This window comes from Curtobacterium sp. VKM Ac-2861, from assembly GCF_013204965.1.
Classification (GTDB): domain Bacteria; phylum Actinomycetota; class Actinomycetes; order Actinomycetales; family Microbacteriaceae; genus Curtobacterium.
This window is the reverse complement of sequence record NZ_JABMLA010000003.1, coordinates 341,461-456,803: the sequence shown is the minus strand read 5'-3', so window position 1 is coordinate 456,803 and position 115,343 is coordinate 341,461. Positions and strand designations below refer to the sequence as shown.

At 71.2% G+C, this 115,343-nt stretch carries 98 protein-coding genes, 7 tRNA genes and 1 other RNA gene (2 of these 106 only partly in view); 29 read left to right on the top strand and 77 right to left on the bottom strand.

The genetic code is table 11. The annotated features are described in order from the left end of the window. Nucleotides 1–688, bottom strand: the 5' end (the start) of a protein-coding gene (dacB, locus tag HQQ88_RS10210) for a D-alanyl-D-alanine carboxypeptidase/D-alanyl-D-alanine-endopeptidase (RefSeq protein ID WP_173169364.1). It extends 821 nt beyond the left edge of the window; the window shows 688 of its 1,509 coding nt (coding positions 1–688); it begins with the start codon at nucleotides 686–688; its stop codon lies beyond the left edge, outside the window. A gap of 73 nt (nucleotides 689–761) precedes the next feature. After that, nucleotides 762–1,757 carry a Gfo/Idh/MocA family protein gene (locus HQQ88_RS10205; protein WP_173169363.1) on the bottom strand — a complete coding sequence of 332 codons (996 nt, stop codon included), beginning with the start codon at nucleotides 1,755–1,757 and terminating at the stop codon, nucleotides 762–764. A 129-nt stretch (nucleotides 1,758–1,886) separates the two neighbouring features. Here HQQ88_RS10205 and HQQ88_RS10200 point away from each other — a divergent pair, with 129 nt between their 5' ends. After that, on the top strand, nucleotides 1,887–3,566 hold the full coding sequence (locus HQQ88_RS10200) for an HAD family acid phosphatase (RefSeq protein WP_173169362.1): 1,680 nt from the start codon (nucleotides 1,887–1,889) through the stop codon (nucleotides 3,564–3,566). Nucleotides 3,567–3,569: 3 nt separating this feature from the next. Here the strand turns inward: HQQ88_RS10200 and HQQ88_RS10195 are convergent, their stop codons facing one another. The 12 genes from HQQ88_RS10195 to HQQ88_RS10140 all read right to left on the bottom strand — a co-directional run bounded on the left by HQQ88_RS10195 (nucleotide 3,570) and on the right by HQQ88_RS10140 (nucleotide 13,405). Continuing rightward, nucleotides 3,570–4,010 (bottom strand): BLUF domain-containing protein, encoded by a 441-nt coding sequence (locus tag HQQ88_RS10195; RefSeq protein ID WP_123938665.1) that lies wholly within the window; start codon nucleotides 4,008–4,010, stop codon nucleotides 3,570–3,572. Nucleotides 4,011–4,111: 101 nt separating this feature from the next. Beyond that, a complete protein-coding gene (locus HQQ88_RS10190) occupies nucleotides 4,112–4,915 on the bottom strand; it encodes a glycoside hydrolase family 16 protein (protein ID WP_173169361.1) in 804 nt (267 codons plus the stop codon). 195 nt (nucleotides 4,916–5,110) lie between these two features. Next, nucleotides 5,111–5,183: transfer RNA gene (locus tag HQQ88_RS10185), tRNA-Thr, on the bottom strand. 46 nt (nucleotides 5,184–5,229) lie between these two features. Continuing rightward, a complete protein-coding gene (locus tag HQQ88_RS10180; protein WP_111084208.1) occupies nucleotides 5,230–5,865 on the bottom strand; it encodes a TetR/AcrR family transcriptional regulator in 636 nt (211 codons plus the stop codon). A gap of 49 nt (nucleotides 5,866–5,914) precedes the next feature. Beyond that, a complete protein-coding gene (locus HQQ88_RS10175; RefSeq protein ID WP_111084209.1) occupies nucleotides 5,915–7,057 on the bottom strand; it encodes a DNA polymerase III subunit delta' in 1,143 nt (380 codons plus the stop codon). Nucleotides 7,058–7,118: 61 nt separating this feature from the next. After that, complete coding sequence (gene tmk, locus HQQ88_RS10170; protein WP_173169360.1) at nucleotides 7,119–7,754, bottom strand: dTMP kinase; 636 nt, start codon at nucleotides 7,752–7,754, stop codon at nucleotides 7,119–7,121. After that, the gene (gene topA / locus HQQ88_RS10165) at nucleotides 7,751–10,552 is read right to left on the bottom strand and encodes a type I DNA topoisomerase (protein WP_173169359.1); all 2,802 of its coding nucleotides are present in this window, start codon (nucleotides 10,550–10,552) and stop codon (nucleotides 7,751–7,753) included. The genes tmk and topA overlap by 4 nt, the downstream gene beginning before the upstream one ends. Then, the gene (locus HQQ88_RS19205; protein WP_207895485.1) at nucleotides 10,528–10,977 is read right to left on the bottom strand and encodes a hypothetical protein; all 450 of its coding nucleotides are present in this window, start codon (nucleotides 10,975–10,977) and stop codon (nucleotides 10,528–10,530) included. The genes topA and HQQ88_RS19205 overlap by 25 nt, the downstream gene beginning before the upstream one ends. Before the next feature lie 16 nt (nucleotides 10,978–10,993). Further along, nucleotides 10,994–11,368, bottom strand: coding sequence for a TadE family type IV pilus minor pilin (locus HQQ88_RS19910; RefSeq protein WP_173169358.1), 375 nt, complete (start codon nucleotides 11,366–11,368; stop codon nucleotides 10,994–10,996). Then, the gene (locus HQQ88_RS10150; protein WP_123292154.1) at nucleotides 11,352–11,564 is read right to left on the bottom strand and encodes a DUF4244 domain-containing protein; all 213 of its coding nucleotides are present in this window, start codon (nucleotides 11,562–11,564) and stop codon (nucleotides 11,352–11,354) included. The genes HQQ88_RS19910 and HQQ88_RS10150 overlap by 17 nt, the downstream gene beginning before the upstream one ends. Before the next feature lie 84 nt (nucleotides 11,565–11,648). Further along, complete coding sequence (locus tag HQQ88_RS10145; RefSeq protein WP_173169357.1) at nucleotides 11,649–12,449, bottom strand: type II secretion system F family protein; 801 nt, start codon at nucleotides 12,447–12,449, stop codon at nucleotides 11,649–11,651. Nucleotides 12,450–12,508: 59 nt separating this feature from the next. Further along, nucleotides 12,509–13,405 carry an ATPase, T2SS/T4P/T4SS family gene (locus HQQ88_RS10140; protein ID WP_173169356.1) on the bottom strand — a complete coding sequence of 299 codons (897 nt, stop codon included), beginning with the start codon at nucleotides 13,403–13,405 and terminating at the stop codon, nucleotides 12,509–12,511. Nucleotides 13,406–14,326: 921 nt separating this feature from the next. On the opposite strand from HQQ88_RS10140, the gene acs reads away from it, so the two are divergent. Beyond that, the gene (acs, locus tag HQQ88_RS10135) at nucleotides 14,327–16,279 is read left to right on the top strand and encodes an acetate--CoA ligase (protein ID WP_173169355.1); all 1,953 of its coding nucleotides are present in this window, start codon (nucleotides 14,327–14,329) and stop codon (nucleotides 16,277–16,279) included. Nucleotides 16,280–16,358: 79 nt separating this feature from the next. On the opposite strand, the gene HQQ88_RS10130 is transcribed toward acs, so the two are convergent. Both HQQ88_RS10130 and HQQ88_RS10125 read right to left on the bottom strand, forming a co-directional pair. Further along, a complete protein-coding gene (locus HQQ88_RS10130) occupies nucleotides 16,359–16,820 on the bottom strand; it encodes a RidA family protein (protein ID WP_123292150.1) in 462 nt (153 codons plus the stop codon). Then, nucleotides 16,817–16,975: a DUF4177 domain-containing protein gene (locus tag HQQ88_RS10125; RefSeq protein WP_017888699.1), complete on the bottom strand. Its 159-nt coding sequence runs from the start codon at nucleotides 16,973–16,975 to the stop codon at nucleotides 16,817–16,819. The genes HQQ88_RS10130 and HQQ88_RS10125 overlap by 4 nt, the downstream gene beginning before the upstream one ends. A gap of 50 nt (nucleotides 16,976–17,025) precedes the next feature. Between HQQ88_RS10125 and HQQ88_RS10120 the strand changes: the two genes are divergently transcribed. The 7 genes from HQQ88_RS10120 to HQQ88_RS20145 all read left to right on the top strand — a co-directional run bounded on the left by HQQ88_RS10120 (nucleotide 17,026) and on the right by HQQ88_RS20145 (nucleotide 23,588). Then, a complete protein-coding gene (locus tag HQQ88_RS10120; protein WP_173169354.1) occupies nucleotides 17,026–19,587 on the top strand; it encodes a transglycosylase domain-containing protein in 2,562 nt (853 codons plus the stop codon). After that, nucleotides 19,584–20,540: a metallophosphoesterase gene (locus tag HQQ88_RS10115; protein WP_173169353.1), complete on the top strand. Its 957-nt coding sequence runs from the start codon at nucleotides 19,584–19,586 to the stop codon at nucleotides 20,538–20,540. Before HQQ88_RS10120 ends, HQQ88_RS10115 begins: the two co-directional genes overlap by 4 nt. 91 nt (nucleotides 20,541–20,631) lie before the next feature. Beyond that, nucleotides 20,632–20,705, top strand: a tRNA-Pro gene (locus tag HQQ88_RS10110). Between the two features lie 247 nt (nucleotides 20,706–20,952). After that, nucleotides 20,953–21,405, top strand: coding sequence for a hypothetical protein (locus HQQ88_RS10105; protein ID WP_173169352.1), 453 nt, complete (start codon nucleotides 20,953–20,955; stop codon nucleotides 21,403–21,405). Next, on the top strand, nucleotides 21,402–21,887 hold the full coding sequence (locus tag HQQ88_RS10100) for a hypothetical protein (RefSeq protein ID WP_173169351.1): 486 nt from the start codon (nucleotides 21,402–21,404) through the stop codon (nucleotides 21,885–21,887). Before HQQ88_RS10105 ends, HQQ88_RS10100 begins: the two co-directional genes overlap by 4 nt. Before the next feature lie 58 nt (nucleotides 21,888–21,945). After that, nucleotides 21,946–22,974 (top strand): ATP-binding protein, encoded by a 1,029-nt coding sequence (locus tag HQQ88_RS10095; protein ID WP_173169350.1) that lies wholly within the window; start codon nucleotides 21,946–21,948, stop codon nucleotides 22,972–22,974. Then, a complete protein-coding gene (locus HQQ88_RS20145; RefSeq protein ID WP_173169349.1) occupies nucleotides 22,971–23,588 on the top strand; it encodes a response regulator transcription factor in 618 nt (205 codons plus the stop codon). The genes HQQ88_RS10095 and HQQ88_RS20145 overlap by 4 nt, the downstream gene beginning before the upstream one ends. Nucleotides 23,589–23,691: 103 nt before the next feature. On the opposite strand, the gene HQQ88_RS10085 is transcribed toward HQQ88_RS20145, so the two are convergent. The 13 genes from HQQ88_RS10085 to ffs form a co-directional block, all read right to left on the bottom strand. Then, the gene (locus HQQ88_RS10085) at nucleotides 23,692–24,753 is read right to left on the bottom strand and encodes an LLM class flavin-dependent oxidoreductase (protein ID WP_173169348.1); all 1,062 of its coding nucleotides are present in this window, start codon (nucleotides 24,751–24,753) and stop codon (nucleotides 23,692–23,694) included. A gap of 375 nt (nucleotides 24,754–25,128) precedes the next feature. After that, nucleotides 25,129–25,755, bottom strand: a complete 627-nt coding sequence (locus HQQ88_RS10080; RefSeq protein ID WP_123292145.1) for a thymidine kinase — start codon at nucleotides 25,753–25,755, stop codon at nucleotides 25,129–25,131. After that, on the bottom strand, nucleotides 25,755–26,456 hold the full coding sequence (locus tag HQQ88_RS10075; protein ID WP_235035937.1) for a response regulator transcription factor: 702 nt from the start codon (nucleotides 26,454–26,456) through the stop codon (nucleotides 25,755–25,757). The genes HQQ88_RS10080 and HQQ88_RS10075 overlap by 1 nt, the downstream gene beginning before the upstream one ends. Beyond that, on the bottom strand, nucleotides 26,443–27,702 hold the full coding sequence (locus tag HQQ88_RS10070; protein WP_173169136.1) for a hypothetical protein: 1,260 nt from the start codon (nucleotides 27,700–27,702) through the stop codon (nucleotides 26,443–26,445). Before HQQ88_RS10070 ends, HQQ88_RS10075 begins: the two co-directional genes overlap by 14 nt. Then, the gene (locus HQQ88_RS10065) at nucleotides 27,699–28,952 is read right to left on the bottom strand and encodes an ATP-binding protein (RefSeq protein WP_173169347.1); all 1,254 of its coding nucleotides are present in this window, start codon (nucleotides 28,950–28,952) and stop codon (nucleotides 27,699–27,701) included. Before HQQ88_RS10065 ends, HQQ88_RS10070 begins: the two co-directional genes overlap by 4 nt. A gap of 153 nt (nucleotides 28,953–29,105) precedes the next feature. Continuing rightward, on the bottom strand, nucleotides 29,106–30,212 hold the full coding sequence (locus HQQ88_RS10060) for an Rv2578c family radical SAM protein (RefSeq protein ID WP_173169346.1): 1,107 nt from the start codon (nucleotides 30,210–30,212) through the stop codon (nucleotides 29,106–29,108). 46 nt (nucleotides 30,213–30,258) lie between these two features. Beyond that, nucleotides 30,259–31,746: a malate:quinone oxidoreductase gene (locus HQQ88_RS10055; RefSeq protein ID WP_111084228.1), complete on the bottom strand. Its 1,488-nt coding sequence runs from the start codon at nucleotides 31,744–31,746 to the stop codon at nucleotides 30,259–30,261. A gap of 115 nt (nucleotides 31,747–31,861) precedes the next feature. Then, nucleotides 31,862–32,914, bottom strand: coding sequence for an aspartate-semialdehyde dehydrogenase (locus tag HQQ88_RS10050; RefSeq protein WP_123292140.1), 1,053 nt, complete (start codon nucleotides 32,912–32,914; stop codon nucleotides 31,862–31,864). 32 nt (nucleotides 32,915–32,946) lie between these two features. Next, nucleotides 32,947–34,212, bottom strand: a complete 1,266-nt coding sequence (locus tag HQQ88_RS10045; RefSeq protein WP_173169345.1) for an aspartate kinase — start codon at nucleotides 34,210–34,212, stop codon at nucleotides 32,947–32,949. Nucleotides 34,213–34,328: 116 nt separating this feature from the next. Further along, nucleotides 34,329–34,928, bottom strand: a complete 600-nt coding sequence (recR, locus tag HQQ88_RS10040; protein WP_111084231.1) for a recombination mediator RecR — start codon at nucleotides 34,926–34,928, stop codon at nucleotides 34,329–34,331. Continuing rightward, nucleotides 34,928–37,714, bottom strand: a complete 2,787-nt coding sequence (locus HQQ88_RS10035; RefSeq protein ID WP_173169344.1) for a DNA polymerase III subunit gamma and tau — start codon at nucleotides 37,712–37,714, stop codon at nucleotides 34,928–34,930. Before HQQ88_RS10035 ends, recR begins: the two co-directional genes overlap by 1 nt. Before the next feature lie 164 nt (nucleotides 37,715–37,878). Beyond that, nucleotides 37,879–45,483, bottom strand: a complete 7,605-nt coding sequence (locus HQQ88_RS10030; protein WP_173169343.1) for a choice-of-anchor G family protein — start codon at nucleotides 45,481–45,483, stop codon at nucleotides 37,879–37,881. A gap of 195 nt (nucleotides 45,484–45,678) precedes the next feature. Continuing rightward, nucleotides 45,679–45,775: signal recognition particle sRNA small type (gene ffs / locus HQQ88_RS10025), an RNA gene on the bottom strand. Between the two features lie 37 nt (nucleotides 45,776–45,812). Between ffs and HQQ88_RS10020 the strand changes: the two genes are divergently transcribed. Then, complete coding sequence (locus HQQ88_RS10020) at nucleotides 45,813–46,487, top strand: SDR family oxidoreductase (RefSeq protein ID WP_123292136.1); 675 nt, start codon at nucleotides 45,813–45,815, stop codon at nucleotides 46,485–46,487. A gap of 356 nt (nucleotides 46,488–46,843) precedes the next feature. Here HQQ88_RS10020 and HQQ88_RS10015 read toward each other — a convergent pair whose 3' ends face one another. After that, on the bottom strand, nucleotides 46,844–48,040 hold the full coding sequence (locus HQQ88_RS10015) for an acetate kinase (RefSeq protein ID WP_173169342.1): 1,197 nt from the start codon (nucleotides 48,038–48,040) through the stop codon (nucleotides 46,844–46,846). A 66-nt stretch (nucleotides 48,041–48,106) separates the two neighbouring features. Then, nucleotides 48,107–50,215, bottom strand: coding sequence for a phosphate acetyltransferase (pta, locus tag HQQ88_RS10010; RefSeq protein WP_123292134.1), 2,109 nt, complete (start codon nucleotides 50,213–50,215; stop codon nucleotides 48,107–48,109). Between the two features lie 121 nt (nucleotides 50,216–50,336). Here pta and HQQ88_RS10005 point away from each other — a divergent pair. Together HQQ88_RS10005 and HQQ88_RS10000 are read left to right on the top strand one after the other, a co-directional pair. After that, nucleotides 50,337–50,421: transfer RNA gene (locus tag HQQ88_RS10005), tRNA-Ser, on the top strand. 284 nt (nucleotides 50,422–50,705) lie between these two features. Continuing rightward, nucleotides 50,706–51,350 (top strand): hypothetical protein, encoded by a 645-nt coding sequence (locus HQQ88_RS10000; protein WP_123292133.1) that lies wholly within the window; start codon nucleotides 50,706–50,708, stop codon nucleotides 51,348–51,350. Between the two features lie 19 nt (nucleotides 51,351–51,369). Here HQQ88_RS10000 and HQQ88_RS09995 read toward each other — a convergent pair whose 3' ends face one another. Both HQQ88_RS09995 and HQQ88_RS09990 read right to left on the bottom strand, forming a co-directional pair. Beyond that, nucleotides 51,370–53,388 (bottom strand): helicase HerA-like domain-containing protein, encoded by a 2,019-nt coding sequence (locus tag HQQ88_RS09995; protein ID WP_173169341.1) that lies wholly within the window; start codon nucleotides 53,386–53,388, stop codon nucleotides 51,370–51,372. A 64-nt stretch (nucleotides 53,389–53,452) separates the two neighbouring features. Beyond that, the gene (locus HQQ88_RS09990) at nucleotides 53,453–54,709 is read right to left on the bottom strand and encodes a multidrug effflux MFS transporter (RefSeq protein ID WP_111084464.1); all 1,257 of its coding nucleotides are present in this window, start codon (nucleotides 54,707–54,709) and stop codon (nucleotides 53,453–53,455) included. A 225-nt stretch (nucleotides 54,710–54,934) separates the two neighbouring features. Here HQQ88_RS09990 and HQQ88_RS09985 point away from each other — a divergent pair, with 225 nt between their 5' ends. Beyond that, a complete protein-coding gene (locus tag HQQ88_RS09985; RefSeq protein WP_159573139.1) occupies nucleotides 54,935–55,516 on the top strand; it encodes a TetR/AcrR family transcriptional regulator in 582 nt (193 codons plus the stop codon). 84 nt (nucleotides 55,517–55,600) lie between these two features. On the opposite strand, the gene HQQ88_RS09980 is transcribed toward HQQ88_RS09985, so the two are convergent. The 7 genes from HQQ88_RS09980 to HQQ88_RS09950 form a co-directional block, all read right to left on the bottom strand. Next, the gene (locus HQQ88_RS09980; protein ID WP_173169340.1) at nucleotides 55,601–56,173 is read right to left on the bottom strand and encodes a substrate-binding domain-containing protein; all 573 of its coding nucleotides are present in this window, start codon (nucleotides 56,171–56,173) and stop codon (nucleotides 55,601–55,603) included. A 31-nt stretch (nucleotides 56,174–56,204) separates the two neighbouring features. Continuing rightward, entirely contained in the window at nucleotides 56,205–57,605 is a 1,401-nt protein-coding gene (locus HQQ88_RS09975; protein ID WP_173169339.1) for an MFS transporter, read from the bottom strand. 90 nt (nucleotides 57,606–57,695) lie between these two features. Further along, complete coding sequence (locus HQQ88_RS09970) at nucleotides 57,696–58,841, bottom strand: cystathionine gamma-synthase (protein ID WP_131845685.1); 1,146 nt, start codon at nucleotides 58,839–58,841, stop codon at nucleotides 57,696–57,698. Between the two features lie 14 nt (nucleotides 58,842–58,855). Then, nucleotides 58,856–60,220, bottom strand: coding sequence for a cystathionine beta-synthase (locus HQQ88_RS09965; protein ID WP_173169338.1), 1,365 nt, complete (start codon nucleotides 60,218–60,220; stop codon nucleotides 58,856–58,858). A 10-nt stretch (nucleotides 60,221–60,230) separates the two neighbouring features. Next, nucleotides 60,231–61,664, bottom strand: a complete 1,434-nt coding sequence (locus HQQ88_RS09960) for a mechanosensitive ion channel domain-containing protein (RefSeq protein ID WP_173169337.1) — start codon at nucleotides 61,662–61,664, stop codon at nucleotides 60,231–60,233. Beyond that, nucleotides 61,661–63,901 (bottom strand): adenylate/guanylate cyclase domain-containing protein, encoded by a 2,241-nt coding sequence (locus HQQ88_RS09955; protein ID WP_173169336.1) that lies wholly within the window; start codon nucleotides 63,899–63,901, stop codon nucleotides 61,661–61,663. The genes HQQ88_RS09960 and HQQ88_RS09955 overlap by 4 nt, the downstream gene beginning before the upstream one ends. A gap of 337 nt (nucleotides 63,902–64,238) precedes the next feature. Next, nucleotides 64,239–66,131 (bottom strand): ABC transporter ATP-binding protein, encoded by a 1,893-nt coding sequence (locus tag HQQ88_RS09950; RefSeq protein ID WP_243692437.1) that lies wholly within the window; start codon nucleotides 66,129–66,131, stop codon nucleotides 64,239–64,241. Nucleotides 66,132–66,272: 141 nt separating this feature from the next. Between HQQ88_RS09950 and HQQ88_RS09945 the strand changes: the two genes are divergently transcribed. Then, complete coding sequence (locus HQQ88_RS09945; RefSeq protein WP_173169335.1) at nucleotides 66,273–67,697, top strand: amino acid permease; 1,425 nt, start codon at nucleotides 66,273–66,275, stop codon at nucleotides 67,695–67,697. Nucleotides 67,698–67,883: 186 nt separating this feature from the next. Next, complete coding sequence (locus HQQ88_RS09940) at nucleotides 67,884–68,810, top strand: hypothetical protein (RefSeq protein WP_173169334.1); 927 nt, start codon at nucleotides 67,884–67,886, stop codon at nucleotides 68,808–68,810. A 135-nt stretch (nucleotides 68,811–68,945) separates the two neighbouring features. On the opposite strand, the gene rplL is transcribed toward HQQ88_RS09940, so the two are convergent. The 4 genes from rplL to HQQ88_RS09920 form a co-directional block, all read right to left on the bottom strand. Beyond that, nucleotides 68,946–69,326: a 50S ribosomal protein L7/L12 gene (rplL, locus tag HQQ88_RS09935; protein ID WP_017888664.1), complete on the bottom strand. Its 381-nt coding sequence runs from the start codon at nucleotides 69,324–69,326 to the stop codon at nucleotides 68,946–68,948. Nucleotides 69,327–69,377: 51 nt separating this feature from the next. Further along, complete coding sequence (gene rplJ, locus HQQ88_RS09930) at nucleotides 69,378–69,893, bottom strand: 50S ribosomal protein L10 (RefSeq protein ID WP_123292121.1); 516 nt, start codon at nucleotides 69,891–69,893, stop codon at nucleotides 69,378–69,380. A gap of 280 nt (nucleotides 69,894–70,173) precedes the next feature. After that, complete coding sequence (locus HQQ88_RS09925; RefSeq protein WP_173169333.1) at nucleotides 70,174–71,694, bottom strand: HAMP domain-containing sensor histidine kinase; 1,521 nt, start codon at nucleotides 71,692–71,694, stop codon at nucleotides 70,174–70,176. Continuing rightward, nucleotides 71,691–72,425: a response regulator transcription factor gene (locus tag HQQ88_RS09920; protein WP_197068690.1), complete on the bottom strand. Its 735-nt coding sequence runs from the start codon at nucleotides 72,423–72,425 to the stop codon at nucleotides 71,691–71,693. Before HQQ88_RS09920 ends, HQQ88_RS09925 begins: the two co-directional genes overlap by 4 nt. 110 nt (nucleotides 72,426–72,535) lie before the next feature. Between HQQ88_RS09920 and HQQ88_RS09915 the strand changes: the two genes are divergently transcribed. The 5 genes from HQQ88_RS09915 (at nucleotide 72,536) to HQQ88_RS09895 (ending at nucleotide 78,133) form a co-directional block, all read left to right on the top strand. Next, a complete protein-coding gene (locus HQQ88_RS09915; RefSeq protein WP_173169332.1) occupies nucleotides 72,536–73,573 on the top strand; it encodes an acyl-CoA/acyl-ACP dehydrogenase in 1,038 nt (345 codons plus the stop codon). After that, on the top strand, nucleotides 73,570–74,925 hold the full coding sequence (locus tag HQQ88_RS09910) for a PIG-L family deacetylase (protein ID WP_367917006.1): 1,356 nt from the start codon (nucleotides 73,570–73,572) through the stop codon (nucleotides 74,923–74,925). The genes HQQ88_RS09915 and HQQ88_RS09910 overlap by 4 nt, the downstream gene beginning before the upstream one ends. After that, nucleotides 74,922–75,632: a glycosyltransferase gene (locus HQQ88_RS09905; RefSeq protein WP_165918794.1), complete on the top strand. Its 711-nt coding sequence runs from the start codon at nucleotides 74,922–74,924 to the stop codon at nucleotides 75,630–75,632. Before HQQ88_RS09910 ends, HQQ88_RS09905 begins: the two co-directional genes overlap by 4 nt. 129 nt (nucleotides 75,633–75,761) lie before the next feature. Beyond that, nucleotides 75,762–77,321 carry an ABC transporter permease gene (locus tag HQQ88_RS09900; protein ID WP_173169330.1) on the top strand — a complete coding sequence of 520 codons (1,560 nt, stop codon included), beginning with the start codon at nucleotides 75,762–75,764 and terminating at the stop codon, nucleotides 77,319–77,321. A gap of 134 nt (nucleotides 77,322–77,455) precedes the next feature. Further along, nucleotides 77,456–78,133: an ABC transporter ATP-binding protein gene (locus tag HQQ88_RS09895; protein ID WP_111084468.1), complete on the top strand. Its 678-nt coding sequence runs from the start codon at nucleotides 77,456–77,458 to the stop codon at nucleotides 78,131–78,133. Between the two features lie 86 nt (nucleotides 78,134–78,219). Here HQQ88_RS09895 and HQQ88_RS09890 read toward each other — a convergent pair whose 3' ends face one another. The 6 genes from HQQ88_RS09890 to HQQ88_RS09865 form a co-directional block, all read right to left on the bottom strand. Next, the gene (locus tag HQQ88_RS09890; protein WP_173169329.1) at nucleotides 78,220–79,152 is read right to left on the bottom strand and encodes a hypothetical protein; all 933 of its coding nucleotides are present in this window, start codon (nucleotides 79,150–79,152) and stop codon (nucleotides 78,220–78,222) included. A 126-nt stretch (nucleotides 79,153–79,278) separates the two neighbouring features. Then, a complete protein-coding gene (locus HQQ88_RS09885) occupies nucleotides 79,279–80,118 on the bottom strand; it encodes a carbohydrate ABC transporter permease (protein WP_111084253.1) in 840 nt (279 codons plus the stop codon). Then, nucleotides 80,111–81,106 (bottom strand): carbohydrate ABC transporter permease, encoded by a 996-nt coding sequence (locus tag HQQ88_RS09880; RefSeq protein ID WP_111084254.1) that lies wholly within the window; start codon nucleotides 81,104–81,106, stop codon nucleotides 80,111–80,113. The genes HQQ88_RS09885 and HQQ88_RS09880 overlap by 8 nt, the downstream gene beginning before the upstream one ends. Before the next feature lie 226 nt (nucleotides 81,107–81,332). Next, nucleotides 81,333–82,634 carry an ABC transporter substrate-binding protein gene (locus HQQ88_RS09875; protein WP_123938625.1) on the bottom strand — a complete coding sequence of 434 codons (1,302 nt, stop codon included), beginning with the start codon at nucleotides 82,632–82,634 and terminating at the stop codon, nucleotides 81,333–81,335. Between the two features lie 93 nt (nucleotides 82,635–82,727). Further along, a complete protein-coding gene (locus HQQ88_RS09870) occupies nucleotides 82,728–83,873 on the bottom strand; it encodes a Gfo/Idh/MocA family protein (RefSeq protein WP_173169328.1) in 1,146 nt (381 codons plus the stop codon). Continuing rightward, nucleotides 83,870–84,616 carry a sugar phosphate isomerase/epimerase gene (locus HQQ88_RS09865; RefSeq protein ID WP_173169327.1) on the bottom strand — a complete coding sequence of 249 codons (747 nt, stop codon included), beginning with the start codon at nucleotides 84,614–84,616 and terminating at the stop codon, nucleotides 83,870–83,872. The genes HQQ88_RS09870 and HQQ88_RS09865 overlap by 4 nt, the downstream gene beginning before the upstream one ends. A 144-nt stretch (nucleotides 84,617–84,760) precedes the next feature. Between HQQ88_RS09865 and HQQ88_RS09860 the strand changes: the two genes are divergently transcribed. Next, nucleotides 84,761–85,972 (top strand): ROK family protein, encoded by a 1,212-nt coding sequence (locus HQQ88_RS09860; RefSeq protein WP_173169326.1) that lies wholly within the window; start codon nucleotides 84,761–84,763, stop codon nucleotides 85,970–85,972. A gap of 66 nt (nucleotides 85,973–86,038) precedes the next feature. Continuing rightward, nucleotides 86,039–86,722: a YqaJ viral recombinase family protein gene (locus HQQ88_RS09855; RefSeq protein ID WP_173169325.1), complete on the top strand. Its 684-nt coding sequence runs from the start codon at nucleotides 86,039–86,041 to the stop codon at nucleotides 86,720–86,722. Nucleotides 86,723–86,731: 9 nt separating this feature from the next. Here the strand turns inward: HQQ88_RS09855 and HQQ88_RS09850 are convergent, their stop codons facing one another. The 6 genes from HQQ88_RS09850 to HQQ88_RS09825 form a co-directional block, all read right to left on the bottom strand. Next, on the bottom strand, nucleotides 86,732–87,340 hold the full coding sequence (locus tag HQQ88_RS09850; protein ID WP_173169324.1) for a Pr6Pr family membrane protein: 609 nt from the start codon (nucleotides 87,338–87,340) through the stop codon (nucleotides 86,732–86,734). Nucleotides 87,341–87,426: 86 nt separating this feature from the next. Continuing rightward, nucleotides 87,427–88,116, bottom strand: a complete 690-nt coding sequence (gene rplA / locus HQQ88_RS09845) for a 50S ribosomal protein L1 (RefSeq protein WP_123292110.1) — start codon at nucleotides 88,114–88,116, stop codon at nucleotides 87,427–87,429. A 90-nt stretch (nucleotides 88,117–88,206) separates the two neighbouring features. Beyond that, nucleotides 88,207–88,638, bottom strand: a complete 432-nt coding sequence (gene rplK, locus HQQ88_RS09840; RefSeq protein ID WP_022906459.1) for a 50S ribosomal protein L11 — start codon at nucleotides 88,636–88,638, stop codon at nucleotides 88,207–88,209. Nucleotides 88,639–88,782: 144 nt separating this feature from the next. After that, nucleotides 88,783–89,796, bottom strand: a complete 1,014-nt coding sequence (gene nusG / locus HQQ88_RS09835; protein WP_123672358.1) for a transcription termination/antitermination protein NusG — start codon at nucleotides 89,794–89,796, stop codon at nucleotides 88,783–88,785. 119 nt (nucleotides 89,797–89,915) lie between these two features. Continuing rightward, on the bottom strand, nucleotides 89,916–90,194 hold the full coding sequence (gene secE, locus HQQ88_RS09830; RefSeq protein WP_173169323.1) for a preprotein translocase subunit SecE: 279 nt from the start codon (nucleotides 90,192–90,194) through the stop codon (nucleotides 89,916–89,918). Between the two features lie 20 nt (nucleotides 90,195–90,214). Next, a tRNA-Trp gene (locus HQQ88_RS09825) sits at nucleotides 90,215–90,287 on the bottom strand. A 180-nt stretch (nucleotides 90,288–90,467) separates the two neighbouring features. Between HQQ88_RS09825 and HQQ88_RS09820 the strand changes: the two genes are divergently transcribed. Then, the gene (locus tag HQQ88_RS09820) at nucleotides 90,468–91,649 is read left to right on the top strand and encodes a pyridoxal phosphate-dependent aminotransferase (RefSeq protein WP_131921844.1); all 1,182 of its coding nucleotides are present in this window, start codon (nucleotides 90,468–90,470) and stop codon (nucleotides 91,647–91,649) included. Between the two features lie 102 nt (nucleotides 91,650–91,751). On the opposite strand, the gene HQQ88_RS09815 is transcribed toward HQQ88_RS09820, so the two are convergent. The 3 genes from HQQ88_RS09815 to HQQ88_RS09805 are packed head-to-tail and all read right to left on the bottom strand — an operon-like array spanning nucleotide 91,752 to nucleotide 93,654. Beyond that, nucleotides 91,752–92,768, bottom strand: coding sequence for a UDP-N-acetylmuramate dehydrogenase (locus HQQ88_RS09815; RefSeq protein ID WP_367917005.1), 1,017 nt, complete (start codon nucleotides 92,766–92,768; stop codon nucleotides 91,752–91,754). 14 nt (nucleotides 92,769–92,782) lie between these two features. Then, complete coding sequence (locus tag HQQ88_RS09810; RefSeq protein WP_131921749.1) at nucleotides 92,783–93,208, bottom strand: MaoC/PaaZ C-terminal domain-containing protein; 426 nt, start codon at nucleotides 93,206–93,208, stop codon at nucleotides 92,783–92,785. Then, nucleotides 93,205–93,654 carry a MaoC family dehydratase N-terminal domain-containing protein gene (locus HQQ88_RS09805; protein WP_173169321.1) on the bottom strand — a complete coding sequence of 150 codons (450 nt, stop codon included), beginning with the start codon at nucleotides 93,652–93,654 and terminating at the stop codon, nucleotides 93,205–93,207. The genes HQQ88_RS09810 and HQQ88_RS09805 overlap by 4 nt, the downstream gene beginning before the upstream one ends. 129 nt (nucleotides 93,655–93,783) lie before the next feature. On the opposite strand from HQQ88_RS09805, the gene HQQ88_RS09800 reads away from it, so the two are divergent. After that, nucleotides 93,784–94,182, top strand: coding sequence for a hypothetical protein (locus HQQ88_RS09800; RefSeq protein WP_146249686.1), 399 nt, complete (start codon nucleotides 93,784–93,786; stop codon nucleotides 94,180–94,182). Nucleotides 94,183–94,336: 154 nt separating this feature from the next. Here HQQ88_RS09800 and HQQ88_RS09795 read toward each other — a convergent pair. The 5 genes from HQQ88_RS09795 to HQQ88_RS09775 all read right to left on the bottom strand — a co-directional run bounded on the left by HQQ88_RS09795 (nucleotide 94,337) and on the right by HQQ88_RS09775 (nucleotide 96,943). Further along, a tRNA-Met gene (locus tag HQQ88_RS09795) sits at nucleotides 94,337–94,410 on the bottom strand. Between the two features lie 32 nt (nucleotides 94,411–94,442). Next, nucleotides 94,443–94,514: transfer RNA gene (locus tag HQQ88_RS09790), tRNA-Thr, on the bottom strand. Nucleotides 94,515–94,607: 93 nt separating this feature from the next. Then, nucleotides 94,608–95,831 carry a M23 family metallopeptidase gene (locus HQQ88_RS09785; RefSeq protein WP_173169320.1) on the bottom strand — a complete coding sequence of 408 codons (1,224 nt, stop codon included), beginning with the start codon at nucleotides 95,829–95,831 and terminating at the stop codon, nucleotides 94,608–94,610. 148 nt (nucleotides 95,832–95,979) lie between these two features. Further along, complete coding sequence (locus tag HQQ88_RS09780; RefSeq protein WP_131921751.1) at nucleotides 95,980–96,801, bottom strand: inositol monophosphatase family protein; 822 nt, start codon at nucleotides 96,799–96,801, stop codon at nucleotides 95,980–95,982. 57 nt (nucleotides 96,802–96,858) lie between these two features. Next, nucleotides 96,859–96,943 (bottom strand) — tRNA-Tyr (locus tag HQQ88_RS09775). A 137-nt stretch (nucleotides 96,944–97,080) separates the two neighbouring features. Here HQQ88_RS09775 and HQQ88_RS09770 point away from each other — a divergent pair. Both HQQ88_RS09770 and cls read left to right on the top strand, forming a co-directional pair. Then, nucleotides 97,081–97,569: a YajQ family cyclic di-GMP-binding protein gene (locus HQQ88_RS09770; RefSeq protein WP_111084269.1), complete on the top strand. Its 489-nt coding sequence runs from the start codon at nucleotides 97,081–97,083 to the stop codon at nucleotides 97,567–97,569. 5 nt (nucleotides 97,570–97,574) lie between these two features. Beyond that, on the top strand, nucleotides 97,575–99,035 hold the full coding sequence (cls, locus tag HQQ88_RS09765) for a cardiolipin synthase (RefSeq protein WP_123292102.1): 1,461 nt from the start codon (nucleotides 97,575–97,577) through the stop codon (nucleotides 99,033–99,035). Between the two features lie 40 nt (nucleotides 99,036–99,075). Here the strand turns inward: cls and HQQ88_RS09760 are convergent, their stop codons facing one another. The 4 genes from HQQ88_RS09760 to HQQ88_RS09745 form a co-directional block, all read right to left on the bottom strand. Then, complete coding sequence (locus HQQ88_RS09760) at nucleotides 99,076–100,191, bottom strand: heparan-alpha-glucosaminide N-acetyltransferase domain-containing protein (protein ID WP_173169319.1); 1,116 nt, start codon at nucleotides 100,189–100,191, stop codon at nucleotides 99,076–99,078. 5 nt (nucleotides 100,192–100,196) lie between these two features. Next, a complete protein-coding gene (locus HQQ88_RS09755; protein WP_173169318.1) occupies nucleotides 100,197–101,570 on the bottom strand; it encodes an FAD-dependent oxidoreductase in 1,374 nt (457 codons plus the stop codon). Between the two features lie 86 nt (nucleotides 101,571–101,656). Then, complete coding sequence (locus HQQ88_RS09750) at nucleotides 101,657–102,733, bottom strand: polyprenyl synthetase family protein (RefSeq protein ID WP_111084273.1); 1,077 nt, start codon at nucleotides 102,731–102,733, stop codon at nucleotides 101,657–101,659. Nucleotides 102,734–102,765: 32 nt separating this feature from the next. Then, the gene (locus HQQ88_RS09745) at nucleotides 102,766–103,557 is read right to left on the bottom strand and encodes a demethylmenaquinone methyltransferase (protein WP_111084274.1); all 792 of its coding nucleotides are present in this window, start codon (nucleotides 103,555–103,557) and stop codon (nucleotides 102,766–102,768) included. A 108-nt stretch (nucleotides 103,558–103,665) separates the two neighbouring features. Between HQQ88_RS09745 and HQQ88_RS09740 the strand changes: the two genes are divergently transcribed. Next, nucleotides 103,666–104,925 (top strand): isochorismate synthase, encoded by a 1,260-nt coding sequence (locus tag HQQ88_RS09740; protein ID WP_173169317.1) that lies wholly within the window; start codon nucleotides 103,666–103,668, stop codon nucleotides 104,923–104,925. A gap of 65 nt (nucleotides 104,926–104,990) precedes the next feature. On the opposite strand, the gene menD is transcribed toward HQQ88_RS09740, so the two are convergent. Both menD and HQQ88_RS09730 read right to left on the bottom strand, forming a co-directional pair. Next, a complete protein-coding gene (gene menD / locus HQQ88_RS09735) occupies nucleotides 104,991–106,679 on the bottom strand; it encodes a 2-succinyl-5-enolpyruvyl-6-hydroxy-3-cyclohexene-1-carboxylic-acid synthase (RefSeq protein ID WP_367917008.1) in 1,689 nt (562 codons plus the stop codon). 49 nt (nucleotides 106,680–106,728) lie between these two features. Beyond that, the gene (locus HQQ88_RS09730) at nucleotides 106,729–107,085 is read right to left on the bottom strand and encodes a PLD nuclease N-terminal domain-containing protein (RefSeq protein ID WP_131921755.1); all 357 of its coding nucleotides are present in this window, start codon (nucleotides 107,083–107,085) and stop codon (nucleotides 106,729–106,731) included. 64 nt (nucleotides 107,086–107,149) lie between these two features. On the opposite strand from HQQ88_RS09730, the gene HQQ88_RS09725 reads away from it, so the two are divergent. Further along, complete coding sequence (locus HQQ88_RS09725; RefSeq protein WP_123292098.1) at nucleotides 107,150–107,485, top strand: DUF4229 domain-containing protein; 336 nt, start codon at nucleotides 107,150–107,152, stop codon at nucleotides 107,483–107,485. Between the two features lie 12 nt (nucleotides 107,486–107,497). Here the strand turns inward: HQQ88_RS09725 and HQQ88_RS09720 are convergent, their stop codons facing one another. The 4 genes from HQQ88_RS09720 to HQQ88_RS09705 are packed head-to-tail and all read right to left on the bottom strand — an operon-like array spanning nucleotide 107,498 to nucleotide 111,059. Continuing rightward, nucleotides 107,498–108,499, bottom strand: coding sequence for a 1,4-dihydroxy-2-naphthoate polyprenyltransferase (locus HQQ88_RS09720; protein WP_173169316.1), 1,002 nt, complete (start codon nucleotides 108,497–108,499; stop codon nucleotides 107,498–107,500). Between the two features lie 50 nt (nucleotides 108,500–108,549). Beyond that, the gene (locus tag HQQ88_RS09715) at nucleotides 108,550–109,680 is read right to left on the bottom strand and encodes an AMP-binding protein (RefSeq protein WP_173169315.1); all 1,131 of its coding nucleotides are present in this window, start codon (nucleotides 109,678–109,680) and stop codon (nucleotides 108,550–108,552) included. Nucleotides 109,681–109,696: 16 nt separating this feature from the next. Then, on the bottom strand, nucleotides 109,697–110,626 hold the full coding sequence (locus tag HQQ88_RS09710) for a 1,4-dihydroxy-2-naphthoyl-CoA synthase (RefSeq protein WP_111084280.1): 930 nt from the start codon (nucleotides 110,624–110,626) through the stop codon (nucleotides 109,697–109,699). Nucleotides 110,627–110,648: 22 nt separating this feature from the next. Continuing rightward, nucleotides 110,649–111,059 (bottom strand): hypothetical protein, encoded by a 411-nt coding sequence (locus HQQ88_RS09705; RefSeq protein ID WP_123292094.1) that lies wholly within the window; start codon nucleotides 111,057–111,059, stop codon nucleotides 110,649–110,651. A gap of 133 nt (nucleotides 111,060–111,192) precedes the next feature. Between HQQ88_RS09705 and HQQ88_RS09700 the strand changes: the two genes are divergently transcribed. After that, nucleotides 111,193–112,182 (top strand): o-succinylbenzoate synthase, encoded by a 990-nt coding sequence (locus tag HQQ88_RS09700; protein ID WP_173169314.1) that lies wholly within the window; start codon nucleotides 111,193–111,195, stop codon nucleotides 112,180–112,182. A gap of 119 nt (nucleotides 112,183–112,301) precedes the next feature. Here HQQ88_RS09700 and ccsB read toward each other — a convergent pair whose 3' ends face one another. The 3 genes in view from ccsB to HQQ88_RS09685 are tightly spaced (at most 5 nt apart) and all read right to left on the bottom strand, a layout consistent with a single transcriptional unit that may run on beyond the window. After that, nucleotides 112,302–113,330: a c-type cytochrome biogenesis protein CcsB gene (gene ccsB / locus HQQ88_RS09695; protein ID WP_173169456.1), complete on the bottom strand. Its 1,029-nt coding sequence runs from the start codon at nucleotides 113,328–113,330 to the stop codon at nucleotides 112,302–112,304. 5 nt (nucleotides 113,331–113,335) lie between these two features. After that, nucleotides 113,336–115,045, bottom strand: a complete 1,710-nt coding sequence (locus HQQ88_RS09690; protein WP_216834452.1) for a cytochrome c biogenesis protein ResB — start codon at nucleotides 115,043–115,045, stop codon at nucleotides 113,336–113,338. After that, nucleotides 115,029–115,343: the final stretch of a cytochrome c biogenesis protein CcdA gene (locus tag HQQ88_RS09685; RefSeq protein WP_173169455.1), read on the bottom strand. Its footprint extends 384 nt past the window's final position; only the last 315 of its 699 coding nucleotides appear in the window; its start codon lies beyond the right edge, outside the window; it ends in the stop codon at nucleotides 115,029–115,031. The genes HQQ88_RS09690 and HQQ88_RS09685 overlap by 17 nt, the downstream gene beginning before the upstream one ends.

Genomic DNA, 115,343 nt, shown 5'->3' with positions numbered 1-115,343 from the left:
CGGTGACGATCGTGGTGACGGGGGTGTCGCCGACCTTGGCCTTGACCTGCTGGGCGAGCTGCGCGAGCGTCGGGGCCCCCGGGTAGACCGTGCCGTTGCCGGCGGACAGGGTGGCGTCGCCGTGCCCGACCAGCGCGATGGTCCCGCCGGACTCCTGCGTGACCGTGGTCGGGATGCGGTGGTCGCCGCCGAGCACCGCGAGCGCCGTCGCCGTCGTCAGGGTCTTCATGACGCTGCCGGTCTGGGCGGCCTTGTCGCCGTCCTTCGAGAACAGGACCTCGCCGGTCTTCGCGTCCATGACGTACCCCTCGAACGCGCCGAGACCACTCGCCGACGCCGCGCCGGCGATCGAGCAGGTGCGCAGGGCGGAGGGGCCGGCCGGGTCCTTCGGCACGGCGCGGGCGTCCGGGGTCGGAGTCGGCGTACTCGTCGGTCGCTTCGTGGTGGCGGTCGACCGGCTCGGCGTCGAGGTCGCGGTCGAGGTGGTCGCCGGGGCCGCGGTCGTGCCCGTGTCCGGTGTCATCGCCGCGGCGACCGCGACGGCCCCGCCCGAACCGACCACGAGCAGGGCTGCGAGCCCACCGGCGATCCAGGGCACCGGGCGGCGCACGGCGGAGGCGCGCGCGGCTGCGACGGCGGCGCGGACACGCTCCGGTACGGAAGGCGGGGTGGGCTGCTGCTCGGACATCGCGACCGATCCTACGGAACTGCGGCAGGAGCCTCCAGGCCGGATCGTCCCGATGTGGACGACGCGACCCGGATCAGGGCGCTGTGGAGACGTCGTCCGCGGGGTAACGCACGCCGACCTGGCGGCGGGCCTCGTCCATGACGGCCATGATCGCGACCGACTGTTCGGCGTCCATGGGACCGCCCTCGTGCACGCCGGACGTGACCATCGCCTCGAACGCGCGCGCCTCGTGGCCGTAGCCGGCGAGCTCCTCGCGCGCGTCGAACTCCTCGACCACGACGCCGTCGCGGTCCCGGATCCGCCACGTCGTCGGGGTGTACCAGGTCGAGTCGACGTCGATGCGCCCCGCTTCGCCGATGACCGAGGCCGTGTTCGGGCTGCGCACGTCCATCCCGAAGTGGATCACCGACTGCGTACCGCCGTCGTGCGTCAGGACGATGCCCATCTGCGTGTCGACTCCCTGCGCGCTCAGCGTGCCGGCCGCGACGAGGGAGGTGGGCACGCCCAGCACGTCGACGGCGAAGGACACCGGGTACACGCCCAGGTCCAGCAGGGCTCCACCGCCGAGGGCGGGATCGCGCAGCCGGTGCGACGGGTCGGTGGGCAGGGCCTGGTGGTGCGTCGCCTCGACGAGCACCGGCCGGCCGATGCGCCCCTCGGCCAGGACCTCGCGGATCATCGCCATCTGCGGCAGGAACCGGGTCCACATCGCCTCGGTCACCGCGACGCCCGCTCGACGGGCAGCATCGACCACGGTCCGCGCCTCGGCTGCCGTCATCGTGAAGGCCTTCTCGACGAGGACGTGCTTGCCGGCGCGGATCGCGAGCAGGGCGTCCTCGGCGTGCCGGACGTGCGGGGTCGCGACGTACACGGCATCGACCGTGTCGTCGGCGACGAGGTCCTCGTAGGAACCGTGCGCCCGTGGGATGCCGAACTCCGCCGCGAAGGCCTCGGCGCCGTCGCTCGTACGGCTGCCGACCGCCGTGAACTCGATGCCCGCGGCGACGCAGTCGCCCACGAAGGACCGGGCGATGCCGCCCGTACCGATGACTCCCCAGCGAACCGTCATGCGGCCATGTTTACCAGGACGGGCCGCAGCGCTTTGGTATGGACTCCACTGGTGATTGCCAGCTAACGTGCTGCGAGATCCCCCATCCGGGGGTCACTCCTCCCCGAGTCGAAGGTGTGCAGGTCCTCCATGCGCCGTTCCGTCCTCTCCGTCGTCGCCACCAGTGCGGCGATCGTCCTCACGTCCACCCTCGTCGGCGGTCCGGCCAGCGCACACGGGTGGGGCGACCCAGGACACGGACCGGGACACTCGCCGGGGCACTCCGCCGACGCCGGCCTGACCCCGCGGACGCACTTCACGATGGCTGCCGACGGCACGTCCGGTGCGACCCAGGGCGGCGAGGGCATCCCGAACATCGACTCCGTCAAGAAGACCATCGCCACCTACTACGGCGACCCCGGCACGGGCCTGGCGAACCGGACCGACTCCCCCTACATCCGCGAGATGCGATCGATCGTCGCCCGCCAGGGAGCGTCGCTGCAGCGCATCCACGACCGCGCCGTCCGCCACGGCGAGAAGCCCGCGATCGTCCTCGACGCCGACGACACCACCCTGTGGACGTACGACATGGAGGTCGCGGACATGCACTTCGTCTTCGACCCCGCACGGCAGGACGAGTGGGTGCAGGACGAGCGCTTCGCCGCCACCCCGTCCATGGTCGGCTTCGTCAACCGCGCCGCCGCGATGGGCTTCACCGTGTTCGGACTGACCGGCCGGAACGACGACCAGAAGACCGCGACCGTGCAGAACCTGTCGAAGGTCGGCTACACCGCCTTCACCGAGGACCGCTTCTTCACGAAGTGGACCGGCAAGGGCGCCTCGCAGCAGCCGTCGTACGTGACCTGCGCCGCCGCGAGCTGCACGACCGTCGAGTACAAGGCCCTGACCCGCAAGCACATCGAGCAGGACCTCGGCTACGACATCACGCTGAACATCGGCGACCAGTGGAGCGACCTGCAGGGCGGGTACGCCGACCGGTCCCTCAAGCTGCCGAACCCCACCTACTACCTGCCCTCGGCCGATCTGCCCGGCGTCTCCGAGCCCCGGCTCGCGCCCCGCACGCAGTTCACGATGGCCGCCGACGGCTCCTCCGGTGCGACCCAGTCCGGTGAGGGCATCCCGAACATCGACTCCGTCAAGAAGACCATCGCCACCTACTACGGCGACCCCGGCACCGGACTCGCGAACCGCACCGACTCCCCCTACATCCGCGAGATGCGGTCCCTCGTCCGGCGGCAGGCCCCCGTCGTCGCCGCCCAGTGCGCCGTCGGCCGCAAGCTGCACCGCAACCCCGCGATCGTGCTCGACGCCGACGACACCACGCTCTGGACGTACGACATGGAGGTCGCGGACATGCACTTCGTCTTCGACCCCGCACGGCAGGACGAGTGGGTGCAGGACGAACGGTTCCCCGCGACCCCGTCGATGACCTCGCTCGTGTCGATCGCACAGCGTTCCGGCTGCACGATCATCGGGCTGACCGGCCGGAATGCCGATCAGGAGACCGCCACCATCGACAACCTGCAGCGCGTCGGCTACCCGCAGTTCTCGGCGACGAAGCGCGGCACCGAGACGTACTACACGAAGTGGACCGGGGTCGGGGCGTCGCAGCAGCCGTCGTACATCACCTGCGCCACGGCGAAGTGCACCACCGTCGAGTACAAGTCGCAGACCCGGGCGCACATCGAGTCACGATCGGGCGGACGCTACGACGTGGTCGCGAACTTCGGCGACCAGTACAGCGACCTGCTCGGGGGCTCGGCGGACCGCAGCGTCAAGCTGCCGAACCCGACGTACTACCTGCCCTGACCCTCAGCGCCGGTGCTTGCCCAGAGCGGCGTCGGGCGCGGCCATCGGGTGGGTGCGGAACCAGCGCAGCAACGCTCGCGCCTTGCTGGTGTCCGCACTCCGGTCGCCGTCGGACAGGAACGTGTCGAAGCCGTCGGGGAGCGCGGTCTCGTGGTCGCGGTCGAACGCCATCGTCCACTCGCCGAACCGCGGCGTGTGGATCCGCTCCTCGACGAGCAGCCCGACGTCGGTGTGCCGGGGGTCCTCGGTGATGCGCTGGTACGTCTCGAGGACCGCGGCCTCGGGCCCCTCGAGCAGCTGCATGAAGCGGCCGTCCTTGTACACGAGCAGGCCGGACAGGCCCGATGCGGCGTTCCGGGCCCTGGCGTGTTCGAGGAGCGCGTCGAGGCGGGGCTGGTCGAAGGGTTCGTCGGCGGCGCTCATGTAGACGAGTGACAGGAGCATGACGACCTTCCGAACGGAGAACACGGCTTCTGTCCGATCGTCCCGCACGATGGAGGTCCGGCGCAGCCCCAGAACGGGGAGCGGGCCGGCGCGGCCCGGCGTCACTGCGCGTCGTAGGTGCGGACCCAGTCGATCTGCAGGTTGCCGGCCTTGCCCCAGTTGCCGACCTGCACCATGTAGCGGTGCGGGGTCGTCGGGACGTTCCGCGCGACCGTGAAGACGAGCTTGCCGTCGAGGTAGTAGTGGATCGCCCGCCCGGGGATCCACTCCGTCGTGTAGGTGTGCCAGTCCCGCCAGGACACCCGGGTGTTGTAGTTGTCCGACGCCTTCTCGTCCCCGGGCAGCATCGAGTGGTGGAACACCCGCGGCGAGCCGTCGAAGTTGCCCTCGGGGTAGTTGAGTTCGCCGTCCGCCCAGTCGTTCGACGTCGGCCAGAGCATGATCGCTGCGCCGTTCTTGTCGCCGCCGGTGGCACGGGCGCGGATGCTGAACGACCCGCCGACGTGCGACCAGGCGTCCTCGGGCGTGCCGAACGTGCCGGCCGATCCGTGCTCGCCGTCGAGGGCGATGTCCATGTACCCGTCGTGCGCGCTGACCATCTTGCTCGAGTAGTACTTGCCGCCGGTGCCGTCCGGGTACGGCTGCCACGACTGCGCGTACGTCGCCGCGAACGGGCCGTTCGCCGCAGCCGGCGTGTCGAAGTCCACCGAGAAGGTCGGCGTGCGCCCGATGGTCGGATCGGTGGCCACCGCGGTCGGGTGCGGGGTCGGGGTCGCGCTGCTGCTCGATGCGCCGGCCGGGGCCGCCGATGACGTCGCCCGCGACTCCGGCACCGCGGCGGCCGTGATGGCCAGCGCAGCAGCCGCAGCAGCCACCAGGACGACGGTCGTCGCACGCTTGAACACGGTACCTCCGTCGGTCGTCCGCCGAGGGGGTACGGGGCGGTGCAGGTGGTCGGTCGCGGGGAGCCCCGCGTCCTGACGAGGCTAACCCGCGTCCTCCCCCGCTGTCTGGTCCGGAGCCAAGGGGTGCGGTTTCCCGCAGACGCAGAAATCCCCGGTCAGGACCTGTTGCAGATCCGTGACCGGGGATGTGTTCCGAGCCGCCTGTCGGAATCGAACCGACGACCTATTCATTACGAGTGAATCGCTCTACCGACTGAGCTAAGGCGGCGCGCTCGCTCCGAACCCGGAGCGGCACGATCAATGACTATACAGGCTCAGACGAGTGAACGCGAAACGAGCACGCCGAGCTCGGCGAAGGACCTGCGGAGCTCGTCGACCAGGTGCGAACCGGCTTCGGACCCGGACCACTCCCACCACGCGTGCCGGAGCGCACCGAGCGCCACGATCGACGCCAGGCGCGCCCGACGACGGAGCGCGTCGGGGTCCGCGGCGAGCTCGGGGTCCTCGCGTTCGAGCCGCCGGGCGACCGCCGCCTGGATCTCGGCCTGGAACTCCTTCATCGACTCCATGCGTCGGCTGAACAGTTCGGGGTTCGCCCGGAGCACCTGCTGCCGTTCCTCGATGAGTCCGCGTTCCTCGATGAGCTCCTGCGTCGAGTGCACGAGCAGTGCACCGAGGTCCGACAGCAGGTCGCCGTCCGGTCCCCCGTCGACGAACTCCTGCAGCGCGGCGTCGTCGGGCAGCTCCGGGTCGTCCCCGAGGATCGCCTGTTCCTTGCTCGGGAAGTAGTTGAAGAACGTGCGGGGTGAGACGTCGGCTCGACGCGAGATCTCGTCCACGGTGACCGCTCCGAGGCCGTCCTCGATCGCGATGCGGAGCGCGGCCGCCTGGATGGCGCGGCGGGTGGCGCGGCGTTTCCGTTCGCGCAGGCCGGGTTCAGCGTCGGGCATGCCGTGATTGTCCCATGCCCCGCTCGTCGCGGGCAGAGGCCCGTCGCGGTCAGCGCCGGACGCGGGCGATCGTGACGAGCAGCGCCTCGAGCGCGAGCAACGCCGCCACGTTCGCGGCGATCCGCTGCCGGGCGAGGGCGATCGCGTCGAGCACCTCGAGCGCCGCGGCCGGCGTGACCGACTGCAGGGCCTGGTCGAGGTGGTCGCGCATCGCCAGGTTGACGGGTTCCGCCGGGGCGCCGAGACCGAGCAGGAGCAGGTCGCGGTACAGCGAGGACACGTCGACCAGGATGCGGTCGAGACCGTCGCGCAGGCTGCGGGTCGCACGGCGCTTCTGGTCGTCCTCGAGCAGCCGGAGCTGCGAGCGGAGGGCCGGCGGGATCGTCCCGCCGGGTTCGATGCCGAGCGATCGCAGTGCGGCGTCGCGTTCTTCGGAGTCGCGCTGCTGCGTGATGGCCTTGGCGTCTTCGTCGGCGACGGCGAGCAGGTCGGCGGCGGCCATCACGGCGTCGCCGACGCTCCGGACGCCGAGCACGGTCGTCAGGGTGCGGCGGCGACGATCGCGGGCGTCCTCGCTCGTCGCCAGGCGCTGCGCCATGCCGATGTGGCTCTGCGCCTGCCGTGCTGCGTCCATCGCGAGGGCGCGGTCGATGCCGGTGCGGGCGACCAGCAGGTCGGCGACGGACTCGATGCCGGGGACCCGGAGGCGTACGGAGCGCACGCGCGAGCGGATGGTGGGCAGCAGGTCGGCTTCACTCGGGGCGCAGAGGATCCAGACGGTGCGCTCCGGAGGTTCTTCGAGCGCCTTGAGCAGCAGGTTCGAGGTGCGTTCCGTCATGCGGTCGGCGTCCTCGATGATGACGATGCGGTACCGACCGACCGAGGGCGAGTAGTACGACGAGGTCACGAGCTGCCGGATCTCGTCGATCGTGATGATCACGCGCTGCGTCGTGAGCACCGACACGTCGGGGTGGGTCTTCGCGGTGATCTGCTGCAGGGTGTGGTCGTCGTCGGGACCGTTGCCCACGAGGGCCGCGGCGAACGCCGTCGCCACGTTCGACCGGCCGGACCCGGGCGGCCCCGTGATCAACCACGAGTGCGTCATGCCGCCGGTGCCGTCGGTCGACTCCGCGGCGTTCCGGAGGGAGGCGACTGCTTCTTCCTGACCGGTCAGGCCGTCCCACACGCTCACGGGACCATCCTGTCAGCGACCACCGTCATGCGGGCGACCACCACCTTGCGGGCGACCACGGTCATGCCGGGTCGATCGCGACGAGCGGGGCCACCGCGGCACGGATGGCACGCTGCACGTCCTCGGTGGATCCGCCGGCGTCGACCACCAGGAAGCGGTCGGGCTCGGCTGCCGCCATGTCCAGGAAGGCCTGTCGCACGGACTCGTGGAACGCCTCGGCCTCGGACTCCAGGCGGTCGAACGTGTCGCCACGGGCCGCGGCGACCCGGGCGCGTCCGACCGTCACGTCGAGGTCGAGCAGGATCGTCAGGTCCGGCGCCAGGCCGTCCGCCGCCCACTCCGACACCGAGCGGATGTGTTCGGCGCCGAGGCCGCGCGCGACGCCCTGGTAGGCAACCGACGAGTCGATGTACCGGTCCTGCAGCACGACCTCGTCGCGGGCGATCGCGGGACGCACGACCGTCTCGACGTGGTGCGCGCGGTCGGCCGCGTACAACAGCGCCTCGGCCCGGGGCGACACGTGCCCACGCTCGTGCAGCACGATCTCGCGGATCCGGAGGCCCAGGTCGGTGCCGCCGGGCTCGCGGGTGCGCAGGACGGTGCGGCCGTGCTCGACGAGCCACGCCGAGAGCAGCTCGGCCTGGGTCGTCTTGCCCGCGCCGTCGCCGCCCTCGAGCGTGATGAACCGTCCGGTCACTTCTTCTTCGCCGGCGCCCGTCGGGCCGGCGTCTTCTTCTTGACCGGACCCTTGGCGCGCTTGTCCGCGATGAGCTGGACCGCACGGGCGTGGTCGACGGCCTCGACGTCCTCGCCCTTGGGGATCGTCGCGTTCGTCTCGCCGTCGGTGACGTAGGGGCCGAAGCGGCCGTCCTTCATCTTGATCGGCTTGCCGGACACGGGGTCCGCCTCGAACTCCTTCAGCGCGGAGCTCGCGGCACGGTTGCCGCCGTACTTCGGCTGCGAGAAGATCTCGAGCGCACCGGGGAGGTCGATGTCGAAGATCGCGTCCTCGCCCGGGAGCGTCCGGGTGTCCGTCCCCTTCTTCAGGTACGGGCCGTAGCGACCGTTCTGCGCGGTGATGTCGTTGCCGGTCTCCGGGTCCTGTCCGACGACGCGGGGCAGGTCGAGGAGCTTCAGCGCGGTCTCGAGGTCGACGGTCGCCGGGTCCATCGACTTGAAGAGCGAGGCGGTCCGTTCCTTGGGCGCCGCGGCCTTCTTCGTCGTCTTCTTCGCCGGGGCCTTCTTCGCCGGGGCCTTCTTGCCGGTCGTCGTCTCGGCGGGGGCCTCGGCCGCTGCGGGCTCCGGGGCGGCGGCCGTGGCGTCGACGACCTCGCCGGTCTTCGGGTCGACGGTGGGCTCGGGGGTGCGCTCCGTCACGTAGGGGCCGAAGCGGCCGTCCTTCGCCAGGACCTCCTTGCCCGTGTCCGGGTTGATGCCCACGACGCGGTCGCCGATGACGGGAGCATCGACGAGTTCCTTGGCCTTCTCGACGGTCAGCTCGTCGGGCGCCAGGTCCTCGGGGACGTTGACGCGACGCGGCTTCTCCGGGTCGTCGCTCGGCACCTCGATGTACGGGCCGTAGCGACCGATCCGCAGGGTGAGGCCCGGTGCGAGCTCGACCGAGTTGATCTCACGCGCGTCGATCTCGCCGAGGTTGTCGATGACGGTCCGCAGGCCGCGCTGGTCGTCGTCGCCGCCACCGAAGTAGAAGCCCTTGAGCCAGTCGACCCGGTCCGCGTCGCCGCGGGCGATCCGGTCGAGGTCCTCTTCCATCTCGGCGGTGAAGTCGTACTCCACCAGTTCGCCGAAGTACTCCTCGAGCAACCGGACCACGCTGAACGCGATCCAGTTCGGCACGAGCTGGGTGCCGCGCAGGGACACGTAGCCGCGGTCGATGATCGTCGGGCTGATCGTCGGGTAGGTCGACGGACGCCCGATCCCGAGCTCTTCCAGCGTCTTGATGAGGCTGGCCTCGGTGAAGCGCGGCGGGGGCGTGGTGTCGTGCCCCTTCGCCAGCACGTCGTGCACCTCGAGGTGCTCGCCCTGCTTGACGTCGGGCAGTGCGACGTCCTGACCGGCACGTTCACTCGACTCGTGGCGGTCCTCGTCGCGGCCTTCTTCGTAGGCGCTGAGGAACCCGCGGAAGGTGATGACGGTGCCGGACGCGGTGAACTCGGCGTCCGTGCCGTTCGCGGTCGACGTGATGCCCTCGACCGACTCGGTCGACGAGATACCGAGCACGATCGATGCGGTCGACCCCTTGGCGTCCGCCATCTGGGAGGCGACGGTGCGCTTCCAGATGAGGTCGTAGAGCCGCCACTCGACACCGGTGAGCGTGCCCTGGAGCTCCTGCGGAGTGCGGAAGGAGTCGCCCGAGGGACGGATCGCCTCGTGCGCCTCTTGCGCGTTCTTGCTCTTGCTCGCGTACAGACGGGGCTTGTCCGGCACGGTCGCGGCGCCGTACAGGTCGGCCGCCTGCTTGCGGGCCGCGTCGATCGCCTGCTTCGAGAGCGAGACCGAGTCGGTACGGATGTAGGTGATGTACCCGTTCTCGTACAGCGTCTGCGCCGCACGCGCCGTCTGCCGCGGCGACAGGCGCAGCTTGCGCGCTGCCTCCTGCTGCAGCGTCGACGTGGTGAACGGCGCCGCCGGACGGCGGGTGTACGGCTTCGAGTCGACGCTGCGGACGGTGGCGTCCCCGGCGCGCTCGAGCACGGTGGTCAGCGAGGCGGCTGCGGCCTCGTCGAGACGCACGACGTCACCACTGAGCGCACCGCGGTCGTCGAAGTCGCGCCCCGAGGCGACGCGGGTGCCCTGGATCCGGGCGAGTCGCGCCGAGAAGGAGGACTCCCCCTTCTTCTCGAACCGAGCGGAGAGGTCCCAGTAGTTGGCCGAGACGAAGGCGAGCCGCTCGCGTTCGCGGTCGACCACGAGCCGGGTCGCGGCGGACTGCACACGACCGGCGGAGAGGCCGGGAGCGACCTTGCGCCACAGGACCGGCGAGACCTCGTACCCGTAGAGACGGTCGAGGATGCGGCGGGTCTCCTGCGCGTCGACGAGGGCGGTGTCGAGCTCACGGGTGGCCTCCTGCGCCCGCTGGATCGCCTCCTTCGTGATCTCGTGGAAGACCATCCGCTTGACGGGGACCTTCGGCTTGAGGACCTGGAGCAGGTGCCAGGCGATCGCTTCACCCTCACGGTCTTCATCTGTTGCGAGGTAGAGCTCGTCGGCATCCTTGAGCGCACGCTTGAGCTCGGCGACCGTCTTCTTCTTGGCGTCGGACACGACGTAGTACGGCTCGAAGCCGTTGTCGACGTCCACCGAGAACTTGCCGAGGGAGCCCTTCTTGAGCTCGGCCGGCAGGTTCTTGGGCTCGACGAGGTCGCGGATGTGTCCGACCGAGGCCTGGACTTCGTATCCGTCACCGAGGTATTGCGCGATCGTCTTCGCCTTCGCAGGGCTCTCGACGATCACGAGCTTCTTCGTGCCTGGCACGTGTCTCCTTGATCCGTGGTGCTGGTCGGCCCTGGACACGAACGTGTCCGGGTCGCCCGGGACATCGGTGACCGGTGGCCGACAGGCACACCATACACACCGTGGTCGGGGTGGTCGTCCGCCGGACCGGCGACCGCGGATGCGCCGACGGCGAACGGTCCGGAGCCGACGACCACCCGCACCCGGGCCGTCGCGGCGGCGAGGTCGCAGGCCACGAGGGCCGAGCCGTTCGCCCGTGCGACCCGCTCGGCAACGTCGCACGGCGAGCCGGTCAGGAGTCCGACGGAGGCCGCAGCGGCCGAGGTCGCGGCGGCGTCGGCGGCATCCCCGGCCCGGACTGCCTGCGTGCGGTGTCCGGCGGCGGCGAGCGCTGACGACGCGACGAGCACCCCGACGCCGAGGACGGCGGCGACGAGCACGGTCACCGAACCGCGCTCGGGGTCAGCGTCCCCCGGCCGCAGCACACGCCGTCGCCCGGAGCGGCAGCGCCGAGAACGGACCGGCGCCGCCGCGCGTGGCGTCGACGCACACGAGGTCGTCGGTGCGCCGGACGGTGACGGAGGATCCCGGCGCGATCCGCTCGGCGGCGGCGAGTCCGACGGCGTCGTCCCCGCGCCCGACGCCCCGCGCAGCCGCCGCGGCGGCGGACTGCAGGCGTCCTTGTCCGTCGACGACCAGCACGGCCGCGACGAGCAGGGTGAGGACGAGTGCGACGGCGGGCAGCACGACCGCGAACTCGACCGTGACCGAGCCCCGGTCGGAGTCCCGGTCGGAGTCCCGGTCGGGGCGCCGCGCCTGATCACAGCGACAGGGCACCGCGGACGAGCTCGGTGAGGATGGTCTGCACCTCGCCCGAGCGCATGACGGCGACGAGCACGCCAGCGAACGCCACGGCGGCGAGGATGACGACCGCGTACTCGGCGGTCGCGGACCCCTGATCGTCCTGCGCGACGGCGCGGAGCCGGTCGACGACGCGGCTGGTGCGACGGATTCGGTTCGGGGTGGTGCTCATGGGTTCGTCCCTTCTGTTGCGGTGATCCCAGCGTGGCGCGTGGCCACCGCACGATCAGCGCCTCGAGCGGCATCTGTGGAGAGGTCATCGCGCATCGACGACGGTGGAGGAGAGGACGCCGACCACGACGGGGACCACTCCGACGAGCACGAACGCGGGCAGGACGCAGACACCGAGCGGCAGCACCAGTCGGACGGCCAGGCGCTCGGCCGCGGCGAGGCCGGCGGCAGCAGCGTCGTCACGGACGTCCTCCGCGGCGCGGCGCAGCAGTCCCGCCGCGGGCACGCCCGCTCGCACGGCCAGGTCGAGGACCTCGCGCAGGCGAGCCACGTCGGCAGCCGGCGGGACGATCCCGTCGGCGGCACGACGGACCGCCTCGCCGGCGGCGATCCACGAACCACCGCCCGAGACGGCCACCGCCCAGGCGTCGAGGACGACCCCGGGCACGCGTCCGTCCGGCGTCGCCGACCGGACGAGCCGCGCGGTCCAGGCGCGCCCGGACAGGACGAGCACGGCGGCGAGCGCCGAGCAGACCCAGCCGAGCGGCGAGCCCGTGAGGACCTGCACGGCTCCGGACCCCCACGCGGCCCCGAGTCCGAGGCCGAACAGCGGCAGCGCCAGGACGACGCGGGCACTGGTACGCGGGCCGGCGAGGGCGACCCGGATCGCCCGGTCCGACGCGGCCGATCGGCGGAGCGCGCCGGCGAGTGTGCCGAGCGTCTCCGCGACGGGGGCGCCGGTCCGGTCCGCGACCCGCAGGACGACGGCGATGTCCGCGGACGCGGGAGCGGTCCCTGCGGGGAGCCTGCCGACGAGTTCCCAGGCCCGCGGCGGCGGGACCCCGGCGGCGACGAGCGTCGCGACGCGGTCCAGGGTGCCGGCCACGCGCGCCGGGTCGAACGGCGCGGGACGCCGGACCCGACGTCCCAGGAGCGACCCCCTGCTCACGGTGCCCCGTCCACCGGGCGCACCCCGAGCCTCCCGTCCGCGCCGACGTGGAACGCGCCCACCGCAGCGAGCCGTCGTCCGACTGCCCGACGCTCGACGTGGAGTACCAGATCGAACGCGCTGACCGCTTGTCGGGCGAGCGCCTCGACGCCGAGTCCGGCGAGGGCGCCGAGCGCCTCGAGCCGAGCGGCGACGTCCGCGACACCGTTCGCGTGCACGGTGCCGGCACCCCCGTCGTGGCCCGTGTTCAGCGCGGACATGAGCTCGCGGACCTCGGCGCCCCGGCACTCCCCCACGACGATCCGGTCCGGGCGCATCCGCAGGGCCTCACGCACAAGCCGGTCGAGGCCGAGCGCGCCGACGCCCTCGGCGTTCGCCTGCCGCGCCTCGAGTGCGACCACGTGCGGGTGGGCGATGCGCAGCTCGGCGACGTCCTCGACCGTGACGATCCGCTCGTCGGCCGGGACGGCGCCGAGCATCGCGGCGAGCAGGGTGGTCTTGCCGCTGCCGGTCGCACCGGTGACCAGGACGTTGCGGCGCTGGTGCACGGCGTCCTCGACGACGGAGCGCGGCACGTGCTCGAAGGTGCCGGCGCGGTCGAGCGCGGCGAGGGTCGGCCGGGCGGGGTGTGGGAGCCGGATCGAGATCGCCGTGCCACCGACCGAGACCGGGGCGAGCACGACGTGCACCCGGATCCCGTCGCCGTGCCGGACGTCGGCGCACGGAGTGGTCTCGTCGACGTGGCGTCCGCCGAGCGCCACCAGCCGCGTGGCGAGCTCCCGGGTGCGCGCCTCGCTCAGACGCGGCGCGGCGGCTTCGAGTCCGCCGCCACGGTCGGTCCAGGTGCCGACGCCGCCGACGACCAGGACGTCGGTGACCCCGGCGTCCGTCACGAGGCCGGCGAGTTCCTCGAACTCGACGACACCGTGCGTTCGGCGCCGAAGGGCGGCGGCGGCAGCCCCGTGCGAAACAGGCCCGGCCCCGGGCGGAACAGGCCCGGCCCCGGGCAGAACGGACCCAGCCCCGGGCAGGAACGGTCCGGCCCCGGGCGGAACAGGCCCGGACCCGGGCAGGAACGGCGTGGCACGGTGACGGTGCATGACGCCAGAGCGTAAGAGGAGAGCCATTTTCGGCATCCGGTGCCACAACCAGCCTGTGGAGAGGTAAGCGCCGATGGCACCAACGGACCGATTTGTCCCCCGAAACGGAAAGCCGTACCCCACTCGGCGAGGAGCGCCCGACGCAGCGCGGCGACAGACCACACGAGCAGGTCCCCTCGATCACGGGCACCGGGACGGAGTAGCAATTGCTACGGGCCCGTCGAACGTTCCATGCGTGAGCATGTACCGGTCTGTCCACTCGACCGGCGTCCCCGTGCGGATCGCCGTCAATCTTGGGCGGCCGGCGAGCGCTGATCGCTCGAGCCGGACCCCGGACAAAAGAAGAGGCGGCACCGGTTGGGGGGAACTGGTGCCGCCTGGACATCGAAGGATTGGGGGGAATCCGATTCGATGCCGCCGGAAACGAGTCCAGCAGGAACTACTGTACCCCACGATCCGCCCCTCGGGGCAACCCCCGACACGACCGCCGGGCGTGCCGCCGCGACCAGGACACACCGGTGTGCGCCGTCGCGGCCCCGCTGCCCCAGACCCGCGCCCGCCGCCGCGGCCCCGCTCCCCCGCACCCGGGCCGCCGCTCGTCACGGAACCGCACAGCACCCGGGCCCGCCGCTCGTCACGCAACCGCGCAGCGCACGGGCCGAGGGGTAGTCTCCGTGGCGCACCCTGAGGACGCAACGACGCGAAAGGACATCGATGTCCACTCCGACCCAGACCGACCACCGCGAGGACGACGGCGCCACCTTCCCGCCGACACCCGAGTTCGTCGCCGACGCCGTCGCGCACGAAGACCTGCACGAGGCCGCCGCCGCCGACCGCGAGGCCTTCTGGGCCGAGCAGTCCCGCAGCCTGCTCGACTGGCGGACCCCGTTCACGCAGACCCTCGACTGGTCCGGCGCCCCGTTCGCGAAGTGGTTCGCCGACGGCACGCTCAACGTGGCCGAGAACTGCCTCGACCGGCACGTCCGCGCGGGCAACGGCGATCGGGTGGCCATCCACTTCGAGGGCGCACCCGGCGACACCCGCCGGATCACCTACGCCGAACTCACCGCCGACGTGCAGCGCGCCGCGAACATGCTCACCGACCTCGGCGTCGGGCAGGGCGACCGCGTCGTCGTCTACCTACCGCTCATCCCCGAGGCCGTCGTGACGATGCTCGCCGTCGCCCGCATCGGCGCCGTGCACTCCGTGGTCTTCGGCGGGTTCAGCGCCGAGAGCCTCCGTGCTCGCATCGAGGACGCCGGCGCGAAGCTCGTCGTCACGGCAGACGGCGGCTGGCGCCGTGGCGCGGTGTCAGCGCTCAAGCCCGCGGTCGACGAGGCACTCGAGGGCGAGGGCACCGACAGCGTCGAGCACGTCCTGGTCGTCAAGCGCGGCGGCAACGAGATCGCCTGGAACGACCGCGACCTGTGGTGGCACGACGAGGTCGCGAAGGCCGCCCCGGCGCACACGCCAGAGGCCTTCCCCGCCGAGACCCCGCTGTTCATCCTGTACACCTCGGGCACGACCGGGAAGCCGAAGGGCATCGTGCACACCTCCGGCGGGTACCTGACCCAGGCCGCGTACACGCACAAGAACGTGTTCGACATGCACCCGGAGAAGGACGTCTACTGGTGCACCGCCGACATCGGCTGGATCACCGGGCACTCGTACGTCGTCTACGGCCCCCTGGCGAACGGCGTGACGCAGGTGCTCTACGAGGGCACGCCCGACGAGCCGAAGCCCGGCCGCTGGTGGGACATCGTCGACTCGTACGGCGTCACCGTCCTGTACACCGCGCCGACGGCGGTCCGTGCGGCGATGAAGGCCGGCCGCGAGATCCCCGAGGCCCGCAGTCTCGAGACCCTGCGCCTGCTCGGCAGCGTCGGCGAACCGATCAACCCCGAGGCGTGGAACTGGTACCGCCAGGTCATCGGCCACGACCGCACGCCCATCGTCGACACGTGGTGGCAGACCGAGACCGGCGCGATCATGATCTCCGCGCTGCCCGGTGTGACGAAGCTCAAGCCCGGCGCCGCGCAGACGCCGCTGCCCGGCATCGTCGCCGAGATCGTCGACGACGACGGCAACCGCGCCGACCCCGGCGAGAGCGGCTACCTCACCATCACCGAACCGTGGCCGTCGATGGCGCGCGGCATCTGGGGCGACCCGGACCGCTTCGTCGAGACCTACTGGTCGCGGTTCCCCGGCCGGTACTTCGCCGGCGACGGGGCGCGGCTCGACGGTCAGGGCGACATCTGGATCCAGGGCCGCGTCGACGACGTCATGAACGTGTCGGGCCACCGCTTGTCGACGGCCGAGATCGAGTCAGCCCTGGTCGGGCACGAGGGCGTCGCCGAGGCGGCCGTCGTCGGAGCCGCCGACGAGACCACCGGACAGGCGGTCGTCGCGTACGTCATCCTGACCGCCGAGGCCGCCGCCGACGTCGACCGCGAATCAGCATCGACCGAACTCCGCAACTGGGTGGGCAAGCGCATCGGTGCGATCGCGAAGCCCCGCCAGGTGGTCATCGTCCCCGAACTGCCCAAGACGCGCTCCGGCAAGATCATGCGGCGCCTGCTCCGCGACGCGGCCGAGGGCCGCCGCATCGGCGACACGACGACGCTGGCCGACCCGACGATCATGGCGACCATCGCGGAACTCATGTAGTCCGTGTCACGCAGGTGGGGCCTCCAGTCCGTGTCGGACGGGAGGCCCCACCTGCGTTCGCTTCACTGCTGACGGTCCGTCAGGACGTCAGTTCCACCACCAGCTCGACCTCCACAGGAGCGTCCAGCGGCAGCACCGCCACGCCCACCGCGCTGCGCGCGTGGACGCCGGCGTCACCGAAGACCTCGCCGACCAGGGTGGAGGCGCCGTTCGCGACCCCGGGCTGGCCTGTGAAGGACGGCTCCGACGCGACGAACACGGTGACCTTGACGACCCGGGCGACGCGGTCGAGCGAGCCGGCGACCGACTCGACGGCGGCCAGGGCGTTGAGCGCGGCCACGCGGGCCTGCGCGGTGGCGGTCTCGGCGTCGACCGACGCCCCGACCTTGCCGGTGACGGGCAGTGCGCCGTCGACGAACGGCAGCTGGCCGGCCGTGTAGACGTACTGGCCGGTGACGACCGCAGGGACGTAGGCGGCGACGGGTGCTGCGACCGGCGGGAGCGTCAGCCCCAACTCGGTCAGGCGGTCCGCGACGCTCATGCGTCGGCCTTCGGACGCTTGAGGTACGCGACGAGCCCACCCTCGGGGCCGGTGACGATCTGGACCAGCTCCCAGCCCTCGTCCCCGTAGTTGTTGAGGATGGCGGTGGTGTTGTGGATCATCAGGGGCGTGGTGAAGTACTCCCAGCGAGTCATGCGGTTCCTTGCCAGCCTTTCAGTCGTGGGTGTCGTTTAGGCTGCATCCTATGTCTGCCCAGAAGACGTCTGCCTCGCGGACCAAGCCCGTCTCAGCAGTCGGCGCCTTCATCGGATTCGTCGGGTTCAGTGCCCTCGCCGGCCTGCTCGTCACGATCGGGGTCACCCCGGCCATCGCGGTCGCCGGTGTCACGACGACGTCGACGATCGGTGTGTTCGAGTCGCTGCCGGAGTACATCGAGATCGGTGACCTGCCGCAGCGCAACGAGCTGTACGCGTACTCGGGCGGCAAGTCGGTGCACTTCGCGACGCTGTACGACCAGAACCGGCAGGAACTGAAGTTCGACCAGATCAGCGACCAGCTGAAGAACGCCGCCATCGACGGCGAGGACAAGCGCTTCTACAGCCACGGCGGCGTCGACATGACCTCGCTCATCCGCGCCGGCGTGGGCAGCATCGCCGGTGGACTCGGCGACTCGGGTGGTGGGTCGACGTTGACCATGCAGCTCGTCCGCAACATCAAGATGAACGAAGCGCTGAACCTCCCCACGAAGAAGGAGCAGCAGAAGGCCTACAACGAGGCCGTCGAGCAGACCATCCCCCGCAAGCTCGAGGAGATGAAGCTCGCGATCGGGCTGGCGAAGAAGTACTCCAAGAAGGAGATCCTCACCGCCTACCTGAACATCGCCTACTTCGGTGACCAGACCTACGGCGTGCAGGCCGCCGCGCAGCACTACTACAACAAGAGCGCGACGAACCTGACCCCGGCCGAGGCTGCCTCGCTGATGGCCATCGTGCAGTACCCCGAGGCGCGCAACCTGTCGACGCCGAAGAAGTACGACGCCAACGTCGCTCGACGCAACGTCATCCTGCGCTCGATGTACGACCAGAAGAACCTGACCGAAGCCGAGTACCGCACGGCCCGCCTGTCGAAGCCGGCGGACTACGTGCACCTGACGCAGCCGTCGCAGGGCTGCCGGGCCTCGGTCGGCGACGGCTCGCAGTTCTTCTGCGACTACGCCAAGAAGGTCGTGCTCGAGATGTCGCAGCTCGGCTCGTCGCAGAAGGCACGCGACACCGCGTGGCGGAACGGCGGCTACAAGATCCAGACGACGCTGAACATCGACCTGAACGCCGAGCAGAAGCAGCTCCTCAACACCTACGACAACAAGGCCGAGACGAACCTGGCCCTGGGCGCGACGCTCAACTCGATCGAGGCCGGCTCCGGCCGCATCGTGACGATGGCGCAGAACAAGGACTTCGACGAGTCGCTGAAGTCGGCACCCACGTCCACGTCTCTGAACTACAGCGTCGACTACAAGTACGGCAACTCCGGGGGCTTCCAGACCGGCTCGACCTACAAGCTCTTCACGCTGCTGGATTGGATCAAGACGGGCCACGGGCTCAATGAGACCGTCAGCGGTGCTGAACGTGTGGTCACGCCGTGGACCATCTGCGGTCAGACCGACTACACGAAGTTCGACGTCTCGAACGACGCTCCGGGCGAGGGCGGTAACTGGAGCGTGCTCGGGGCCACCGCTGGCTCGATCAACGGCGCGTTCGCATCGATGGCCCAGAAGCTCGACCTCTGCGACATCCGCGACATCGCGCAGTCGCTCGGCGTGCACCGTGCTGACGGCGGCGAGCTGCAGTACCAGAACCCGTCCGCGATCCTCGGCACCAACGAGATCGCCCCGATGACGATGGCCGCCGCCTACGCCGCGGTCGCGAACAACGGCATCTACTGCAAGCCGATCGCGATCGACCAGATCACCTCGCCGTCTGGCAAGCAGCTCGGCGGCCAGACGAAGGACTGCCAGCAGGCTGTCGACCCCGCCTTCGCACAGGCAGCGATCTACGCCATGAAGGGCACGATCACCAGCGGTACCGCGCGCGGTGCTCAGACGCCGGACGGCACCCAGATGTTCGCTAAGACGGGCACGACCGACGAGGCTGACCAGATCTGGCTCGTGGGGGCGAGCTCACGCGTCGCCACCGCCTACTGGCAGGGCAACACCGACGGCAAGAAGAACAACCTCCGGCACTACAGCAACGGCGTGGGCGGGACGTACGCCGGCTCGCGTGCCGACGTCTGGCGTCAGGCGATGACCGCGGTCAACGCCACCTACCCCGCCGGTGCCTTCACGGACCCGCAGCCGACGGCGATCCGTGGCAACGCCAAGGCGCTGCCGAACCTGCAGGGGAAGACCGCTGACGAAGCCCGCGCAGCGATCTCCGGCGCCGGCTTCAACTACGTCGACGGTGGCACCCGCCCCGGCACCGGCAACCCCGGTTCGGTGTCGTCGACCTCGCCGTCCGCCGGTGCACTCCTGTCCTCCGGCTCGAGCGTGACGGTCTACACCTCGGACGGGTCGCAGGCCAACGTGCCCGAGATCGGCGGAGACTCGCTCGGTGATGCCCGCTCGGCACTGAACGACGCCGGCTTCGGCAACGTCAGCGTGTCGGACGACTTCGCCAAGGGCGGCGGCAACAAGACCTGCAAGGTCGCGGCCGTCGACCCGGCGATCAGTTCGGCAGCGGACAAGAACGCCGGTGTGACGATCCAGCTCTACGGCGACAAGAACGGCAAGGCGCCCAAGGACTGCAAGTGACCCGCGGTCGCGCCGCGCTCGGGGTCCTCGCAGCCGGCGCGGCCGTCGGTGCTGCCTCGTTCGCCTGGGGCTCGCTCGTCGAGCGTCGACGCTTCGGCATCCGGTGGGAGACCGTCCCGGTCCTCCCGCCGGGGTCCCGTGACGTCACCGTTCTGCACCTGTCCGACATCCACATGGCCCCGTGGCAGGCCGACAAGCAGCAGTGGCTGCGCGACCTGTCCCTGGTCGAGCCGGACTTCGTCGTCAACACCGGCGACAACCTCGGGCACCCCACGGCGAACGCAGCCGTGGAGTACGCACTGGAGCCGTTCCGGGGTGTTCCCGGCGCGTTCGCGTACGGGTCGAACGACTTCTTCGGACCGTCGCCGCGCAACCCGCTGAAGTACTTCTCCGGCCCGAGCCGCATGCACAGCGAGGCGAAGCCCGTCGAGCTCGACATCGACCGGCAGACGGCGTTCTTCGAGTCCCTCGGGTGGCTCGACCTGAACGACCACGCCCGCGCCATCGAGCTCCGCGGCTCCCGGTTCGAGCTGTTCGGCACCTCGGACGCGCACCGCGACTGGGACCGGCTCGACCTGCTCCCCACGAACGTCGACGAGATGCGCGGCGAGGTGCCCTGGTCCGAGGACGAGGACGGCCCGGCTCCCGTCGCGATCGGTGTCACGCACGCGCCCTACCGCCGGGTGCTCGACGCCTTCGTCACCCAGGGTGCGGACATCATCTTCGCCGGGCACACCCACGGCGGCCAGGTCCAGGTGCCCGGGGTCGGTGCGCTCGTCACGAACAGCGACCTGCCCCGCCGGTACGTCAGCGGGCTGCACAAGTGGGAGCACCGGAACCAATGGTCCTGGCTCGAGGTCTCGGCCGGTCTCGGCACCTCGATCTACGCGCCGGTGCGGTTCTCGTGCCGCCCCGAAGCGGTCGTCGTCACCCTCACTGCCCGCACCTCCTGACGACTCGCCCGGGAGTTCGCCGGATGGTCGTGAGCACCCCCGATCATCGGATAGTATTGTCGGGTTGCTCCGGTACGGAGTGATCACACCGCGGGGTGTGGCGCAGCTTGGTAGCGCGCCTCGTTCGGGACGAGGAGGTCGCAGGTTCAAATCCTGTCACCCCGACACTGTGTTGAGACAGTACGAAGAAGGCCCTGGTTCTCCGGAACCGGGGCCTTCTGCTTCTTTACGGTCGGGCGCTCGGCACTACACCTCCCGACACACGACGTGGCCGCCGCTCCCCCCGGCCGCGACGACACGGATAGCCTCGACAGCGATGTCACGCGCCGACCGGTCCCGAGCTGACGACCGACGATGGGTCTGCATTTCGAAGGTGCTCGCGCGGACGGCTGCAGCAGTCCTCCTTCCCGTCGTGACCCTCGCCATCGTGTACCTGCTGATCGCCGCACTCACGACACGGACGGAATCGGCCGACCGCACTCTCGACCTCGGCGGGTACCTCGGGTTCGCAGCCGCCACGGTCGTGATCTGCGGGCTCGTCGGTGCGACCGGGAGGGCGCTCTCCCGGTCCGCGAGCGCCGTCCACTTCGGGCTCATCGTGGGATGGCTGATCCTCGGGGCCTCGTTGTTCCTGCTCGTAGTCCTGTCATTCGTTCCCGCAGCACCACCGTGGGTCAGCTGGAGGTCGTTCCGGTCGTTCATCAGCCTGCTCGGCACCCCGCTCGTCTACGCCATCGCCATGACGACCTACACGGTCGGGTTCGCTGTCCGTGATCCGCGACACCGCTGGCTGACCGTCGTCGCGCTCGCGGTCCTGCCCGGGCTGATGATCACGTTGTATGGCTTCTTCGACCCGATGTCGTGACGACCGGACCACGGGCCGCCGTCCTCGCGTTCCTCACCGCACTCGTGCTGAGTGCGGTGAGCGCGCACAGCGCTGCGCAGTTCATCGCGCATTCTTCGGCCCGGACAGGACTGCAGCCGCACCTGTTCCTGCCGGTGGTCCTCTGCGCGGTCCTGTCACTGTTTTACGGACTGGCGATGACCAGGCGGACGATGGCCGATCAGCGACGATGGGCCACGGTCGGGTCGCTCTGCGCGGTCATCCCGATCGCCGCGCTGTTCGGCTTCCTGACGCTCCTCGCGGTGCTCGGAACGGCGACGGACCCGCACCCGGCGGGTTCGGTCGTGTCCGCGAGCAGCCCCGCCATCGCGGCTGCGACGGTGCTCGTGTACACGACAGCTTTCGGCCGGCGGATGCCGCGTTGGGCGCGCTACAGTGGTCTCGTCGTGGTCTCCGCTGTGCCGGTCATCCTCGCAATCGCCAGGGTGCTGCTGGTGCCCTGATGAGCGAGCAGGACGCTGCTCACTGACGAGTCAGACGCTGCGGTAGCCTGAGCGCGTCATGCAGTATCCGAGCGCTCACCTCGCAGCGATAGCCGAGCAGATCCAAGCACGATTCCCCGAGCTCGCCGACGAACCGGTCCTGACGCAGAACCTCGTCGACAACGTGACGTCGATGATCGCCGAGGCACACGCGCGCTACGCCGCCGGTGCCGAGGACAGTGTGGTGAGCGGCGCGTACCTCGATCCGGACCACCTGGCAACCGGGTCTCTGCACGCCGAGCAGTCCCAGCACCCCGCCGGCGCGATGCTCGCCGCGGAGATGCTCTTCGACGCCTACCTGCCGCTCTTCGTGGACGAGGTCGGCGCGGAGTCCACCGCCGAGGTCCTGCGTGCCACCAGGGCCCTGCACGCGGGCATCTGGAGCCGGTTCCCCGCCGGGGCCGTCGCCTACACGGAAGCGCTGCGCCAGCGCGTCACGACGGCGCACCTGGACTCCCGCACGCAGATCGCCCGTGACCTGCACGACCGCGTGGCGCACGGCATCCTCGCCGGGCTCCAGCGGCTCGACCTCGTGCTGCTGACCGATCCCCCGGCCGGCGAACGGGCCGACCAGCTCGACGACGCCGCACGGCTGCTGCGCGGAGCACTCGGCGACGTGCAGGACCTCGCGGTGAGCCTGCACGCCCGCGTCGGCGACGCCCTGCTCGACGATGCGCTCGCCCGGCACGCCAGGGACCTGTTCTCCGATGACGACCGCTTGTCGTTCAGCACCACGGGTACGCCCGAGCACCTGCCGAACTGGCAGGCGGAGGAAGCGCTGACGATCCTCCTCGAGGCGCTCACGAACCGGCGGAAGCACGCACCGCACTCCAGCGCCGGGGTGCACTTCGCGTGGACCTCGGCATGCCTCGTCGTGACGGTCTCCGACGACGGTCCGGGCTTCGACCCCGATGCCGACGCCGACGGACGCCTCGGGCAGCAGACCATGCGCGAGCGGGCCGCGGTCATCGGCGCGCGACTCGACGTCGAGAGCACCCCAGGCACCGGCACCACCGTCCGCCTGACGATCCCGAGGGGCACGCTGTGACCGTCACGCACGTCGCCATCGTCGACGACCACCAGCTGTTCCGCGAAGGACTGGCGACGATCCTCGCCGCCGTGCCCACGATCCGCGTGGTCGCACACGGCGAGCGTCCGTCCGACGTTCTCGACTCCCCCGAAGCCGCCGCCATCGACGTCCTGCTCCTCGACGTCGAGCTCGACGGTCCGCCGGCACGCACCACGATCGCCACGGTGCGCCGCACCCGTCCGGACGTCCGCGTGGTGGTGCTCACGATGCACCGCGATGCCGTCCTGCGTCGGACACTGCTCGACGCCGGTGCGGTCGACTTCGTGACGAAGGACACCCCGAGCCGCGAGCTTGTCGACCGCATCGCCCGGGCCGTGCACGCCGATGCCGCGCCGGTGACGTTCCCGGTCGACCTGGTCACCGAGGCCCGCGCGGGATCACCGCTCAGCGACCGCGAGCTCGAGGTCCTGCGGCTCCTCGCGGCTGCGCGCACCAACGCCGAGATCGCGGCGGACCTGCAGCTCGCGATCGGCACGGTCAAGCGGCACGTCTACAACGTGTTCCGCAAGCTCGACGTCGGTTCGCGAGTCGGCGCCGTGGCTGCGGCGACGCGCCTCGGCCTGCTCACCTGAGGCTCCGCTCCACTTGGTGAGCAGAAATGGTCGGGTGCCTGACGGCGACCCGACCATTTCTGCTCACCAAGCGAACGAACGGAAGAGCGAACGAACGAGCGAGCTAGACCGACGCCGACGCCGGCGCCGACGCCGACGCGCCAGCGCGCACGAGCCGCCCGGACGCGTGCAGCCCGGCCACCACGTCGAGCGCCTGGTGCCGGTACCGCGCCTGCGCAGCACCCGGAGCGACGATCACGCCGTTCGCCCCGGTGGACGCCACGAGCGCGTTGATCTTGTCCGCCACCTGGTCGGCGGTGCCGTACGCCTGGCGCTCGGTACGCGCGGCGATGAACCGACGCTCGAGGTCGTTGAACTCGTACGCGCGGGCCTCGTCCATCGAGACCGGCTCGGGCTTCGCGCCCTGCCGCATCCGGATGAACGAGATCATCCCGGGAGCGCTCTGCTCGTCGACGACGGCCGGGTCCTCGTCGGTGACGACTTGCACACCGATGAGCGCGTTCGGCGTCTGGCGGAACCGGGAGGGCCGGAACGAGTCGCGGTACAACGCGAGCGCCGCCTCGGTGTTGTCCGACGCGAAGTGGTGGGCGAAGGCGAACGAGACGCCGAGCGCCCCGGCCACCTGCGCGCTGTACCCGGAGGAACCGAGCAACCAGAACTCCGGCACGTCGCCGTACCCCGGCACCGCACGGATACCCGACAGCGGGTTGTCCGAGGACATCCCGGTGAAGAACCCGATCAGGTCGGCGAGGCGGTCCGGGAAGTCGTCGACGTCGAGCCGGTCGGTGCGGCGCAGCGCCATCGCGGTCGCCCCGTCGGTGCCCGGCGCACGGCCGAGCCCGAGGTCGACGCGGTCGCCGTACAGCGCTCGGAGCGTGCCGAACTGCTCGGCGATGACGAGGGGTGCGTGGTTCGGCAGCATGACGCCGCCGGAGCCGATGCGGATGGTCGAGGTGGCCGCGCCGACGGCGCTCAGCAGCACCGCGGGGGCCGACGAGGTGATGCCGGGCATGCCGTGGTGCTCGGCGACCCAGAACCGCTCGTAGCCGAGCTTCTCGGCGTGGACCGCCATGTCGATCGAGCCCTGCAGGGCTTCGGTGTTGGACTGGCCGTACTCGCGCGTCGCCAGGTCCAGGACGGACAGGTGCAGGGTGTCGTCGCTCATGTGGTCACCAACGCACGCCGCGGCGCACGCATTCCACGACGAGACCGCCTCCTCCACCGGTCAGGACACGCCGTCGTCCGCCGGCCGACCGGTCACCAGGCGTCGCCCGGACGTCGCACAAGCGACGGTTCGCGACCGAACGGCGGACGCATGCGGCGCGCCGTGGACGTCAGGCGCGACGGCCGGGAGGCCCGTGGCGGGGCTGCACCGCGCCTCCAGGCCGTCTGCGGTCGCGTCTCGAGCGCCGAGCGGTCACGACCTGACGCGCGCACCTCGCGGACTGGTCGCGTCCGGTCGCCCGACGGGCGGATCGGCGACGCGACGTGTCCGCTCGGCGAACGCGAGCGGTGTGTGACGATCTGCCGGCAGCGCGGGTCAGGCGCCGTCGAGCCGGCCGCCGGACTCCGTCAGGTAGCAGTTGGCGCAGAGCGACTCGTAGGCGACGTCGACGCCGTCGATGGCGACCTGCGAGCCGTCGAACACGAACCGGCCGTCGACGGTGCGGGCGTTGAAGACGGCCTTGCGACCGCAGCGGCAGATCGTCTTGAGCTCTTCGAGCGAGTGCGCGACCTCGAGCAGGCGGGCGCTGCCCGGGAACGCCTCGGTGCGGAAGTCGGTGCGGATGCCGTAGGTGATCACCGGGATCTCGTCGAGGACCGCGATGCGCAGCAGGTCGTCGACCTGCTGCGGAGTGAGGAACTGCGCCTCGTCGACCAGGACGCAGCTGACCGCGCGGACCATGCCGTCGAGGCGGTCGGACTCGGGGTCGACGGCGCCGGCCGCAGCGACCGCGGACCGGACGTCGGCGTCGGGAGCGAAGACCAGGTCGACGGTGCGGGTCACGCCGAGGCGGGACACGATCTCACGGTCGCCCTTGGTGTCCACCGCGGGCTTCGCGAGCAGGACCCGGTGCCCGCGCTCCTCGTAGTTGTAGGCAGCCTGCAGGAGCCCCGTGCTCTTGCCGCTGTTCATCGCGCCGTAGCGGAAGTAGAGCTTCGCCACTACGCGAGGAACCCGTCCTCGGCGGCCCGCCGGATCAGGTCGGACTTCTTCGAGGCGGGACGGCCGACCTTGCTGTACTTCTCGCGGACCCGGCGCAGGTAGGTCTTCGCGGTCTCGTACTGCACGTTCATCTGCGCGGCGACCTCGTTGGTCGAGTAGCCGGACACGTACAGCCGGAGCGCTTCTTCCTCGCCGTGACTGAGCTTCGGACGCTGGTGCGCAGCCGCCCCGGTGGGCAGCGGACGCCACTCGCGCGGCTGCGGGGTCTCGCGGGCGACGCCCATGATCTCGCGGGCGACGTCCATGACCTCGCGCATCGGCAGGGACTTCGACAGGAACGCCGCGGCGCCTGCTGCCAGGGCACGGTCGCGGGACTCGCGGCTGTCGACGCTGGAGAGCACGATGACCTTCGCGCCGGCGGCACGGCAGGTGCGGACACGGGCCTCGATCGAGACGGGTTCCTTGAGCTGGAAGTCGAGGAACACCAGGTCGGTCGGGAAGCTGTCGCTGTGGACCATCTCGAGCCAGGTGTGCGCGGTCAGGGCCAGGTCGAAGTCGAACGCGTTCACCGCGATCCAGCTCGACAGGCTGTCGAGCAGCACCTCGTGGTCGTCGAGGATGGCCAACCGCACACGTCGTGCCCCCGGGTTCGGGAGGGACGGGGACCCCTCCGAGAGCCTGTTCGGGTCAGTGCTGGTCATAGGAGAACCTTAGTGCGAGGGCGGACGGACGAACCGCGACGTCGAGGTCGGGGAACGTCACACGGAGGACGGCGAAGTAGGGGTCGAAGGTGCGGTGGATCCCGATGTCGGAGTCGGCCACGGCGAGGTCGAGTGCGAGCAGCACGCGGGCGTCGCGGGCCGGGTCGGTGCGGGCCGGGTCGGCGGGGGCCGGGTCGGTGCGGGCCGGGTCGGTGCGGGCCGGGTCGGTGCGTGCTGCATCGCCGCGGGTGGCCGCGTCGTCCTGCCCGTCCTCGCGTCGGAGCGTTGCCCGGAACCCGGCCGGGTCGACGGTCGAGGCACGGAACGCGGCCCGCAGGAACGTCCGCACCACGGAGCGCTGGTCGGCGTCGAGCATCGCGGCGAGCCCGTCCGGGTCGTCGACGACCGGGGCGTCCCCGCCCTCGACCCGCACGGCCTGCTCGAACCAGGTGCGGTCCGCGTCGGCGACCATCGCCCGGCGGATGCCGTCGGCGATCAGTCGTGCCCGCTCGCGGTCGGCATCGGTGATGACCTCGCGCGTGCGCAGCTCGGCGAAGAACGGTGCGACGTCGCGGGCGAGGATCGTCGACCGGTCCTGCTGCACGCTCGCCGCGATGCCGTCCCGCTCCGCACGCTCCACCGAGTAGGAACCAGCCCGGATCTGCACCCGCTCGGCCAGACCCGCGAACGTCCACGCGAAGACGGCCGACGCAGCGGTCAGCACCAGGGTCGGTGCCGCCGCCAGGAAGGCCGCGACGGCGACGGGGATCTCGTGCGGGAACGTCGCTGCACCGACGCCCCAGGTCGCGGCGTTGACGACGGCGAGCAGGGCGCCGCCGATGGTCAGGTCCGTCCAGGGCCGGTACGGCGCGACCATCACGATGCCGGTCGCCGTGATGAGCGACATGAAGTCGTTCAGCGCGCTGCGGTCGGGTCCCCACTGCGCGGCGACGCTCGTCACCGACGCCAGGCCGAGCAGCCCGACGTGCGCAATGAAGGCCCACCGCGGGAACGGTGCTCGGAATGGACTCGAGGCGGTGAACACGACCGCTGCCGACGCCGCGACCAGGATGACGGTGAGTGCGCTGAGGGTGGGGCTGCCCACGACGTCACGGTCGAACACGGACACCAGGAGCGCCCAGACGATGCTGGCGGCGCCGAGCCCGATCGCGAGCGGACGCGACCCCATCGCGCCGAGCGGGTCGTACTGCTGCGCGGTCCGACGGGCCTCGGTCGTGGCGCTCACCGGTCGGCTCCCTGCACGCCGCCGACCTCGTCGGGGACCACGGTGCCGGCGTGGTCGGTGGCCACGGCGTCCGTCGTGGCGGTGACCGGTCCGAACGGCACCGTCATCATCACGCTCGTGCCCGAACCGGGCGACGACCAGATCTGGACGTCGCCGCCCACCCGACCGATGCGGTCGCGGACCGAGCCACGCAGGCCCATCCGGTCGGAGCCAGTGGAGTCCTCGTCGAAGCCACGACCGTCGTCGACCACCATCACGGTGCACGACGCGCCGTCGTCGAAGACGCTGACCTCGGCCGCGTCGACGCCGGCGTGCTTGCGGACGTTGGCGAGACACTGGCCCACGGCGCGGACGAGCGCGGTGACGGCCCGCTGGTCGAGCCGGTCGAGTGCGGACGGGTTGCCGGACACCGTGACGTCGAGACCGGTCGCACGGTGCTGGTCCACCATGACGGCGAACGCGTCGACCGCTGCACCGGGTCGCTGTGGAGCGGCCGGTGCCAGCCACCCCTTGCCGGTCAGGACGGCGACGTCGGCCTCGATGGTCCGCGCCAGGTGCGGGTCCATCGGGCCGTCGGGAGCCAGGGAGATCGCGTTGAGGTGGTTCAGGACGGTGTCGTGCAGGATCGCAGCCGCCTCGGCCTCGACCCCGGCACGGTACGCGGAGACGTGCTCTTCACGCGCCGACCGCAGCAACTCCGGTTGCACCCGCTCCGACCGACCGGTGCTCCGATTCGTGAACAGCACCAGCACGACCACGAACCCGAGCGTCACCCAGGCGAGCACGAGCGGACGCGGTGGGCCGTCGGCCTGGACGACCGCGATCCACGTCGCCGCCCGTCCGGTCAGGAACCCGAGGAAGGACCACAGGACGACGCGGCTCGGCACCGCGCCGGCACCGCCGACCAGGATGAGCGGGATGACCGCCAGCGACAGCAGGTACGAGGTGACCCAGCCCAACGGGACCTGCTGCTGCACGACCATCGCGAACCACCACGCACAGACGCCGCCGACGACCAGGAACGCGACCGCGGAGCGCCAGGTGCCGAACTGCACGTGCACGCCGATCATGCCGAGCATCGGGACGAGCGCCAGGACCGCACTGATCACCTGCACGTCGGGCTCGGACAGCCGGTACAGCAGCAGCGCGATCGCCGCCGCCACCAGCGATCCGATCGCACCGGCGTGGAACGCCCGCACCGTCGACCACGCGTTCACTCGCGGAGCGAGGTGCGTGGGGATGCCGAGCACGAGATGGGTCCTTCCGGGTGGCGGGAATGCCGCCCACGATCAAACACCTCGGTGCTGACCGTGTACCCCGAAACAGCGTCCGTTCGGCGACCCGGTCGATGATACCGGCCCCCACGGCGCACCGATGTCCCCCGAACGCGCACACCTCGGTGCTCAGAACAACGTCTGCGTCGCGACCGGTCGGAGCAGGCGGCGGTCGAAGCCCGGATCTGCGCGCTTGAGCGGCGAAGTCGTCGGGATCGACTGTTCCTGCGGCACCGTCGAGGGGTCCGAGAAGCCCATCGACCCCGTCGCCGGGTCCACGCGCCCGAGGCCGACGCCGTGCGCCGCCAGGATCGGTCGGATGCGCTCCGACAGCCACCGGCGGTAGTCCTTCGGCGCGAAGGTGTTGTCGAGGTACATCGCCCGGTAGCGCGCCACCAGGTCGGGCCGTTCGCGTCCGAGCCACTCGAACCACCACGGCTTCACGCCCGGCCGCAGGTGCAGCGCGGAGTACATGACGCTCGTGGCACCGGCCGCCGCCGCCCGACCGACGGCGTCGTCGAGGTGTGCACGGGTGTCGGTGATGTACGGCAGCACGGGCATGAGGAACACCGCGCAGTCGAGCCCGGCGTCGCGGATCGCCCGCACGGTGGCGAGCCGCGCAGCCGTCGTGGGCGTGCCGGGCTCCACCGACTGCTGCAGGTCGTCGTCGTACACGGCGATCGACATCGCGAGGTCGACCGGCACCACCTTCGCCGCCTCGGCCAGGAGCGGCAGGTCGCGCCGGAGCAGCGTGCCCTTCGTCAGGATGCTGAACGGTGTGCGGCTGTCCGCCAACGCCTGGATCACCCCGGGCATCAGTCGGTACCGGCCCTCGGCACGCTGGTACGGGTCGGTGTTCGTGCCGAGCGCGATCGGGTGGCGGTCCCACGTGGGCTTGCCGAGCTCACGCCGCAGGACGTCGGCCACGTTCGTCTTCACGACGATCTGCTGGTCGAAGTCGGCTCCGCCGTCGAACTCGAGGTAGGTGTGCGTCGGCCGCGCGAAGCAGTACACGCACGCGTGACTGCACCCCCGGTACGGGTTGATGGTCCAGCCGTAGGTGCCGGAACCGTCGGTGCTCGGCACTCGGTTCAGCGCGCTCTTCGCCAGCACCTCGTGGAACGTGACACCCGCGAACTCGGGCGTCGTCACACTCCGGACGAACCCGCTGTTCGACTCCATGCCCGGCAGTGCGTCGCTCTGCTCGGCATCGATCGCCTGTCCACTCCACCGCATGACGCCATTCGAACACATGTTCGAACGGGCCGCAAGCCGGAGCTGGTCAGTGGTGCAGGCCGAGCACCTTCGCCGTGCGCTCGAGGGTGGCGTCGGCCAAGGCGGCGTCGTCACCGAGGTCCTGCCCGTAGGTCGGGACCATCTCGTGGACCGCGTCCTGCCAGCCGTCCCAACGGTCAGGGAAGCACTTCCGGAGCAGGCCGAGCATGATCGGCACGGCGGTCGACGCCCCCGGCGAGGCCCCGAGGAGCCCGGCGATCGAACCGTCGGCGGCCGTGATGACCTCGGTGCCGAACTGCAGCACCCCGCCCTTGTCCTTGTCCGGCTTGATGACCTGCACCCGCTGGCCCGCGATGATCTTGTGCCAGTTCTCGGGCTCGGCGCTCGGCATGAAGTCGCGCAGCGCGTCGAACTTGGTCTGCTTCGAGGCGAGCAGCTGGCCGATCAGGTAGCGCACCAGGTCGAAGTTCGAGAACGCGACGCTCAGCATCGGGCGCAGGTTGTGCGGTCGGATCGACTTGAACAGGTCGAGCATCGACCCCTGCTTCAGGAACTTCGGGCTGAACCCGGCGTACGGCCCGAACATCAGCGATGCGTTGCCGTCGACGATGCGGGTGTCCAGGTGCGGCACCGACATCGGCGGCGCCCCCACGCTGGCCTTGCCGTAGACCTTGGCTGCGTGCTTCTGCACGACCTCGGGATCGTCGGTGCGCAGGAACTCGCCGGAGACCGGGAAGCCGCCGTACCCGCGGATCTCCGGGATGCCGGACTTCTGGAGCAGCTGCAGGGCCCCACCACCGGCACCGACGAAGACGAACTTCGCGGCGATCTTCTGCGTCGACCGACCGACCTCGTTCAGGACGTCGAGCGCCCAGCCGTCGAAGTCCTTGCCCCGCGAGATGTTCTTGACCTGGTGGTTCGGTTCGAACTCGAGCCCGTCGAGTTCGAGCTGGTCGAACAACTGCCGGGTGAGCGACCCGAAGTCGACGTCGGAGCCCGCCGCCGAGTAGGTCGCCGCGATCGGCTGGTCCTTCTTGCGACCGGGGATGAGCGCGGGCGCCCACTTGCGGATCTGAGCGGGGTCGTCGGAGAACTCGATCCCGGCGAACAGCGGGTGCCCCCGCATCGCCTCGTACCGCTTGCGCATGTACTCGACGTTGTCCGCGCCCCAGACGAAGGAGATGTGCGGGGTCGGGTTGATGAAGTTGGACGGGTCGGGCAGCGTACCGATCTCGACCAGGTGCGACCAGAACTGCCGCGAGACCTGGAACTGCTCGTTGACCGTGACGGCCTTCGCGATCTCGACGCGACCGTCGGCGAGCTCGGGCGTGTAGTTCAGCTCGCAGAGCGCGGAGTGCCCGGTGCCGGCGTTGTTCCACGGGTTCGAGGACTCCTGCGCGACGGCGCCGAGACGCTCGTACACGCGGATCTTCCACGAAGGCTCGAGCCGGTGGATGATCGCGCCGAGGGTGGCGCTCATGATGCCTCCCCCGACGAGGACGACATCGATCGGGTCCACCTGCTTCACTGCCACCCGTCGATCCTACCGGCGTCGACCGACAGGCCGGTCAGCCGCGCGCGGTGACCGAGTCGCTGCGCGCGGCCGCGCCGCTCCGCGGCGACTCTGCCGCTCCGCGGCGACGGTACGGCTACGCGGCGACGGTACGACGCGCGACGATCGCCTCGGCGATCTGCACCGCGTTGAGCGCTGCACCCTTCCGCAGGTTGTCGTTGCTGACGAACAGTGCGAGCCCACGCCCCTCGGGCGCGGACTGGTCGGCACGGATGCGCCCGACGAACGCGGGGTCCTGACCGGCGGCCTGCAGCGGCGTCGGAACGTCCGACAGCTCCACGCCCGGTGCGCTCGACAGGATCTCGGTCGCACGCTCGGGCGACAGCGGACGCTCGAACTCGGCGTGCACCGAGATGGAGTGGCCCGTGAAGACCGGCACACGCACGCACGTGCCGGCGACGAGCAGGTCGGGGAGCTCGAGGATCTTGCGGCTCTCGTTGCGGAGCTTCTTCTCTTCGTCGGTCTCCCCCAGGCCGTCCTCGACGATGCTGCCGGCGAGCGGCACGACGTCGAAGGCGATCGGGCGGACGTACTTGACCGGCTCGGGGAACGTCACGGCGGAACCGTCGTGGGTGAGCGCTGCGGTGTCCTGCTCGAGGGCGGCACGCGCCTGGCCGAGGAGTTCCTCGACGCCGGCGAGCCCGGAGCCGGAGACGGCCTGGTAGGTCGTGGCGACCAGACGGCGGAGCCCGGCCTCGGTGTCCAACACCTTGAGTACCGGCATGATCGCCATGGTGGTGCAGTTGGGGTTCGCGATGATCCCCTTGGGGGCCTGGTCGATCGCGTGCGGGTTGACCTCGCTCACGACGAGCGGGACCTCGGGGTCCATGCGCCAGGCGCTCGAGTTGTCGACGACGAGCGCCCCGGCTGCGGCGAACTTCGGCGCGAGGGCCCGCGAGGCGGTGGCACCGGCCGAGAACAGGGCGATGTCGATGCCCGACGGGTCGGCCAGCTCGGAGTCCTCGACCACGATCTGCTCGCCGCGGAACGGCAGGGTCGTGCCGGCGGACCGGGCGCTCGCGAAGAACCGGACCTGGTCGGCCGGGAACGCGCGCTCTTCGAGCAGACGACGCATCACGGCGCCGACCTGTCCGGTGGCGCCGACGACGGCGACGGTGAGGGTGCTCATGCGGTGCTCCTGGTTCAGCGGGTCAGCGTGGGTCAGCGGCCGGTGCCGGCGTGGACGACGGCTTCGGCCTCGGCGTCGAGGTCGAACGCGTTGTGCACGACCCGCATCGCCTCGTTGAGGGTGTCGGCGCGGGTGACGACCGAGATCCGGATCTCCGAGGTGGAGATCATCTCGATGTTGATCGACGCGTCGTGCAGCGCGCGGAAGAGCTTCGCCGAGACGCCGGCGTTCGTGCGCATGCCGGCACCGACCAGGGCGAGCTTGCCGATCTGGTCGTCGTACTGGATGCTCTCGTAGCCGATGTCGGACTTCGCGACCTCGAGCGCCGTGAGCACGGTCTGGCCCTGGTCCTTCGGCAGGGTGAACGAGATGTCCGTCCGCCCGGTCGACGCCGCCGACACGTTCTGGACGATCATGTCGATGTTCGCCCCGGCGCGTGCGACGTTGGTGAAGATCTCGGCGGCCTTGCCCGGCTGGTCCGGGACGCCCACGACGGTGATCTTCCCCTCGGAGAGGTCTCCGGCGATCCCGGTGATGATCGGTTCTTCCACGATTTCCCCCTCGGCAGGGTTGTAGACGATGGTGCCCTCGGTGTTGTTGAACGAGGACCGGACGTGCAGGGTGACGCCGTGCCGGCGGGCGTACTCGACGGCACGGATGTAGAGGACCTTGGCGCCGGACGCCGCGAGCTCGAGCATCTCCTCGCTCGTGATGCGGTCGACCTTGCGGGCCTTCGGCACGACACGAGGGTCGGCGGTGAAGATGCCGTCGACGTCGGTGTAGATCTCGCAGACGTCGGCGTCGAGCGCGGCGGCGAGCGCGACGGCCGTCGTGTCCGAGCCGCCACGGCCGAGCGTGGTGATCTCGCCCGTCGTGCGGTTGAACCCCTGGAACCCCGCGACGATGGCGACGTGGCCGGAGTCGAGCGCCTCGCGCACGCGCTTCGGGGTGACGTCGACGATGCGCGCCTTGCCGTGCTGCGCGTCCGTGAGCATGCCCGCCTGGCTGCCGGTGTACGACGAGGCTTCGACCCCGAGGCTCTTGATCGCCATCGCGAGCAGCGCCATCGAGATGCGCTCCCCCGCGGTCAGGAGCATGTCGAGTTCACGGCCCGCGGGGATCGGGGTGACCGAGTGCGCCAGGTCGACGAGTTCGTCGGTGGTGTCGCCCATCGCCGACACCGCCACGACGACGTCGTTGCCGGCCTTCTTCGTCTCGACGATCCGTTTCGCCACGCGCTTGATGCTCTCGGCGTCCGCGACGGAGGATCCACCGAACTTCTGCACGATCAAGGCCACTGGCTGGTACTCCCGGAGACGGCGACACCGCGAGGTCACGCGGTCTCACAATGGTAGTAGGTGTTTCGAGGATGTTGCGTGCGAGCCGCCCCACACGCAACGATCCTGCGTGGAGCTCAGCCGCCGACGACGCGACGGCCCTCGAACGCGCGGCCGAGCGTGACCTCGTCGGCGTACTCGAGGTCGCCGCCGACCGGCAGGCCCGAGGCCAGCCGGGTCGTCCGGATGCCCATCGGGACGAGCAACCGGCTCAGGTAGGTCGCCGTCGCCTCGCCCTCGAGGTTGGGGTCGGTCGCGATGATGACCTCTTCGACCGTGCCGTCGGCCAGGCGCGTCATGAGCTGCTGGATCCGCAGGTCGTCCGGGCCGATGCCGTCGATCGGGCTGATCGCGCCACCGAGCACGTGGTAGAGCCCGCGGAACTCACGGGTGCGCTCGATCGCTGCGACGTCCTTCGCCTCTTCCACCACGCAGATCGTGGCCGGCGACCGGCGCGGGTCACGGCAGATGCTGCACTGGACGTTCTCGGTGACGTTGCCGCAGATCTCGCAGAAGCGCACGCGCTCCTTGACGTCCGCCAGCAGCTCGGACAGCCGCGACGGGTCGAACGACTCGGTCTGCAGGATGTGGAACGCGATGCGCTGCGCCGACTTCGGGCCGATTCCCGGCAGGCGACCGAACTCGTCGATGAGGTCCTGGACGATCCCGTCGTACATCAGGCACCGTCCTGGTGGAGAGCGGTCTCCTCGATGAACTGGGCATTGAGGATCTCACGCACGACGGCCTCGCCGTAACGACCGGCGACCGGCGCACGACGTGCCGGTGGTGCGGTCCGCGGCGCGGCCGGCGGAGCCGTGTGTGCGCGCGGGGCGGTCGGCGCCTGCGCGGGCGCTGCGGCGGATCGGCCGTGACCGGGGTCCGGGAACGGCGCGCCGTCGTCGTACGGTTCGTCGTCCAGCGGGTAGTCGTCGACGGGCACGCCCGGTACGACGGGTCCTCCGGGAGGCGCGGCGACCGTCGACGACGCCGCCTGCGGTCCGACGTCGGTCGGCTGCGCCCCCTGCGGCGCGGTGGCACCGGCGGGTTGCGCTGGCGCCTCGGACCGGGGCTGCTGCGGGTCGACGGACTCCGCCGGGGCGACGGGCGCGGCGGCCGGAGCGGTGCCGAAGGGTGCCGCCCAGCCGGGTTCGACGGACTCGGGCACGGCGTCGGCGGTGGGGTCGCTCGTGGGGATCGTCGCGACCGCCCAGTCGGTGACGGGTGCGCCGGACGGTGCGGGCGCCTGCGCGGGAGCGGGTGTCTGCGTCGGAGCGGGTGCCGACCCAGCAACGGGAGCCGGCGCCTGCTCGGCAGCCGGCGCCTGCTCGGGAGTGGGTGCCGACGCCGGAGTGGGTGCCTGCGCCGGACGGGGCTCCGGCTCGGTGGCGGCGGGACCGGACTCCGGCGTGGACGCCGCGGGTTCGGGTGCCGCCGTCGTGTCGGGCGCTGCGGAAGCGGCGGCCTCAGCAGGGGCGGCCGAACCGTCCCCGGTGGTTGCAGCAGCCTCGGAGGCCGGGGCCGACGCCGGAGCGGCGGACTGCGGCGCCGACGACGCCTGCGGCTGCGGCTGCGCGGCGGGCTGGCTCGCCCGCGCCGGACGGCCGGCCGGCGCGGACGGCTGCTGCGTGGGAGCCGGGGTGCGCTGCTGACCAGGGCCTCCGGGACCGCGGGCGACGAACTTCACGCGGAGCCCGATGACGTCCATGATCGCGGCGCGGAGCAGTTCGCTGACGCTGGCCGAGGGGTCGGACATCTCCTTGAACGAGGCGACGTCCTGCTGGCTCGGGAAGGTCAGGGTCAGCACGTCGTCGCGCAGCGCGGTCACCTGTGCGGTGACGACCACCGACCACGCCGACCGCTTGGCGTGCTGCACGTGCTCGACGATCTGCGGCCAGGCGTCGCGCATCTGCTGGAAGCCCACGGCGCCGACGGTCCGGACCGCCGGCTCGTCACCGATCGTCGTGCCCTGGCCCGTGGACGAAGCACTGACTTGTTCGGTGGTCGGAGCAGCGGGCTCGGGAGCGCTCGGGACGGCTGCAGCCCAGGAGGCTGCGGCGTCACGTGCCGCACTGCCGGCGTCGGACTGCGCCGCCGGAGCCGCGTTCGCCGACGCCGCGGCGGGAGCCTGCTGCGCGGCGGGCTCCTGCTGCGCCGCCGGCGCCTGCTGGACGGCGGGCTCCTGCCGACGCGGTGCCGCAGTCGACGACGGGGCCGGAGCGGGCGCCGTGCTGGTGGCGGCCGGCTGTGCGGACCCCTGCGCTGCGACCGCGCCGGACGGTGCCTGGTGGCCGCCGGCGTCCCCGACGCCGACGCGGCGCTCGAGCCGCTCGACCCGGGCGAGGGCACCGCGCTGGGTGTCGTCGGCCTCGGGCACGAGCATGCGGGCCGTCATGAGCTCGAGGTGCAGCCGGGGCGAGGTCGCTCCGGTCATGTCGGTCAGCGCCTTGTTCGCGATGTCCGCGCCACGGGACAGCCCGGTGGCACCGAAGACACCGGCCTGCCGGGTCATGGTGTCGAGCTCGTCCGGCGAGACACCGCGCAGGACCGCCGCGGCGCTCTCGTTCGTCGCCGCGACGACGATCAGGTCGCGCAGTCGCTCGAGCAGGTCCTCGACGAACCGACGCGGGTCCTGACCGGTCTGCACGACCCGGTCGATCGCAGCGAAGGCGGAGGCCGGGTCGGCCACGGCGAGGGCGTCCACGACGTCGTCGAGCAGCGCGGCATCGGTGTAGCCGAGCAGGGCGACCGCGCGCTCGTAGGCGATCGCGCCGTCTTCGCTGCCGGCGATGAGCTGGTCGAGCAGGGACAAGGTGTCGCGGACGGACCCGCCGCCGGCGCGCACGACCAGGGGCAGGACGCCGGGTGCGACCGTGACCGATTCCTGCGTGCAGAGCTGCTCGATGTACTCGAGCATGACGGCGGGCGGCACGAGCCGGAACGGGTAGTGGTGGGTGCGCGACCGGATGGTGCCGATGACCTTCTCCGGCTCGGTCGTCGCGAAGATGAACTTGACGTGCTCCGGCGGTTCTTCGACCAGCTTGAGCAGCGCGTTGAACCCCTGCGGGGTGACCATGTGCGCTTCGTCGAGGATGAAGATCTTGTAGCGGTCGCGCGCGGGGGCGAACACGGCGCGGTCGCGGAGGTCGCGCGCGTCGTCGACACCGTTGTGGCTCGCGGCGTCGATCTCGATGACGTCGAGCGAACCGCTGCCGTCACGGGCGAGCTCGACACAGCTCGGGCAGACGCCGCACGGGGTGTCGGTCGGCCCCTCGGCGCAGTTGAGGCACCGCGCCAGGATGCGGGCCGAGGTCGTCTTGCCGCAGCCGCGCGGACCGCTGAACAGGTAGGCGTGGTTGACGCGGTTGGTGCGGAGCGCCGTGCGGAGCGGGTCGGTGACCTGCGACTGCCCGATCAGCTCGGCGAAGTTCTCGGGCCGGTAACGGCGATACAGGGCGGTGACCACGCGACCAGGGTAGCCGGGACGACCGACACCCGCGTGCCCCTCCACAGGTCCACGGGCACTGGACCGGACCGCCTGCCCAGAGTGGGCCGAGCGCACAGACGGCACCGCGCCTCCCGGCCGACTCGGGGTCGGACAGGAGGCGCGGTGCGTGACGCTGCTCGGGCTCAGCCGCGGCTGCGGCGGCGGGCACCCCTGGCGAGGCGGGAGAGCCCCAGCAGCAGGAAGCCGAGGACCACGAGTCCGGCTGCCGTCCCGGCGATCGGGGCGACCTCCGCGCCGGTCCAGGCGAGTCCGCCGGGGCCGGTGCCCGACCCGGTGCCGGCACCCGTGCCGTTGCCCGGGTTGCCGGGCGCACCGGGCGTTCCCGGGGTCCCGGGCGTGCCCGGCAGGCCGGGCGTCCCCGGGGTTCCAGGCGTTCCCGGCGTACCGGGGTTCCCCGGGGTGCCGGGCGTTCCGGGGTCACCCGGGGTCCCGGGCTCACCCGGCGTCACCGTGGCGGCGTCCACCACCACGCTGATCGTCTGGACGGCCGAGGTCGCACCCGCCACCGTCTGGGTGATCCGGAGGGCGTGCGGACCGACCGCGAGCCGCACCGTCACCGACCAGGCGCCGGTCTCGTCCGCCGTCGTGGTGACCGGTGTCCCGTCGTCGGCGACGACCGTGACGGTCGCTCCCGGCTCGGCGGTGCCGGTGACCAGCCAGTCGACGTACCCGGCGGCCGAGGCCGTCTGGTGCGCACCCGGCGTGGGCGACGTGACCGCGAGCGGGTCCACGGCGTCGACGACGATCGGCACCTCGGGTGCGGCGGTCGTCGTGCCGTTCACGGACTGGGTCGCACGGATCGTCCACTCGCCCTCGGGCACGCGGTCGAACGTGACGCTCCAGTCACCGTCCGCGTCGGCGGTCGTGGCGCGCACCTGGCCGTTCGACAGGGTGACCGTCACCGTCGCCCCCGGGGTCGCGTGCCCGGTCACCGTGAAGGAACCGGTGTCGCCGGGACCGTTCGCGGGGATGAGCTGACCCGGGGTCGGGCTGGTGATCGTGATGTCGGTCACCTGGGCGATCACGACGGTGACCGCGCTGGTCACCGGGTCGGAGGTCCGACCGCCGACCGTCTGCGTCACCGACACCGTGTGCTCCCCTGCCGGCACGCCACCGACCGTGACCGTCCACGACCCGTCGTCGCCGGCGGTCGTCGTCGCGGTCCGTCCGTCGATGTCGACCGTGATCGTCGCCCCGGGCTCGGCCGTGCCGCTCACCGGGATCGACGCGGTCGTGCCGGTCGTCGGGACCACTTGTCCGTCGGTCGGGCTCGTCACGGTGACCGGGGTCGCCGCGGTCACCCGGAAGCCGACCTCCGGTGCGTCCGTCGTGGCGCCGTCGACCGTCTGGCTGGCGGCGATCGTGTGCGGACCGGTGCCGACGCCCGGGACGGTGACCGCCCAGTCGCCGTCGTCGTCCGCGGTCGTCGTGACCGCGGTGCGGTCGTCGATGCGCACCGAGACCGCGGCGTTCGGCGCCGAGGTGCCGACCACGCGGACGTCCGTCCGTCCGCCGAGCAAGCGGTACGAGGTGCCGTCGGCCGGGGCCGTGACGACGATCGCGTCCGCCTCGGCGACCACGACGGTGACGTCGCGCTCGACCGGGGACGACGTGGTCCCGTTCACGACCTGGGTGACCGACACGGTGTGGTCACCGGCCGGCACGCCGATCAGGCTCGTCGACCAGCGGCCGTCGGACCCGACCCGCACGGTCACCGGGTCGTCGTCGTCCAGAACGATCCGGACGTCGGCGCCGGGCTGGCCCTGGCCGCTGACCGGGACGGTCGCGGACGGGTCGGAGTCCGGCACGGTGAAGGTCGCGTCGTCGGCGGGGGCGGTCACGGTCAGGGCGGCACCGGGGGCCACCGTGAAGGTGCTCCGGACCTGCTCGGACGTGGAGCCGTCGACCGTCTGGGTCGCGCGGATCGTGTGCTCCCCGACGTCCAGGCCGGGCAGCGCGAGGGTCCAGGTGCCCGCGTCGGTCGCGGTCACGGTCGTGGGGTCGCCCCCGTCGATCGTGACGCGGACCCGTGCACCGGGCTCGGCCGCGCCGCCTGCGGTGAGGGTGACGACCGAGTCCCGCTGGGCGACCCGCACCGTCGAACCGTCCGCCGGTGTGGCGATCGTGATCGGGGCGGCGACGAGGACGCGGATGCGGACCGTCACCGGAGCCGACTCCGTGTCGCCCACGCGCTGGGTGACGCTCACGGTCCGGTTGCCCGCCGGCACACCGGGAACGGTGACGCTCCAGGCGCCGTCGTCGTCCGCGGTGGTCGACTCGCTGCGGCCGCTGCCGAGGTCGACCACGACGGTCGCTCCGGGTTGCGCGGTGCCGCTGACGTCGACCGCGGTGGTCGCGTCCTCACCGGCGACCGTGTACTCCTGGCCGACGGTCGGTTCGTCGATCACGACGGGGGCCGCCGGCACGATCTCGAAGGTGGTCGAGGCCGGTGTGGTCGAGGTGGAGCCGTCGACGGTCTGGGTCACCTCGACGGTGTGCTCGCCGACTCCGAGGTCGGGGACGTCGACCGTCCACGAGCCGTCGTCGCCCGCGGTGACCTCGACGGGGTCGCGGTCGTCGACCGTGACCGTCACGGTGGAGCCCGGCTCGGCGTCGCCGGCGACCGTCACGGTCGTCGTGGCGTCGTCGTCGGCGACCGTGATCGGGTCGTCGCCCGGCTGCCGGATCGTGAGCGCGGCGGCGGCCACGACCGACACCGGTCGTTCGACCGCGGCGCTCGTGGTGCCGTTGACCGACTGCGTGACCGAGGCCGTGAACGACCCGGTCGGCACGCCGTCGACCGTGGTCGACCACCGTCCCTGCTGGTCGACCCGTGCCGTCGCGCTGCCGCCGTCGCCCAGATCGACCGTGACGGTCGCGCCGGGCTGGCCGGTGCCGGCGAAGTCGACGTCGGTGGTGGCGTCGCCGTCGGCGACCGTGACGGCGGTGGCACCGGCGGGCGTCGAGACGACGAGCGGGGAACCGGCGCGGACCGACACCGCCGCCGTGACCGGCGACGACGTCTGGCCGCCGACGACCTGGGTCGCGGTGACGCGGTGGTCGCCCACGGGCACGTCCGCGAACGTCGCCTGCCAGGCGCCGTCGTCGTCGGCCCTGACCGTCTGGGTCTCGCCCGTGGAGAGCCGCACCGTGACCTCGGCGTCGGCCTGCGCGAGGCCGCTCGCCGCGACGTCGGCGGTGCCCGCCGCGTCCGCGACCGTCAGGACGTCGCCGTCCTCGGGGGTCGCGATGGTCAGGGCCGTCCCCGCCCGTACCGTGACGGTCTGGGTCGGACTGGAGGCAGTGGTCCCGCCCACGGTCTGGGTCGCGGTGAGCGTCGGGGTACCGACACCGACCCCGCCGAACGTGACCGTCCAGTCACCGTCGCCGTTCGCGGTGGTGGTCAGCGTGCTGCCGCCGAGCCGCACCGTGACCGGCGCGTCCGGCTCCGCCGTCCCCGAGACGACGACGTCACGCGTCGCGTCCGCGTCCGGCACGAGCAGGACGTCGTCGGCGTCGGGCGACGTGACCGACACCGCGTCGGCGGCCTCGATCGTGATCGTGCGCTGGGCTGGTGCCGAGGTGCGCGGGTCGGACACGGTGCCCGGGAGCGTCTGCGTCACCGACACGGGGTGCGGTCCGACGCCGAGGTCCGGGAACGTCACCGACCAGGTCCCGTCGGCCGCGATCGTGTCCAGCTGGTCGTCCGCGCCGGCGGTCGACGCGGTGACCCGGGCTCCGGGCTGACCGGTGCCGGAGACGGTGACGTCGCGCTCGACGTCCGGACCGGCCACTGTGATCGGGTCGGTGCTCGGAGCCGTGATGGTCAGGGCGTTCGCCGTGACGACCTGGAAGGTCGTCGGGATGGCGCTCGTGACGACGTCCTCGATCTCCTGGCTCGCCGTCACCGTGTACACGCCCGTGGGGGCGAGGCCGGTGGCGTCGACGGCCCACGCGCCGTCGGCGTCCGCGGTCGTGGTGAACTGTGTGCCCGGTCCGACCGAGACGGAGACGGCGGCCAGCGGTTCGGCCGAGCCCGTGATCCGGACCGTCGCGGTGGCGTCGTCGTCGACCACGACGAAGCGGGTGCCGCTCGCCGGGGTGTCGATCACGATCGCGTTGCCCGGCACGACGGTGAAATCCCGTGTGACGACGGGACCGTCGGTGCCGTTCACGGTCTGGACCGCGGTGACGGTGTGGTCGCCGATGCCGAGCTGGGTGCTCGGGACCGCCCAGTTGCCGGCCGTGTCCGCGACCACCTCGACGGCGTCCGCGTCGTCGATCGTCACTGCGACGGTCGCACCCGGCTCGGCGGTCCCCCGGACGACGACGTTCGCCTGTCCGCCGGTGCCCGCCGGGATCTCCTGCGCGTCGCCCGGTGCCTCGATGACCAGGGCGTCGCCGGCCTCGACCGTGAAGTCGCGGTCGATCGGCGCCGAGGTCGCTCCGCCGACGGTCTGCGTGACCGAGGCGGTGTGGTCGCCCGTGCCGACGTCCGACAGGGTCACCGACCAGGCGCCCTGCGCGTTCGCGGTCGTGGCGACCGCGTCGCCGCCGTCCAGGACGACCTCGATGTCGGCGTTCGCCTGCGCGGTCCCCCGCACCGTGACGTCCACCACCGAGTCGTCGGTCGCGACCGTGACGGTCGCGTCCTGCACCGGGGCGGTCACGGCGAGCGGAGCGCCCGCCTGCACGGTGACGACCTGACGGACGGCGGGCGAGGTCGTGCCGTTCACCGTCTGCGTCGCCGCGATCGTGTACCGACCGACCGGGACGTCCTGGACGGTGACGGTCCACGAGCCGTCGTCCTCGGCCGTGGTCGTCGCGGTGCGCCCGGAACCGAGCGAGACCCGGACCTCGGCTCCGCCCTCGGCCGTGCCGGTCAGCTCGAGGTCGGCCGTGGTGTCCGCGTCGAGGACCGTGACCACGTCACCGTCGTCGGGCGAGGTGATCGCGATGGGGTCACCGGCCGCGACGGTGAAGGTCGAGGTCACCGCTGCCGAGGTCGTGCCGTCGACGGTCTGCCGGGCCGTGACCGTGCGGTCGCCGGTCGGGACGCCCACGAAGGTCGCCGTCCAGTCGCCGTCGTCGTCCGCGTCCACCGTGGTGGTGAACGAGCCGCCGATGCCGACCGCGACCCGCGCGTTCGGGGCGGCGGAGCCGGAGACCGTGACCGGGGTCGTCGACGTGGCGTCCGCGACGGTGATCGTGCTGCCGTCGGCCGGTTCGTCGATGGTCAGCCCCGGAGCCGCCGTCGCCGTGAAGTCGCGCTCGACCGGGCTGCTCGTGGTGCCACCGACCGTCTGGGTCACCTGCGCCGTGCGGTCACCCGCGGGGACACCGGTGACGCTCGTCGACCACGTGCCACCGGCGTTCGCCGTGGTGGTCGCGGTCAGGCCGTCGCCGAGGTCCACGTCCACGCGGGCCCCTGGCTGCGCGCTGCCCGAGAACGGGATGGACCGGGTGTCGCCCGCGAGCGGGAAGTCCTGGTCCGCCGTCGGGGTGTCGATCGTCAGGCCCGCGGCGGCCACGACGCGGAACGCCCGGGTGACGGGGTTCGAGGTCGTGTCGCCGACCGTCTGGGTCACGCTCGCGGTTTGGTCGCCCACGGGGACGCCGGGCACGGTGACGCTCCACGCGCCGCTGCCGTTGGCCGTGGTGGTCGCCGTGCGGCCGCCGCCGAGGTCGACGTCGATCCGCGCGTTTGCGGTCGCCGTGCCCGTCAGGGTCACCGGCGTGGTCGTCCCGGTGGTCGTGAAGGTCTGACCGGCCGTCGGGGCTGTGATGGTCAGTGCCTGCTGTGCGACGACCGAGAAGGTCTGGGTCGCGGAGCCCGCCGCCGTCCCGTTGACCGTCTGGTTCGCCGTGGCCGTGTGGTCGCCGACCGGGACGTTCGGGATCGAGGTCGTCCACGTGCCGTTCGCCGCCACGGTTGCCGTGCCGGTGCGTCCGCCGCCGAGGCTCACGGCGATGGTCGCGCCCGGCTCACCGGCGCCGCTGACGGTGATGCTCCGGGTGGACGAAGCCGAGGGGACGCTGAACTGCTGGTTCGCCGTCGGGGCGGTGATGGTCGGCGGAGCGATGGCCGTCGCGCGGACGGTCGAGGTGGCGAGGTCAACGGTGGCGACGTTCGCGCCGGGCAGCACCGAGAGCCGGAGGGCGTGCACGCTGCGCGACCCCGGGTCGTACCCGCGCTGGTCGCGGAAGCCGGTGGTGGTGTCCTGTGCGTTCACGGTCAGGTCGATCACCTGGCGGAGCAGCAGCACGACGGGGCGCAGCAGCGTGGACACCGCGGTGGTCGTCGCGGTGAGCGTGGTGCCGAGGGTCGTCAGGGCCGTGCCGGTGACGAGCGGCCGCACGATGGTCTGCAGTGCCGGGACCACGATGGAGTTCACGGCGGGGGCGAGCAGGTTCCCGAGGACGGTCAGCCCGAGCGGGCCCCCGGTCGCGGTGACGGTGGCGTTCGCCGGGGCGGTGCCGGCCAGGGCGCCGAGCGTGGTGTCCGCCCGGAGCGCGAGGGCGGTGAGCGGGACGCCGGCCAGGTTCACGTTGGCGGTGACGTCCACGGCCACCGCGGTCGAGTTGATCGTGTTCACGACGGCGGTCTGCAGCGCGGTCGGCAGCTGGGTGCCGAGGATCGTCGTGATGCTCTGGTTGATCGAGCTGACGGCCGCTTCGGTCAGCACCGGGGTGTTCGCCGGCTGGTTGTTCAGTGTCGTCAGCTTGTCGAGGTCGACGGTGATCGCGCCGGTCGCCGGCGTGATCGTCACCGCGCCGTCCGTCAGCGGCTGTGCGAGCACCTGTTCGAGCGTGCCGTCGAGGTTGAGGTTCACCGAGGCGGTCACGTTCGTGCCGTTGAGGTTGACGAGTCCGAGGGCCGTGGACCGGAGCAGCCGCTGGAGCTCGGCGGTCAGCGCCGTCGTCGTGCCGGACAGGGCACCGTTCGCCCCGACCGTGGTGTTCACGGAGTTCGACAGCGTGCGCAGGTCGGTCCGCAGCGACGTCGTCAGGCCCGCGACCGCGGGGCTGGTGAGGTTCAGGTTCGCGCCGGCGATGCGGTAGTCGGTCGTGGTGCCGACCGTGGCGCCGCGCGTGGACTGGATGCGGGACGCCAGGGCTCCGATCTGCAGCTGCGCGTTCGACAGCACCGTGGTGTCCGCCCCCACCCGCGAGAACAGCGGGTTCAGGTTCAGGGTGCTGGCGCCGGTGCCGAGTCCCGTGCCGACCCCGATGCCGCCGTCGTTGGTCAGCAGGCCGGACGAGGCCGTGGCCCCCGATGCCGAGGTGGTGGCGTACTGCCCGTCCACCCCGAGCGTGAGGATGCCGTTGGTGCCGAGCAGGTCGATGTCGTTGCCCAGGTCCACGCCCACCGCGTTCAGGGCGGTGAGGTTCAGCGGCTGGTTCGTCGTGCCGCCGCCCGTGGTCACCCCGCGTGCGGAGTACGCACCACCGAGCTGGGCGATGTCGTCGACGTTGACGATCCCGGAGCCGCTGAGCAGGACGCCCTCGCCCTCGGCGACGTCGGTCTGTGCCGCCGCCGCCGGTTGGATCGCCACGGTGGCGGCGACGAGCGCCGTCACCGTGGCGATGACACTGCCGCGCAGGAGGAGACGCCGATCGTCCGATGCTCGTCGTCGAGCTCGGTCGCCAGCATCGATGATCCGTCGTGTCCAGTTGTTCGCTGCGGTCGGTACCCGGGTACCGCGCTGCGACGCGTGCCTGCGCATGCGTGTCTCTCATCCTGGCGGGCGCACCCGCCACCTGATCCTCGGATCTCCCCCGCTGGTGAGGCGGTGGAGTCAGGAACCCTGGTTGGGAGTTCCTGAGGCAGATCTTTACACACGATCAGGTTGCTGTCCGCAGCCCGTTACGAAACAGACATGCGGAGACGCGCGGAGACGGCGCGGAGACCGCGCGGAGACAGAAAAGACTCCCCACGCACCCGCCAGAGCCCGGCTACCCTTGCTGCGTTTCCGCCCTGGGGGAGTTCACCTGGATGGCGTCACGTGAGGAGCCGCCGACAACTCTACCGGATGCGACCGGGCAGGATTGACACATGAAGATCGCCATCGCCGGAGGACACGGCCAGATCGCACTGCTCCTCGCCCGCCAGATCACCGACGCCGGACACGACGCCGTCGCGATCGTCCGTAACCCCGCACACGTCGCCGACGTGGAGCAGCAGGGTGCCACGGCGATCGTCGCGGACCTCGAACAGCTCGGCGACGACGACCTGGCACTGCGCCTCCGCGGGGTCGACGCCGTGGTGTTCGCCGCCGGCGCCGGGCCGAACAGCGGTGCGGAGCGCAAGCTCACCGTCGACCGGGACGGCGCGATCCTGCTCGCGGACGCCGCGGAGCGCGCGGGCATCGACCGGTACGTGATGGTGTCGGCGATGGCGGCGGACACCTACGACGCCGAGGCCGCGGTGGTCCCTGCGAAGGACGACGCCGCCGTGTTCCAGGTCTACCTCCGAGCGAAGGCCGAGGCCGACGCGAACCTGCGCGCCCGACGGCTGCGGTGGACGATCGTGCGTCCGGGAGGCCTGCTCGACACGCCGCCGCAGGGAACGGTCGACGTCGGGCGCACCGTGCCGCGCGGCTCGATCCCCCGTGCCGACGTCGCCACGGTCGTGCTGCACGCGCTGCTCGACGACTCGGCCGTCGGGGTCCAGTTCGAGGTCACGAGCGGGAACACGCCGATCCCCGCGGCCCTCGACGCCCTGTCCTGAGGCGCGCGCGCCGTCCGCACCGTGCGCACCTCGTCACCCCGTGCGAGCTTGCACGCTCCGTGCCGCGCTGCAAGCGCGCACCCAGCCACCAACCCCGCACCAGCCCACCCAGGCCGCACCGTGCGGTGACCGCGACCCAGCGCCGGACGGGAGGCACGGCGCCAGCCCGCCCCGCGCCTCCCGTCCGCACCGTGCGCACCTCGTCACCCCGTGCGAGCTTGCACGCTCCGTGCCGCGCTGCAAGCGCGCACCCAGCCACCAACCCCGCACCAGCCCACCCAGGCCGCACCGTGCTGGCACCAGGCCACGCACCGCACCGCGCAGCGCGCCCCGCGCAGCGCGCCCCGCGCCTCGCGTCAGAGCGCGACCGCAGCCGACTGTCGGGCGATCTCCAGTTCCTCGTTCGTCGGGATCACGAGCACCGCGACGCGTGAGGTGTCCGTGGAGATGACCCGGGCCTCCCGGGATCCCAGCTCGTTGCGGTCCGCGTCGATCTCGATGCCCAGGTGCTCGAGCCCGGCGAGCACGCGCCGGCGCAGCAGCGCGTTGTTCTCGCCGACGCCGGCGGTGAAGACCACCGCGTCGAGCCCGCCGAGCTGCGCCGTGTAGGCGCCGACGTAGCGACGGATGCGGTGGCGGTACACGGCGAGCGCCGCCTCGGCGACCTCGTCACCGTTCAAGGCGGCGTCCTGGACGTCGCGCATGTCGCCGTTGCCGGTCAGGCCGAGCAGCCCGGACTGCTTGTTGAGCATGGTGTCGAGCTCGTCGAAGGACAGCCCGGCCTCGCGGTGCAGGTGCAGCAGGACGGCGGGGTCGAGGTCGCCGGAGCGGGTGCCCATGACGAGGCCCTCGAGCGGTGTGAGGCCCATCGACGTCTCGATCGACTTCCCGCCGTCGATCGCTGCGGCCGAGGCACCGTTGCCCAGGTGCAGCACGATGGTCTTCAGCTCGGACAGCGGGCGGTCGAGGAAGACCGCGGCCTGCTCGGAGACGTACTTGTGGCTCGTGCCGTGCATGCCGTAGCGGCGGATGGAGTACTTCGCCGCCAGGTCGGCCGGGATCGCGTAGGTGTAGGCGTGCGGCGGCATGGTCTGGTGGAACGCGGTGTCGAACACGGCGACGTGCGGCACGTCGGAGAACACCTGCTTCGCGGCCCGGATCCCCTCGAGGTTCGCCGGGTTGTGCAGCGGCGCGAGGCTGTTGAGCGCCTCGATCTGTCGTTCGACGTCGTCCGTCACCACCGTCGCGCGGTCGAAGGTGGTGCCGCCGTGCACGACGCGGTGGCCGACGACGGCCGGCGGGTGCTCGTCGAACGACGGGCCGACCTTGGAGAACGCGTCGATCATCGCCTGGAACCCGGCGGCGTGGTCCGGCACGGACGCTGCGTCGTTCGACGACGACTCCCCCGTCAGCGCGTTGGTGTGCTTCCACGCGCCGGCCGACTCGCCGATGCGCTCCACGAGCCCGGAGGCGAGCGTGCGCTCCCCCTCGAGTTCGATGAGCTGGTACTTGAACGAACTCGATCCGGAGTTCACGACGAGGGCTGCGGTCACGGGTGGTGTCGCTTTCTGCTCATGGCCTGGTCGGCCGGACGGGAGGCGCGGTGTGCGTCGCGCAGGTCAGGCCGCGTCGGACGCGGTGCCGGCCTGGATCGCGGTGATCGCGACGGTGTTCACGATGTCGCTGACGAGGGCGCCGCGGGAGAGGTCGTTGATCGGCTTGCGCAGTCCCTGCAGGACGGGCCCGATGGCGACCGCGCCGGCGGAGCGCTGCACGGCCTTGTAGGTGTTGTTGCCCGTGTTGAGGTCCGGGAAGATGAAGACGGTCGCCTTGCCGGCCACCGGGGAGTCCGGCATCTTCGTGCTCGCGACCGTCGGGTCGGCAGCGGCGTCGTACTGGATCGGGCCCTCGACGAGCAGATCTGGGCGACGCTCGCGGACGAAGGCGGTACCGGCGCGGACCTTGTCGACGTCGGCGCCGGTGCCGCTGTCGCCGGTCGAGTAACTGAGCATCGCGACGCGGGGGTCGATGCCGAACTGGGTCGCCGTCTCGGCCGACGAGATCGCGATGTCGGCGAGCTGCTCGCTCGTCGGGTCCGGGATCACCGCGCAGTCGCCGTAGACCAGGACCCGGTCGGCGAGCGCCATCAGGAACACGCTCGACACGATCGAGGTGTCCGGACGGGTCTTGATGATCTCGAAGGACGGCCGGATGGTGTGCGCGGTGGTGTGCTTCGCACCGGAGACCATGCCGTCGGCGAGTCCGAGCTGCACCATCATCGTGCCGAAGTACGAGACGTCGGTGACGGTGTCGCGCGCGAGCTCGATCGACATGCCCTTGTGCGCCCTGAGGCGGGTGTACTCCTCGGCGAAGCGTTCGCGGAGCTCGGGGTCGAACGGCGACACGAGCTGGGCGGCGTCGAGGTCGAGTCCGAGCTCGGTCGCGCGGGTGCGGATCGCGGCGGGGTCGCCGAGGATCGTCAGCTCGCAGACCTGGCGGGCGAGCAGCGTCGACGCCGCGCGGAGGATGCGGTCGTCCTCGCCCTCGGGGAGCACGATGTGCTTGCCGTAGCCCCGTGCCCGGTCGAGCAGGCCGTGCTCGAACATGAGCGGCGTGACGACGCCGGACGGCGTGAGCTGCAGGCGGTCGCGCAGGGACTCGGCGTCGACGTGCTGCTCGAACAGGGCGAGCGCGAGGTCGGCCTTGCGGGGCGAGTCCGCCGCCAGGCGCCCGCGGGTCTGCGTGATGCGGAGGGCGGTGTCGTACGTGCCCAGGTCGTTCTGCGCGATCGGCAGCGAGCTCGACAGGCCCTCGAGCAGCCGGGAGATCTGCGGTGCGGTCTCGAACCCGCCGTTCAGGATGACGCCGGCCAGGCTCGGGAACGTGTCCGACTGGTTCGCCAGCAGGGTCGCGATGAGGACGTCGCTGCGGTCGCCCGGGACCACGACGATGCCGCCCTCGATCAGGCGCGGCAGGACGTTCTCCATGCTCATGCCGGCGACGACGGTACCGAGTGCCTCGCGGTCGAGCAGGGCGTCGTCCCCGCGCACCAGGGTCGCGTCGGTCGCCTGCAGCAGCGCGCGGACGGTCGGGGCGACGAGCACGCGGTCCTCCGGGATCGCCCACACGGGCACGTCCGGGTGGTCGTCGTGCACGGCCCGCTCGACACTCGCCACGATCGCGGCGAGGGCCTCCGGGTCGGCGCGGTTCACGACGACGCCGAACAGCTGCGCGTGTGCCGCTCGCAGCTCGCTCGTCGTGACGTCCGCGACCTGCGCCATCCCCTCGGGCGTGCGGGCACCGCGCTCGGCGGCGTCACGACCACCGAGGACGAGGAGCACCGGGGCACCGAGGTTCGCGGCGACCTTCGCGTTGAACGACAGCTCGGTGGGGCTGCCGACGTCGGTGTAGTCGGAACCGAGCACGACCACCGCGTCGCACTGCCGCTCCACCTGGGCGAAGCGGTTCACGATGGTGCCGAGGGCGGCGTCCGGATCCGCGTGGACGTCGTCGTAGGTGACCCCCACGGCGTCGTCGTACGAGATCCCGACCGCGGTGTGCTGCAGCAGCAGTTCGAGCACGTAGTCGGGTTCGGCGACCGAGCGGGCGACGGGGCGGAACACGCCGACGCGGCCGACGGAGCGCGCGAGGGTCTCGAGGACACCGAGGGCGACGGTGCTCTTGCCCGTGTGCCCTTCTGCTGACGTGATGTAGATGCGGGTCGACACGCGCCCCAGGGTAGTCGCCGGACATGTCACGACAACTGGGAGCACGGGCCTCGACGACACACGGTCGTGAGCACCCCCGGGAACCTGTACCATTGGGTGTCGCCGTCGCGAGACAGCACAAGGAGAATTCGCCTAGTGGCCTATGGCGCACGCTTGGAAAGCGTGTTGGGTGCAAGCCCTCGGGGGTTCGAATCCCCCATTCTCCGCCGAGCAAGCCCCGCACTCCGGTGCGGGGCTTTCTTCGTTCGCGGCGTTCCTCGTCGCCGGTCCCCCACGCGGCGGACCCGTCTGTCCCCTGTTCGCCAAGGACTGGCCGTCAAACGCCGATCCGGGGTGGAACGGGCTGTCCCCGGTCCCCGTCGTGCACCTATGCTTGCCGGAGCGGACGACTCCGGGACGAGTCGACCGCGGTGCATCGAGCGGCAGGGGCGTCGCTCGCAGGGCGGCCGATTCGGCGTGCCCGGGAGACCCGAGGGTTCAGGAGACGCGCATGGGGGACATGACGGTGCCAGCGACGCCGCACCTGCGTGCCACCGTGTACGACGTCGTCCTCCGCCCCCGCCGGTCCCTGGTCCGTTCGACGGCGCTGAGCATCGTGTTCTCGGCCGTGCCGCTCGCAGTCGCCCTGGTCTGGGTGTCGTTCCCGTTCCGGACGTGGGCGATGGTCGCGACCGTGGTCGTCGCGCTGGCGGTCCTCGTGGGCGTCGTCTTCGTCCGACTCAGCACGGCGTACATCGGCATCGACCCTGACGGCCTGACGATCCGGGGCGTGGTCACCGCGCACCGTCGGATCCCCCGCGACCGCGTGCACAGTCTGGTGCTCGCCACCACCTACGGCAGCTCGGTCGACCGCACCATGCGCGAACTCGTGGCGTTCGACGCGACGGGTGCGCACCTGTTCCGCATCCGTGCCGACGTGTGGGGCGACGACGGACTCGCCCAGGTCGTCGACGCCCTGGGCGTCCAGGTGACGGAAGAGGCACGTCCGGTCTCGGCCCGGGTCTTCGCGAAGCGCTACCCGTCGAGCCGCGCCTGGTACGAACAGCGGCCGGCCTACCTGCTCGTCGGCGGCGTGGCAGCACTCGTCGTCCTGGGTCTGCTCGTCGTCGAGTTCACCGGCCTGCTCGGTCGCTGACGCTCGGAGCTGCTGGACGTCACCGACGTCGGCGCAGCGTCGAGAAGATCCCCTGCACGACCTCCTTCGCGATCGTGCCGCCGAGCCGTGACCCGAGCAGTTCCGACAGCGGGTCGTCCGCCTTCCGTGAGGTCGTCGTCCGCGTGCTCCGCCCCGACCGGCCCGAACGCCGCGACGCCGCAGCCCGCTCGGCCTTCTCGAACTCGCGCTGCGTCCGCTCGTACTCCTTCTGCGCAGCAGCCCGCTCGCGTTCCTCCTGCTTGGCCTGCGCCGCGGCTTCCTTGGCCGCGGTCGCCGCCGCCCGCGCGGCTTCCTTCTCGGCCTCGGCCGCCGCGAGGGCTGCGTCCTTCTGCGCGTCCGCCGCCGCGGCCTCGGCAGCAGCTGCCTCCATCCGGCGCGCGAGCATCTCGTGCGCCGAGTCCGGGTCCACCCGGGTGCCGTACGTCGCGAGCAACGGCGATGCCTGCACCCGCGACTGCATCTCGGCGGCGGGCATCGGGTCCATCGACCCCTGCGGCGCGCGCAACCGGGTCCACGCGACCGGCGTCGGCGCACCCTTCTCGTTCATGACGGTGACGATCGCCTCGCCGGTCGCCAGCGAGGTCAGCACCTCGCCCAGGTCGTAGTCGCTCGACGGGTAGGTCGACACCGTCGCCCGGAGCGCCTTCGCGTCGTCGGGGGTGTGCGCCCGCAGCTGGTGCTGGATGCGCGACCCGAGCTGCGCCAGGACGTCGTTCGGCACGTCCTTCGGGGTCTGGGTCACGAAGAAGATCCCGACGCCCTTCGACCGGATCAACCGCACGGTCCGCACGATCTGGTCCGTGAAGTCCTTCGACGCCCCGCTGAACAGCAGGTGCGCCTCGTCGAAGAAGAACACCAGCTTCGGCTTGTCCTGGTCGCCGACCTCTGGCAGTTCGTTGAACAGGTCGGCCAAGAGCCACATCAGGAACGTCGAGAAGACCTCGGGCTGGTCCTGCACGCCCGGGACCTCGAGCAGGCTCACGATGCCCCGGCCGTCCGCCGCCGTGCGCAGGAACACCTGCGTGTCGATCTCGGGCTCGCCGAAGAACTGGTCGGCACCCTTGTCGGCGAACGTGATGAGCTCGCGCAGGATCACCCCGGCGGTCTGCTTCGACAGACCACCGAGCTCGGCGAGCTCGCCCTTGCCCTGGTCGCCCACCAGGAACGTCAGCACGCTCCGCAGGTCGGCCAGGTCGACGAGCGGCAACCCGGCCTGCTCCGCGTAGTGGAACACCAGTCCGAGCGAGGACTCCTGGGTGTCGTTCAGGCCGAGCACCTTCGACAGCAGCAACGGCCCGAACCCGGACACCGTCGCGCGGATCGGCACGCCCGTGCCCTGACCACCGAGCGAGAAGAGCTCCGCCTGGCTCGCGACGCCCTGCCACTGCTGGCCGATGCCCGCGGTGCGCGCGAGCAGCTTCTCGTTCCCCTGCCCGACCACCGCGAGCCCGGACAGGTCGCCCTTGATGTCGGCCGCGAAGACCGGCACGCCGTTCGCCGCGATCTGTTCGGCGAGGACCTGCAGCGTGCGGGTCTTGCCGGTGCCGGTCGCACCGGCGACCAGCCCGTGCCGGTTCAGCATGCCGAGCGGGATGCGGACCTGGACGTCGGGCTGCGCCTCGCCGTTCACCAGGGCACCGAGTTCGAGCGCCTGCCCCTCGACGGTGTAGCCGGTGCGGATCGCGGCGACGGCGTCCGGTCCGAGCGGGGCTGCGCCACTGCCGGGAGGCGCGGTGCCGGCCGCCGGGGCGTCCGCCGGTGCCGGGACGGCCACGTCGGGAGCCGCCGTCGCGTCGTCCGGGACGGCTGCGGTGGGTCCTGCGGTGGTGGGCTCTGGAGCCGGTGGGGTGGCGGAGGTGGGCTCCGCGTCGGGGGCGAGCCGGGCCTCCTGTCCGGCGAGTGCGGCGGCGAGCTCCTCGGCCCGCTGCACGGCTTCGTCGGCCAGCCGGCGTGCCTCGTCCGCTGCCTGCCTGGCGGCCTCGGCCGCTGCCCGTGCCTGCTCCACCGCGTCGCTCATGGGCACAGCCTATGGACGCGCGGGGGCCGCTGTCCGGCTGATCCGGGCAGCTGTGGAGAACCCGTCAGTGTGTGAGCTCGGGGACCGTCCGGGGCCGCACCACGAACCACAGGATCAGGATGGCCATCACCGAGGTCGAGGCCATCACGATCGCCATCGGGGTCGCGGTGGTGATGCCGAGCCAACCGACGATCGGCGAGATCAGGCCGGCGACGCCGAAGTTCAGGGCGCCGAGCAGCGACGCCGCCGTACCGGCCTCCTTGCCGTGCGCGGCCAGGCCGATGACCTGGACGAGGGGGAACGAGAACCCGCACGCCGCGATGAAGAACCACAGGGGCACGAGCACGCCCACGAGCCCCGCACCGAGCTGGTCGAGCACGATGATCGCGATCGACGCCAGGAACAGGGTCGCCGTCGAGCACGCCAGGATCCACTGCGGCCCGACGCGCTGCGCCAACCGCGCGGAGATCTGCACACCGAGGACGACGCCCACCGAGTTCACCGCGAAGAGCAGCCCGTACTGCTGGGCGTCGAGTCCGTAGACACCCTGGAACAGGAACGGCGACGAGCTGAGGTAGGAGAACAACCCGCTGAACACCATCGCCCCGATGAGCGCTACCCCCACGAAGATCCGGTCGGAGAACAGCGCCTTGTACCGCTGACCGATCGTGGAATGGCCAGCCTCGCGGCGACGGGCCGGGGGCAGGGTCTCGACGATGAGCAGGATCGACGCGATCACCACGGCCAGGCCGTAGCAGGCGAGGAACACGAAGATGCCGCGCCAGCTGGTGAACTGGAGCATCTGCGAGCCGATGAGCGGCGCGAGGATCGGCGCCAGCCCGTTCACCATCGCCAGGCGGGACAGCATCCGGACGAGCGGCTTGCCGCCGAACAGGTCGCGGACGGTGGCCATCGCGACGACACCGCCGGCGGCCGCGCCCATGCCCTGGAGCACGCGGAACACCGCGAGCAGCTCGATGTCGGGAGCGGTCGCCGCGCCGATCGACGCGGCGATGTGCACCGTCGTCGCGATGATGAGCGGCAGCCGGCGGCCGACCTTGTCGCTCCACGGACCGACGAGCAGCTGCCCGAACGCGAACCCGAGCGTCGTCGCCGTGAGCGTCAGCTGCACGGCGCCGTCCGTGACGCCGAACTGCTCCTTGATCGCCGGGAACGCCGGCAGGTACAGGTCGATCGTGAACGGCCCGAGCGCCGTCAGGGCGCCCAGGACGAAGACGTAGACGAGTCGCTGCCCACGGGAGAGGGAGTCTCCGGGGTGCAGGACGACCCGGAGCGAACCGGTGGTGGCGGGCGCGGTCACGAGCAGGAGTCCTTCGGCGGTGAGGGGCGGGGAGGTGATCGCGGCGTCGATCGAATCGATTCGTCCGCGGAACCATCCTACGGGCCGCAGGAGCGCTCCCGACGCCGCTGGCACGGATTGCCCGCGTGTTGCCACCCGCCGTCCGCGTGCCGATCCCGTGCCATACGGTACCGTCGGACTGCTCGGGGGCCTCCGGGTGAACCGGATCAGAAGGGGGTGGGCGTCATGGTGGATGCCCGGATCCTGCACACGACCGCCGCCCTGCGCGAAGCGATCCTGCGACTGGCGGCCGACCGCCCCGTCTCCGAGATCACCGTCGCGGACGTCACCCGTGCCGCCGGCATCAACCGCGCGACGTTCTACTCGCACGCGGTCTCCCCCGGATCGCTGCTCGCCGACGTGCTGACGCCGGAGCTCGACCGCATCCGGCAGGACGACGCCGACGACCGACGGGCCGCAGCCGCCCGCGGAGCCGACGCGGCCGAGCTCGCGACCATCACACGGCGGGGCATCAACGCGGTCGTCGAGCACGTGACCACCCACCGCGACATCTACGCCAAGGCCCTGCCGGACCCGAACGACGCGTCACTGCACCGGCTGCTCGTGGGCCACTTCACCGAGTCGAGTGCCCTGCACATCCGCGAACTCGACGCCGACCGCCGCCCGGAGCTCCTCGACGACGTGGCCGCTGGCTACGTCGCGCAGGGCTTCGTCGGGGCGATCGAAGCGTGGCTCGCCGGGCCCCGACGGTCGCGGAAGGCGCTGGTCGAGACGATCACGCTGTCGTTCCCGGCCTGGTGGAGCTGAGCTGAGCCGCCTGGTGGCACGGCGCTGACCGGCCTGCTGACGCGGCGCTGACCGGCCTGCTGGCACGGCTCGGCTCGCCTCGGCTCACTCGGCGTCGGTCGAGTCGCCGTCGCTCGGTTCGGTCTCCGGCTTCTCGCCGCGCTGCAACGACTGCACGACCTCGACCGCGGTGGCCGCCAGGTCCGCGTCGTCCGCTCCTGCGGGCACCCGGTAGTCGGCCGACACACCGTCGCCGCCGGTACCGCTCGCCGGCAGCGGATCACCCAGGGACACCACCACGACACCGGCGTCGTGCGCGGTCTGGATCACCCCGGTGAGCGCGGACGGCCGAGCCGCGTGCACGAGCAGGGCCTTGGCGCCCTTGCGGACGAGCTGGGCGACCGCGGTCCGCTGGGACGCCGCCGCACCGGACGCGGGTGCGACCCGGACGTCGGGACGGAACCCGGCATCGGACAGGCCGGCCCGCAGGTCCTCGCCCAGGGCCGCGTCGTCGTCGACCAGCACGACGCCGATGACGGCCTGCTTGTCGAACCCGCCGTCGGAGCTGGTCAGGTCCGTGCTCTGCACCGGCGTGGGCGCAGCGGAGGTCGTGCCCTGGCAGCCGGCCAACGCGAGGGCGGCCGTCAGGACGACGGCTGCAGCGACGATGCGCACCACGGGTGTCTCCTCTTCGGTCCGGTCTGCCACGCTACCCGGCTGCGCGGTCCGGCGACGCCGACGACACCGGCGCGGGGACGGGTCCGAGCCGCCGGACCGCGGCGATCGCCAGTGCGGCGAAGCAGATCATCGCTGCGAAGACCAGCGGGAAGGACACCGTGCCCTCTGCGCCGCCGGTCGCGGTGAACAGCAGCCCGGTGACCGCCAGGCCGATGACGCTGCCCGCGGCGTCGGCGATGGTGAGCGCCGAGCTCGCGAACCCGTCGTCGCCCTCGCCCGAGAACCGCAGGGTGAGCATCGACGTCCGCGGGTAGATCGCCCCCATGCCCGCGCCGCCGACGAACCAGCCGGCGACGAGCACCCACCACGGCATGTCGAGCGTCGCCACCGCGAAGGCCGCCAGCAGGCTCACCAGGACGAGCACGAGTCCGACACCGAAGGTCCGACGTGCGGCCAGGCGCTGCTCCCCCAGCCGACCGTGCGCCCAACTCGAGGCCGCCCAGCTGAGCGCGGCGACGGTCAGCGCGAGCCCCGCTGCCGATGCGGACAGGCCGTGCTTCGCCTGCAGCAGGAACGGCACGTACGCCTCGCTGCCGAAGAACGACGCCGCCACGAGCCCGCGCAGCAGCACCACCGACGGCAGTCCGGCAGCGGCGCGGAAGGTGCCGGTCGGCAGCAGCGGGCGCAGCGCGAACCACGTCCCGACCAGGCCGACCACGACCGCGGCCACCATCCCCCACGGGGTCAGGTCCGGCGCGACGTTGAGCAGCAGGATCGACACGGCCGCGGCGACCGACCACCCGATCCGGATCCGCTGCCACGGCTGCCGCAGCTCGACCGCCGGTGCCTGCAGCCGTCCGAGCGTCGGCACGAGCACGGTGAACGCGCCCACGGCGATCACGAGCGCCCCCGCGAAGACCCAGTGCCAGTTCCAGGTGTCGGTGACGATGCCGGCGATCGCCGGGCCGATGAGCGCCGGGACCACCCACGCGGCCGCGAACCCGGCGAACACCGGTCCGTGCAGCTCGGCGGGGAAGATCCGGGCGACGAGCACGTACAGCACGACGTCGATCGCGCCGGCACCGAAGCCCTCGACCAGTCGACCGACGAGGAAGACCTCCATCGTCGGCGCGAGCATGACCACGGCGGTCCCGACGGCGAACAGCAGCGCGGAGACCCAGGCGACGATCCGGCCGCCGGCGCGGTCGGTCCAGTTGCCGGCGAGCACCATGCCGGGCACCCCGGCCGCGAGCGGTGCCGCGAAGGCCAGGGCGTACAGGGCCTCGCCGTCCAGGTCGCGACTGATCACCGGCATGATCGTCGTCATCGCCAGGTTCTGGAACGCCGCGACGCCCACGATGGCGACCATGCCGATCGTCGCGAGGGCGTACCGCCCGCTCAGCAGGCCCGTCCTCGTCGCCGCGGTGCTCACCCGCTCATCGTAGGGGCGAGGGGCGACACCGCCGACGTCGCGGGGCGCGGACCACGCGCGATGCGCACCAGCGCCTGCTGCAGGTCCGCGTCAGCGCGTCAGCGCCTGCTGCAGGTCCGCGATCAGGTCGCCCGCGTCCTCGATGCCGACGGACAGCCGCACCACGTTCTCGGGCACCGCGAGCTCCGTGCCCTTCACCGATGCGTGCGTCATCTCGCTCGGGTACCCGATGAGCGACTCCACACCCCCGAGCGACTCGGCCAGCGCGAACAGCTCCGTGGACTCCGCGAAGCGCCGGGCCGCGTCCGGGCCGCCGGACAGTGCGACGGACAGCATCCCGCCGAACCCGCGCATCTGACGCGCGGCGATGTCGTGCCCCGGGTGGTCGGCGAGCCCCGGGTAGTAGACGCGCTCGATGCCCGGCGCTGCGACGAGCGCCTCGGCGACGGCCTGCGCGTTCGTGGAGTGCCGCTCCATCCGGACCGCCAGGGTCTTGATGCCGCGGGTCGTCAGGAAGGCGTCGAACGGCGACGAGATCGCACCGGCGCCGAACTGCAGGAACTGCACCTTCGCCGCGAGCTCCTGGTCGGCGAGCACGACGGCCCCACCGACGACGTCGGAGTGGCCACCCAGGTACTTCGTCGTCGAGTACACGACGACGTCGGCACCGAGCGACAGCGGCTGCTGCAGGTACGGCGACGCGAAGGTGTTGTCCACGACGACGAGTGCACCGGCCTCGTGCCCGAGGGTCGCGAGTCCGGCGATGTCGGCGATCTTCATGAGCGGGTTGGTCGGCGTCTCGACCCAGAGCACGGTGTCCTCGGGGGCGCCCTGCAGCGCGGCCCGGACCTGGTCGAGCTCGCTCATGTCGACGACGACGAGCTCGACGCCCCACGGCACGTGCAGTCGGCTGACCAGACGGTGGGTCCCGCCGTACACGTCGTTCCCCATCACGACGCGGGCCCCGGGACGGAGCGCCGCCCGGAGCAGGGCGTCCTCGGCGGCGAGACCGGACGCGAACGAGTACGCGGCCACGCCGCCGTCCAGGTCGGCGAGCAGCGTCTGCAGGGAGTCGCGCGTCGGGTTGCCGGCGCGGGAGTACTCGTAGCCGTTCCGCATCCCGCCGATGCCGTCCTGCACGTAGGTGGACGTCAGGTGGATCGGCGGGATGACGGCACCGGTGGGGCCGTCGGGCTCCTGGCCGGCGTGGACGGCGCGGGTGCTGAACTCGGTCATGCTGGCTGCGTTCCTTACTCGGAGAGGTAGGTCAGGAGGTCGTGGCGGGTCAGGACCGTGACCGGCTTGCCGTCCTCGACGACGAGCAGGGCGTCCACCGTCTCGAGGGCTCGACGCGCTGCGGACACGGACTCGCCCACGCCGATCAACGGGAGCGGTTCGCCCACGAAACCGGTCAGGGCGTCCGTCATCTTCGCGGCACCGGTGAAGACCTGTTCGAGCAGGTCCTTCTCGGCGACGGCCCCGATGACCTCGCCGATGACGACCGGCGGTTCGGCGCTGAGCACGGGCATCTGGGACACCCCGTACTTGGTCATGATGTCGACGACCTCGCGCACGGTGTCCGCCGGGTGCGCGTGCACCAGGTCGGGCAGACGGCCGTCCTTGCCGGCGATGAGCGACCCGACGGTGCGCGCCTCGTCGGTCTCGGCGAAGCCGTACGAGCGCATCCACCGGTCGTTGAAGATCTTGCCGAGGTAGCCGCGACCGCCGTCGGGCAGCAGCACCACGACGACGTCGTCCTCGGTCAGGTCGCGGGCGGCCCGCAGCGCTGCGACGACCGCCATCCCGCTGGACCCGCCCACGAGCAGGCCCTCTTCCCGCGCCAGGCGGCGGGTCATCGCGAACGAGTCGGCGTCCGACACCGCGATGATCTCGTCCGGCACCTCGGGGTCGTACGCGGTCGGCCAGAAGTCCTCGCCCACACCCTCGACCAGGTACGGCCGGCCGGTGCCGCCGGAGTAGACCGAGCCCTCGGGGTCGGCCCCCACGATGCGGACACGGCCGCCGGATGCCTCTTTCAGGAAGCGCCCGGTGCCCGAGATGGTGCCGCCCGTCCCGACGCCCGCGACGAAGTGGGTGATCTGCTGCTCGGTGTCGCGCCAGATCTCCGGACCGGTGGTCTCGTAGTGGCTGCGCGGCCCGTTCGGGTTGGCGTACTGGTTCGGCTTGTAGGCGCCGGGGATCTCGCGGACGAGCCGGTCGGACACCGAGTAGTACGACTCCGGGTGTTCCGGCGGCACCGCGGTCGGCGTGACGACGATCTCGGCGCCGTACGCGGTCAGGACGTTGCGCTTGTCCTCGCCGACCTTGTCCGGCAGCACGAACACGCACCGGTAGCCGCGCTGCTGGGCGACGAGGGCCAACCCCACGCCGGTGTTGCCCGAGGTGGGTTCGACGATCGTCCCGCCGGGTCGCAGGTCACCGGAGGCCTCGGCCGCGTCGATGATCCGCGTGGCGATGCGGTCCTTCGACGACCCACCGGGGTTGAGGTACTCGACCTTCACCAGGACGGTCGCGCGCACCCCCTCGGCGACGCGGTTGAGCTTGACGAGCGGGGTGTCGCCGACGAGGTCGACCACGGAGTTCGCGTAACGCACGGGCCCGAGTCTAGGACGCCGTCACCGCGTTCTGCTGGGATGCGACGTGCGCGGACACCGCTGCGGACACCTCGGCGCGTCGACGGTCGATCACGTCGCCCATGTCGCGCGCCAGCGCCGGGGTGGACCGGACGATCTGGTCGAGCGCCGTGGCGGGGATGACCAGCACCGAGACCTCGGTGAGCGCCGTGGCGGTCGTGAGCAGCGCCTCCCGGGTCAACGCCGTCTGTCCGACGTAGTCGCCGGCCTCGACGCGGGTCGCCGGCAACTCGGCGTCCTCGAACGGGACCCGGAGGTCCACGCTGCCGGACAGGACGAACCGGACCGCGTCCGGCACGGTCCCCACCCGGTGGATGACCTCGCCGGCGGCGTAACGCTCCAGGCGCACCACCGGGGCGAGTGCGACGCTGTCGTCCCCGCTCAGGTACAGCGTCGCGGCGATGGCCGCGAGCGCCTCGTCGCGGCGGGCGTCCGTCACGAAGTCGTCGGTGGTGTCGCCGTCGAGCCCGAGTCCGGCGCGACGAGCGGCGTACCAGAGCCACATCCGGAACTGGGCGAGCGCGTCGGCTTCCTGGGACGGGCCGCGCACCTGGAACGACACCGTGTACGCCGCACCGCCCGCAGGCACCGCCGTCGGTCGCGTCCCGGTGTACAGCTGCGGGAGACCGCTGGCGACCCGCTCGAGCAGGGCGACCACGGCGGCGGGTGGATCGTCCGTCGTGAACGTGACGTCGGTCGACACCGGGAACGTGCCACCGGTGCGGCTGAGGTTCGTGAACGACGCCCCGGCCAACGATCCGATCGGGGTGATCAGGATGCCCTCGCCGGTGTCGACGTGCACCGATCGCCAGTTGACCTCGACCACCCGGCCGCGCGTGCCGCCGATGTCGAGCCAGTCGCCGAGGCGGAACGGCTGTTCGAACAGCAGGAACAGGCCGGCGACGATGGGCCCGACGGCGGTCTGCAACGCGAGGGCGATCACGAACGACCCGACCCCGAGCGCCGTGAAGATGCCGCCGATGTCGGTCCCCCACACGATGCGGAACACCACCGCGAGGCCGATCGCCACCAGGATGACGCGGGCGATGTCGACGAAGATCGACGGGATCTTCTCGCGCCACGTCCCCTTCCTAGCGTTCGTGAACATCAGGATGTTCAGCCCGTTCAGCACGAAGACGATCAGCAGGAAGCCGAGCACGGTCGCGATGACCTGGCTGACCACCGGCCGACCCGGGTCGACCGCGTCGGTCACCTGCACCGACAGGACCAGGATCGCGATGACCGGGACGACGGCGTTGCGCAGCAGCGCGACGACCTTCGACATCGGGTTGTGCCGACGCTCGAGGCTCGACTGCACCTCGGTCAGCAGGAGCAGCAGGAGCGGCAACCCGACGATCACGCTGATCGACGGCCAGAACCACGCCTGCTCCCAGAAGGCGATCACGACGCCACCCGCTCGAGCTTCCAGACCTTCTGCGGTCCGGTCTGGGTCTGCACCGTCGCGACGTCCTGCACGCCACTGCGGTCACCGAGCTTGTCGATCACCCGCTGCGTCGCGTACACCCCGGGCGCGGGCGCGATGCCCTGGACCCGGTACGCCAGGCTGACGGCATCGCCCCACATGTCGTAGACGATGCTGGAACGACCGACCAGACCGCTCGTCACCTGGCCGGTGTCGATGCCCGCGCGCAGCCCGACCTTCGAACCGTGCTGGGCGTTGAACCGCTCGAGCGCACCCTGTGCTTCCTCCGCCCAGTCGACCACCCGCCGGACGTTGTCGACGCGGGGCACGCTCAGACCGCAGCTGGCCAGGTAGCCGCTGCGCGTCGTGCGCACCCGCTCGATCCCGTGCCGACCAGCGGCTTCGTCGAGGGACCGCCACAGGTCGTTGAGCAGCGACAGGGACTCCTCCGCCGTCAGGCCGGCGGCGAAGTCGTCGTACCCGATGATGTCCGCGTAGACCACCGCGACGTCCTGGTGGTCCGAGGCGATGGTCTCGTCGCCCTGCTTGTACCGCCGGGCGACCTCCTCCGGCATGAGCGTCAGGAGCAGGGTGTCGTTCTGCCGCCGCTGCTCGTCGAGCAGGTCCTGCTTCACCTGCAGGCTCCGGCTCATGTCGTTGAAGGCGAGCCCGAGGTCACCGATCTCGTCACCGGCCTTCGTCTTCACCTCGACGCCGAGATCGCCGCTGCTGACCCGGTTCACCGCGGTCTGCAGTCGGCGGATGGGGCGGACGAAGACCTGCGCCAGCAGCAGCGACAGCAGGCTCACCAGGACGATGATGGCGACCAGGGACAACCCGATGTTCCGGGCGAAGTCGTTCACCGGTGCGAAGGCCTCAGCGGTGTCCATCTGCGCTACGACCACCCAGCGCAGGCCGTCCACCTCGAGCGGCGCGTACGCGGACAACACCTCCTTGCCCCGGTAGTCGTTCGAGATCACCGTGCCCGACTTGCCCTGCAGTGCCCGGCTGACCGGGGTGGTGTTGACCTCCTGCAGGAGCACCGACCCCTTCACGGCGATCTGTCGCGCGGCCGTGCCGGGTGCGGTCCCCGCGGCGATCACGTCGCGCTGGTACTGCTTCGGGTGCTCGAGCAGCTGGCGCGGGTAGGACCGCATCAGGTGGTCCGCCCCCACCAGGTACGACTCCCCCGTGTCGCCGAGCCCGTCGTCGGCCCAGTCCTGGTTGCCCGTCATGACCTGGTTGATGAGGTCCACGGGCACCTGCACGGCCATCACGCCGATGATCTTGCCGTCGTCGGCCACCGGGGACATCACCCACAGCGTCGGGACGTTCAGGCTCGGTGCGTACCGGGCGAAGTCGGTCACCACGAAGTCGTCCGCACTGGTCAGCTGCAGCGCCTCCTCGTACCCGCTCGCCAGGTTCGAGTCGCGGTACGGGCCGTCCTGCAGGTTGGAACCGAGGTCCGCCCCGGAGTAGGTCGAGTACGTCACGTCGCCGTCGGTGTCCATGAGGAGCAGGTCCTCGTAACCGGCGGACTCGACCGCCTGGCGGAAGTACGGCTGGTACTCGGCGTGCGCCTCGGACCACTTGCTGCCGTCACCGGCGTCGTCGAGTTGCGCGGCCTGGTCGTAGTCGTCGAAGGGCGCCGTGTACCGGGCTTGCAGGTACGCCTGCGGATCGGTCGTCGGCGCGAACTGGTCCGGGTTCGCCGAGCCGCCACTCCGCGCGTCGAGCTGCGGGACGAAGGTGTCCGCGTACCAGGCGTCGATCTTCGTGTGGTCGGCGTCGGACACCGGACGGTCGCGCAGGTCGTCCCACCCGGCCGAGAACGCCTTGGTCGCGCCGATCACGCTCTCGTTGCGGGTCTGCGCGACGACCGTCTGCGTGCACTGGTCGAACGACCGCTTCAGCTCGGTGATCCGCGCCTCGCGCAGCGACGTCACCTGGTTGAGCGCCGCGTTCTCGAGCGAGGCACGACCGTTCAGGTACCCGACGACGCCGACCACCAGCGCCGCGATGATGCTCACGGCGAGCAGCATCACCAGGAGCTTCGACTGGATGTCGAGTGAGCCGCTCGTCAGGAACGCCCGGAGCTTGCCCTTCCTGCGCGGTGCGTCCTCGACGACGCGAGGACCGCCCGTCTGCGCGTCCGTCGCCGGGGGGATCGGGTCGGGACCGGGGCTGCTGGTGTCGGACGTCGGTGGGACTGCAGTCACTTCGAACTCCGCTCAGGAGGGCAGGGTGCACGCGTGCGCGTCAACCACAGGTACCACGCGAGCAACACTCGTGTCAGGTATCCGACGTTCGTTGCGGCTTCGTGACCTCGGTGGTCGCGTTCGCGACACCTGTCGCGGTGCGGGCTCGAGACGGCGGGGTGGAGACGGCGGGGTGGAGACGGCGGGCTGGAGACGCGGGCGGTCGGACGGGAGGCGCGCTGCGGGCCGGTCACGGGCCTCCCGTCCGCCGTCGGGTCACCTGTCCGTTCCGCGCACGCGCCGCGCACGCTGGCACCGGTCGGTCTGTGCGCGCCGGCGCCGGCGCCGGCCGGCCGGCTCAGCGCTCGACGGTGTCTGCCGGGGTGTTCTGCTGCCGGTGCAGGAGCGCGTAGGTGCCTTCGAGCGCGAGGAGTTCGTCGTGCGTGCCCTGCTCGACGATCCGCCCGTGGTCGAGCACGAAGATGACGTCGGCGTCCCGGATCGTCGACAGCCGGTGCGCGATCGAGATGGTGGTGCGCCCCGCGGCGGCGGTGTCGAGCGCGGTCTGCACCACGCGCTCCGAGATCGAGTCGAGCGCGCTCGTGGCCTCGTCGAGCACGAGCACGGGAGGGTCCTTCAGGAGCACCCGCGCGATCGCGATCCGCTGCTTCTCGCCGCCGGACAGCCGGTACCCGCGCTCCCCCACGACGGTGTCGTAGCCGTCCGGGAACGAGGCGATCGTGTCGTGGATGTTCGCCGCCCGCGCCGCCCGTTCGACCTCGTCGTCGGTGGCGTCCGGCTTGGCGTAGCGCAGGTTGTCGCCGATCGTCGCGTGGAACAGGTACGTCTCCTGGCTGACGATCCCCACGTGGCGCATGAGGTCCTCGTGCACGAGGTCGCGGACGTCCTGTCCGGCGAACCGCACGGAACCCTCGGTCGCCTCGTACAACCGTGGCACCAGGTACGACACGGTGGTCTTGCCCGCGCCCGATGGACCGACGAAGGCGGCGAACTGCCCGGGTCGGAGGTCGAACGAGACCCCGCGGAGCGTCGGCTTGTCGGCCTCGCCGTCCGGGTACGTGAACGTCACGTCGTCGAACGCGACGTGACCGACCATGGTGTCGTCGACGGGCTTCGCCGTGGGCGAGTCGGTGATCGCGGGCTTCAGGTCGAAGTACTCGAAGATCCGGGCGAACAGCGCTCCGGAGGTCTGCAGGTCGAGCACCACCCGGAGCAGTCCGACCGTCGGGAACAGCAAGCGCGACTGCACCGTCGTGAACGCGACGATGGTGCCGGCGGTGATCGGGACGTCGCCGATGATCAGCCAGGCCGCGACGAGGTAGATGATCGCCGGGATGATCGACAGGAAGATCTGCACGATCGCGAAGAACCACTGCCCGGACATCTGCTGGCGGACCTGCAACTGGATCTGGTTGCGGTTCTCGTCCCCGTAGCGGCGGGTCTCACTGCGCTGCTGGTTGAAGCTCTTGGCCAGCAGGATGCCGGAGACGCTCAGTGCCTCTTGCGTGATCGCCGTCATGTCGGACAGCGACTCCTGCGTCTGCCCGGCGATGCGGGCACGGACCTGCCCGACCCGACGCTGCGCGATGACGAGCAACGGGAGCAGCACGACCGCGACCAGGGTCATCTGCCAGCTCAGCAGCAGCATGGCGACGATGGCGGCGATGACCGTGACGGTGTTGCCGAGCACCGACGAGATCGTGTTGTTCAGCACGCTCGCGACGCCGCCGACGTCGTTCTGCAGGCGGGACTGGATGACCCCGGTCTTCGTGCGGGTGAAGAACGCGAGTTCCATGCGCTGCAGGTGCCCGAACAGGCGCATCCGCATGGCGCCCATGACCTTGTTGCCGACCGTCGCCGTCAGGTAGGTCTGCCAGACGCCCACCCCGGCGCTCGCGATCCAGAGGAACACCATCGCCGACACGAGCTCGACCAGCACCGGGACGTCGGGGCTGCCGGAGGGTGGGAACAGGCCCCGGTCGAACGCCTGCTGCGTCAACAGCGGCGGGATCACCGAGATCGCCGCGCCGATCAGCACGAGGACGACCGTCAGGATGATCGACCGCCGGTGCGGGACGAACAGCCCGGCGATCCGCTTCACCAGGTGCGGGATCTTCGGCGCTTCGGCGTTGGCGGCCTTCTGCGCACGGAAGTCACCGCTGGAGATCCGGCCGCCGCCGCGCGGACCACCGCCACCGCCGCCCCCGCGCATCCCGCCGCCCATGCTCATGCAGCAACCGTATCCCCGCGGTCGGACATCGGCGCGCGCTCGACGACCGCCGTTCCGCGGTGCAGTCCGACGGCCGTATTTGACCCCGTTCAGGGGGCGTGCGAGCATGTGCCGTCCCCGCCCCCGCACCACCGAGGTCCCATGACGTCCGCGCCGTCCCGTCCCACGTCCCTCCGCCAGCAGCTCGCCCGCCGCAAGCCGATCGAGCAACTGCAGTCCGAGGCGGCCGTCGGCGTCAACGGCGAACCGCTCCGCCGGTCGCTCGGTGTCTGGCACCTGACGATGATCAGCGTCGGCGCGACCCTCGGGACCGGCATCCTCGTGGTGCTCGGCACGGCCGTGCCGCTCGCGGGTCCTGCCGTGTGGATCTCCTTCGTCGTCGCGGGGATCGCGGCCCTGCTCTCGGCACTGTCCTACGCCGAGATGGCCGGAGCCGTCCCGACTTCGGGGTCGAGCTACTCGTACACCTACGCCACCATGGGCGAGGGCATCGCGTGGGTCTGCGGATGGTGCCTCGTCCTCGAGTACGCCGTCTCGGTGGCCGCGGTCGCGGTCGGCGCGAGCGAGTACGTGGACGAGACCCTGCGCGTGTTCGGGTTGCACCTGCCGACAGCACTGTCCGCGCCTCCGGGCGACGGCGGCGTCGTGAACCTGCCGGCGGCCGTCCTGGTCCTGCTCGCCACCGTCGTCCTGATCCCCGGTGCCCGCGAGAGCGCCTGGGTGAACACCGTCATGGTCGTCGTGAAGATCGCACTGCTCGTGTTCTTCGTGGTCGTCGCATTCGCGGCCTTCCAGGCGCAGAACTTCGAGCCGCTCGCGCCGATGGGTGCCGCTGGAGTGACCGCCGCGGCGTCCAGGCTCTTCTTCTCGTACATCGGTTTCGACGCCGCCTCCACCGCCGGCGAAGAGGCGAAGAACCCGCGCCGCGACCTCCCCCGGGCGATCATCGGTTCGATCGCGCTCATCACGGCGCTCTACATCCTCGTCGCCATCGCCGCGATCGGTGCCCGTTCGTGGACGGACTTCTCGTCGTCCGAGGCCTCGCTCGTCCGCATCGTGGTCGACGTCACGGGTCAGCCGCTCGTCGCGCTGGTGTTCTCGATCGGCGCGGTGATCGCGATCGCGAGCGTGGTGCTGACCGTGCTCTACGGCCAGACGCGGATCCTGCTCACCATGGCCCGCGACGGCCTCGTCCCGAAGGTCTTCGGTCGGGTCTCCCGGCGCACCGGCACCCCCATCGCGAACACGTTGATCATCGGCATCGCGGTCACGATCGTCGCCGCCCTGGTCCCCCTGGGCGAGCTCGCCGACGCCACCAGCATCGGCACCCTCGTCGCGTTCGCGCTCGTCAACGTGTCGGTCATCGTGCTCCGTCGCTCGCAGCCCGACCTCGAGCGCTCGTACCGCGTGCCGCTGTTCCCCGTCGTGCCGATCCTCGGCGCCCTGAGCTGCGTGCTCCTGGCGGTGTTCCTCGGCGCAACGACGTGGATCGCCTTCGGCATCTGGATGGTCGTCGGCGCCGTGCTCTACCTGGCCTGGGGCCGCCGTCACAGCACCTTGCGCTGACCCGCGCCGCCCTCCGGCGACTTCGCGGGCCCAGCGACAGTTCACGCGTCCCACTGCCCGTGAGACGTCGCTGAGCCCGCGAACTCGATGCTGGCTCATTCCTCCACAGGGACGGCGCCGGGGCTCCAGGTCCACAGGTGTCCGACGGGCAGACACGGCACGGACCGCCTCGACGATCATCACGGCATGAACGAGAGCACCCACCGGCCACGCCTGCTCCGGGCGACAGCACTGGATCCGGCGAACGCAAGACTCCTGCAACGCAAGCATGCGTCGGGCACACTCGTCCGCCTGCTCGCTGGCGTGTACATCCCAGCGGACGAATGGGAGGCCCTCAGCCCTGTCGGCCAGCACCTCGCCCGCGCACGGGCGATCGCTCCACGGCTCCGAGTCGGGTCGGTGTTCTCGCACGTCACCGCCGCATTGATGCACGGGTGGCCGCTGGTCGGGACCGCTCCAGATCGCGTCCACGTCATCGACCCGGCGGTCCCGTCAATCCAGCACCGAGCAGGTCTCGTCCGGCACCCCTGCCCAGGGCCGCCCCTGAACGACTCGGTCGCCTTCGACGGTGTGCCGGTCACCGCCGCACTCGACACCGCGCTCGCGCTCATCACCTCGAGTGCACCCCACACCGCAGCGGTCGCCGTCGATGCGGCAGTCCGGCAGGGAGCGATCGCTCGCGACGACCTCCGCCGGTCCGTCCCCATCCGTCCAGCGCGCGGATCCGTGCGTGCGGAGACCGTGCTCGCTGCGTTGGACGCTCGACACGAGTCGGTCGGCGAGTCGTTCGCCGCGATCCGGTTCGTCCAGCTCGGACTCCCGCCGTGCGAGCCACAGGCCGAGTTCCGACACCGAGACGGCACCGTCGACCGCGTCGACTTCTGGTTCCCGACGTTGGGCGTGATCGTCGAGTTCGACGGGCGACAGAAGTACGTCGACCCGTCCATGCTGCGGGGGCGCGATCCTGCGGACGTGCTCTGGGCTGAGAAACGACGTGAAGACCGGCTCCGTGCGCTCCCCATCGTCCGCGCCGTCATCCGCGTCACGTGGTGGCACCTGGTCGAGCCCGATCGCCTCCGCGCGCTCTTCCGCTCGCACGGCATCTCTTTCTGAGCAGTGCGACCTCACGCGCTGTGCGACACCTCACGCCACCGGCGACCCGCGAACTGTCGCTCAGCGCGAAAGGTCGCGCACGACGAAGGCCGCCACCCCGAGGGGCAGCGGCCTTCGTGAACCGAACGGTCGAGACTACGCGAGCTCGATCGTGGCGCCAGCGGCCTCGAGGGTCGCCTTCGCCTTGTCGGCGGTCTCCTTGTTCGCACCCTCGAGGATCTTGGCGTCGGCGGTCTCGACGAGCGCCTTTGCCTCACCGAGGCCGAGCGACGTCAGGCCACGGACCTCCTTGATGACCTGGATCTTCTTGTCACCAGCGGACTTGAGGATGACGTCGAACTCGGTCTTCTCCTCAGCGGCCTCGGCCGGGGCAGCGGCGGCCGGAGCGGCAGCAGCGGCCGGGGCAGCAGCGGTGACCTCGAAGACCTCTTCGAACTTCTTCACGAAGTCCGAGAGCTCGATGAGCGTGAGCTCCTTGAAGGCCTCGATGAGCTCGTCCTGCGAAAGCTTCGCCATGATTTTCTCCTACTACTCAGTAATACGTGTGGTTGTGGAACGCGAGCCTGATCAGGCCGCGGACTCCTGCTTCTCGCGAAGGGCGTCCACGGTGCGGACGGCCTGCGAGAGGGGGGCCTGGAACAGGTACGCAGCACCGAACAGCGAGGCCTTGAAGGCGCCGGCGAGCTTGCCGAGCAGAACTTCACGGGACTCGAGGTCGGCGAGCTTGTCCACCTCGGTCGCGGTGAGCGGGTTACCGTCGAAGTAACCGCCCTTCACCACGAGCTCGGGGTTCGCCTTGGCGAATGCACGCAGCGACTTCGCGACGGCGACGGTGTCACCGTGGACGAAGGCGAGAGCGGACGGACCGGCGAGTTCCTCGTCGAACGAGGAGATGCCGGCGTTGTTCGCCGCGATCTTGGTCAGCGTGTTCTTCACCACGGCGTACGTGGCGTGCTCACGGATCGAGTTGCGGAGCTCCTTGAGCTGCGCGACCGTGAGACCGCGGTACTCGGTGAGCAGAACGGCGTTCGAGCTACGGAAGGACTCCGTGAGCTCGGCGACCGCAGCTTCCTTGTTCGCCATGGTTCTCCTTGGGGTTTCTTGCCGGTAGCCCCAGGTCCACGAACGAAAAAAGCTCCGGCGCAGAGGCTCGGAGCTGCTCTCACCAGATGGTGGGAGTGGTTCGGAACACCTGCGCGGGATGCCTCACGAGTGAGGACCTTCGGTCACGATGTTCACAACCACGTTGCGAGCAGCACGACATCCGGCGGTCTTTGGCTTCGAGAACAGTAGCAGATGCCGTGGACGAGACCAAACACCGGTCTGAAGGCGCGGTGCGGGCCCGCCCCGCGCCTCCCCAGCGTCAGTGGGTCGCGTCCACCGCGGCGGGCGTCCCCGACCAATCAGGGGACACCGCGGAAGCATCCGCACCAGCGGCCGACGCGGCCGAAGCGGCCGAAGCGGCCGACGGATCCACCGGCAGGTGCACCGTGAACACGGTGTCGCCCGGCACACTCGCCACCTCGACGCTCCCGCCGTGCGCCTGCACGACCGCGTCCACGATCGCGAGCCCGAGCCCTGTCGACCCCACGGTGCGCGACCGGGAGCTGTCGGCACGGGCGAACCGCTCGAACAGCTTCGGCAGGAATTCCGGGTCGATGCCCTGCCCGGTGTCCCGCACGGTCAGGTCGACACCGGGGCCCGACGGCGACGGCGCGAGGCCCACGGTGATGCGCGTGCCCTCAGGGGTGTGGGTCCTGGCGTTCGTGACGAGGTTCACGATGACCTGGTGCAGGCGCGCGGCGTCCCCCACGACCACGACGGGCGACGACGGCACGTCGATCTCGATGACGTGCTCCGGCGATGCGGCGTGCGCGTCGTTCACGGCGTCGAGCACGAGCCCGGTCAGGTCGACCTCGTCGAACTGGATCTCGCGCCCCTCGTCGAGGCGGGCGAGGAGCAGCAGGTCCTCGACCATCGACGTCATCCGGATCGACTCGGACTCGATGCGGCTCATGGCGTAGACGACGTCCTTCGGCAGGTCACCGCCCATCCGACGGGTGAGCTCGGCGTACCCGCGCACCGAGGCGAGCGGGGTGCGGAGCTCGTGCGAGGCGTCCGCGACGAACTGCCGGACCTTCTGCTCCGAGCGTTCCCGGGCCTGCATCGCGCTGCCGATGTGCCCGAGCATCCGATTGAAGGCGCTGCCGACCCGGCCCACCTCGGTGCGGGGGTCGGTGTCGGGCACGCGGACGCCGTCCAGGGCGTCACTGCGGTCGAGGGGCATCCGGGCCACGGTCGAGGCGGTCTCGGCGACGCGCTCGAGCGGGCGCAGCGAACGCCGGACCACGACGGCGGCGACGATCGACGCGGCGAGCAGCGCGGTGCCGACGACGATGACGACCACCCAGAACAGCGACCAGACGCTGGCGTAGACCGGGGCCATCGGCAGTCCGACGACCAGGACGGCGGGACCGACGGTGACGGCGGTGAGCCGGTAGCGCCCGATGTCCGAGCCGAGGTCGACGGTCTCCGGGTCGCCGCCCACGCGCACCTGGCCGAGAGCCGAGGCACTCGACTGCGTGATGGAGCTCGGTCGCCCGTAGTCGTCGAGGACGTTCGCGATGACGACCTGCCCGTCCACGAAGTAGGCGGTCAGGGTGCCGGCGGCCTGCCCCGACGGACGGGACAGGTCGATGCTCGGCTGCCCGCTCTGGTTCTGCTCGAGGTAGCGCTGCGCACGGTGGGTGGCGCTGGTGATCTGCTTGTCGATCGCACCCGTCTGGATCGACGAGAGCGCGATGATGCTCGCCGCCCCGATCACCGCGCTGACGGCGACGACGAGGGCGACGATGCTCAGGACGAGCCGGCGCCGGAGGGTCACGAGGTGGGCTTGATGACGTACCCGACGCCGCGCACCGTGTGGATCATCGGGGTTTCGCCGGCGTCGATCTTCTTCCGCAGGTACGAGATGTAGATCTCGACGACCGAGGACTTGCCGCCGAAGTCGTACGACCACACGCGGTCCAGGATCTGCGCCTTCGACAGCACGCGACGGGGGTTGCGCATCAGGAAGCGGAGGAGCTCGAACTCGGTGGCGGTCAGCTCGATCGGCCGGCCGGCACGGTGCACCTCGTACGACTCCTCGTCGAGCACCAGGTCGCCGACCACGATGCGGGAGTCGCCGGCCTCGGAGATCGAGATCTGCGAGCGGCGGATGAGGCCCCGCAGTCGCGCCACGACCTCCTCGAGGGAGAACGGCTTGGTGACGTAGTCGTCGCCGCCGGCGGTGAGCCCGGTCACGCGGTCCTCGACCGAGTCCTTCGCGGTGAGGAACAGCACCGGGGTGTCGTCGTTGTTCTGCCGCAGCCGGCTGAGCACCTGCAGGCCGTCGAGGTCCGGCATCATCACGTCGAGCACCATCGCGTCGGGCTTGAACTCCCGCGCCGTCGTCAGGGCGTCCTGCCCGCCGTTCGCGCTCTTCACGTCCCAGCCCTCGTAGCGGAGCGCCATGGACAACAGGTCGGTGAGGCTGGCTTCGTCGTCGACGACCAGGATGCGCAACGGGGTTCCGTCGGCACGCGTGAGGCGCGGGGCTGCTGCAGGCTGGGAGATGGTCACGTCTTCGAGTATCGAGGAATTCCTATGAGCTGTCTGTGGACCGCCCCTCCGCGCTCTGTGGATCGCTCCGAGGGCACTCGGCCGCTCCTTCGTAGGTTGGGGGGATGCTGCGATCCTCCGCTTGGCCACCGTCCGCCAGGCACGTCGACACCGCGGGGATCGAGGAGACGGCCGGGAGGCCCGGCTCGAGCCCGGCAGACCGTCTGACGGCCGCGCGCACACTCGCCGCCACCACCCCGCTCCTGTCCGCGGGGACCGCCGGCGGCTTCCTCGCCACACTCGCCGCCGTCGCCGCGGGCGACGTCGCGACCGCCCGCACCGTCGAACCCCACCTCGACGCGCTCGGCATCCTGCAGCAGGCCGACGTGCCGGTCCCCGCCGACTCGACCTGGGGCGTCTTCGCCGCCGAGGGCCCGGGACTCCAACTCGAGGCCGCGCTCCAGGACGACGGCACGGCGCTCCTGACCGGCACGAAGCCGTGGTGCTCCCTCGCGTCGACGCTGTCGCACGCGCTGGTGACCGCGCGCGCCGGCGACGACCGTGTCCTCGTCGCCGTGGACCTGCGCCAGGACGGCGTCACCGCGCACGACGAGGCCTGGGTCGCCCGGGGCATGCCCGACGTGCCGAGCGGCCCGGTGGACTTCGACGGCGCCACGGCACGGCTCGTCGGCGCTCCCGGTTGGTACCTGCGGCGACCGGGCTTCGCGTGGGGCGGCATCGGCGTCGCCGCGTGCTGGTGGGGCGGTGCGGTGGGCCTCGGCAGGGTCCTGCGCGCGCTGGCCGCGGCCCACCCGGAGTCCGAACTGCTGCAGGCCGCGCTCGGTGCGACCGTGCTCGACCTCGCTGACGCCGAGGACGCCCTCGCCGACGCCGCCGCCCGGATCGACCGCTCCGAGGAGCCCGACGCTGCGGAGGTCGACTGGCCGCTGCTCGCCCAGACGGTGCGCTCACGGGTGCGCCGAGCGGTGGACGCCGTGCGCGAGCGGGTCGTCGCCACCGTCGGCCCGGCTCCCCTGACCTCGGACCCCGCGGTCGCAGCACGGGTCGCCGACCTCGAGCTCTACGTGCTGCAGGACCACGGGGCCCGCGACCTCGCCCGGATCGGCCGCATCGTGACGGAGCGCGGCGGTGTCGCGTGGTGAGCTTCGACCACCGCGAGCCGGGCACCGACCCCGCGGTGTGGACACCGTTCCTCGACACGAGGTCGGCCACGCCCCTCGACCTGGACGGCATCGGCTCCGTGGTGGTCCTCGCGCCGCACCCCGACGACGAGACCCTCGGTGCCGGCGGGCTCATCGCGACCGCAGCCGATGCGGGACTCCCCACCCACGTCGTGCTCCTCACCCGCGGCGAGCGCTCGCACCCGGACTCCCCCACCACGACGGCGCCGGAGCTGGCGGCCGTGCGCGACGACGAGTTCGTCCGGGCCCTCGCCACGCTGCACCCCGGGGCGACGGCGTCGTCGGTCGGGATCCCTGACGGCGGGACGCGGGAGCACCGGGACAAGGTCACCGACGCCCTGCGGCGAGCGCTCGACGACGCCGCGCGGCCGACGCTCGTGGTGGCGCCGTGGCGCGGGGACGGTCACCGGGACCACCGCATCGCTGGTGAGGTCGCCGAAGCGGTGACCGCCGATGCCACCGGGGTGTCGCTGCTGACGTACCCGATCTGGGCGTGGCACTGGGACGAACCGTCCGCGTCCGCACAGCCGTGGGACCGAGCCCGGGTCCTGCCGTTGGCCGACGCCGTTCGGGAGCGGAAGCGCGCCGCCCTCGACGCCTACGCCTCGCAGATCCGCCCGCTGTCCGGAGCCGCCGGGGACGAGGCGATCATCGACGACCGGCACGCCGCGCACCACCTGCGGTCGGCCGAGTGGTTCTTCGCGCCCGAGCCGACGGCGTCGCGCTCGCGGGAGTCGTTCGACGCGCACTACGAGCGGAAGCCGGAGGGCTGGGACTTCGAGCGCTCCTGGTACGAACGCCGCAAGCGGGCGGTGACGCTCGCCGCGCTCCCCCGCGAGCGGTACCGGTCCGCGCTCGAGCTCGGCTGCGCCACGGGCGTCCTCACCGCAGCGCTCGCCGAACGGGCCGACGCCGTGCTCGGCACCGACATCTCGGCAGCGCCGCTGGACCGGGCTGCCGTCCGTGCGCCGGGGGCCCGGTTCGTGCAGGCCTCGCTGCCCGCCGAGTGGCCGACGGGTCGGTGGGACCTCGTCGTGATGTCCGAGGTGGGCTACTACCTGTCCCCCGCCGACCTCGACGAGACGATCGACCGGGTGCTGGCGTCGCTCGACGACGACGGCGTGCTGGTCGCCTGCCACTGGCGCCACCCCGACGACGAGGCGGTGTCGAGCGGTGACGCGGTGGACGCCCGGCTCGCGGAACGGTGGCCACGACCGGCGCTCGTCCGCCACGTCGAACCGGACTTCGTGCTGAGCGTGCTGCCCGGCCCCGGCGTCGTGTCGGTCGCACGGGCCGAGGGACTCGTCCGGTGACCGCGCCCTCCGGCGTCACGCGGATCGACGTCGTGCTGCCCGCCCACGACGAGGAGGACCGCATCGCCGCCTGCCTCGACGCCCTGCTCGCCGCCCGCGCCCGACTCGCCGAGGAGCACCCCGACGTGGCGGTCTCGGTGACGGTCGTGCTCGACGGCTGCACCGACGACACGGCGACGGTCGTCGAGCGCTTCCCCGTCGACGTCGTCGCGACCGCCCACGTCGGCGTCGGTCGGGCGCGCACCATCGGGGCCACGCACGCGCTCCGGCAGCACCCCGCCGACCCGGCGTCCCGCTGGCTCGCCCACACCGACGCGGACTCGCGGGTGCCGGAGGGCTGGCTGGTCCAGCAGGCCGACGCCCTCCGGTCCGGGGCGCACGTGCTCGTCGGCGCCGTCGTCCCCGACCCGGACGACCTGGACCCGGTCGTGCTCGCCCGGTGGACGCAGGCGCACCCGCCCGGTGCCGCGCTCGGGCACGTGCACGGCGCGAACCTCGGCGTGCTGGCATCGGCGTACCTGGCGCTCGGCGGGTTCGACCCCGTCCCCGAGCACGAGGACGTCCGGCTCGTCGAGCGGGCGCACGCGATGGGGTTCCGCGTCGACGCGACGGTCGACCTGCCGGTGGTGACGAGCGGTCGGTTCGCCGGCCGGACGCCCGGCGGCTACGCGGAGCACCTGCGCCGGGAGTACGGCGACGCGAGCTGAGGGCCCCTTAGACAGCTCATAGGCTGCCGATGGGGCGGCCACTGACCGGCTGCCTACGTTCTCCTCCGTCGGCCCCGCCGTGCGCTCTGCGCGGCCGGTGACCCCAGCCGGCCACCACCGAGGAGAACCATGTTCCTGACGTACCTCAGGCGCGAACTCACGAACCGCAAGAAGCAGACCGTCATCATCGCGATCGGCATGGCGTTGGCCATCGCCCTCGTGGTCATCGTGTCCTCGATCGCGGGCGGCGTGAAGGCGGCACAGTCCAGCGTCCTGCAGTCCGTGTACGGCGTCGGCACCGACATCACCGTCACGAAGACGACGACCCCGAGCGCGTCGGGTTCCGGTCGGCCGAGCTTCGACTTCGGCAGCCAGAGCGGTGACGACAGCGACAGCAGCGGTTCGACCGACCTGTCGCAGTCACGGCTCGCCGTCGCCCGCGGCACGAGCACGCTCAGCGCCGCGAACCTCACGACCGTGACGGGCACCGACGGCGTCAAGGCGGCGACCGGTGTCCTGACCCTCGAGAACAGCACGTTCTCGGGGCAGGTCCAGCAGTCGACCGACGGCAGCAGCACGGACAGCAGCAGCTCCGACAGCAGCAGCACGGACAGCTCCACCCAGCAGGGCCCGCCGAGTGGCGACTCCGGCCAGGGCGGTGGCTTCGGCGGCGGCTCGTTCAACGTCGACTCGTTCACCGTGACCGGCATCCCGGTCTCCGGCGACGCCGTCGGCCCCCTGACCAGCACCGAGCTCACCAAGGGCCGCACGTTCACCGCGAAGGACGCGGGCAAGGACGTCGTCGTGCTGGACGCGTCCTACGCGAAGAGCGAGTCGAAGGCGGTCGGCGACACCGTCGACATCGGCGGCACCGACTTCGAGGTCATCGGCATCGTCACCTCGACCGGCTCGTCGTCGACGACCGGCTCGAACACCTACATCCCCCTCGACACCGCGCAGGCACTGGCGGACCTCGACGGCAAGGTCACCTCGATCTACGTGTCCGCCGAGTCCTCGTCGGACGTCAGCGCGATCAAGACCGCCCTGCAGCAGAAGCTCACCACCGCCACGGTCTCCACCGAGTCCGACCTGGCGTCGAGCGTCTCCGGTTCGCTGAGCACCGCGTCGAGCCTCGTCTCGAACCTCGGCACCTGGCTGTCGATCGTGGTGCTGGCGGCGGCGTTCCTCATCGCGATCCTCTTCACGATCTCCGGCGTCACGAGGCGCACCCGCGAGTTCGGCACCCTCAAGGCCATCGGCTGGTCGAACGGCCGCATCACCCGGCAGGTCGCCGGAGAGTCGCTCGTGCAGGGCCTCATCGGCGGTGTCCTCGGCGCAGCAGCTGGTCTGATCGGCATCCTCGTGGTGAACATCATCAGCCCGACCATCTCGGCGAGCGCCTCGAGCACGACCGGTGGCGGCGGCGCGGGTGGCGGCGGTGCCATGCCCGGTGGCGCGGCGACCGCGGCCGCGGGCAGCGGCACGACGGGCGGTGCCCCGGCCGGTGGCTTCGGCGGCGGCGCGAGCACCGCGTCGACGACCGACGTGGTCCTGCACGCCCCGGTGACCGTCGAGGTGATCCTGCTGGCGATCGGCCTCGCGATCCTCGGTGGCCTCATCGCCGGCGCACTCGGCGGCTGGCGCGCGAGCAAGCTCCGTCCGGCCGAGGCCCTGCGGAGCGTGGCCTGATGCCCGGCCCCGCCACGGGCGCGGTGCCGACCGCCGGCCCCGCACCGACCCCGAGCACGCGACCAGAAGGAGTGACCGTGACCAGCACCGACACCGCACCCGGCCAGGCGGAGGCGAGCCGCGCCTCCAGTCCGATGTACCGGCTGACCAACGTCAGCAAGACGTACAAGCAGAAGAACCGCACCGTCACCGCCCTGACGAACGTGGACCTGACGATCCCGCAGGGACAGCTCGTGGCGATCCAGGGGCCGACCGGCGGCGGCAAGTCGACGCTGCTGCAGATGCTCGGAGCGCTCGACCGGCCGACGGCCGGCTCGATCCACCTCGGCGGCGACCGCGACGTGGCGAAGCTCGGCGACCGTGCGCTGACCGACCTGCGGGCGACGGAGATCGGCTTCGTGTTCCAGAGCTTCAACCTCATCCCGACGCTGACGGCGCTCGAGAACGTCGAGACGGCGTTCGCGGGGTCGCTCGCGAACCGGGCACGTTCGGAGATCCGCGAGCGGGCCACGGCGGCGCTCCGCGAGGTCGGGCTCGGCGAGCGGATGGAGCACCTGCCGGCCGAGCTCTCCGGCGGGCAGCAGCAGCGCGTGGCGATCGCCCGTGCCCTGGTGAAGAACCCGAGCGTCCTGCTGGCGGACGAGCCGACCGGCGCGCTCGACGAGGGCACCCGCGACGAGATCATGGGGCTCATCGAGAAGCAGTGGAAGGAACGCGGGCTGACGGTCGTCATCGTCACGCACGACTCGTGGGTGGCGAAGCGGGCCGAGCGTCGCCTGCACCTCAAGCAGGGGCAGGTGCGCGAGGTCTGAGGGGCTCCGCCGACGTTTCGCGCTGAGCGACAGTCCACGGGCCACCGGGCGCGTGGACTGTCGCTCAGCGCGTGGACTCGCGGCGGCTACGGCGCCACGGAGTAGTCGCAGTAGACGAACCAGCGGGAGTCCGGGGACCACGGCGGGACGTTGACCGTGCCCTGGCCGCCGTCGAGCACGACGAGGGTCTCCGGCACCGGCATGATCCGGGCGCCCCGGACGAGCACCCCGGGCAGCCGCCGCAGCTCCACGCGGTGGTCGGCCGGGTGGCCCTGCACCCCCGGTTCGTAGGACAGGTAGAGCAGGTGCTCCCCGTCCGGCGAGACGTGCGGGAACCAGTTCACCCGGTCGTCGTTCGTGATCCGGACCGGGTCGGTCGCCCCTGGCCACAGCGCGACGAGCTGCGCGGTGCCCGGCGTGAACCGCTCCGAGTTCCACACGAGCATCTCGCCCGCGAACGAGACGCCGTCGTCGGGGTGCTCGTCGCGGGTCAGGAACGTCGGGTCGCCGGTGGCGGGGTCGACGAGTGCGACGTCGGTGGTCCAGACGCCCGCCTCGGTGCGCTCCCCGACGATCGCCGCGAGGGTCTCCCCGTCCGGGGCGATGCCGTGCAGGTAGAACTTCCGGACGACCGGCAGCGCGGTGGTGACGTCGGTGAGGGTCGCGGCCGCTCCCCCGGCCGGCACGGGCACCCGGTACAGGTCCCCGTCGCGGCCGCTCACCACGACCGACTTGCCCGAGGGGTCGAGCACGTGGTCGTTGTTGATCTCGGGGACGCCCGGCATCGGCACCGGAACGAGGGCGGTCTCGTCGAGCACCGTGCCGCCGTCGGGGCGCGGCAGCAGCCAGAGGTCGCCGTTCCCGTTCAGCACGAGGGTGCCGTCGTCGAGCACGTTCGGCGCCTCGACGAGCACCGTCCTCGACTCGAACACCAGCCGCGATGTCCGCGACTCGAGGTCGTACACGTGCACCCGGCTGGTCTGTCCTGGCAGCAGCTGCCGCCCGCGCGCTCCACTCATGCGCCCCATCCTGCCGTGTCGTGTTCCGGCGGCACGGACCGGTACGCGAAAGCGACAGATTCCCGGCGATGTTCGCCGGGAATCTGTCGCTTTCGCGGAGCTGGAGCTAGAGCTGAAGTCAGCTGGCTACTTCACGGCACCGGCGGTCAAGCCGGCCACGAACTGGCGCTGCACGATGAGGAACGCGATCACCACGGGGATGGACACGACCAGGGACGCGGCCATGATCTGGTTCCAGTACACGTTCGTCTGCGTGGAGTACTGCTGCAGACCGACCGCCAGGGTCTGCCCGTCGCCGTTGGTCATGACCGAGGCGAAGAGCACCTCGCCCCAGGCCGTCATGAACGAGTAGATGCCGACCGCGACCAGACCCGGACGGGCCGAGGGCAGGATGACCCGGAACAGGGCACCCATCGGGCCGGAACCGTCGACCATCGCGGCCTCGTCGAGCTCACGCGGGATGGTCTCGAAGTAGCCGGCGAGCATCCAGATCGAGAACGGGAGCGTGAAGGTCAGGTACGTGATGATCAGGCCGGTCCAGCTGCCGACGAGCTGGATGCCCAGCGAGTTCCCGAGGTTCGTGAAGATGAGGAACAGCGGGAGCAGGAACAGCACGCCGGGGAACATCTGGGTGGAGAGCACCGCGGTGGTGAAGGTGCTCTTGCCCTTGAAGTTCCAGCGCGAGACACCGTAGGCGGCGAACGTCGCGATGATCAGCGAGAACACCGTGGCGACCGTGCAGACCACGAGCGAGTTCACGAAGTACTTGCCGAGCGGCACCGTCGACCACATGTCGATGAACGGCTGGATGGTGATGTTGGTCGGGATCCACGTGAAGTCGTTCTGCACGTCACCGAGCGGCTTGATGGCCGTGGTGATCATCACGTAGAGGGGCACGACCGTGAACAGGGTCAGGATGACCAGGGTCACGACCTTGAAGGACTTGGCGCCGAATGTCTCACGCACGGACGGACCTCCGGTTGGTCACGGCGAGGTAGATGCCGGTGACGATGAGCAGGAAGATGAGGAGCAGGACGCTCATCGCGGCACCGGAGCCGAAGTTCCAGGTGATGAAGGACGCGTTGTAGATGTGGAAGCTCAGCAGGTCCGCGGCCGGGGGCTGCGCGGTCGAGCCGAACAGCACGAACGGCGTGTTGAAGTCGTTGAAGGTCCAGAGGAACATCACGAGCACGAGCGTCACGTTGACCGGGCGGACCATCGGCAGCGTGATCGAGCGCCACTGCCGGAACGGCTTAGCGCCGTCGACCGAGGCGGCCTCGTACACGTCGTTCGGCACGGACTGCAGGCCGGCCATCAGCATCAGGAACGCGAAGGGCCAGGTCTTCCAGATCGCCACGACGACGACGGAGACGAAGGCGTTCGAGCCGATCAGCCAGAACGGGCCGGTGCCGTTGAACAGGTGCAACTGGTCGACCAGGACGTGGTTCACCGCTCCGGAGTCACGCTGGAACATGAACTTCCAGGTGATGATGCCGGCGTACATCGGCAGCGCGTACGGCACCAGGAACAGGGTGCGGAACAGCCCGCGGCCCCTGAACGGCTTCTGCAGTGCGACCGCGGCGGCCATGCCGAAGGTCCAGGAGAGGCCGACGACGAGCACCGTGAAGCCGCAGGTGATCAGGAAGGAGTGCAGGACGCCCTTGCCGATCGCCTGGTCGAAGTCGACGACGACCGAGTAGTTGTGCAGTCCCGCGAAGGGTGCAGCGCCCCAGTTCGCGATGAAGTACTTGGTGAGCTGGATGAACGAGATCCAGATGCCGGTGAGCATCGGGACGATGTGGATGAGCAGCTCGAACAGGATGGCCGGCGCGACGAGCGCGTAGGGCAGCCAGTTGGTCTTGCGCTTGCGACCTGGCGGACGGCCCGACAGCGTCGAGCCCTTCGTGTGCGTCAGGTCGATGCGCTCCGCATCGGGCAGGACCGTCGTGGACATGGGCGGGGGCCTTTCGGCAGGAGGGGGTTCGGGTGCTTCGCACTCCGGTCCGTGGCAGCGGACGGGAGGCACGGCGTGCGTGAGACGGGACGCTCACTGCCGGCGGATGGCCGGCTCTGGGGCTGTGGGGCCGGTGACGACCTGCCCCGGCGCGTCCGGCTGTGGACGCGAGGGGTGGGAGGCCCGGGGGCGTCCTTGCGGACGCGCCCCGGGCCTCCTGGCTGGATCAGCCGTTCGCCTGGGACACCTGGTCCTGGGCGGTCTGCAGCGCGGTCTTGATGTCGCTGTCGGACACGGAGCCGCCGGTGGCGATCTTGGCGAACATGTCGTTCATCGCCTTGCCGACGGTGGACTCGAACTGGTCCTCGGCGGGGACCAGCGGGAGGGGCTTGGCCTTGTTGTTGTAGATGTCGAGGAACGTCTTCGTCTGCTCGTCGGTGACCGAGTCAGCCGCGGCGGCGAGCACCGGGAGGGCCGAGTACGGCTTGTCGAGCGTGGTCTGCGTGTCCGCGCTCGTCATGTACTTGACGAACTTGAGCGCGCCGTCCTTGTTCTTCGTGTTCTTGAAGATCGACAGGTTGATGCCGGCCGGGAACGACGCGATGTCCGCGCCGTCAGCGGTGGTCGGGAACGGCACGACGCCGAACTCGTCCGTCTTCATGCCCTGCGAGGTGATCGTCGCGTTCGCGTTGTTCTGCGTCAGCATCATCGCGGCCTTGCCGTTCGCGAAGTCCGAGACGGCCTGCGTGCCGTTGTCGTACTGCGCGTTCGAGGTGTTGACGACCTTGTCGGACTGCATCAGGTCGAGGTAGCGCTTGATGCCGTCGACGTTCGCCTTGTCGGTGAAGGTCGGCTTGCCGTCCTTGTCGAACCACTCGCCACCGTTCTGCGCCGAGGTGATGAACGCGAAGTGCGAGTTCTCGGTGTACGAACCACCGGCGATGGTGAAGCCGTACTTGCCGCCGGTCGTGAGCTTCTTGGCGTCCGCCGTGAGGTCTTCCCACGTGGTCGGTGCCTCGAGGCCGGCGTCCTTGAACATGGACTTGTTGTAGTACAGGCCGTACGCGAGGCCGTAGAGCGGGACGCTCGTGACGGTCTTGCCGGGGGCGCCACCGGTGGAGAGCGCGACCTTGCCGAACTTGTCGGCACCGCCGATCGCCTTCATCTCGGAGTCGCCGTACTCCTGGAACGCACCGGTCGCCTGGAGCGAGGTGGCCCAGGTGTTGCCGATGTTGACGACGTCCGGGCCCTGGCCCGAGGTGACGGCGGTCTGGATCTTCGTCTGCAGGTCGTTCCAGCCGATGACCTGGAGGTCGACCTTGATCCCGGTCTCCTTCGTGAACTTCTTGAGGACGGGGGTCAGCACCTCCTTGTCGTTCTGGAGCGACGTGCCCTGGTTGGACGCCCAGTAGGTGAGCGTCTTGGAGTCGCCGGAGGAACCGGACGATCCGGAGGAGCAGGCTGCGAGGCCGGTCACGGTGAGTGCGGCGGCCGCGGTGATGGCCAGTGCGCGGATGGCAGTGCGCATGACTCTCTACTTTCTCGTCGTTGAGATGGTGCAGGGGTGGTGCGGGATGGATCTTCGGGTGCTGCTGTGGTGTGCGGGGCGGATCCGGGCCGGTCAGGCCAGGGTCTGCTCCGCGGGGTCCCAACCCTCTGGGAGGGTCTGGGAGGGCGACACGGTGCTCTCGACGAGCACCGCCTCGCCACGTTCTGCCGCCTCGGCGATGGAGACCATCACGTCGAGGACGTGGAAGGCGAGGGCACCGGGGACCCGGTTCTCGTCGCCTGAGCGGAGCGAGCGGGCGAGGTCGACCACGCCGGTGCCGCGCGAGTAGGTGGAGCCGACCGCGGGGATCGTCTCGGGCTCCTCGGCGCCGAGCGCGTACAGCTCGGTGTCGCCGTCGAAGTTGTTCGGGTCCGGGAACACGACGGTGCCGGTCTCGCCCGCGATCTCGACGACGCCCGTGCGACCGCGGTCCGACTCGAACGAGAAGACGCTCTGCGCGCTCCCGCCGTCCTCGAACTCGATCAGTGCGGAGTGGTTCGTCGGGACGTCGACGGGGAACTCGGTGCCCGCCTTCGGGCCGGAGCCGATCGTGCGCGTGGCGCGGGACTTCGACGCCGTCGCCGTGACCTTCTTCACCGGACCGAACGTCTGCACCAGGGTGGTGATGTAGTACGGGCCGATGTCGAACAGCGGGCCCGCACCGTACGCGAAGAGGAACTCGGGGCTCGGGTGCCAGGACTCCGGGCCGGGGCTCTGGAAGAGCGTCAGGCCGTTGAGCGGCTTGCCGATGCGGCCGTCGCGGATGGTGCGGAGCGCGGTCTGCAGGCCGGCACCGAGGAAGGTGTCGGGTGCGACGCTGACGGTCTTGCCCGCGGCGCGTGCGGCGTCACGGAGTTCGGTCGCGCTCTCGCGGTCGAGGGCGTAGGGCTTCTCTCCCCACACGTGCTTGCCGGCGGCGAGGACCTGCAGGGCGACCTCGACGTGGGCGGCCGGGATCGTCAGGTTGACGACGATCTCGATGTCGTCGTCGGCCAGGAGCTCCTCGACGGTGCCCGACCCGGCGACGCCCCACTTCTCGGCCTGGGCGGCTGCGCGCGGCAGGTCGATGTCGGCGATGAAGCGGACCTCGACGTCGGGGAAGACGGTGAGGTTCGACAGGTACTGGTCGGAGATGACCCCGGCGCCGATGACGCCGACGCCGACGCGGCCGGTCCGGGTGCTGCTGTCGAGGGCGGTGGACGCCGTGGTGTCGGTCATGCGCGGGCCCCCTCGAGGAACGTGTAGGAGTCGGCGACCGCCTGGAAGACGTCGCCCTCGTGGCCGTCGAGCTCGACGACGTGGAGTGCGTCGGGTGCGGCGGCGAGGATCTCGCGGATCGGCATGATGCCGTTGCCGACGGCGACCTGCTTGTCGTCGTCGTGCGAGCCGTCGCCGTCCTTGACGTGCAGGAACTCGATCTTGTCGCCGTACTTGCCGATGACCGCCACCGGGTCGTCACCGCCGACCTTGACCCAGTAGGTGTCGAGCTCGAGCACGACGTCGTCGGACAGCGCGTCGGCGAAGACCTCGTAGGCGCTGACGCCGTCGATGCGGTTCGAGAACTCGAACGCGTGGTTGTGGTAGCCGAGGACCAGGCCGTGGTCGGCCGCGCGGGGGGCGAGGGCGCTCAGTTCGCGGGCGATGGCCTCGACGTCCTCGCGGGTGGTCCAGCGGGCCTCGTCGATGTGCGGGTCGATCAGGGTGCCGAGTCCGACGGTGACGCTCGCGTGGAAGATCCGCTCGAGGTCCTGCTCGCCGGCGTCCAGCAGTCGTGCGTGTCCGCTCGGGGCGGCCAGGCCGGCGTCGCGCAGCGCGGCGGCGAGTTCGTCGGCGTTGTCGACGAAGCCGAAGGCCTCGACGTTGGTGTAGCCGATGTCGGCGATGCGCTGGAGCGTGCCAGGCAGGTCGGCCGAGAGGGCGTCGCGGACGGTGTAGAGCTGAACCGAGATCGGTTGGGTCACCAGGGGTTCTCCTCGTCGAGATGGTGCGGTCGTCACTGACCGAGCGTCACACTATGACCACTTCTGTCGGCGGTCAAGCAGAAGTTCGTGGAAGGTCGACGAACTTCGTTGCGTGGCGCGTTCGATGTGTGCTTCACTCCCCCCATGGTCGACTTGACTCGGACGGCAGCGTCGCCTCCGGTCGGGACGAGCGAGCTCTTCCAGATCCTCCGCGACGGCGTGCCGCGGACCCGGGCCGAGCTCGCCGCACTGACAGGACTCGCACGCTCCACCATCGGCGTGCGCCTGGACTCCCTCATCGAGGTCGGTCTCGTCGGCCCCGTCGACACCGCCGTCTCCACCGGAGGACGGCCGCCCGCCCAGGTGGCGCTGAAGCCCCGCGCCCGGCTCGTGATCGCTGCCGACCTCGGCGCCTCGCACGGCCGTGTCGCCGTCACGGACCTGGTCGCTGCCCCGCTCGCCACCCGCGAAGCACGCATCGACATCGCCGCCGGCCCGGTGGAGACCCTGTCGTGGCTGGTCGCCACCATCGACGAGCTACTCGACGAGGTCGGCCGCGCCCGACAGGACGTCATCGCCATCGGGATCGGCGTGCCCGGTCCGGTCGAGTTCTCGACCGGACGCCCGGCGAACCCCCCGATCATGCCCGGGTGGGACGGCTTCGACGTGCCGTCGTGGCTCCGCCAGCACATCGCGGCGCACGTCCTGCTCGACAACGACGTGAACATCGCGGCCCTCGGCGAACGGGAGCACGGCTGGCCCCACGTCGACCACCTGTTGTTCGTCAAGGTCGCCACCGGCATCGGGTCCGGCATCGTGTCGGACGGCGAACTGCAACGCGGCGCCCAGGGCACCGCCGGTGACATCGGCCACGTGCGGGTGTCCCGCGCCGGCGACGTCCCCTGCCACTGCGGCAACACCGGGTGCCTCGAGGCGGTTGCGTCCGGCCCGGCGATCGCCCGTGCCCTGCGTGCGAAGGGACACGACGCCCACACCGGCGCCGACGTGCTGGACCTGGTGAACCGCTCCGACCTCGACGCCATCTACGCCGTCCGACAGGCGGGCCGCGACATCGGCGAGGTGCTCGCCACGTGCGTCTCGCTCATGAACCCGTCGGTGATCGTCCTGGGCGGCTCGATCACGCAGGCCGGTGAGCACCTGCTCGCCGGCGTCCGCGAGGTCGTCTACTCCCGGTCGATGCCGCTCGCCACCGAGCACCTCGTCATCGCCCAGTCGCGTGCGGGGTCGCTCGCCGCGCTGCAGGGCGCAGCGGCGCTCGCGATCGGCTACGCGCTCTCCCCCGCCGGGGTCGACGAGCTGGTCGCCTACGCCGAGGGGCGCGAGCTGGTCTCCTGACGCACACGCCCCACTCGTGAGCGCGTCGGATTCGGTCTTGCCGGTGGTCGGGGGGAGAATCGACGGGTGACGATCGTGCAGCCCACCCTGTGGGGCGACCTGGACCCCGGACTGGAGGAGCTGTCTGCCTCCGCCACGCCGGCTGCGGTCCCCGGACGCGACGCGTTCACCGCCCTGCGCGGCCACACCGAGCGGATCGTCGCGCACTCCTCGGACCGCTTCGCCTGGCTCCGCGCCCGCGCCGCGGGCATCACCGCGACCGACGTCGCTCGGCTCGCCTCGCTGCACGCGGTCGAGGCCGTCGTCACCGAGAAGCGCTACGGCTCACGGTTCTCCGGCAACGCGTTCACCGAGCACGGCAAGGACCGCGAGCCCCACATCGCCGCCTGGGTCGCGGCCACGCACGGCATCCAGCCCTCGGCGCACCTGTTCCACGCCGCTGCGAACCGGGCGCACCTCGCGACCCCCGACGGCGTCGGTGTCCAGGGCTCGCGGGTGGTGCTCGCCGAGATCAAGACCACCGCGAAGGGCTGGCGGAGCGTCCCCCGGCACTACCTGCGGCAGATCTGGTGGCAGCAGTACGTGCTCGGCGCCGATCGCACCCTGTTCGTCTGGGAGCGCCACGACGGCTTCGTCCCCGTCGCCGACGAGCCCGAGTGCCGCTGGGTCGACCGTGACGACGACCAGATCCGCGGGCTCGTGCAGCTCGCCGACCTGGTGCTCGACAAGCTGCGCGACTTCCGTTCGTAGCCCGTCAGCTCAGACCTTGACGAGTCGGAGCCGGCTCATCCCCACGACGAGGACGCCGAGCAACCCGATCGAGACACCCACGCCGACGCAGTAGATCGCCACGACCCCGTACCCCTGCGCGGGGTCGAGGAACGGGTACGGCACCCAGCCGTCGGTCGCGCCCCGGATGAGGATGACGATCGTCCACACCGCCGGGTAGATCAGGAACCACCAGACGTGGCGGAGGAGCAGCTTCGACCGGTCGGAGAACAGCAGCCAGTCGAGGACCGCGTACGCGGGGATGACCTTGTGCAGCACGTCGTTCGACCACTGCACACTCGCCGACACGTCGACGTTCGTCAGCAGGGTGTTGTAGACGATCCCGGTCGTGGCGATGTAGACCGTGCCGGCGCCCCGGACCAGGCTCACCCGCAGGTCCCCACGCTTGCGGCGGGCCGAGGCGACGAGGGTCACCGCCAGGGCCACCGCGATGATGACGTTCGACTGGATCGTGAAGTAGCCGAAGAAGTTCCACGGGTTGTAGACGTCCGTCTTGGAGCTGACGAGCCACTGGGCGACGATCGCGACGACGACGGCGATGACGGCGATCAACCGGAGCGAGTTCACGAGGGTGCGCACGAGACCACGCTACCGGGACGCGTGCCCCTGCACGCGAAAAGGGCCCGCACCGTTGCCGGTGCGGGCCCTTCTGCGAGTCAGCGGACTCAGATGCTGTTGACGTCCAGCGGGATGCCGGGGCCGAAGGTCGTCGAGACGGCGCCCTTCATGACGTAACGGCCCTTCGAGGAGCTCGGCTTGAGGCGGTTGATCTCCTCGAGCGCGGTCGAGATGTTCTCGTCGAGCTGCTCCGGCGTGAACGAGGCCTTGCCGACGACGAAGTGCACGTTGGCGTGCTTGTCGACGCGGAACTCGATCTTGCCGCCCTTGATGTCGTTGACGGCCTGCGCCACGTTCGGCGTCACGGTGCCGGTCTTCGGGTTCGGCATGAGGCCACGCGGGCCGAGCACCTTGCCGAGACGACCGACCTTGCCCATGAGCTCGGGCGTCGCGACGGCGGAGTCGAAGGACGTGTAGCCCTCGGCGACCTTCGCGATGAGCTCGTCGCCACCGACCTCGTCGGCGCCGGCTGCGATCGCGGCCTCGGCCGCTGCACCCGTCGCGAACACGATGACGCGGGCGGTCTTGCCCGTGCCGTGCGGCAGGATGACCGTGCCGCGGACCATCTGGTCCGCCTTGCGCGGGTCGACGCCGAGCTTCAGTGCGACCTCGACCGTGGAGTCGGTCTTCGCAGAGCCGGTCTCCTTGGCCAGGGCGACTGCCTCGGTCGGGGTGTAGAACTTGTCGGCCTCGATCTTCGCGGCCGCGGCTTCGTAGGCCTTGGACTTCTTCGCCATGGTGGTCTCCTTGCGAGATACGTGGTTGACGAGCCGGCGCGGCTCTCCCACGGAAAGGTGTCTGGGTGTGGGCCGGAGCCCGATCGGTGCTTAGGCCTCGACCGTGATGCCCATCGAGCGTGCGGTGCCGGCGATGATCTTCGCGGCCTGCTCGATGTCGTTGGCGTTCAGGTCGGCCTGCTTGGTCTCGGCGATCTGACGGACCTGGTCCATCGAGATCTTCGCGACCTTGACCGTGTGCGGGGTCGCGGACCCCTTCTGCACACCAGCAGCCTTCTTGATGAGCTCAGCGGCCGGCGGGGTCTTGAGGACGAACGTGAACGAACGGTCCTCGTAGACGGTGATCTCGACCGGCACGACGTTGCCACGCTGCGACTCGGTCGCCGCGTTGTACGCCTTGCAGAACTCCATGATGTTGACGCCGTGCTGACCGAGTGCCGGACCGATCGGCGGGGCCGGGTTGGCGGCTCCCGCGTTGATCTGCAGCTTGATCAGGCCCGTGACCTTCTTCTTCGGTGCCATGACTTGTCTTCCTCCTGGAATCGAACGCACGGGGATCCGTGCACTCTCCCGCTGGTCCGGCCGTTCCGGACCGCGGTGAAGGCCCACACGCACGAGGCGTGCGGGCCCAAACTCGATGAGTCTACCCGAACGGGGAGACCTGGACTAGAGCTTCGTGACCTGGTCGAAGCTGAGCTCGACCGGGGTCTCGCGCTCGAACAGCGAGACGAGGACGGTGAGCTTGCCGCTCTCCGGCTTGATCTCGGAGATCGAACCCGGCAGGCCCGCGAACGAGCCTTCCTTGATGGTGATCGTCTCGCCGACCTCGAAGTCGACCTCGGCCGCGGGCTGCGCCTGCAGGGAACCGCCGGACTTCGAGCCACCCTTGGTCGGGGCGGCCTCGGCGACCTGCACGAGGGACTTGAGCATGCCGAACGCCTCGTCGAAACGGAGCGGCGTCGGGTTGTGGGCGTTGCCGACGAAGCCGGTGACACCGGGGGTGTGCCGGACGACGGACCACGAGTCCTCGTTGAGGTCCATGCGGACGAGCACGTACGAGGGGATCCGGACGCGGGTGACCAGCTTGCGCTGCCCGTTCTTGATCTCGACGACGTCCTCCATCGGGACCTCGACCTGGTAGATCGACTCCTCCATCGACATCGACACCATGCGGTTCTCGATGTTCGACTTCACGCGGCGCTCGAAGCCCGCGTAGGAGTGGATGACGTACCACTTGCCCGGCTTCATCCGCAGCTCGACCTTGAAGGCCTCGTACGGGTCGACCTCGGCCTCTTCGGCGTCGTCGTCCTCGGCGTCGATCGCTTCGTCGGCGGCGAGGGTCTCGTTCGCCTCTTCGGCGGTCTCGGACTCGAGTTCGATCTCTTCCTCGTCCTCGACGGCCTCCACCGCGGCCTCGGCCTCGTCGGTGGAGTCGATCTCGAGGGCGTCCTCGACGACGGCGTCGGCCTCGGGGTCCTTGGACTCCTGCAGTGCCGTCAGCTCCTCGTCGATGCCGAGGGACTCGTCGTCCTCGGACTCGACGGAGATCGCGCGCTCCTCGGCGGACTCGGCGGAGCGCTCCTCGCCGGTCTCGACGTCGCCTTCCTGGTTCTCCTCGACCTCGGAGGACTGCTCGGCAGCCGTCGCGAGGTCGATGTCGTCGCGGGAGTAGTCAGACACAGTCGATTCTTTCCGTTCGGTGGTGCGGGTCGGGATGGCGGACGGTCCTGGTCACGATCGGCACCGTCTCGGGCGACCGTACTCCAGTGGACTGCCGCACTCGGCAGTCGACGTCCGGGTCAGGCCGTGGGCCCGTTGCCGAAGACGTACCCGACGCCGAGACCGAACACGAAGTCGAGGATCGACACCAGGATCATCATCACGACGACGAAGACGAGCACGACCAGCGTGTAGCTGAAGAGCTCCTTGCGGGTCGGCGTCACGACCTTGCGCAGTTCGCCGACCACCTGACGGATGAAGAGCACGATGGCAGCGATCGGACCCCGGCGCTCGGCCCGGTCCTGCTTCGCCTTGGCGACGACGTCGTCCGCCGTCGTCTCCATGTCTTTGCTCGCCAACTTCTACCCTTCCAGAGTTGCAGGGCGGACAGGACTCGAACCTGCAACCTGCGGTTTTGGAGACCGCTGCTCTACCAATTGAGCCACCGCCCTTCAGAGCACGTCCGTCACCGATCGTGTTCCGGTGGTCGAGTGTACGGGAGTCCGTCACACGGTGTCCACTTGGCCCCCTCCACGGCGTGCCGCGCCGATAGGCTGGCACCCGTGAGCACCGCAGCCCCCGGCCCCGAGTCCACCGCAACCCCCGCCGCCGCGCCGACCGATCGGCCGCGCATCGCGTCCCGCATCGCGGCGATCGCCGAGTCCGCGACGCTCAAGGTCGACGCGAAGGCCAAGGCCCTGAAGGCCGCGGGCCGACCCGTCATCTCCTTCGCCGCCGGCGAGCCCGACTTCGCCACGCCCGACCACGTGGTCGTCGCCGCGGTCGAGGCCGCACAGGACCCGAAGAACCACCGGTACACGCCGGCGACCGGTCTGCCGGAGCTGAAGCAGGCCATCGCCGAGAAGACCGCACGCGAGTCCGGCATCACCGTCGACCCGTCGCGGGTGATCGTCACCAACGGCGGCAAGCAGGCCGTCTACCAGGCGTTCCAGACGATCGTCGACGCCGGCGACGAGGTCCTGCTCCCCGCCCCGTACTGGACCACCTACCCCGAGGCCATCCGACTGGCCGGTGGCGAGCCGGTCGAGGTCTTCGCCGGCAGCGACCAGGGCTACCTCGTCACCGTCGAGCAGCTCGAGGCCGCGCGCACCCCGAAGACGAAGGCGCTGCTGTTCTGCTCGCCGTCGAACCCGACCGGCGCCGTCTACACCGCCGAGCAGACCACGGCCATCGGCGAGTGGGCACTCGAGCACGGCATCTGGGTGATCAGCGACGAGATCTACCAGGACCTCGTGTACGACGGACTCCGCTTCACCGGCATCCTCGACGCCGTGCCGGCCCTCGCCGACACCACGATCCTGGTCAACGGCGTCGCGAAGACCTACGCGATGACCGGCTGGCGCGTCGGCTGGTTCATCGGTCCCGCCGACGCGGTCAAGGCCGCGTCGAACCTGCAGTCGCACCTGTCGTCGAACGTGTCGAACGTGTCCCAGCGCGCCGCGATCGCCGCCCTCACCGGGCCGCAGGAGCCGGTGGCGGCCATGCGCGAGGCCTTCGACCGCCGTCGCCAGGCCATCGTCGCCGGGCTCAACGCGATCCCGGGCTTCGTCACGCCGACCCCGCAGGGCGCCTTCTACGTCTACCCCGACGTCACCGCACTGCTCGGTCGCGAATGGGCGGGCTCGACCCCGACGACGACCCTCGAGCTGGCCGACCTGATCCTCGAGCACGCCGAGGTCGCGGTCGTCCCGGGCGAGGCCTTCGGTCCGTCCGGCTACCTGCGCCTGTCGTACGCGCTCGGCGACGACGACATCGCCGAGGGTGTGGCCCGCCTGGCGAAGTTCTTCGCGTAGTCCCCGCGCCCACGACACCCCGCAGAACGCAGAACGGGCCGCCTCGTCGAGGTGGCCCGTTCTGCGTTCCGGGAGGCCCGTGGCCGGGTCGTGCCCGTGCGCTCAGTCGAGCAGGTCCCCCACCACGACGGGCTCCGGCACGAGCGACACCCCGAAGCGGTTCAGGACCGTGACCTGCACGTACCGCGCGAGCTCGGCCACCTGGGCCGCCGTCGCGCCGCCACGGTTCGTCAGGGCCAGGGTGTGCTTCGACGAGATCGCCGCGCGCGACCCCGGCACGGCGTAGCCCCGGTGCACCCCGGCGTGCTCGATGAGCCAGGCGGCGCTGAGCTTGACGTCGTCGCCGGCCGGCCACCGTGGCGCGTCGGCGGGGAGGGTCTCGGCGAAGGCCGCGGACACGATCGGGTTCGTGAAGAACGACCCGGCGCTCCAGGTGTCCCGGTCGTCGGCGTCGAGCACCATGCCCTTCGAGGCGCGGAGGCGCAGGACCTCGTCGCGGACCGTCGCGGGTTCCACGAGGGCACCGAGGTCGACCCCGAGCGAACCGGCGAGCTGGGCGTACCGCACCGGCACGCCGTGCTCCTCCGCCGTGCCGAGCCGGAACTCGACCGTCAGCACGACACCGCGGCGTCCGTGCTTGAGGGTCGACGTGCGGTAGCCGAGCGCCAGCTCGGCCGCGGGCACCCACGTGCGCTCCCCCGTGGCCGCATCGAGGAACTCGACCCGGGTCAGCACGTCGGAGAGCTCGACCCCGTAGGCGCCGATGTTCTGCACGGGGGCGGCGCCGACGGTGCCCGGGATGCCGCTGAGGGCCTCCAGGCCGGTCCAGCCGTTCGCGACGGTGGTGGCGACGAACGCGTCCCAGGGTTCGCCGGCCGCGACGCGGACGGTGACGCCGTCGGCGTCCGTGTCGGCGTCCACTCCCGTGGTGCGGACCAGGACGACGGTGCCGTCGAATCCGGAGTCGGCGACCAGCACGTTGCTGCCGCCGCCGAGGACCAGCCACTCGTGGTCGTCCCAGGCGGTGCGCGTGTGGGCGACGAGCTCGTCGGTCGTCGTGGCCGTGAGCAGCCGCGCGGCCGACCCACCGACGCCGAGCGTCGTGAGGTCGGCGAGCACCGGCTCGTGCACGGTCAGCGGAACGCCACCGTGACCTGCGCCTTGCCGAGCACGGTCTGCCCGCCGGCGGTCACGGTGAGGTCGATGCGCTTCGGTCGGCCGTCGTCGTCGACGGTGCCGACCTTGGCGACGATGCCGATGGTCGCGCCCTGCTCCGGGTCCACGACGACGGGGCGGGTGAAGCGGACGCCGTAGCCCGCGACCCAGCCGCTGTCGCCGAGCCACTCGGAGACCGGCTGCACGGCGATGCCCATCGTGAGCATGCCGTGCGCGAGGACGCCGGGCAGGCCGACCGAGGTGGCGACGTCGTCGCGGTAGTGGATCGGGTTGAAGTCACCGGAGGCGCCGGCGTAGCGGACGAGCGAGTCGCGGGTGACGTGCACCTCGCGCTCGGCGACGACCGTGCCGACCTCGATCGCGGTGGCGGGTGCGGCGGTCATGCGTCGTCTCCTCGGACCACGAGGGTCGACGTCGCTGTGACGACGTGCTCCCCCGCGGCGTCGTTCATGGTGCTCTGGGCCGTGACCATCGCGTTGCCGCCGAGCGTCTTGACGCTCGTGACGGTCAGGGTCGCGGTGAGTTCGTCACCGGCCACGATGGGCCGGTCGTAGGTGAAGGACTGCTCGCCGTGGACGACACGGGAGAAGTCGATGCCGGCGTCCGGCTCGGCCAGGAGCTGCGCGAGCGTGGCTTCCTGCACGACGACCGCGAAGGTCGGCGGGGCGACGACGTCGGCGTACCCGGCGGCGCGGGCCGCGTCGGGTTCGTGGTGGACGGGGTTGGTCACGAACACCGCGCGCGAGAACTCGCGCACCTTCTCGCGACCGACCAGGTAGGGCTGGGCCGGCGGGAACGTCCTGCCGACGAGCTCGGGGTTCACTGACACGTCGGCAGTCTACCGACGCCCGTCCGGGGGCCTGTCGATGCTGAGGATGCATCGGCTAGGCTTGCTGCGCCGGTTCGGGGGAATCGGCGGTCCGGTCGAGACACCGGATCAGGGGACGGGGGAGCAACGATGGACACCAGGACCGAGTTCGCCGTGCACACGGGCGACCGGTGCACCGCGATGGAGGTCGCCGGCGCGGCACTCCGCACGGCGGGACACCGCGTCGAGTCGACCGGTGGGACCCTCACCGCGACGACCGGCAACCTGCTGCTGACGATCCTGCTCGGCGCGCTCGTGCACCCGTCCCGCGAGTTCCGCCGCTACGAGCTGTCGACGACCGTCACCGGGGCGTCCACCACGATCACGCTGCGGCACAGCGGACACGGCACGGCGGTCTCCGGCGGCAGCATCGGCGCGAGCCGGCGACGGGCCGCGTGGCACGAGGTGAACGCGGCGATCGAGCGCGCCCTGCGCGCGGCCGGCGTGCTGCAGACGCGCACCGACACGGGGTCGCACTCCGCGCTGTAGGGCCGACCCCAGGGCGGACGGGAGGCCCGGTGTGCGTCCGCCACGTGCCTCCTGGCACGCACCTGGTCCAGCGCACAGCCGAAGTGCGTCCGCACCGCCGTGCACGCAGCCCGGGAACGACGAAAGCCCGGCGAACAGATCGCCGGGCTTGCTGTAGCGAGGGCGGGACTTGAACCCGCGACCCCACGATTATGAGTCGTGTGCTCTAACCAACTGAGCTACCCCGCCAGAGATCCGGAGCGGCACGCGCACCGGGTCGGAGCCCCGAGTCAGGATTGAACTGACGACCCCCTCCTTACCATGGAGGTGCTCTACCACTGAGCTATCGGGGCGATGTGCCGCGAACGGCACCACACGAGGATAGCAGACCTCCGACGCTGCTCCGGAACCGGGCGAGACGCCCGGGCGTGCCGCGTCGGCGACCGCTAGTTCGCGTTGGTCTGGAGCCACGCCAGCGGGTCCACGGGGACCCCGTCGACGTGCACTTCGAGGTGCAGGTGCGGGCCCGTGGAGTTGCCCGTGCTGCCCACGAGACCGAGCTCGTCGCCGACCTCGATCTGCTGACCGGTGACCACCTTGAAGGAGTTGTCCTCCATGTGGCCGTACACGCTGACGAACTGCTTGCCGTCGACGTCGTGCTCCACCCAGACGTCGTTGCCGAAGCCGCCGTCGTTCGCCTGGACCTTGATGACGGTGCCGGCGGCGATCACCCGGATCGGGGTGCCCTCGCCGGGAGCGAAGTCGACGCCCATGTGGTTCGTCGAGCAGAACGAGCAGCCCGCGACCTGACGACCGCCGAAGCCGGAGGTGATCGGGACGCCGGTGAGGAACGGCCACTGGATCGTGCCGGTCGGGTCGTTGGTGAAGCTCGAGGCGTCGACGTTCTTGTACTGCGTGGCGTCCGACACCGTGTACTGGTCGCGGCTCGTCGACCCGTCGGCTGCGGCGCTGACGCTCATCGACTGGGTCGCACCGCTCGCCGTCGACCGGGCCGCGGTCGAGCCGGTCTCCGGCACGTAGAGCGCCTGGGCGGGCAGCGACGTCGAGACGACGAGACCGGCGACGAAGAGGAGCGCACCGACGGCCGTCACGCGCGAGGCCGCACGGCGGAACGAGGCACCCTGCTTCCGGGCGGCCGGAGCCGGGGCGGGCACGGCGGCGGTGCGGCTGGCCGCGATGTGCCGGGTGGCGCGGTCGACCTGCACGGCCGGTGCGGCACGGCCGGTCCGCCGACGGGACGCCGGGACCTGGCCGATGACACGGCGGGGCTGGGGCGCGACGGACTCCGCTGCAGCCGTCGCGGTGTGCGGCGCCGTGGCGCGGACGTCCGGCGAGGTGGGAGCCGGCGGCGTCGTGATGCGCGAGGCCGGACGGACCGCCGACCCGGGCAGCGCGGGCGACACCGGTGCGAGGTCGATCGGCGACACGGGAGCGGCGGCCGACGACGGTGTGGTCAGCCCGACGACCTCGTCGAACGACGGGCCCGCGGCACGGTCGGCTGCGACGTCCTGCGCGTGGTCCTGCGTGACGGGAGCACCCTTCGCAGCCGCTCGCTCCGCCTCGATCCGTGCTCGTCGGGTCAGGTGGACGACCGGGGTGGCGGCGTCGACGGGACCGGTGGGGACGGACGTCAGTGGGGAGTGGGGCATGCGTGCGGTGGCGATCCTGATCGGGGAAGGGGCGCGCTCGTTGGTAACGAGCAGATAACGGGACCTGAGCACGGTAGCAAACGTCGTCGCACGTCGCCAGTCGTGGTCATGTCCACCGGGCACCCCCAGACCGAGGGACCGACGGACCTCAGATGCCGAGCGCCTCCGCTTCCAGCCCGCGCAGCAGCGCCTCGAGGTCGTCGGCCACCGTGGGGCTCGCGAACAGGAAGGAACGGGTGCCGCCGGCCTCCCAGATGCGGACCGACGCTCCGGCCTCGCGCGCGACGACGGAGCCGCCGGCCATGTCCCACGGGTTGATCCCGCGCTCGTAGTAGGCGTCGACGACCCCGGTCCCGACCGCGCAGCAGTCGAGCGACGCCGCTCCCCCGCGCCGGATGTCCCGCACCTCGCCGATCAGCCCGGCGAGCACGGACACCTGCTCACGGCGCCGGTCGGCCGTGTACCCGAAGCCCGTCGCCACGAGTGTCTCGGCGAGCGAGGCCGGAGCACTGACGGACAGGGGCACGCCGTCACGGGTGGCGCCCTGTCCGGCGGCGGCACGGAACACCACCCCGGTCGCGGGAGCGACGACGACACCGGCGATCGGCTCCCACGTCGTCGGGTCGGCGGAACCCCGCACGACGCCGATGCTCACGCCGTACTCGGCGCTGCCGTACAGGTAGTTCACCGTGCCGTCGATCGGGTCGACGACCCAAGTGATGCCCGACTCCCCCGACGCCGAGCCGGACTCCTCGCCGTGGAACGCGTCGTCCGGCCGGGCCTCGGCGATCCGGGCGCGGATGAGCGCCTCGACCTCGCGGTCCGCCGCCGTGACCACGTCGACGATGCTCGACTTCCGGTCGGCGACCTCGACGCCCTCGGCCCGTCGTCGCGCGGCGAGCGTGGCCGCTTCGCGCGCGATCGTCTCGGCGAGGTCGGCGAACTGGGACGGTGTGCAGTCGGATGCCATGCACCGATCCTGCCAGGGACGACGAAAGCCCCGTCCGGGTCGGACGGGGCTTCGCGATGGTGGCAAGTGAGGGATTCGAACCCCCGAAGGCTACGCCGGCTGATTTACAGTCAGATCCCTTTGGCCGCTTGGGTAACTTGCCATGCGCACCCAGCCGGTGTGATCACCAACCGAAGGCGCGCACAAAAGCATAGCGGATCCGGAACGGTGGTCGTGACCACCGCGAACCGATCTGCGCGACCGGAACCGGGCCTCCAGTCCGCCGTTAGGCTGTCCGGCATGGCAGACAGTTCCTTCGACGTGGTCAGCAAGGTCGACAAGATGGAGGCGGAGAACGCCCTCAACCAGGCGGCCAAGGAGATCGAGCAGCGGTACGACTTCAAGGGCGCGGACGCGTCGGTCGCCTTCAGCGGCGAGGACGTCCTCATCAAGGCGAACTCGGAAGAGCGCGCGAAGGCCGTCCTCGACGTCCTGCAGAGCAAGGCGATCAAGCGCAACATCAGCCTGAAGAGCCTCGACGCTGGCGACCCCTACCCCTCGGGCAAGGAGTACCGCATCGAGGTGAAGTTCAAGAACGGCATCGAGCAGGACGTCGCGAAGAAGATCGGTGCGTTCCTGCGGGCCAACGCCCCGAAGACCGTGAAGAGCCAGATCCAGGGCGACGAACTGCGGGTCTCCTCGAAGAGCCGCGACGACCTCCAGAACACGATCCAGCTCCTCAAGGGTGAAGAGTTCGACGTCCCGTTGCAGTACATCAACTTCCGCTGACGTCCGTGGAGCACTGGCTCACCGTCGCGATCACGGTCCTGGCCGTCCTGCTGGACCTGGCGATCCGCGTCTTCTCGATCATCTACGTCCCGATCAACCGGAAGCCGCAGACGGCGACCGCCTGGCTGCTGGCGATCTTCCTGATCCCCTACATCGGTTTCATCGTCTTCCTCGTCATCGGGTCGACGAAGCTGCCGCGTGCCCGGCGTGAGAAGCAGACCGAGATCAACGCGTACATCCTCGAACAGACCGAGGGCATCGAACGCGTGCGCCGTGACCACCCGTGGCCGCTGTGGCTCGAGAGCATCACCACGCTGAACCGCGAACTCGGCGCGATGCCGCTGGTCGGCGGCAACTCGGCGGAGCTCTACCCCGACTCCGAGGAGTCGATCGCGGAGATGACCCGGGCGATCGAGCAGTCGCGGCGGTTCGTGCACGTCGAGTTCTACATCGCGACGCTCGACGACACCACGCGACCGTTCTTCGACGCGCTCGCCCGTGCACAGGCCCGCGGCGTCACCGTCCGGTTCCTGCTCGACCACTGGGCCAGCCGCGGTTACCCCGGGTACAAGGACACGCTGGCGTTCATGGACCGCGCCGGCATCGAGTGGCACCTCATGCTCCCGCTGCTGCCGCTGCAGGGGAAGTTCCAGCGCCCCGACCTGCGCAACCACCGGAAGATCATGGTCATCGACGGCTCGGTCGCGTTCACCGGGTCGCAGAACCTGATCGACCCCTCGTACGACATCAAGTCGCACATCGAGAAGGGCATGGTCTACAAGGACCTGTTCGCCCGGTTCGAGGGACCGGTCGTCGCGGGGTTGAACGCCCTGTTCGTCACCGACTGGTACAGCGAGACCGACGAACTGCTGCTCCGTGAGAGCGACCCCGTCCAGCGGGCCGACCGCGGAGACGCCCTCGACTGCCAGGTGGTGCCGTCCGGGCCCGGGTTCGACGGCGAGAACAACCTGCGCCTGTTCAACGCACTGCTCTACTCGGCACAGAAGAAGGTGTCGATCACCTCGCCGTACTTCGTGCCGGACGACTCGATGCTCTACGCCATCACGACGACCGCCCAGCGCGGCGTCGAGGTCGAGCTCTTCGTCGGCGAGATGGGCGACCACGCCATGACGTGGCACGCGCAGCGCTCGTACTACGAGGGACTCCTCCGCGCCGGCGTGCGGATCTGGCTGTACCGGGCACCGACGATCCTGCACGCCAAGCACTTCACCATCGACGACGAGGTGTCGGTGATCGGGTCGAGCAACATGGACATGCGCTCGTTCAGCCTGAACCTCGAGGTCTCCGTGATGGTCCGGGGCCACCGCTTCGTCGACGCCCTGCGCGAGGTGCAGGACGCCTACAAGGAGCACAGCTTCGAGCTGACGCTCGACGAGTGGGTCGACCGTCCGCGCCGGTCCAAGGTGCTCGACAACGTCGCGCGGCTCACGGCAGCGCTGCAGTAGCGGACGACCGGGAGGCGCGGCTCGGCCCCGGCAGGAGCGCTCAGCGCATCGGGACGGTGGACGCCAGGGCCGCGACGGCCCGCTCGAGCGGGCCCCGGCCGAGGAACCGGCGCCAGACCATCGCGAACACGACCGAGCCCAGCGCGAACCAGCCCCACGCCTCGGCCGACTCCGGGTACTCGGGCAGCATCGCGATCACCACGAGGTGTCCCGAGTAGATCGTCAGGGGCATCGACCCGACGGCGGCGAGCGGGAACGCGATCCGCTCGGCGACCCGCCCGCGCCCGTCGAACACCAGGGTGCAGAGCGCGATGACCGCCACCGCCACCCCCGCGGTGCCGACCACGTCGACCGTCGTCGACGAGTGGTCGCGCGGTGACAGGAAGAGCTGGGCGAGGGCCTCGGCCGGCGTGCTGCCCTCGGCGGCGTACGGGACCCCCGGGAACGCGAACGCGGCCCCGGACGGAAGCGGCGCGAGGACCGTGCCGACGACGTACGCGGTGGCGGCGACCAGTGCGCCGGACGCGAGGAGCACGACCTGCCGGCGGCGTGGGCCCAGACCGGCTCGGGCGACCGCGAGACCGACCAGGACGTACGCCAGGAAGGTGACCACGGGGTAGACCAGGCCGAGCTGCTGTCCGACCATGCCCGCATCGGCGTAGGCCGGTGCGGTCGCGACAGCGACGATCGGCGACAGCACGGCGCAGGCGCCCGCGATGGCGAGGAGCCACGCCGGGCGGACCCGGAGCACCGGGATCACCAGCAGGAACAGCACTCCGTACGTCGGCAGGATCACGTAGACCGGGGTGTCCAACGCGATGAGCACGAAGCCGATGCCGACGACGGCCGCGGCGCGGACCGCCAGGCGCGCCCGGACCCGCCCGATCGTCGGGGGTCCTGGCGGAGTCGCGCGACCGCTCGTCAGCCCGATCGACACCCCCGCGAGGACGGCGAACAGCGTGGACGGTCGCCCGTGCGCCACGGCGGACCACGTCGAGGGATCGGACCAGTCGAGCTGGTCCGCGATGCCGCCGATGTGCGCGGCCATCATGCCGAGCAACGCGACGGCCCGCGCGACGTCGACGCCCTGCAGTCGCACGCCGGACACGGACGCGCCCCGCACCGCGGTGGGCGGGACGGGGCGCGTGTCGGTCATCGGTGTCAGTTCGTGGGCACGTCGACGCGACCGAGGGACACGTCGATCATCTCGTCGCGGGGCACGACCTTGATGCGCTCACGGCCCTCGGCAGCACCGAGCGCGAGCTCGTGGGTGTCCAGGTGGTGCCAGCCCTCGAGATCGGTGTACTCGACGCCACGCTCGCGGAGCAGGGCCGGGATCGCACCCTCGGAGGGGTCCTCCGGCGTCCACCAGCTCGCCTGGTCGTTGACGATGTGCTGCACGGTCTCCATGGCGTCGGACTTCGTGTGCCCGATGAGCCCGACCGGACCGCGCTTGATCCACCCGGTGGCGTAGACGCCCGGGATCTGCTGGTTGTCGTCGTCGAGGACCTGGCCCTCGTGGTTCGGGATGACGCCGTGGCGCTCGTCGAACGGCAGCCCGGGCAGCGGGGAACCGAAGTAGCCGACGGCGCGGTAGGCCGCCTGGATCGGGATCTCGCGGATCTCGCCCGTGCCCTCGACACCGCCCTCGCCGTTCGGCCGGGTGCGCTCGTACCGGATCGCGGTGAGGTTGCCTTGCTCGTCGCCGACGAACTCGGTCGGCTTCGCGTAGAAGTGCAGGTGCAGCCGCCGGCTCGCCTGACCGGTATCGCGGGTGCGCCACTGCTCGAGCACCCGGTTGATGACCATCACCTGCTTGTTCGTGGCGATCGCGGTCTTCGACGCCTCGTCGTGGTCGAAGTCCTCGTCGTAGACGACCATGTCGACGTCACGGACCTCGCCGAGCTCGCGGAGTTCGAGCGGCGTGAACTTGACCTGGGCGGGACCACGGCGGCCGAAGACGTGGACGTCCGTGACGGGCGACGCCTTGAGGCCCTCGTACACGTTCGCCGGGATCTCGGTCGGCAGCAGGTCGTCGGCGTGCTTCGCGAGGATGCGGGAGACGTCGAGCGCGACGTTGCCGACCCCGATCACCGCGACGCTCTCCGCGGTCAGCGGCCAGGTGCGCGGGACGTCGGGGTGGCCGTCGAACCAGCTGACGAAGTCGGCGGCACCGTAGGAGCCCCGGAGGTCGACGCCGGGGACGTCCAGGTCGGCGTCCTTGATCGCGCCCGTCGAGAAGACGACCGCGTTGTAGTGCTTCTTCAGGTCCTCGAGGGTGATGTCCTCGCCGAAGCGGACGTTGCCGAACAGCCGGACGACACCGCGGTCGAGCACGTCGCGCAGGGCGTTGACGATGCCCTTGATCCGCGGGTGGTCGGGGGCGACGCCGTAGCGGACGAGTCCGTACGGCGCGGGGAGCTGCTCGAACAGGTCGATCGACACGTCGTGTCCGTGGGCCTCGCGCAGCAGGATGTCCGCGGCGTAGATGCCGGCGGGTCCGGCGCCGACGATGGCGATTCGGAGGGTGGGCACTGATCGTCTCCAGTTCGTTCGGGTGGGGTGCTCCCGGTGGTGCGTCCCGCGCGGCGACCGTGGGGTCGACCGGTCGCGGGTGGTGTTCAGCGGCTGCGGTCGACGACGGAGTCGGCGAAGCGGGTGAGTGCCCGCTTGACGGTGCCGTCGGGCAACGGGGCGAGGGCGTCCACGGCTTCGCGGGCCCAGCGGACCGCGACCGTGCGCGTCGACGCAGTCGCCTCGTGGTCACGCAGTGCGGCGACGGCCGACTGGTACGGCACGGAGCCGACCGCGTCGTCCGGGGCGCCGTTCACGTCGCGCTCGATGCGCAGGACGAGGTCCTGCGCCGCCGGGTCGGTCGCCGCGTGCCGCCGCAGGTGCAGCATCGGCAGCGTGTCGACGCCGGCACGGAGGTCGTTGCCGGCGATCTTGCCGGTCTTGTCCGTCGCCGGTGCCAGGTCGATGACGTCGTCGACGAGCTGGAAGGCGACGCCCACCTTCTCGCCGAAGGTCCCGACGGCGTCGAGGTAGGCACGGTCGGCACCGGAGAACATGACACCGGCGCGGGCGGCGGTCGCGATGAGCGAGCCGGTCTTGTCGCTGAGCACCTGGATGTAGTGCTCGACCGGGTCGTCGTCGGGCTGCGGGCCGGTGGTCTCGTGCAGCTGACCCATGCAGAGGCGCTGGAAGGTCTCGGCCTGCATCCGGATGCCCTCGGTACCCAGGTCGGCGGTGATGAGGCTGGCGCGGGCGAAGAGCAGGTCGCCGGTCAGGATCGCGACGTTGTTGCCGTACGTGATCTGCGCTGCGGGGACCCCGCGGCGGACGGGCGCTTCGTCCATGACGTCGTCGTGGTAGAGCGACGCCAGGTGGGTCGTCTCGATGCTGACGGCGGCCTTGACCACGGCGTCGGTCACCCCGTCGCCGAGCTGCGCGATGAGCAGCGTCAGCGTCGGACGGATCCGCTTGCCGCCCGCGGACAGCAGGTAGCGGCTCGTGGTGTCGGCCAGGGTGTCCGTGGAACGCATGGCGTCCTCGAGCCCCTGCTCGACGAGCTCGAGACCGTCGTCGACGGCGGCGATGAAGCGGCGGTCGGCGGGCGTGGCGAACAACCGCTCGCCGATGCCCAGCGAGGCGCGGAGGCTCGGCGCGCGACGTGCGACCGGGACGCTCGGATTCAAGTGCTGCTCCGTCTTCGGGGGATGGTGACCGGTCAGTCGTCGGCCGGGTCGACGCGCGGCTGCTCGCCGGTGGTCTGGTGGTCGCGGCGTGCCTTAGCACGACGGGCCGCGGACTCGCGCACCGTGTCGGCGACGGGCTTGCGGCCACGGTGCAGTGCGACGATACCGGCCGTGAGGTTCCGGTAGGCGACCACGGAGAAGCCGACGCCGCGCAGCCACTGGGTGAGGACCTGCTGGTCCGGCCAGGCGTCGATCGACTCGGCGAGGTAGCGGTAGGCGGCGGGGTTGCTGCTCGAGAGCTTCGCGATGCCCGGGAGCACGCGCTTCAGGTAGGTGCCGTAGCCGAGGCGCAGCAGCGCACGCGGCGGGGTCGAGAACTCGCAGATGACCACACGGCCGCCGGGCTTGAGGACCCGCAGCATCTCGGCGAGCGCCTGCTTCGGGTCGTTCACGTTGCGCAGCCCGAACGAGATCGTGACGGCGTCGAACGTGTCGTCGTCGAAGGGCAGGTGCTCGGCATCGCCCTCGACGAAGGTGATCTCGGGGTGCCGCTCGCGACCGACCGCGATCATGCCGGCGGAGAGGTCGAGCGCACTGACCTCTGCCCCCTTCTTCGCGAAGGCCGCGGCACTCGTCCCGGTGCCCGCGGCGATGTCGAGGACCTTCTCGCCGGGCTGGGGGTCGACCGCCCGCACCGTGGCGACACGCCACAGCGGTGCGTTGCCCGCCGACAGGATGTCGTTCGTGAGGTCGTACTTGGCCGCGACGTCGTCGAACATCGCCGCCACCTCGTCCGGCCGCTTGTTCAGGTCCGCTCTGCTCACCCGACCAATCCTAGAGGTCCCGACCGTACGTTCACCGGACTCGCAGCAACGGCCCACTCGTCGAGCGCGCGGCCAGGTGGTCCACCGACCGCGCGTAGCATCGGAGCCGTGACCCGAACCACCACGGCGGTGCCCCCGCTGACGGTCTCCACCCGGATCCTCGACGACCCGGGCACCGTCCTCCGCCACACCCTGCGCGACCGTCCCCTGGCCTTCGTCCGGAACGGTGACGGCATCGTCGGCATCGGGGAGGCGCTGCGGTTCACGTTCACCGGCCCCGACCGGATGCGCGACGCCGCCGCGGTGTGGCGCACCGTCGTGGAGTCGGCCGTCGTCGACGACCCGGTGCAGCTGCGCGGCTCCGGCCTGGTCGCGTTCGGCTCCTTCGCCTTCGCTGACGACTCCGCCGACGAGAGCGTCCTGATCGTCCCGCGCGTGGTCATCGGCCGTCGGCGCGGCAAGGCCTGGCTCACGGCGATCGACACGACCGTCGGCGCCGAGCCGCTCACGTTCACGCGGACCTCGGTGCCGGTCCCCCACGTCGGACCACACGTCTCCGTCGCGCTGCACCCCGGCCGGATCGACGAGGCCGCCTACGCCGCGAACGTCGCCGAGGCCGTGCGGCGCATCGCCGCCGGGAGCGCGCAGAAGGTCGTCCTCGCCCGCGACCTCGTCGGCGAGATGCCAGCGGACGCCGACCACCGTGCCCTGCTGCTCGACCTCGCCGCCGCCTACCCGCAGTGCGTCACCTTCGCGGTCGACGGCCTGGTCGGTGCGACCCCCGAGACGCTCGCCCGCACCGACGGCACCCGGTTGACGGCGCGGGTGCTGGCCGGCAGCGCCGCACGCGGCGCCGACGAGGTGTCGGACCGTGCCGCTGCCGAGGCCCTCGCCGCCAGCGCGAAGGACGTCGAGGAACACGCGTTCGCGATCGACAGCCTGCTCGCCTCGCTCCGCCCGCTCGTGACCGAGTTGCGCGCCGACCCCGAGCCGTTCCGGCTGCAGCTGCCGAACCTGTGGCACCTGGCGACCGACGTGCAGGCGACCCTGCCGCCGGACACCACCTCGCTCGACGTCGCCGACGCCCTGCACCCCACGGCCGCGGTCGCGGGCACCCCCACCGACGTGGCCGTCCGGCTCGTCGCCGAGCTCGAGGGCGTCGACCGCGGTCGCTACGCCGGCCCGGTGGGCTGGATGAGCGCCACCGGCGACGGCGAGTGGATGCTGGCGCTCCGCAGCGCCCGCATCGACGACGACGGCACCGTCCGGGCTTGGGCGGGCGCGGGCGTCGTCGCGGGGTCGGAACCGGCGCGCGAGGTCGCCGAGACCGCCCTGAAGTTCCGACCGGTCACCGACGCGCTGGCCTGAGCCGCGCGGCGGCAACGCGGTCGCACCGCGCCGGCCCCGGTCGCGCTGCGCCGGCCCGCGCCGCGTCAGTCGGCCAGCGGGACCTCGATGACGACGCGCTCGGCCGGGTCGGTGAGCACCCGCTCGAGGTCGCCCCACGTCTCCGCGCGGCGGTACTCCCAACCGAGGCCGGTCACGACCCGTTCGACGTCGACGTGCTGCGGGGTCGACATCATCCGGCGCATGTCCTCCGGTGGAGTGGTGCGTGCCACCTCGAGCCCGCGGAAGATCGCGCCGCCGTGGTCGTTGCCGACGACGACCTGGACCCGGTGCGTGCGCTCCTCGGTGCCGGTGACGAACGCCCCGAGGTCGTGCAGCAGGGTCAGGTCGCCGAGCAGCACGCGCGTGGTGCCGACCGACGCCGACGACTGTTCGAGGGCCGCGGCGATCCCGAGCGCCGTCGACACGGTGCCGTCGATGCCGGCGAGCCCGCGGTTCGCGTGCACCCGGATCTTCTTGCCGAGCACGCGCCCGTCGGCGACGCGGATGATCTGCGAGGCGCCGAACACGAGCCGGTCGTGCGGCCACGTCACGCCCCACACGGCGTCGGCGAGCATCGCGCGGTCGACGGGTCGGCGGCGGAGGGCGACCTCGTCGCGCAGGAACTTGTTGCGCTCGGCACGGTCCGGGGACCGCTTGGCACCGAGGTCGGGTCCGGCGTCACCGTCGCCCAACAGCTGCCGGCTCGCACCGACCCAGCGCCCGACCCACGCACGGTGCTCCGGCCGGGTCCGGCCCGTCACGCGGACGTCGGACACGAAGGTGGTGTCGGAGGGCCGGGAGGCACGGGCCGGGTCGAAGGGATCGGCCGCGTGTCCGCGGACCACGAACGTCTCGACCCCCTGCCGCTGCAGGAGCGCCGGGACCTCGCGACTGAGGGTGGGGTGGCCGAGCACGACGGCACGACGGACCACGCCGCCGAAGTCCTGGTCGCGCAGGAGTTCGCGGTAGGTGACGACGAGGTTCCGGCCGAACCGTGCGCCGCTGGAGACCTCGGCGAGCAGGGGCGCGCCGAGCTCCCACGCGATGCGCTCGGCGTCCTCGCCGGCGTCGTGCCCGGCGATGACGACCGTGCCCGGTTCGTCGTCCGGCGACAGCTCGGCCACCGGGAGTCCGCCGTGCGCACGACGGGTGGCGAACGCGGTGTCGACCTCGTCGTCGGGGACGCCGTGCACGCGCTCGGCGTCGAGGCCGGCGGACAGGGGTTCACGGAACGCGACGTTGAGCTGCGCCGGCCCCGGCTGTCCGGTGTGTCCGGCGGCTGCGGCGACGGCCTGGCGGGCGAGGTCGCGGAGCGCTGCACGCACCGAGGCGTCGGCTCCGTGCGCAGAGGGCGCCTCGACGTCGCGGACGAAGGCGACCGCGTCGCCGAACATCCCCGGCTGGACGGTGGTCTGGTTGCTGCCGATGCCGCGGAGCTCGTCCGGCCGGTCGGCGCTCAGCACGATCATCGGCACACCGGAGTGGTGCGCTTCGAGGACGGCAGGGTGCAGGTTGGCGACGGCGGTGCCCGAGGTCGTCACGACGGCGGCCGGTCGACCGGACTCCACCGCGAGCCCGAGGGCGAAGAACCCGGCGGTGCGCTCGTCGAGCCGGACGTGGACGGTCAGGCCGCCGGCTCGCTCGAGGGCGACGGCCGCGAGCGCCAGGGCCTGGGATCGCGAGCCCGGACTGACGACGACATCGGTGACGCCGGCGCGGACGAATTCCTGCAGCAGCGTCAGGGCAGCGTCCGTCGCCGGACTGCCCGATCCGGCGGGACCGTCAGCGATCGGTGCGGCCGTCGTCGTCTCGGTCGTGGAACTGGTCTTCGAGGTCTCGGAGGGTCGCGTCGTCCTGGTCCTTGTCCGTGAGGGTGTCCCCCGGAACGGGCGTGGTGCCGAGGAAGTCCGGGTCGTCTTCGGGTCCACGGTACCGGGCTGTCGTGCCCGGGGACGCCGGCGAGCGGCCGAGCAGGAACCAGAGCACCCCACCGAGGACGGGGAGGACGATCACGAGGAGGATCCAGACACCCCGCCTGAGGGATCGGACACGTTCGCGGGGCATCGTCGCGCAGTCGATGGCCGCGTACACCGTGAAGGCGACAGCGGCGACGACGACGATCAACCACAAGCGGACCATGCCCAGGAGTCTAGGTCGCGAGCCTGTGACGACCCTGCCGGTCGGCCGTCCGTAGACTCGCAGGGTGAAAGCGTGGCTCCTGTACACCCTGGCCCGGCTCGGCATCTTCGCGGCGGCGCTCGTGCTCCTCCGGCTCCTGACACCGATGCCCTGGTACTGGGCGACGATCATCGCCGCCCTCGTCGGGCTGCTGGTGTCCTACATCGCGCTCGCCGGACTCCGCACCAAGGTCGCCCTGAGCCTGGCGAACCGCCGCGGTGGCCCGGAGCGCGATGCGGACACCGACTTCGAGGACGACTTCGTCGACGCGGCGGACACCGACGCCGCGGACACGCCGACCGTGCGCCCGGTGTCGGACGCCGACCGGCACGCCGCGCGCCGGGACACCGACGCGGAGTAGTCCGGCGGAGTCCTACGGCTGGACGGCGAGCGTGATGCCGAGCACGACGCCGAAGACCAGCGAGGCGAACGACGACAGCTGCAGTGCCGTGATGAGTTCACGGGGCTTGCGCGACGACACCCCGATCGCGAGCGCCGGCAGGGCCAGCAGCAGCGAGAAGTACGTGAAGCCCGTGCGGAAGTAGAGCAGGACGAACCAGAGCAGCACGACGTACGGCAGCAGCAGGAACAGGCCGTACAGCACCCGTGCCACCGGTCGTCCGACGACGACGGCCAGGGTGCGCTTGCCGGCGAGACGGTCCTCGTCGATGTCGCGGATGTTGTTCACCATCAGGACCGCGCAGGCGAAGAACCCGGCGGCGACCGCGGCGGCCCACCCGCTCGTGGTGGCCTGGCCGATGAGCACGTACTGGGTGCCGAGCACGGCGACGAGGCCGAAGAACACGAAGACGAAGACCTCGCCGAGGGCGTTGTAGCCGTAGGGCTTCTTGCCGCCGGTGTAGAACCACGCGGCGACGATGGCCGCGGCGCCGACGAGCAGCAGCCACCACAGCTGGGTGAGCACCACGATGACGATCCCGGCGACCGCAGCCAGCCCGAAGAACGTCAGCGCGACGGTCAGCACCGTGCGGGGCTTCGCGAGGCCGGCCCCCGTCAGTCGAGCCGGGCCGACGCGGTACTCGTCGGTGCCGCGGACCCCGTCGGAGTAGTCGTTGCTGTAGTTCACGCCGATCTGCAGGAACAGTGCCACTGCCAGGGCGAGCAGCGCGATGGCGAGGTGCCCGTCCTCCGCCAGGAACGCCCCGAAGTCGCCCGTGGTACCGCTGTCGACGAAGCCCACGGTGGTGCCGAGCACCACGGGGACGACGCCGAGCGTCAGCGTGCGGAGCCGCGCCCCGCCGATCCAGTCCCGCGCGGTCGCCCGGCGCTTCGAGCGGACCGGGGTCGCGGCCTTGGCCGGGTTGCCCGAGCGGCCCTGCTTGTGCGTCGTGTTCTTCGTTCGTGCCACGACCACCGATCCTATCCGCGCCGCGTCGCACTGCACCGCGGTGCCGACGCGCGGGCCTACGAGGACGCCAGGTCCTGGATCGCCCGCCGGTCGGGCTTGCCGGACGCGAGCATCGGCAGCCGGTCGACCACCACCACCGCGGCCGGACGTGCGGCTCGGCCGAGGGCGTCGCCCACGTGGGACCGGACGGTGTCGAGGTCGAGCGGTCGCTCGGTGACGACGACCGGCACCTCGCCCCACTCCCCTGAGGCCCGTCGGGTGACGACTGCGCCGTGCTGGTCGGGCAGGTCGCGCACGAGCCGCTCCACCGCGCCGAGCCGGACCTTCTCGCCGCCGGAGATCACCACGTCGTCGAGTCGTCCGAGCACCCGGACCACCCCGTCGGACACCGTGGCGGCGTCACCTGTGCGGTACCAGCGCAGACCGTCGCGATCGACGAACGTCGCGGCCGTGCGGTCGTCGTCGCCGAGGTACCCCTCGGCGAGCATCGGACCCGCCAACTGGAGCTCGTCGTCCACCACCGCGGTGCGGACGGTCCCGAACGGCACGCCGTCGTACACGCAGCCGCCGCTCGTCTCGCTGGCGCCGTAGGTCGTCACGATGCGCACGCCCGCGGCGACCGCTCGCTCGCGGAGCGCCGCCGGGGTCGCCTGCCCGCCGACGAGGACCGCGTCGAACCTGCCCAACGCAGCCGTCGCGCGGTCGTCGTCGAGCACGCGGGCGAGCTGCACGGGGACGAGCGACGTGTAGCGACGGGGAGCCGCCGGGCCGGTGACGAGCTGGTCCACGGCGTCCGCGAACGCCGTGGCGTCGAAGTGCCCCGGTGCCACGACGACCGGCGTCGTCCCCGCGGCGATCGAGCGGGTCAGGACGTTGAGGCCCGCGATGTAGTGCGTGGGCAGCGCCAGCACCCAGCTGCCCGGTCCGCCGAGCGCTGCGTCCGCCGCTGCGGCACCGGCGAGGAGCGCCTCGGACGAGAGGGCCACGCGCTTGCCGGTGCCGGTGGACCCGCTCGTCTCGACCACCAGGGCGACCCGCTGCCGGACGTCGGCAGGTGGCGGGGTCGGCAGCGCCGGGGCCCCTTCGGCGACGGGGAGCAGCGCGGGGCCGCCGGCGAGCGCTGCCTCCAGACCGCGGAGCACCGCCAGCGGATCCGACGTGCCCAGCGCGACCAGCGGACGGGTCATGCCGGCACCGCCGGGCTCAGTAGTGCCACGGGAACGACGTCCACTCGGGGGCGCGCTTCTCGAGGAACGAGTCGCGGCCCTCGACGGCCTCGTCGGTGCCGTAGGCGAGCCGCGTCGCCTCGCCCGCGAAGACCTGCTGGCCGACCATCCCGTCGTCGACGGCGTTGAACGCGTACTTGAGCATCCGGATCGCCGTCGGGGACTTGCCCAGGACGATCTCGCCCCAGCGGATCGCCTCGCGCTCGAGGTCCTCGTGCGGGACGACCGCGTTCACCGCACCCATCTCGTACGCGCGCTGCGCCGAGTACTCCTGCGCGAGGAAGAAGACCTCGCGCGCGAACTTCTGGCCGATCTGCTTGGCGTAGTAGGCGCTGCCGTAGCCGCCGTCGAACGATCCGACGTCGGCGTCGGTCTGCTTGAACCTGCCGTGCTCGGCGCTGGCGATGGTCAGGTCGCAGATCGCGTGCAGCGAGTGCCCGCCGCCGGCTGCCCAACCGGGGACCACGGCGATGACGACCTTGGGCATCATGCGGATCAGGCGCTGCACCTCGAGGATGTGCAGTCGTCCCATCGACGCCTGCGCGGCGGCCGGGTCGACTCCTTCGGGCGGCGCACCCTCGTCGCCGACGTACTGGTAGCCGCTGCGCCCCCGGATGCGCTGGTCGCCGCCGGAGCAGAACGCCCAGCCGCCGTCCTTCGGGCTCGGGCCGTTGCCGGTCAGCAGGACGACGCCGACGCGGGGGTCCTGGCGGGCGTCGTCGAGCGCCCGGTAGAGCTCGTCGACGGTGCGCGGACGGAAGGCGTTCCGTACCTCGGGCCGGTCGAACGCGACCCGGACGATCCCCTTCGAGACGTGCTTGTGGTACGTGATGTCCGTGAACTGCTCCGCGATCGGAGCCGCGGTCCAGACGTCGGGATCGAACAGGTCGGAGACGGGAGCAGCCATGCCCCCAACGTACCGCCGCCGGTCAGGCGCCCATGCCGGTCAGGACCTCGGGTGCGACGAACACCAGGATCACGATGAGGATCACCGGGTTGGCGAAGAAGGCCACCACGACACCGATCGCCCCGTACCACCGGCCGAGGCCACCGACGGCCGCGACGAAGCCGAGCACCGCCGCGATGAGGGTCAGGAAGACCACGACGAAGCAGATCCCGAACGCGAACTCGGTGTCACCGCCCATGAAGACCGCGAAGGCGCTGGCGTCCACCGCGGCGGACACCACCGCGAGGCCGAGGGCGATCTTGCCGACGATCGGGCTGCGGCGCTTCCGACCCGCCGTCTGGCGGACGTCGACGGTGTTCTGCTGCATGAGCCGCGCGAACTCGTCGGTGTCGCGACCGGGGCGCTGCGCACGCTGCTGCGGTTCCCGCGCCACCGCGCCTCCCTCGTTCCGGACGGTTCGATCCGGGTCGTGACCAGTGCCGACCGAGGCCGACCGATGCATGCTAATGCCCTGCCCTGGCGGTCCCCTCCGAGGAACCGGCAGGTGCCCTGGGTGCGGTGGGAGGATGGCCGACGTGCTCCCCGACCTCGCCGAACTCACCGCCGACGCGCACGTGGTCGCCCTGCCGATGCGGGTGCGGTTCCGCGGCATCACCACGCGCGAGGCGGTCGTCCTCCGCGGCCCCTCGGGCTGGACCGAGTTCTCACCCTTCGTCGAGTACGACGACGCCGAGGCCGCCGCGTGGCTCCGGGGCGCGATCGACTTCGGCTGGACCGAGCACGAGGCCGCCGCCGACTCGGTGCCGGTGAACGCCACGGTGCCGGCGATCGCCCCGGACCAGGTCGCCGCACTGCTCGCGCGCTATCCCGGGTGCACCACCGCCAAGGTCAAGGTCGCCGAACCCGGCACCACCGTCGACGAGGACGTCGCCCGGGTCGCCGAGGTCCGACGGGTGATGGGCCCCGCGGCCGCCGTCCGGGTGGACGCCAACGGGCTGTGGAGCGTCGACCAGGCCACCGAGGCGCTCGAACGCCTTGCTCCCTTCGACCTGCAGTACGCCGAGCAGCCCTGTCGGACCGTGCCGGAGCTCGCCGCGCTGCGAGCACGGATCGACGGCCTCGGGGTGCGGATCGCCGCGGACGAGAGCGTTCGCAAGGCCGCGGACCCCCTCGCCGTCGCACGAGCCGGAGCGGCTGACGTCCTGGTCGTCAAGGCACAACCGCTCGGGGGCGTCACCGCAGCGCGTACGGTCATCGCCCAGGCCGGGTTGCCGTGCGTGGTCTCCAGCGCGCTCGACACCTCGGTGGGGCTCGGCATGGGCGCGTTCCTCGCCGCGGCCGCGATGTCCCCGGGGTACGCCGCCGGGCTCGGGACCGCCGCGATGTTCGCGTCCGACGTCACCGTGGACCCGCTGCTGCCGGTCGGGGGCCGCGTGCCGGTGCGACGGGTCGCGGTGTCGGCGGACCTGCTCGACCGGAACGCCGCGTCGCCGGAGCGGACGGCGTGGTGGCTCGCGCGGGTGGCGCGGGTGCACGCCGTACTGGCCGCCGCGTAGACCCGTCTTCCCGGCCCTGCACGCGACCGGACGACGGACGGGAGGCACGGTGCCAGCTGGCACCGTGCCTCCCGTCCGGTCCTGGTCGCGACCAGAGCCGCGTCAGTGACGCGCGTCGCTCACAGGCCCGAGTAGCTGTGCAGGCCCTTGAAGAAGACGTTGACGACCGAGAAGTTGAACATCACGGCGGCGAAGCCGATGAGCGCCAGCCACGACGACCGCGCACCGCGCCAGCCGCGGGTCGCACGGGCGTGGATGTACCCGGCGTAGACGACCCAGATGATGAAGGTCCAGACCTCCTTGGTGTCCCAGCCCCAGTACCGGCCCCAGGCACGCTCCGCCCAGACCGCACCGGCGATCAGGGTGAAGGTCCAGAGGACGAAGCCGACGAGCAGGACGCGGTAGGTCAGGACCTCGAGGCGGTCGGCGTCCGGCAGGGTCGCCATGAAGCGGAGCTTGCCCGAGGCGGTCCGGCCCTGGCGGTACGTCTGCACGAGCTGCGCCACCGCGAGCCCCGCACCGAGCGCGAAGAACCCGGTGCCGGCGATCGCCACGAAGACGTGGATGACGAGCCAGTACGACTGCAGCGCCGGCTGCAGCGGCACGACCGGGACCCAGTAGTTCACCGTCGCGATGCCGAGCAGGATGATCGTCAGCCCGGTGATGAAGACGCCGAGGAACTTCAGGTTCTGCCAGAACTGCACGAGCAGGAAGATGAGCGTGATGAGCGCCGTGCCGGTCAGCGAGAACTCGAACATGTTGCCCCACGGCACACGGTCGGCCGCGATGCCGCGCAGGACCACCGATGCGACGTGCAGCACCAGCGCGAGGATCGTCATGGCCATGCCGACGCGCTCGAACTTCGTGCCGCGCGCGGCCGAGCCGCCGGCGTGCGCCGGGGGTGCCGCGACCGGTTCGAGCACGACGGTGCCGCCCCGGACGGTGGCGACGGTCTTCGCCGAGCGGGCCGCGCCCACCGAGGCGGTCGCCGCAGCGTCGTCCGAGTCCGCACCAGCGTTCTTCGCAGCTGCCGTCACCTCGCCGGAGCGTTTCGCCATGTCCAGCGCGAACGAGATGAACGCGATGACGTAGACCGCCATCGCGGAGTACGTCAGCACGACCGAGTAGGTCGCGAGGTTCGTGGTCATGTCGTTCACTGGGGCATCCTAACTCCGAGGTCCGACGTGTGGCGCTGTGCGATGTCCGCGACGGCCCGTTCGAGGTTGGGGTCCTCACCGCGGGCGAGGCCCGCGTACTCCAAGTCGTACTCGCCGTGCTCTGCGCCCTTGCGGGGGACGACCTTCACCCACACGCGTCGGCGCGGGACGAAGAGCGACGTGAGCAGCCCGAGCGTCGAGAGCAGCGCGAAGGCGGCGACCCACGCCTGCGACGGGTCGTGGTGCACGTCGAGCGACACGTAGCGCTTGACGCCGTCGAAGGTGATCGACCCGGCACCGTTCGGCAGCTTCTTGGTCTGCCCGGGCTCGAGCGCGATGCTCGCCGTGTCGGACTGACGGCCCGCGATCTGCGTGAGGCCCTTGGTGTCGAGCGTGTAGACGCTCTGCGGCACGCCGCTGTCGAGGCCGAGGTCGCCGGTGTAGACCTGCAGCGTCAGCAGCGGGTTCTGCGTGTCCGGGTAGGCGCTCGTGTACGCACCCGAGGCGAGCTTCGACGCCGTCGGGTAGAAGAACCCGACCATGCCGAGCTGGTCCGGCAGCGCGTCCGGCACCTTGATGACGCCGGTGGACGTGTAGTTGGCGTCCTCGGGCAGGAACGGCACGACGTCCTGGAACGCCACGTTGCCCTCGCCGTCGCGCACCGTGACGTTCATCGCGTAGCCGTTGCCGAGCAGGTAGACGTTGGTGCCGCCCACGTGCAGCGGGTCGTTCACGCCCAGGCGGCTGGTCGTCGACTCGCCGCCCTTCTCCTTGCTCGTCACGGTCGCCGAGTAGTCGAGCGCCTGGCCGAGGGCGTCGAGGTTGCGCTCCTCGTACTTCGTGACGAACTTGTCGAGCGTCAGGTTGTAGCCCTTGAGGTCGGTCTGCTGGAACCAGCGACCCGGGTTGAACGAGTCGTAGGAGCCGAGGACGTTCGAGAACGTCTGCCCCTCGACCAGCAGCCGCTGGCCGGTGAACCCGAACCCGCCGCCGACACCGACGGCCAGCAGGACACCGACGAGCGCCGCGTGGAACACCAGGTTGCCGGTCTCGCGCAGGTAGCCGCGCTCCGCGCTCACCGAGTCGCCGAAGCGCTCGACGCGGTACCCGGAGCGCTTCAGGATCGTCATCGCGCGCGTGACCGCGTGCTCGCTGGACGGGAGGCCCGTGGTCACGTCGATCCCGGTGGTGCCGTCGATCATCGCGTCGGGCTGCACCGCCACGGTGCGGAAGCCCGCCAGTCGCGTCAGGCGGACGGGGGTCCGGGGCGGACGGGTGCGGAGCGCCTGCCAGTGGTGCTTCGTGCGCGGCACGATGCAGCCGATCAGGGAGACGAACAGCAGCAGGTAGATCGCCGAGAACCACACCGAGGTGTAGGTGTCGAAGACCTGCAGCTTGTCGAGGATCGGGTAGAGCGTGGCGTGGTCGGCCTTGTACTGGACGACACCGTTCGGGTCGGCGGTGCGCTGCGGCACGAGCGAGCCCGGGATCGCCGCGAGGGCGAGCAGCATGAGCAGGAACAGCGCGGTGCGCATGCTCGTGAGCTGTCGCCAGAAGAACCGGAGGGTGCCGACGAAGCCGAGCTTCGGCTGGTTGATGCCGGCGTCGCCGGGGCCGGAGCCGTCGACGTGGTCGGACGGTCGCTGCGGGTCCGACGCGGTGTCGGCGCCCGTCGCTTCGGTTTCGGGATCAGACCGCGGGGACAAAGCTCTGGATCACCGCCCCGACGCTCGACATGACGGCCGACCAGATTCCGGTGACCATGAGCAGACCGATGACGATCAGGATCGCTCCTCCGATGATGTTGACGGTGCGCATGTGCCGCTTCACGGCGCGGATCGCACCGGTCGCCCAGCCGGCCCCGAGGGCGACGAAAACGAACGGGATGCCGAGGCCCAGGCAGTACGCGACGCCGAGCCACATGCCCTGCCAGGCACTGCCCGACTGCACGCTGAGCAGGTTGATGGCGGCGAGGGTCGGGCCGAGGCACGGGGTCCAGCCGAG

What these genes read in the sequence shown, in the direction of transcription:
- HQQ88_RS10205 (WP_173169363.1), bottom strand. Translation starts at nt 1,757, where the DNA reads ATGACGGTTCGCTGGGGAGTCATCGGTACGGGCGGCATCGCCCGGTCC.
- HQQ88_RS10200 (WP_173169362.1), top strand. Translation starts at nt 1,887, where the DNA reads ATGCGCCGTTCCGTCCTCTCCGTCGTCGCCACCAGTGCGGCGATCGTC.
- HQQ88_RS10195 (WP_123938665.1), bottom strand. Translation starts at nt 4,010, where the DNA reads ATGCTCCTGTCACTCGTCTACATGAGCGCCGCCGACGAACCCTTCGAC.
- HQQ88_RS10180 (WP_111084208.1), bottom strand. Translation starts at nt 5,865, where the DNA reads ATGCCCGACGCTGAACCCGGCCTGCGCGAACGGAAACGCCGCGCCACC.
- HQQ88_RS10150 (WP_123292154.1), bottom strand. Translation starts at nt 11,564, where the DNA reads ATGAGCACCACCCCGAACCGAATCCGTCGCACCAGCCGCGTCGTCGAC.
- acs (WP_173169355.1), top strand. Translation starts at nt 14,327, where the DNA reads ATGTCCACTCCGACCCAGACCGACCACCGCGAGGACGACGGCGCCACC.
- HQQ88_RS10130 (WP_123292150.1), bottom strand. Translation starts at nt 16,820, where the DNA reads ATGAGCGTCGCGGACCGCCTGACCGAGTTGGGGCTGACGCTCCCGCCG.
- HQQ88_RS10125 (WP_017888699.1), bottom strand. Translation starts at nt 16,975, where the DNA reads ATGACTCGCTGGGAGTACTTCACCACGCCCCTGATGATCCACAACACC.
- HQQ88_RS10120 (WP_173169354.1), top strand. Translation starts at nt 17,026, where the DNA reads ATGTCTGCCCAGAAGACGTCTGCCTCGCGGACCAAGCCCGTCTCAGCA.
- HQQ88_RS10095 (WP_173169350.1), top strand. Translation starts at nt 21,946, where the DNA reads ATGCAGTATCCGAGCGCTCACCTCGCAGCGATAGCCGAGCAGATCCAA.
- HQQ88_RS10085 (WP_173169348.1), bottom strand. Translation starts at nt 24,753, where the DNA reads ATGAGCGACGACACCCTGCACCTGTCCGTCCTGGACCTGGCGACGCGC.
- HQQ88_RS10075 (WP_235035937.1), bottom strand. Translation starts at nt 26,456, where the DNA reads ATGACCAGCACTGACCCGAACAGGCTCTCGGAGGGGTCCCCGTCCCTC.
- HQQ88_RS10060 (WP_173169346.1), bottom strand. Translation starts at nt 30,212, where the DNA reads ATGCGGTGGAGTGGACAGGCGATCGATGCCGAGCAGAGCGACGCACTG.
- HQQ88_RS10050 (WP_123292140.1), bottom strand. Translation starts at nt 32,914, where the DNA reads ATGAGCACCCTCACCGTCGCCGTCGTCGGCGCCACCGGACAGGTCGGC.
- recR (WP_111084231.1), bottom strand. Translation starts at nt 34,928, where the DNA reads ATGTACGACGGGATCGTCCAGGACCTCATCGACGAGTTCGGTCGCCTG.
- HQQ88_RS10030 (WP_173169343.1), bottom strand. Translation starts at nt 45,483, where the DNA reads ATGCGCAGGCACGCGTCGCAGCGCGGTACCCGGGTACCGACCGCAGCG.
- HQQ88_RS10020 (WP_123292136.1), top strand. Translation starts at nt 45,813, where the DNA reads ATGAAGATCGCCATCGCCGGAGGACACGGCCAGATCGCACTGCTCCTC.
- HQQ88_RS10000 (WP_123292133.1), top strand. Translation starts at nt 50,706, where the DNA reads ATGGGGGACATGACGGTGCCAGCGACGCCGCACCTGCGTGCCACCGTG.
- HQQ88_RS09995 (WP_173169341.1), bottom strand. Translation starts at nt 53,388, where the DNA reads ATGAGCGACGCGGTGGAGCAGGCACGGGCAGCGGCCGAGGCCGCCAGG.
- HQQ88_RS09985 (WP_159573139.1), top strand. Translation starts at nt 54,935, where the DNA reads ATGGTGGATGCCCGGATCCTGCACACGACCGCCGCCCTGCGCGAAGCG.
- HQQ88_RS09970 (WP_131845685.1), bottom strand. Translation starts at nt 58,841, where the DNA reads ATGACCGAGTTCAGCACCCGCGCCGTCCACGCCGGCCAGGAGCCCGAC.
- HQQ88_RS09950 (WP_243692437.1), bottom strand. Translation starts at nt 66,131, where the DNA reads ATGAGCATGGGCGGCGGGATGCGCGGGGGCGGCGGTGGCGGTGGTCCG.
- HQQ88_RS09945 (WP_173169335.1), top strand. Translation starts at nt 66,273, where the DNA reads ATGACGTCCGCGCCGTCCCGTCCCACGTCCCTCCGCCAGCAGCTCGCC.
- HQQ88_RS09940 (WP_173169334.1), top strand. Translation starts at nt 67,884, where the DNA reads ATGAACGAGAGCACCCACCGGCCACGCCTGCTCCGGGCGACAGCACTG.
- rplL (WP_017888664.1), bottom strand. Translation starts at nt 69,326, where the DNA reads ATGGCGAAGCTTTCGCAGGACGAGCTCATCGAGGCCTTCAAGGAGCTC.
- rplJ (WP_123292121.1), bottom strand. Translation starts at nt 69,893, where the DNA reads ATGGCGAACAAGGAAGCTGCGGTCGCCGAGCTCACGGAGTCCTTCCGT.
- HQQ88_RS09915 (WP_173169332.1), top strand. Translation starts at nt 72,536, where the DNA reads ATGCTGCGATCCTCCGCTTGGCCACCGTCCGCCAGGCACGTCGACACC.
- HQQ88_RS09900 (WP_173169330.1), top strand. Translation starts at nt 75,762, where the DNA reads ATGTTCCTGACGTACCTCAGGCGCGAACTCACGAACCGCAAGAAGCAG.
- HQQ88_RS09895 (WP_111084468.1), top strand. Translation starts at nt 77,456, where the DNA reads ATGTACCGGCTGACCAACGTCAGCAAGACGTACAAGCAGAAGAACCGC.
- HQQ88_RS09890 (WP_173169329.1), bottom strand. Translation starts at nt 79,152, where the DNA reads ATGAGTGGAGCGCGCGGGCGGCAGCTGCTGCCAGGACAGACCAGCCGG.
- HQQ88_RS09880 (WP_111084254.1), bottom strand. Translation starts at nt 81,106, where the DNA reads ATGTCCACGACGGTCCTGCCCGATGCGGAGCGCATCGACCTGACGCAC.
- HQQ88_RS09875 (WP_123938625.1), bottom strand. Translation starts at nt 82,634, where the DNA reads ATGCGCACTGCCATCCGCGCACTGGCCATCACCGCGGCCGCCGCACTC.
- HQQ88_RS09870 (WP_173169328.1), bottom strand. Translation starts at nt 83,873, where the DNA reads ATGACCGACACCACGGCGTCCACCGCCCTCGACAGCAGCACCCGGACC.
- HQQ88_RS09860 (WP_173169326.1), top strand. Translation starts at nt 84,761, where the DNA reads ATGGTCGACTTGACTCGGACGGCAGCGTCGCCTCCGGTCGGGACGAGC.
- rplA (WP_123292110.1), bottom strand. Translation starts at nt 88,116, where the DNA reads ATGGCGAAGAAGTCCAAGGCCTACGAAGCCGCGGCCGCGAAGATCGAG.
- rplK (WP_022906459.1), bottom strand. Translation starts at nt 88,638, where the DNA reads ATGGCACCGAAGAAGAAGGTCACGGGCCTGATCAAGCTGCAGATCAAC.
- HQQ88_RS09810 (WP_131921749.1), bottom strand. Translation starts at nt 93,208, where the DNA reads ATGACCGCCGCACCCGCCACCGCGATCGAGGTCGGCACGGTCGTCGCC.
- HQQ88_RS09800 (WP_146249686.1), top strand. Translation starts at nt 93,784, where the DNA reads ATGGACACCAGGACCGAGTTCGCCGTGCACACGGGCGACCGGTGCACC.
- HQQ88_RS09785 (WP_173169320.1), bottom strand. Translation starts at nt 95,831, where the DNA reads ATGCCCCACTCCCCACTGACGTCCGTCCCCACCGGTCCCGTCGACGCC.
- HQQ88_RS09780 (WP_131921751.1), bottom strand. Translation starts at nt 96,801, where the DNA reads ATGGCATCCGACTGCACACCGTCCCAGTTCGCCGACCTCGCCGAGACG.
- HQQ88_RS09770 (WP_111084269.1), top strand. Translation starts at nt 97,081, where the DNA reads ATGGCAGACAGTTCCTTCGACGTGGTCAGCAAGGTCGACAAGATGGAG.
- HQQ88_RS09760 (WP_173169319.1), bottom strand. Translation starts at nt 100,191, where the DNA reads ATGACCGACACGCGCCCCGTCCCGCCCACCGCGGTGCGGGGCGCGTCC.
- HQQ88_RS09730 (WP_131921755.1), bottom strand. Translation starts at nt 107,085, where the DNA reads ATGGTCCGCTTGTGGTTGATCGTCGTCGTCGCCGCTGTCGCCTTCACG.
- HQQ88_RS09715 (WP_173169315.1), bottom strand. Translation starts at nt 109,680, where the DNA reads ATGACCCGTCCGCTGGTCGCGCTGGGCACGTCGGATCCGCTGGCGGTG.
- HQQ88_RS09710 (WP_111084280.1), bottom strand. Translation starts at nt 110,626, where the DNA reads ATGGCTGCTCCCGTCTCCGACCTGTTCGATCCCGACGTCTGGACCGCG.
- HQQ88_RS09700 (WP_173169314.1), top strand. Translation starts at nt 111,193, where the DNA reads ATGGCCGACGTGCTCCCCGACCTCGCCGAACTCACCGCCGACGCGCAC.
- ccsB (WP_173169456.1), bottom strand. Translation starts at nt 113,330, where the DNA reads ATGACCACGAACCTCGCGACCTACTCGGTCGTGCTGACGTACTCCGCG.